The sequence below is a fragment of the Nocardia arthritidis NBRC 100137 genome, from assembly GCF_001612765.1.
Classification (GTDB): domain Bacteria; phylum Actinomycetota; class Actinomycetes; order Mycobacteriales; family Mycobacteriaceae; genus Nocardia; species Nocardia arthritidis.
Genome location: NZ_BDBB01000005.1, coordinates 169,206 through 281,675, shown reverse-complemented (window position 1 = coordinate 281,675; position 112,470 = coordinate 169,206). Strand labels below are relative to the sequence as shown.

At 67.8% G+C, this 112,470-nt stretch carries 117 protein-coding genes, 2 tRNA genes and 2 pseudogenes (2 of these 121 running past the window's edge); 79 read left to right on the top strand and 42 right to left on the bottom strand.

The window, feature by feature from the left end; all coding sequences use genetic code 11:
* Positions 1 to 4: pseudogene (locus tag NA8_RS34290) on the top strand (hypothetical protein); its annotated part reaches 954 nt to the left of the window's first position; the annotation flags it as partial.
* Positions 5 to 85: 81 nt separating this feature from the next.
* A complete protein-coding gene (locus NA8_RS05435; RefSeq protein WP_063049232.1) occupies positions 86 to 1,888 on the top strand; it encodes a dynamin family protein in 1,803 nt (600 codons plus the stop codon).
* A 37-nt stretch (positions 1,889 to 1,925) separates the two neighbouring features.
* On the opposite strand, the gene NA8_RS32480 is transcribed toward NA8_RS05435, so the two are convergent.
* The 4 genes from NA8_RS32480 to NA8_RS05420 form a co-directional block, all read right to left on the bottom strand.
* Positions 1,926 to 2,573 carry an ATP-binding cassette domain-containing protein gene (locus NA8_RS32480; RefSeq protein ID WP_084466540.1) on the bottom strand — a complete coding sequence of 216 codons (648 nt, stop codon included), beginning with the start codon at positions 2,571 to 2,573 and terminating at the stop codon, positions 1,926 to 1,928.
* 48 nt (positions 2,574 to 2,621) lie between these two features.
* Entirely contained in the window at positions 2,622 to 4,655 is a 2,034-nt protein-coding gene (locus NA8_RS05425) for a DUF1430 domain-containing protein (protein ID WP_157106543.1), read from the bottom strand.
* 119 nt (positions 4,656 to 4,774) lie between these two features.
* Positions 4,775 to 5,119 carry a lactococcin 972 family bacteriocin gene (locus NA8_RS32475; RefSeq protein WP_084466539.1) on the bottom strand — a complete coding sequence of 115 codons (345 nt, stop codon included), beginning with the start codon at positions 5,117 to 5,119 and terminating at the stop codon, positions 4,775 to 4,777.
* A 524-nt stretch (positions 5,120 to 5,643) separates the two neighbouring features.
* Positions 5,644 to 7,644, bottom strand: a complete 2,001-nt coding sequence (locus tag NA8_RS05420) for a glycoside hydrolase family 15 protein (RefSeq protein WP_084466538.1) — start codon at positions 7,642 to 7,644, stop codon at positions 5,644 to 5,646.
* Positions 7,645 to 7,756: 112 nt separating this feature from the next.
* Here NA8_RS05420 and NA8_RS05415 point away from each other — a divergent pair, with 112 nt between their 5' ends.
* The 9 genes from NA8_RS05415 to NA8_RS05380 all read left to right on the top strand — a co-directional run bounded on the left by NA8_RS05415 (position 7,757) and on the right by NA8_RS05380 (position 16,830).
* Positions 7,757 to 8,035 carry a hypothetical protein gene (locus NA8_RS05415; protein ID WP_063049229.1) on the top strand — a complete coding sequence of 93 codons (279 nt, stop codon included), beginning with the start codon at positions 7,757 to 7,759 and terminating at the stop codon, positions 8,033 to 8,035.
* A 304-nt stretch (positions 8,036 to 8,339) separates the two neighbouring features.
* Positions 8,340 to 8,429, top strand: a complete 90-nt coding sequence (locus NA8_RS35675) for an Ms4533A family Cys-rich leader peptide (protein ID WP_312038717.1) — start codon at positions 8,340 to 8,342, stop codon at positions 8,427 to 8,429.
* A 206-nt stretch (positions 8,430 to 8,635) separates the two neighbouring features.
* A complete protein-coding gene (locus NA8_RS05410; RefSeq protein ID WP_063049228.1) occupies positions 8,636 to 9,682 on the top strand; it encodes a sulfate ABC transporter substrate-binding protein in 1,047 nt (348 codons plus the stop codon).
* A 126-nt stretch (positions 9,683 to 9,808) separates the two neighbouring features.
* On the top strand, positions 9,809 to 10,609 hold the full coding sequence (gene cysT, locus NA8_RS05405; RefSeq protein WP_063049266.1) for a sulfate ABC transporter permease subunit CysT: 801 nt from the start codon (positions 9,809 to 9,811) through the stop codon (positions 10,607 to 10,609).
* Positions 10,606 to 11,412, top strand: a complete 807-nt coding sequence (cysW, locus tag NA8_RS05400; protein ID WP_040865542.1) for a sulfate ABC transporter permease subunit CysW — start codon at positions 10,606 to 10,608, stop codon at positions 11,410 to 11,412. Before cysT ends, cysW begins: the two co-directional genes overlap by 4 nt.
* On the top strand, positions 11,409 to 12,404 hold the full coding sequence (locus NA8_RS05395; protein WP_063049227.1) for a sulfate/molybdate ABC transporter ATP-binding protein: 996 nt from the start codon (positions 11,409 to 11,411) through the stop codon (positions 12,402 to 12,404). Before cysW ends, NA8_RS05395 begins: the two co-directional genes overlap by 4 nt.
* A gap of 557 nt (positions 12,405 to 12,961) precedes the next feature.
* Positions 12,962 to 14,068, top strand: coding sequence for an Hsp70 family protein (locus NA8_RS05390; protein WP_245663676.1), 1,107 nt, complete (start codon positions 12,962 to 12,964; stop codon positions 14,066 to 14,068).
* A gap of 152 nt (positions 14,069 to 14,220) precedes the next feature.
* Positions 14,221 to 15,237 carry an AurF N-oxygenase family protein gene (locus NA8_RS05385; protein WP_439957363.1) on the top strand — a complete coding sequence of 339 codons (1,017 nt, stop codon included), beginning with the start codon at positions 14,221 to 14,223 and terminating at the stop codon, positions 15,235 to 15,237.
* Positions 15,238 to 15,243: 6 nt separating this feature from the next.
* The gene (locus NA8_RS05380) at positions 15,244 to 16,830 is read left to right on the top strand and encodes an FAD-dependent oxidoreductase (RefSeq protein ID WP_063049224.1); all 1,587 of its coding nucleotides are present in this window, start codon (positions 15,244 to 15,246) and stop codon (positions 16,828 to 16,830) included.
* Between the two features lie 66 nt (positions 16,831 to 16,896).
* Here NA8_RS05380 and NA8_RS05375 read toward each other — a convergent pair whose 3' ends face one another.
* Complete coding sequence (locus tag NA8_RS05375; RefSeq protein WP_063049223.1) at positions 16,897 to 17,658, bottom strand: SDR family NAD(P)-dependent oxidoreductase; 762 nt, start codon at positions 17,656 to 17,658, stop codon at positions 16,897 to 16,899.
* Between the two features lie 537 nt (positions 17,659 to 18,195).
* Between NA8_RS05375 and NA8_RS05370 the strand changes: the two genes are divergently transcribed.
* Together NA8_RS05370 and NA8_RS05365 are read left to right on the top strand one after the other, a co-directional pair.
* Positions 18,196 to 20,367, top strand: a complete 2,172-nt coding sequence (locus NA8_RS05370) for an Hsp70 family protein (RefSeq protein WP_063049222.1) — start codon at positions 18,196 to 18,198, stop codon at positions 20,365 to 20,367.
* Between the two features lie 97 nt (positions 20,368 to 20,464).
* Positions 20,465 to 21,259 carry an HAD family hydrolase gene (locus tag NA8_RS05365; protein WP_063049265.1) on the top strand — a complete coding sequence of 265 codons (795 nt, stop codon included), beginning with the start codon at positions 20,465 to 20,467 and terminating at the stop codon, positions 21,257 to 21,259.
* Between the two features lie 36 nt (positions 21,260 to 21,295).
* Here NA8_RS05365 and NA8_RS05360 read toward each other — a convergent pair whose 3' ends face one another.
* Positions 21,296 to 21,706: a VOC family protein gene (locus tag NA8_RS05360; protein ID WP_063049221.1), complete on the bottom strand. Its 411-nt coding sequence runs from the start codon at positions 21,704 to 21,706 to the stop codon at positions 21,296 to 21,298.
* Positions 21,707 to 21,805: 99 nt separating this feature from the next.
* On the opposite strand from NA8_RS05360, the gene NA8_RS05355 reads away from it, so the two are divergent.
* Entirely contained in the window at positions 21,806 to 22,774 is a 969-nt protein-coding gene (locus NA8_RS05355) for a helix-turn-helix transcriptional regulator (RefSeq protein WP_063049220.1), read from the top strand.
* A 27-nt stretch (positions 22,775 to 22,801) separates the two neighbouring features.
* Here the strand turns inward: NA8_RS05355 and NA8_RS33490 are convergent, their stop codons facing one another.
* A complete protein-coding gene (locus NA8_RS33490; RefSeq protein ID WP_063049219.1) occupies positions 22,802 to 23,485 on the bottom strand; it encodes an SGNH/GDSL hydrolase family protein in 684 nt (227 codons plus the stop codon).
* 8 nt (positions 23,486 to 23,493) lie between these two features.
* Positions 23,494 to 24,906: an MFS transporter gene (locus NA8_RS05345; RefSeq protein ID WP_063049218.1), complete on the bottom strand. Its 1,413-nt coding sequence runs from the start codon at positions 24,904 to 24,906 to the stop codon at positions 23,494 to 23,496.
* A 102-nt stretch (positions 24,907 to 25,008) separates the two neighbouring features.
* Here NA8_RS05345 and NA8_RS05340 point away from each other — a divergent pair, with 102 nt between their 5' ends.
* A complete protein-coding gene (locus NA8_RS05340; protein ID WP_063049217.1) occupies positions 25,009 to 25,641 on the top strand; it encodes a TetR/AcrR family transcriptional regulator in 633 nt (210 codons plus the stop codon).
* Here the strand turns inward: NA8_RS05340 and NA8_RS05335 are convergent.
* The 7 genes from NA8_RS05335 to NA8_RS35670 form a co-directional block, all read right to left on the bottom strand.
* On the bottom strand, positions 25,638 to 26,324 hold the full coding sequence (locus tag NA8_RS05335; RefSeq protein ID WP_063049216.1) for a hypothetical protein: 687 nt from the start codon (positions 26,322 to 26,324) through the stop codon (positions 25,638 to 25,640). The two genes, NA8_RS05340 and NA8_RS05335, sit on opposite strands and share 4 nt — an antisense overlap.
* A 109-nt stretch (positions 26,325 to 26,433) precedes the next feature.
* The gene (locus NA8_RS05330; protein ID WP_084466535.1) at positions 26,434 to 27,264 is read right to left on the bottom strand and encodes a sirohydrochlorin chelatase; all 831 of its coding nucleotides are present in this window, start codon (positions 27,262 to 27,264) and stop codon (positions 26,434 to 26,436) included.
* A 1-nt stretch (position 27,265) separates the two neighbouring features.
* Positions 27,266 to 28,561, bottom strand: a complete 1,296-nt coding sequence (locus tag NA8_RS05325; RefSeq protein WP_063049214.1) for a sulfate adenylyltransferase subunit 1 — start codon at positions 28,559 to 28,561, stop codon at positions 27,266 to 27,268.
* A 1-nt stretch (position 28,562) separates the two neighbouring features.
* On the bottom strand, positions 28,563 to 29,489 hold the full coding sequence (cysD, locus tag NA8_RS05320) for a sulfate adenylyltransferase subunit CysD (protein ID WP_063049213.1): 927 nt from the start codon (positions 29,487 to 29,489) through the stop codon (positions 28,563 to 28,565).
* A 73-nt stretch (positions 29,490 to 29,562) separates the two neighbouring features.
* Positions 29,563 to 30,279, bottom strand: a complete 717-nt coding sequence (locus NA8_RS05315; protein ID WP_063049212.1) for a phosphoadenylyl-sulfate reductase — start codon at positions 30,277 to 30,279, stop codon at positions 29,563 to 29,565.
* Between the two features lie 20 nt (positions 30,280 to 30,299).
* Positions 30,300 to 32,114, bottom strand: coding sequence for a nitrite/sulfite reductase (locus tag NA8_RS05310; protein ID WP_281198954.1), 1,815 nt, complete (start codon positions 32,112 to 32,114; stop codon positions 30,300 to 30,302).
* A gap of 125 nt (positions 32,115 to 32,239) precedes the next feature.
* A complete protein-coding gene (locus NA8_RS35670) occupies positions 32,240 to 32,332 on the bottom strand; it encodes an Ms4527A family Cys-rich leader peptide (protein ID WP_357037344.1) in 93 nt (30 codons plus the stop codon).
* A 213-nt stretch (positions 32,333 to 32,545) separates the two neighbouring features.
* Between NA8_RS35670 and NA8_RS05305 the strand changes: the two genes are divergently transcribed.
* The 3 genes from NA8_RS05305 (at position 32,546) to NA8_RS05295 (ending at position 34,701) form a co-directional block, all read left to right on the top strand.
* A complete protein-coding gene (locus tag NA8_RS05305) occupies positions 32,546 to 32,953 on the top strand; it encodes an SgcJ/EcaC family oxidoreductase (RefSeq protein ID WP_063049211.1) in 408 nt (135 codons plus the stop codon).
* Positions 32,954 to 33,169: 216 nt separating this feature from the next.
* Entirely contained in the window at positions 33,170 to 34,378 is a 1,209-nt protein-coding gene (gene hemW / locus NA8_RS05300) for a radical SAM family heme chaperone HemW (RefSeq protein WP_084466534.1), read from the top strand.
* A 107-nt stretch (positions 34,379 to 34,485) separates the two neighbouring features.
* A complete protein-coding gene (locus tag NA8_RS05295; RefSeq protein WP_063049210.1) occupies positions 34,486 to 34,701 on the top strand; it encodes a hypothetical protein in 216 nt (71 codons plus the stop codon).
* A 3-nt stretch (positions 34,702 to 34,704) separates the two neighbouring features.
* Here the strand turns inward: NA8_RS05295 and NA8_RS05290 are convergent, their stop codons facing one another.
* Entirely contained in the window at positions 34,705 to 35,670 is a 966-nt protein-coding gene (locus NA8_RS05290; RefSeq protein ID WP_063049209.1) for an AraC-like ligand-binding domain-containing protein, read from the bottom strand.
* 240 nt (positions 35,671 to 35,910) lie between these two features.
* Here NA8_RS05290 and NA8_RS05280 point away from each other — a divergent pair, with 240 nt between their 5' ends.
* From NA8_RS05280 to NA8_RS05260, 5 genes and pseudogenes are all read left to right on the top strand, one after another.
* Positions 35,911 to 36,732, top strand: a complete 822-nt coding sequence (locus NA8_RS05280; protein WP_063049207.1) for an alpha/beta fold hydrolase — start codon at positions 35,911 to 35,913, stop codon at positions 36,730 to 36,732.
* Between the two features lie 14 nt (positions 36,733 to 36,746).
* Positions 36,747 to 37,294 (top strand): annotated as a pseudogene (locus tag NA8_RS32465) (alpha/beta fold hydrolase).
* Between the two features lie 150 nt (positions 37,295 to 37,444).
* Positions 37,445 to 38,476: a heat-inducible transcriptional repressor HrcA gene (gene hrcA, locus NA8_RS05270; protein ID WP_063049205.1), complete on the top strand. Its 1,032-nt coding sequence runs from the start codon at positions 37,445 to 37,447 to the stop codon at positions 38,474 to 38,476.
* Positions 38,477 to 38,628: 152 nt separating this feature from the next.
* Positions 38,629 to 39,780, top strand: coding sequence for a molecular chaperone DnaJ (dnaJ, locus tag NA8_RS05265; protein ID WP_040865605.1), 1,152 nt, complete (start codon positions 38,629 to 38,631; stop codon positions 39,778 to 39,780).
* Positions 39,781 to 40,521 (top strand): 16S rRNA (uracil(1498)-N(3))-methyltransferase, encoded by a 741-nt coding sequence (locus tag NA8_RS05260; protein ID WP_063049204.1) that lies wholly within the window; start codon positions 39,781 to 39,783, stop codon positions 40,519 to 40,521.
* A gap of 40 nt (positions 40,522 to 40,561) precedes the next feature.
* Here the strand turns inward: NA8_RS05260 and NA8_RS05255 are convergent, their stop codons facing one another.
* Positions 40,562 to 41,806, bottom strand: coding sequence for an MFS transporter (locus NA8_RS05255; RefSeq protein ID WP_063049203.1), 1,245 nt, complete (start codon positions 41,804 to 41,806; stop codon positions 40,562 to 40,564).
* 100 nt (positions 41,807 to 41,906) lie between these two features.
* Between NA8_RS05255 and NA8_RS05250 the strand changes: the two genes are divergently transcribed.
* The 6 genes from NA8_RS05250 (at position 41,907) to era (ending at position 47,285) form a co-directional block, all read left to right on the top strand.
* Positions 41,907 to 42,809, top strand: coding sequence for a LysR family transcriptional regulator (locus NA8_RS05250; RefSeq protein WP_063049202.1), 903 nt, complete (start codon positions 41,907 to 41,909; stop codon positions 42,807 to 42,809).
* Between the two features lie 152 nt (positions 42,810 to 42,961).
* Positions 42,962 to 44,023, top strand: coding sequence for a PhoH family protein (locus NA8_RS05245; protein ID WP_063049262.1), 1,062 nt, complete (start codon positions 42,962 to 42,964; stop codon positions 44,021 to 44,023).
* A gap of 62 nt (positions 44,024 to 44,085) precedes the next feature.
* Positions 44,086 to 44,640, top strand: a complete 555-nt coding sequence (ybeY, locus tag NA8_RS05240) for an rRNA maturation RNase YbeY (protein ID WP_063049201.1) — start codon at positions 44,086 to 44,088, stop codon at positions 44,638 to 44,640.
* Positions 44,637 to 46,001: a hemolysin family protein gene (locus tag NA8_RS05235; protein ID WP_063049200.1), complete on the top strand. Its 1,365-nt coding sequence runs from the start codon at positions 44,637 to 44,639 to the stop codon at positions 45,999 to 46,001. The genes ybeY and NA8_RS05235 overlap by 4 nt, the downstream gene beginning before the upstream one ends.
* Positions 45,998 to 46,384 (top strand): cytidine deaminase-like protein, encoded by a 387-nt coding sequence (locus NA8_RS05230; protein ID WP_063049199.1) that lies wholly within the window; start codon positions 45,998 to 46,000, stop codon positions 46,382 to 46,384. Before NA8_RS05235 ends, NA8_RS05230 begins: the two co-directional genes overlap by 4 nt.
* Positions 46,377 to 47,285: a GTPase Era gene (gene era, locus NA8_RS05225; protein ID WP_063049198.1), complete on the top strand. Its 909-nt coding sequence runs from the start codon at positions 46,377 to 46,379 to the stop codon at positions 47,283 to 47,285. The genes NA8_RS05230 and era overlap by 8 nt, the downstream gene beginning before the upstream one ends.
* Before the next feature lie 70 nt (positions 47,286 to 47,355).
* Here era and NA8_RS05220 read toward each other — a convergent pair whose 3' ends face one another.
* Entirely contained in the window at positions 47,356 to 48,144 is a 789-nt protein-coding gene (locus NA8_RS05220; RefSeq protein WP_157106541.1) for a hypothetical protein, read from the bottom strand.
* A 391-nt stretch (positions 48,145 to 48,535) separates the two neighbouring features.
* Complete coding sequence (locus tag NA8_RS05215) at positions 48,536 to 49,963, bottom strand: amidase (protein ID WP_063049196.1); 1,428 nt, start codon at positions 49,961 to 49,963, stop codon at positions 48,536 to 48,538.
* A gap of 361 nt (positions 49,964 to 50,324) precedes the next feature.
* Here NA8_RS05215 and NA8_RS05210 point away from each other — a divergent pair, with 361 nt between their 5' ends.
* The 5 genes from NA8_RS05210 (at position 50,325) to recO (ending at position 53,591) form a co-directional block, all read left to right on the top strand.
* Entirely contained in the window at positions 50,325 to 51,191 is an 867-nt protein-coding gene (locus NA8_RS05210; RefSeq protein WP_063049195.1) for an alpha/beta fold hydrolase, read from the top strand.
* On the top strand, positions 51,178 to 51,783 hold the full coding sequence (locus NA8_RS05205) for a TetR/AcrR family transcriptional regulator (protein ID WP_063049194.1): 606 nt from the start codon (positions 51,178 to 51,180) through the stop codon (positions 51,781 to 51,783). Before NA8_RS05210 ends, NA8_RS05205 begins: the two co-directional genes overlap by 14 nt.
* Positions 51,784 to 51,944: 161 nt before the next feature.
* Positions 51,945 to 52,358: a hypothetical protein gene (locus NA8_RS05200; RefSeq protein WP_157106540.1), complete on the top strand. Its 414-nt coding sequence runs from the start codon at positions 51,945 to 51,947 to the stop codon at positions 52,356 to 52,358.
* Positions 52,355 to 52,555 carry a DUF6186 family protein gene (locus tag NA8_RS05195; RefSeq protein WP_063049192.1) on the top strand — a complete coding sequence of 67 codons (201 nt, stop codon included), beginning with the start codon at positions 52,355 to 52,357 and terminating at the stop codon, positions 52,553 to 52,555. Before NA8_RS05200 ends, NA8_RS05195 begins: the two co-directional genes overlap by 4 nt.
* 253 nt (positions 52,556 to 52,808) lie before the next feature.
* On the top strand, positions 52,809 to 53,591 hold the full coding sequence (gene recO / locus NA8_RS05190) for a DNA repair protein RecO (RefSeq protein WP_063049191.1): 783 nt from the start codon (positions 52,809 to 52,811) through the stop codon (positions 53,589 to 53,591).
* Here the strand turns inward: recO and NA8_RS05185 are convergent.
* On the bottom strand, positions 53,548 to 53,928 hold the full coding sequence (locus NA8_RS05185) for an Aca2/YdiL-like domain-containing protein (RefSeq protein ID WP_063049190.1): 381 nt from the start codon (positions 53,926 to 53,928) through the stop codon (positions 53,548 to 53,550). The genes recO and NA8_RS05185 overlap by 44 nt on opposite strands.
* Before the next feature lie 121 nt (positions 53,929 to 54,049).
* Between NA8_RS05185 and NA8_RS05180 the strand changes: the two genes are divergently transcribed.
* Positions 54,050 to 54,868 carry an isoprenyl transferase gene (locus tag NA8_RS05180; RefSeq protein WP_245663675.1) on the top strand — a complete coding sequence of 273 codons (819 nt, stop codon included), beginning with the start codon at positions 54,050 to 54,052 and terminating at the stop codon, positions 54,866 to 54,868.
* Between the two features lie 14 nt (positions 54,869 to 54,882).
* Positions 54,883 to 55,293, top strand: a complete 411-nt coding sequence (locus NA8_RS05175) for a YbjN domain-containing protein (RefSeq protein WP_063049261.1) — start codon at positions 54,883 to 54,885, stop codon at positions 55,291 to 55,293.
* A gap of 115 nt (positions 55,294 to 55,408) precedes the next feature.
* Here the strand turns inward: NA8_RS05175 and NA8_RS05170 are convergent, their stop codons facing one another.
* Positions 55,409 to 56,026 (bottom strand): TetR/AcrR family transcriptional regulator, encoded by a 618-nt coding sequence (locus NA8_RS05170; protein ID WP_063049189.1) that lies wholly within the window; start codon positions 56,024 to 56,026, stop codon positions 55,409 to 55,411.
* 102 nt (positions 56,027 to 56,128) lie between these two features.
* On the opposite strand from NA8_RS05170, the gene NA8_RS05165 reads away from it, so the two are divergent.
* A complete protein-coding gene (locus NA8_RS05165) occupies positions 56,129 to 57,100 on the top strand; it encodes a hypothetical protein (RefSeq protein WP_063049188.1) in 972 nt (323 codons plus the stop codon).
* 460 nt (positions 57,101 to 57,560) lie between these two features.
* Here the strand turns inward: NA8_RS05165 and NA8_RS05160 are convergent, their stop codons facing one another.
* The 3 genes from NA8_RS05160 to NA8_RS05150 form a co-directional block, all read right to left on the bottom strand.
* Complete coding sequence (locus tag NA8_RS05160) at positions 57,561 to 58,526, bottom strand: hypothetical protein (RefSeq protein ID WP_157106539.1); 966 nt, start codon at positions 58,524 to 58,526, stop codon at positions 57,561 to 57,563.
* Positions 58,527 to 58,653: 127 nt separating this feature from the next.
* The gene (locus NA8_RS05155) at positions 58,654 to 59,088 is read right to left on the bottom strand and encodes a Fur family transcriptional regulator (protein ID WP_063049186.1); all 435 of its coding nucleotides are present in this window, start codon (positions 59,086 to 59,088) and stop codon (positions 58,654 to 58,656) included.
* Between the two features lie 3 nt (positions 59,089 to 59,091).
* The gene (locus tag NA8_RS05150) at positions 59,092 to 59,442 is read right to left on the bottom strand and encodes an ArsR/SmtB family transcription factor (RefSeq protein WP_040865632.1); all 351 of its coding nucleotides are present in this window, start codon (positions 59,440 to 59,442) and stop codon (positions 59,092 to 59,094) included.
* Positions 59,443 to 59,637: 195 nt separating this feature from the next.
* On the opposite strand from NA8_RS05150, the gene NA8_RS05145 reads away from it, so the two are divergent.
* Complete coding sequence (locus NA8_RS05145; RefSeq protein ID WP_063049259.1) at positions 59,638 to 61,029, top strand: glycine--tRNA ligase; 1,392 nt, start codon at positions 59,638 to 59,640, stop codon at positions 61,027 to 61,029.
* A 48-nt stretch (positions 61,030 to 61,077) separates the two neighbouring features.
* Here the strand turns inward: NA8_RS05145 and NA8_RS05140 are convergent, their stop codons facing one another.
* Positions 61,078 to 61,467: a DUF1707 domain-containing protein gene (locus NA8_RS05140; RefSeq protein WP_063049258.1), complete on the bottom strand. Its 390-nt coding sequence runs from the start codon at positions 61,465 to 61,467 to the stop codon at positions 61,078 to 61,080.
* Positions 61,468 to 61,481: 14 nt separating this feature from the next.
* Entirely contained in the window at positions 61,482 to 62,111 is a 630-nt protein-coding gene (locus tag NA8_RS05135) for a TenA family protein (protein ID WP_063049185.1), read from the bottom strand.
* A gap of 100 nt (positions 62,112 to 62,211) precedes the next feature.
* On the opposite strand from NA8_RS05135, the gene NA8_RS05130 reads away from it, so the two are divergent.
* Entirely contained in the window at positions 62,212 to 63,444 is a 1,233-nt protein-coding gene (locus tag NA8_RS05130) for a phthiocerol/phthiodiolone dimycocerosyl transferase family protein (RefSeq protein ID WP_245663674.1), read from the top strand.
* Between the two features lie 194 nt (positions 63,445 to 63,638).
* On the opposite strand, the gene NA8_RS05125 is transcribed toward NA8_RS05130, so the two are convergent.
* Complete coding sequence (locus NA8_RS05125) at positions 63,639 to 65,612, bottom strand: TPM domain-containing protein (protein ID WP_063049184.1); 1,974 nt, start codon at positions 65,610 to 65,612, stop codon at positions 63,639 to 63,641.
* Between the two features lie 30 nt (positions 65,613 to 65,642).
* On the opposite strand from NA8_RS05125, the gene NA8_RS05120 reads away from it, so the two are divergent.
* The 3 genes from NA8_RS05120 to NA8_RS05110 all read left to right on the top strand — a co-directional run bounded on the left by NA8_RS05120 (position 65,643) and on the right by NA8_RS05110 (position 68,335).
* Positions 65,643 to 66,320, top strand: coding sequence for an MBL fold metallo-hydrolase (locus NA8_RS05120; protein ID WP_063049183.1), 678 nt, complete (start codon positions 65,643 to 65,645; stop codon positions 66,318 to 66,320).
* Positions 66,321 to 66,390: 70 nt separating this feature from the next.
* A complete protein-coding gene (locus NA8_RS05115; protein WP_063049182.1) occupies positions 66,391 to 67,071 on the top strand; it encodes a YdcF family protein in 681 nt (226 codons plus the stop codon).
* A gap of 4 nt (positions 67,072 to 67,075) precedes the next feature.
* Positions 67,076 to 68,335 carry a deoxyguanosinetriphosphate triphosphohydrolase gene (locus tag NA8_RS05110; protein ID WP_063049181.1) on the top strand — a complete coding sequence of 420 codons (1,260 nt, stop codon included), beginning with the start codon at positions 67,076 to 67,078 and terminating at the stop codon, positions 68,333 to 68,335.
* Between the two features lie 11 nt (positions 68,336 to 68,346).
* On the opposite strand, the gene NA8_RS33485 is transcribed toward NA8_RS05110, so the two are convergent.
* Complete coding sequence (locus NA8_RS33485) at positions 68,347 to 68,919, bottom strand: hypothetical protein (RefSeq protein WP_157106538.1); 573 nt, start codon at positions 68,917 to 68,919, stop codon at positions 68,347 to 68,349.
* Between the two features lie 2,720 nt (positions 68,920 to 71,639).
* Between NA8_RS33485 and NA8_RS05095 the strand changes: the two genes are divergently transcribed.
* The 3 genes from NA8_RS05095 (at position 71,640) to dnaG (ending at position 75,635) form a co-directional block, all read left to right on the top strand.
* Complete coding sequence (locus NA8_RS05095) at positions 71,640 to 72,794, top strand: FIST signal transduction protein (protein WP_063049178.1); 1,155 nt, start codon at positions 71,640 to 71,642, stop codon at positions 72,792 to 72,794.
* Positions 72,791 to 73,540 (top strand): Mut7-C RNAse domain-containing protein, encoded by a 750-nt coding sequence (locus tag NA8_RS05090; RefSeq protein ID WP_063049177.1) that lies wholly within the window; start codon positions 72,791 to 72,793, stop codon positions 73,538 to 73,540. The genes NA8_RS05095 and NA8_RS05090 overlap by 4 nt, the downstream gene beginning before the upstream one ends.
* Positions 73,541 to 73,715: 175 nt before the next feature.
* Complete coding sequence (gene dnaG / locus NA8_RS05085) at positions 73,716 to 75,635, top strand: DNA primase (protein ID WP_063049176.1); 1,920 nt, start codon at positions 73,716 to 73,718, stop codon at positions 75,633 to 75,635.
* An 81-nt stretch (positions 75,636 to 75,716) separates the two neighbouring features.
* On the opposite strand, the gene NA8_RS05080 is transcribed toward dnaG, so the two are convergent.
* Positions 75,717 to 75,962, bottom strand: coding sequence for a hypothetical protein (locus NA8_RS05080; RefSeq protein ID WP_040865658.1), 246 nt, complete (start codon positions 75,960 to 75,962; stop codon positions 75,717 to 75,719).
* Between the two features lie 203 nt (positions 75,963 to 76,165).
* On the opposite strand from NA8_RS05080, the gene NA8_RS05075 reads away from it, so the two are divergent.
* From NA8_RS05075 to NA8_RS05065, 3 genes are all read left to right on the top strand, one after another.
* Positions 76,166 to 76,238, top strand: a tRNA-Asn gene (locus NA8_RS05075).
* Positions 76,239 to 76,475: 237 nt separating this feature from the next.
* Entirely contained in the window at positions 76,476 to 77,081 is a 606-nt protein-coding gene (locus tag NA8_RS05070) for a restriction endonuclease (protein ID WP_084466532.1), read from the top strand.
* A 548-nt stretch (positions 77,082 to 77,629) separates the two neighbouring features.
* The gene (locus NA8_RS05065) at positions 77,630 to 79,093 is read left to right on the top strand and encodes an MDR family MFS transporter (RefSeq protein WP_063049174.1); all 1,464 of its coding nucleotides are present in this window, start codon (positions 77,630 to 77,632) and stop codon (positions 79,091 to 79,093) included.
* Between the two features lie 181 nt (positions 79,094 to 79,274).
* Here NA8_RS05065 and NA8_RS34885 read toward each other — a convergent pair whose 3' ends face one another.
* The gene (locus NA8_RS34885; protein ID WP_084466531.1) at positions 79,275 to 79,706 is read right to left on the bottom strand and encodes a DUF6010 family protein; all 432 of its coding nucleotides are present in this window, start codon (positions 79,704 to 79,706) and stop codon (positions 79,275 to 79,277) included.
* A gap of 243 nt (positions 79,707 to 79,949) precedes the next feature.
* On the opposite strand from NA8_RS34885, the gene mbp1 reads away from it, so the two are divergent.
* A complete protein-coding gene (mbp1, locus tag NA8_RS05060) occupies positions 79,950 to 80,201 on the top strand; it encodes a microaggregate-binding protein 1 (RefSeq protein ID WP_063049173.1) in 252 nt (83 codons plus the stop codon).
* 83 nt (positions 80,202 to 80,284) lie between these two features.
* Here mbp1 and NA8_RS05055 read toward each other — a convergent pair whose 3' ends face one another.
* On the bottom strand, positions 80,285 to 81,475 hold the full coding sequence (locus NA8_RS05055; RefSeq protein ID WP_063049172.1) for a lipase family protein: 1,191 nt from the start codon (positions 81,473 to 81,475) through the stop codon (positions 80,285 to 80,287).
* Positions 81,476 to 81,672: 197 nt separating this feature from the next.
* Here NA8_RS05055 and NA8_RS05050 point away from each other — a divergent pair, with 197 nt between their 5' ends.
* Positions 81,673 to 82,671: a YdcF family protein gene (locus tag NA8_RS05050; RefSeq protein ID WP_063049171.1), complete on the top strand. Its 999-nt coding sequence runs from the start codon at positions 81,673 to 81,675 to the stop codon at positions 82,669 to 82,671.
* A 1-nt stretch (position 82,672) separates the two neighbouring features.
* Here NA8_RS05050 and NA8_RS05045 read toward each other — a convergent pair whose 3' ends face one another.
* Positions 82,673 to 83,416, bottom strand: coding sequence for a glucose 1-dehydrogenase (locus NA8_RS05045; RefSeq protein WP_063049170.1), 744 nt, complete (start codon positions 83,414 to 83,416; stop codon positions 82,673 to 82,675).
* A gap of 174 nt (positions 83,417 to 83,590) precedes the next feature.
* Between NA8_RS05045 and NA8_RS05040 the strand changes: the two genes are divergently transcribed.
* Positions 83,591 to 84,487: an alpha/beta fold hydrolase gene (locus tag NA8_RS05040; RefSeq protein WP_063049169.1), complete on the top strand. Its 897-nt coding sequence runs from the start codon at positions 83,591 to 83,593 to the stop codon at positions 84,485 to 84,487.
* Between the two features lie 47 nt (positions 84,488 to 84,534).
* On the opposite strand, the gene NA8_RS05035 is transcribed toward NA8_RS05040, so the two are convergent.
* Positions 84,535 to 85,926 carry a WS/DGAT/MGAT family O-acyltransferase gene (locus NA8_RS05035; protein ID WP_063049168.1) on the bottom strand — a complete coding sequence of 464 codons (1,392 nt, stop codon included), beginning with the start codon at positions 85,924 to 85,926 and terminating at the stop codon, positions 84,535 to 84,537.
* A 198-nt stretch (positions 85,927 to 86,124) separates the two neighbouring features.
* Between NA8_RS05035 and NA8_RS05030 the strand changes: the two genes are divergently transcribed.
* Genes NA8_RS05030 through NA8_RS05020 form a run of 3 tightly spaced genes read left to right on the top strand, consistent with a single transcriptional unit; the run spans position 86,125 to position 89,929 of the window.
* Positions 86,125 to 87,027 carry a metal-dependent hydrolase gene (locus tag NA8_RS05030; protein WP_063049167.1) on the top strand — a complete coding sequence of 301 codons (903 nt, stop codon included), beginning with the start codon at positions 86,125 to 86,127 and terminating at the stop codon, positions 87,025 to 87,027.
* A complete protein-coding gene (locus tag NA8_RS05025) occupies positions 87,024 to 88,121 on the top strand; it encodes a PDR/VanB family oxidoreductase (RefSeq protein ID WP_084466529.1) in 1,098 nt (365 codons plus the stop codon). The genes NA8_RS05030 and NA8_RS05025 overlap by 4 nt, the downstream gene beginning before the upstream one ends.
* A gap of 26 nt (positions 88,122 to 88,147) precedes the next feature.
* Entirely contained in the window at positions 88,148 to 89,929 is a 1,782-nt protein-coding gene (locus NA8_RS05020; RefSeq protein WP_063049166.1) for an SDR family oxidoreductase, read from the top strand.
* Here NA8_RS05020 and NA8_RS05015 read toward each other — a convergent pair whose 3' ends face one another.
* Positions 89,930 to 90,442 (bottom strand): UCP032817 domain-containing protein, encoded by a 513-nt coding sequence (locus NA8_RS05015; RefSeq protein WP_439957362.1) that lies wholly within the window; start codon positions 90,440 to 90,442, stop codon positions 89,930 to 89,932. It lies immediately after the preceding gene.
* Positions 90,443 to 90,757: 315 nt separating this feature from the next.
* Positions 90,758 to 90,895, bottom strand: a complete 138-nt coding sequence (locus NA8_RS34540; RefSeq protein WP_174550043.1) for a hypothetical protein — start codon at positions 90,893 to 90,895, stop codon at positions 90,758 to 90,760.
* 76 nt (positions 90,896 to 90,971) lie between these two features.
* On the opposite strand from NA8_RS34540, the gene NA8_RS05010 reads away from it, so the two are divergent.
* Together NA8_RS05010 and NA8_RS33475 are read left to right on the top strand one after the other, a co-directional pair.
* Entirely contained in the window at positions 90,972 to 91,967 is a 996-nt protein-coding gene (locus tag NA8_RS05010) for a zinc-binding dehydrogenase (protein ID WP_063049164.1), read from the top strand.
* A 64-nt stretch (positions 91,968 to 92,031) separates the two neighbouring features.
* Positions 92,032 to 92,196 (top strand): hypothetical protein, encoded by a 165-nt coding sequence (locus NA8_RS33475; protein WP_157106537.1) that lies wholly within the window; start codon positions 92,032 to 92,034, stop codon positions 92,194 to 92,196.
* Here NA8_RS33475 and NA8_RS05005 read toward each other — a convergent pair.
* Positions 92,181 to 92,630, bottom strand: a complete 450-nt coding sequence (locus NA8_RS05005; protein ID WP_063049163.1) for a nitroreductase/quinone reductase family protein — start codon at positions 92,628 to 92,630, stop codon at positions 92,181 to 92,183. The genes NA8_RS33475 and NA8_RS05005 overlap by 16 nt on opposite strands.
* Before the next feature lie 107 nt (positions 92,631 to 92,737).
* Here NA8_RS05005 and NA8_RS05000 point away from each other — a divergent pair.
* The 3 genes from NA8_RS05000 to NA8_RS04990 all read left to right on the top strand — a co-directional run bounded on the left by NA8_RS05000 (position 92,738) and on the right by NA8_RS04990 (position 94,437).
* Positions 92,738 to 92,811, top strand: a tRNA-Ile gene (locus NA8_RS05000).
* A gap of 97 nt (positions 92,812 to 92,908) precedes the next feature.
* Positions 92,909 to 93,841 (top strand): tyrosine-type recombinase/integrase, encoded by a 933-nt coding sequence (locus tag NA8_RS04995; protein ID WP_063049162.1) that lies wholly within the window; start codon positions 92,909 to 92,911, stop codon positions 93,839 to 93,841.
* Between the two features lie 65 nt (positions 93,842 to 93,906).
* On the top strand, positions 93,907 to 94,437 hold the full coding sequence (locus NA8_RS04990; RefSeq protein WP_084466549.1) for an HD domain-containing protein: 531 nt from the start codon (positions 93,907 to 93,909) through the stop codon (positions 94,435 to 94,437).
* A gap of 18 nt (positions 94,438 to 94,455) precedes the next feature.
* Here the strand turns inward: NA8_RS04990 and NA8_RS04985 are convergent, their stop codons facing one another.
* Entirely contained in the window at positions 94,456 to 94,926 is a 471-nt protein-coding gene (locus tag NA8_RS04985; RefSeq protein WP_063049161.1) for an NUDIX hydrolase, read from the bottom strand.
* Positions 94,927 to 94,932: 6 nt separating this feature from the next.
* Entirely contained in the window at positions 94,933 to 95,673 is a 741-nt protein-coding gene (locus tag NA8_RS04980; protein ID WP_063049160.1) for a helix-turn-helix domain-containing protein, read from the bottom strand.
* A 75-nt stretch (positions 95,674 to 95,748) separates the two neighbouring features.
* On the opposite strand from NA8_RS04980, the gene NA8_RS04975 reads away from it, so the two are divergent.
* The 19 genes from NA8_RS04975 (at position 95,749) to NA8_RS33465 (ending at position 109,438) form a co-directional block, all read left to right on the top strand.
* Positions 95,749 to 96,036: a helix-turn-helix domain-containing protein gene (locus NA8_RS04975; protein ID WP_218019403.1), complete on the top strand. Its 288-nt coding sequence runs from the start codon at positions 95,749 to 95,751 to the stop codon at positions 96,034 to 96,036.
* The gene (locus tag NA8_RS04970) at positions 96,033 to 96,305 is read left to right on the top strand and encodes a hypothetical protein (protein ID WP_063049159.1); all 273 of its coding nucleotides are present in this window, start codon (positions 96,033 to 96,035) and stop codon (positions 96,303 to 96,305) included. The genes NA8_RS04975 and NA8_RS04970 overlap by 4 nt, the downstream gene beginning before the upstream one ends.
* Complete coding sequence (locus NA8_RS33470; protein ID WP_157106536.1) at positions 96,299 to 96,454, top strand: hypothetical protein; 156 nt, start codon at positions 96,299 to 96,301, stop codon at positions 96,452 to 96,454. The genes NA8_RS04970 and NA8_RS33470 overlap by 7 nt, the downstream gene beginning before the upstream one ends.
* Positions 96,451 to 96,795 (top strand): hypothetical protein, encoded by a 345-nt coding sequence (locus tag NA8_RS04965; RefSeq protein WP_157106535.1) that lies wholly within the window; start codon positions 96,451 to 96,453, stop codon positions 96,793 to 96,795. The genes NA8_RS33470 and NA8_RS04965 overlap by 4 nt, the downstream gene beginning before the upstream one ends.
* Entirely contained in the window at positions 96,792 to 97,118 is a 327-nt protein-coding gene (locus tag NA8_RS04960) for a hypothetical protein (RefSeq protein ID WP_063049157.1), read from the top strand. The genes NA8_RS04965 and NA8_RS04960 overlap by 4 nt, the downstream gene beginning before the upstream one ends.
* The gene (locus tag NA8_RS04955) at positions 97,115 to 97,528 is read left to right on the top strand and encodes a hypothetical protein (protein WP_157106534.1); all 414 of its coding nucleotides are present in this window, start codon (positions 97,115 to 97,117) and stop codon (positions 97,526 to 97,528) included. The genes NA8_RS04960 and NA8_RS04955 overlap by 4 nt, the downstream gene beginning before the upstream one ends.
* Entirely contained in the window at positions 97,525 to 98,586 is a 1,062-nt protein-coding gene (locus tag NA8_RS04950) for a hypothetical protein (protein WP_063049155.1), read from the top strand. Before NA8_RS04955 ends, NA8_RS04950 begins: the two co-directional genes overlap by 4 nt.
* Positions 98,583 to 100,580 carry a type IV secretory system conjugative DNA transfer family protein gene (locus NA8_RS04945; protein ID WP_063049154.1) on the top strand — a complete coding sequence of 666 codons (1,998 nt, stop codon included), beginning with the start codon at positions 98,583 to 98,585 and terminating at the stop codon, positions 100,578 to 100,580. The genes NA8_RS04950 and NA8_RS04945 overlap by 4 nt, the downstream gene beginning before the upstream one ends.
* A 36-nt stretch (positions 100,581 to 100,616) precedes the next feature.
* Entirely contained in the window at positions 100,617 to 101,237 is a 621-nt protein-coding gene (locus NA8_RS04940; RefSeq protein WP_063049153.1) for a hypothetical protein, read from the top strand.
* Between the two features lie 22 nt (positions 101,238 to 101,259).
* On the top strand, positions 101,260 to 101,625 hold the full coding sequence (locus tag NA8_RS04935; protein ID WP_063049152.1) for a hypothetical protein: 366 nt from the start codon (positions 101,260 to 101,262) through the stop codon (positions 101,623 to 101,625).
* A 38-nt stretch (positions 101,626 to 101,663) separates the two neighbouring features.
* Positions 101,664 to 103,205, top strand: coding sequence for a coiled-coil domain-containing protein (locus NA8_RS04930; RefSeq protein ID WP_063049151.1), 1,542 nt, complete (start codon positions 101,664 to 101,666; stop codon positions 103,203 to 103,205).
* Between the two features lies 1 nt (position 103,206).
* The gene (locus NA8_RS04925; protein WP_063049150.1) at positions 103,207 to 103,614 is read left to right on the top strand and encodes a hypothetical protein; all 408 of its coding nucleotides are present in this window, start codon (positions 103,207 to 103,209) and stop codon (positions 103,612 to 103,614) included.
* Positions 103,615 to 103,617: 3 nt separating this feature from the next.
* Entirely contained in the window at positions 103,618 to 103,953 is a 336-nt protein-coding gene (locus NA8_RS04920) for a hypothetical protein (protein WP_063049149.1), read from the top strand.
* A 2-nt stretch (positions 103,954 to 103,955) separates the two neighbouring features.
* Positions 103,956 to 104,993 (top strand): toprim domain-containing protein, encoded by a 1,038-nt coding sequence (locus NA8_RS04915; protein WP_063049148.1) that lies wholly within the window; start codon positions 103,956 to 103,958, stop codon positions 104,991 to 104,993.
* Positions 104,994 to 105,021: 28 nt separating this feature from the next.
* Positions 105,022 to 105,429 carry a hypothetical protein gene (locus tag NA8_RS04910; RefSeq protein ID WP_063049147.1) on the top strand — a complete coding sequence of 136 codons (408 nt, stop codon included), beginning with the start codon at positions 105,022 to 105,024 and terminating at the stop codon, positions 105,427 to 105,429.
* Positions 105,430 to 105,432: 3 nt separating this feature from the next.
* Entirely contained in the window at positions 105,433 to 106,353 is a 921-nt protein-coding gene (locus NA8_RS04905) for a DUF2637 domain-containing protein (protein WP_063049146.1), read from the top strand.
* The gene (locus tag NA8_RS04900) at positions 106,350 to 106,532 is read left to right on the top strand and encodes a hypothetical protein (RefSeq protein WP_063049145.1); all 183 of its coding nucleotides are present in this window, start codon (positions 106,350 to 106,352) and stop codon (positions 106,530 to 106,532) included. The genes NA8_RS04905 and NA8_RS04900 overlap by 4 nt, the downstream gene beginning before the upstream one ends.
* A gap of 852 nt (positions 106,533 to 107,384) precedes the next feature.
* Complete coding sequence (locus NA8_RS32450; protein ID WP_084466528.1) at positions 107,385 to 108,545, top strand: AAA family ATPase; 1,161 nt, start codon at positions 107,385 to 107,387, stop codon at positions 108,543 to 108,545.
* Positions 108,546 to 108,679: 134 nt separating this feature from the next.
* Positions 108,680 to 109,438, top strand: a complete 759-nt coding sequence (locus tag NA8_RS33465; protein ID WP_157106533.1) for a hypothetical protein — start codon at positions 108,680 to 108,682, stop codon at positions 109,436 to 109,438.
* 1,170 nt (positions 109,439 to 110,608) lie between these two features.
* Here NA8_RS33465 and NA8_RS04890 read toward each other — a convergent pair.
* On the bottom strand, positions 110,609 to 111,037 hold the full coding sequence (locus NA8_RS04890; protein ID WP_063049143.1) for a DoxX family protein: 429 nt from the start codon (positions 111,035 to 111,037) through the stop codon (positions 110,609 to 110,611).
* Positions 111,038 to 111,310: 273 nt separating this feature from the next.
* On the opposite strand from NA8_RS04890, the gene NA8_RS04885 reads away from it, so the two are divergent.
* Positions 111,311 to 111,628: a hypothetical protein gene (locus NA8_RS04885; RefSeq protein WP_063049142.1), complete on the top strand. Its 318-nt coding sequence runs from the start codon at positions 111,311 to 111,313 to the stop codon at positions 111,626 to 111,628.
* Positions 111,629 to 111,690: 62 nt separating this feature from the next.
* On the opposite strand, the gene NA8_RS04880 is transcribed toward NA8_RS04885, so the two are convergent.
* From NA8_RS04880 to NA8_RS04870, 3 genes are all read right to left on the bottom strand, one after another.
* Positions 111,691 to 112,029, bottom strand: coding sequence for a hypothetical protein (locus NA8_RS04880; RefSeq protein WP_157106532.1), 339 nt, complete (start codon positions 112,027 to 112,029; stop codon positions 111,691 to 111,693).
* Positions 112,030 to 112,070: 41 nt separating this feature from the next.
* Positions 112,071 to 112,295 (bottom strand): DUF6374 family protein, encoded by a 225-nt coding sequence (locus NA8_RS04875; protein ID WP_063049140.1) that lies wholly within the window; start codon positions 112,293 to 112,295, stop codon positions 112,071 to 112,073.
* A gap of 134 nt (positions 112,296 to 112,429) precedes the next feature.
* Positions 112,430 to 112,470, bottom strand: partial view of an LLM class flavin-dependent oxidoreductase gene (locus NA8_RS04870; protein ID WP_063049139.1) — the end only. It continues 766 nt past the right edge of the window; 41 of the gene's 807 nt are visible here — the last part of the coding sequence; its start codon lies off the right edge, out of view; its stop codon occupies positions 112,430 to 112,432.

Here is a 112,470-nt window from a genome sequence, read left to right as displayed (position 1 = left end):
GTAGCCGGGTCGCGAGCGATTCCGAGGACTGCGGAGCGACCGCAGGGGGTACCAGAACGAAAGTCACCGAGAGTAAGGAGGAGGGTTGTCTGCCGCTGCCGGGCTGAAGGCTGCGACCGTGAAACATCCGGACGCGATGGCCCCGCTCATCCGAATAATCGACGAGCTGCGGGAGACGGCCCGATCCGCGGGACGCGACGACCTCGGCAGCCGATTGGGCATGGTCCACGCCAGGGTGAGCGATCCCCGGGTACGGCTCGTGGTCGTCGGCCATCCGAAAAACGGCATGAGCACGCTGGTCAACAGCCTGGTCGGCGCCTCGGTCAGTGCGACGAACAGCGATCTGAGCGTCCCGGTGATCGTCGAATACGGGCCGGAGCCGACCGCGACGCTGGTGCGGCAGACCGAGTACGGCCGCACCGAACGCCAGTCGGTCGACCCGCTCGACCCCGGTCCGGCGCTGGCCACCCAGGGCGTCGTCCGCGCCGAGTTCACCCAGCCGAGTCCGTTGCTCGCCGACGGTGTCGTCGTCATGGACGCACCGGGCGCGCTGGGCGACAACCGCACCACCTGGTCGATGATCGCCGCGGCCGACGCCGTGCTCTACGTCGGCGACGCCGGTACCGAGCTGACCATGGAGCAGATCGCCGAACTACAGCGCATCCAGCAGATCTGCCCGACCGTGATCTGCGTGCTGAACAAGATCGACGTGTTCCCGCACTGGTCGCGCACCCAGCAGCGCAACCGCGAACTGCTGGACTCCGCGGGACTCGGATTCGCGGTGGCGCCGGTCTCCGCCGAGCTGCACCGGCAAGCCGGACTGACCGGTGACTACCAGCGCGACATCGAATCCGGGGTGCCGCAGCTGATCGATCACCTGCGCGACTACGTGGTTGCCCGCGCGGACGCGGTGGCGCTGGAATCGGCGGTCCAGGACATCCGCCTGGTCTGCGACCACCTCGCGCTGACATTGCGCACCGAGGCCGAGGCGCTGCGCGACCCGCGGCGACGGGCCGAGATCACCGATCAGCTGGCCCGCGCCCGCGACGAAGCCGACCAGCTGCGCCACCGCACCGCGAACTGGCAGGTCACGCTGGTCGACGGCGCGACCGAGCTGATGGCCGATATCGAACACGACCTGCGCCATCGGCTGCGCAGCCTGATCCGCGACGCCGAGACCGAGATCGCCCAGTCCGATCCGGCGCGCCGGTGGAAGGAATTCGGAGCCGATCTGGACGCGCGCATCTGCGAGGCGGTCGAGGAGAACTTCGCCGTGGCGCATTACCGCTCGATGGAGCTGTGCGAGCAGGTGGCCGCCAAGTTCCCGGCCGACAACCGGACCCCTCCGCTACCGGACCTGCGCTTGGCCAACCCGGGGGAGGTGCTCGAGGCGGTACAGCCGCTGGAGCCGCTGGAGAGCGCGAAAGCCAGACTGACGCAACAGCTACTGTCCACGCTGCGAGGATCCTATGGCGGTATTCTGATGGTCGGCTTGGTCACCAGCATCCTCAAGATGTCATTGGTGAACTGGTACTCGATCGGCGCTGGTGTGCTGCTCGGCATGAACGCGCTGTGGGACGAACGCAAGAATCTCAAGCAACGCCGCAGAGCCGAGGCGAAGGTGGCGGTCGCCCGCCTGATGGACGACGTGATCTTCCAGGTCGGCAAGGAGTCGCGCAATCGCTTGCGCGCCATGCAGCGGGTGCTGCGCGACCACTTCACCGATATCGCTGCCGATCTCTCTCACCAGGTCGACGAGGCACTGCGCCACGCCGAAGCGGCGTACGAGAAGTACGGCGACCGCAGCGGCGAGCGGATCTCCTCCGTCGAAGACCAGCTCGTTAAGCTGGGCGGCCTACGAGACCAAGCCAACAGCATGGTCTCGTAGGCCGCCGGAAAACCCTCAGTCATGCCGGGATTAAAGGTTAAAGCGGATGTCGGAGCTTCACGTGGTCGTTGCAACGGTCTACCACATTCGGATCATGCGTCACCACTAGCACTGTCGAGCCAGCGTCTCGAAGCTTTTGCAGATGACCTATGATTTCGTCCCGGTTGCTCGCATCCAATGCTCCGGTGGGCTCATCAGCCAAGATGACACGGGGCCGTCTGATGAGCAGTCGGGCGACGGCCACACGCTGCTGTTCACCGCCGCTGAGTTCGAAGACCCGAGCCGTGAGCTTGTCTCGCAGACCTACTTGTTCGAGAGCTTCCAGTTGCCAATCCCGTTTGCTACCTACTTCGCGTCTCACGTATGCGCATGCCACGGAGAGATTTTCGGCAACGGTCTTATCGTCAATCAGCGCATAGTTCTGGAACAGGTACCCGACTTGGTAACGGAAATACCGAGTCCGGTCGCGTCTTCGGATACCTGTGAGCCTCGTACCATGGACAGTAATCTCGCCGCTGTCGTAATCATCGAGTAAGCCTATGCAGTTCAGCAGCGTAGTCTTGCCGCTGCCGCTGGCACCTGTGATCGCCAGCATGGTCGCCGTCTCGACCTGAAACGAAATCTTGTCGAGAACCTCTCGGTCCCCGAAAAACTTTGTCAGTTTTTCTACTTTAATTGCAGACATTGCCACCTCCGATGTCCGGCAACTCTGATGGTTCTTCTCTCGCCGCTCTCACGCACGCTTCAACCAGGATGCGTGTGAACGTGTTTCGTACACGGCAATGAAGGCCGCAGTGAGCAGGAAGTCCGTACCCGCAATTCCGACGGCCACCAAGCCGTACATGCCCGCGAAGAGCGCCGAATTAGCTATAGCAATGCCAGCGAACGTTGTTACACATCCCAATATCAAACCGGACAACATTTTCCTGTGCCTGCGGAAGAACGAATAGCCGTGAATCTCTTCGACGTAGATCCTCTTTCGGCTTCGGGAGCAGTAGAGCGCAGCAAGGAACGATGATGTAACGGTCCCGGATACGACCGTGATAGCGAGGCCGATCAGCTGGTTTCTACTGGCGGATTCGAAATCTGATATATCTTGCAAAGATTTATCTTTGATCGAATAATAATACTGTATTAGAGAATCTAATCCGCTTTGAATAAGATCGCTACTCAAGTGGTCTTTGTCGGTGAAGAGCGCCTCGGCTGAGCTGGATTTCGCAGAGTAGAAGTCGTCGGAAAGTAGCCGCGTCGAAGCCTCTGTCACTAACAGAACTGGATCTCCCACGAATGCCCCATCCAGGGCTGTTGCGGCCCTATATGAGAACAAACTTTGACCGCTTTTGAAATATATTATTCGCGATTTTATATCGCCAACGTCAACGGGAGTTCCCTGTATGCGTTGCTGAAAGACAATCAGGTTCAGGTAGCTCCGCACAATGTCGTTCTCCTGTTCCTTCATATGCTCCGGGATCAAGAGTGTCATCTGCAGATCTGAAGTGCTCACATCTCGCACACATTTATTTTGCAAGTTCAATAAGCAGTTTTCTCGGAGATAGTTGTTGTCGACCACGAGATCAATCGATTTTTCCCCTACCAGGTCGCCTGTGGGCGACCGAATGTGCTGGCCTGCGACCAGTATTGCCTTGCCTTGCTGCTCGAACGATGAGAAGAGTCTCCTGAACTGGGCGTCCAGCCGCCGCTTCTCCGGGCCATCCGTAGTTGGTATACCGGTTGAATGGCTCACGGCCAGATAGTCGGCAGTCGCCTTCCATCGGTCCGCTGCCAGGTGCATATCCGCAAACCGCGTAATTGTGTGGATGCCGCCTACTATCAGGATTAGTAACGTAGCGAGAACGGCCAGCTTGGCAACGTACGCAAAGTTCAGCAGTGTGGCATCCGCTTTAGCGCCTTTCAGATAGCGGCCATCGCTGTTCGGCAGACTGATCGCGATCGCTATCGCGATCGTCTTGACAAGTACCAGCAGTAGGACGAGGACTCCGAATGCGGCTAACAGAGTAGGTAGGAACGCATCGAATCGGGCGAATTTGTTGTAGATCCCTAGGTAGGCGGCAGTAAAGGTGGCAGCCGCAGCAGCGATCCCTACGCAGGTCGCGACCACTTCGACGAGCCCTGTGGCGAGAATGCGAGTACGTCCGTAGCCATGCAATTGCTTGACGGCATAGTCTTTGGTTGAGCTCAAGGCCGAATAACCGACGACAAGAGCGCAGCATAGAAGTACTACGCAGAATATCGTAAGCAGGTGTGATCGGCCGAGGTTGTCCCACAGCAGCGGGCCATAATCTTGATCCCAAATCGCTACGTTGAAACCTAGTCTACTCAATTCGGCAATAGCGCCACTTTTTGCCGATTCTGTTCCGTCCACGGCGTACCGGCCACGGATGTCCTCAGTGGTGATATCAGACGCAGGCCGAAATGTTGTACTTAGTTGTGGATCAAATGTAATGTAGGGGCCATCGGCCGTGAGTAGATGTTTACGCTCGGGGCTCCCGATGAACTCGAAAAATATGCGATCCTTGCTACTTTCGCCGAAGCTCAGCTTGTAAATATTCACGCTGCTTCGAGTAGAAACTGCTGACAAAGAATCGTACAGTGCCGATTTGGACAGGGACCTGTCAAAATCATCAATTACGAATTCGGTTGTTCCGCGGAGCGTGTGGGCTTGCTCCTTTAGTTCGAAATAGGCAACAGATATAATCGCTGCCAAGGTGAATCCGAACGCAATAACAACTCGTGGAACGAGCTGCACAGCACCTCATCTCTGTCGAGTGGCCGACCTACTGACTAGAGCGCCTACGCACATCCCCAGAAATGTAGGCCGGCCTTTGATCGACTTGTTTGATGCAAATCTAGCCGTGCGTTGTGTGCCTAACGCTCGTTATCAGAGGAGATGCTCCCGCTACCACCGTTCTTTACATCATAGAATGCTTCGTTGCCGGTCAGGCACCTATTTTGATATGATACTGCGAGGGTGCCGCCGTCGTACCAGCCAGACCGCTGCGTTCCATTGCAATTGCGTACGGCCGAGGAATGTACTCGACTGCCGTGGCTATATTCCGAGAAGTTGTATGTGGGGTACTGACCGTTGTCGGTCCCGTACCTCCACGTTCCGCCATCTATATGCTTGACGCCGGCGTTACCTACACCCATACCGAGGCCGAGGCCGGCAATGGCGATAAGTCCGGCGACGGCAGTTTTCTTCATCGTCAGCATTCGAGATTCTCCCCTTCAAGAATGATGCGCCTGTGGCATCGCACAACAGGCTAACAAGAGGCTCATTCAAGGTCAAACTTTCAAACTTTCAAACCGGTTGCGACACTCGGTACTTCGAACGGTTTCGGGTGCCAGGCAGCCGAAACCGTACGGCGGAGTCAGCGATGGACTCGTCGTTTCGCACTGTGCGTTTCCATGTCAACGGCTGTACCGTCATCTGTGCCGACTATGCGTTGATGGCGGGCACCTTGCGTTTCCGGATACTGTCGGTCATCCCTCCTGAGTTATCTGTCAGAGGGTTTGACGCGCCGAGTCCCGGATCGGTTCCATCAATCTTGCATATCTCTACTGTGTCGCCACTATGCATGCTGTGGCGCGCCGGAGACGCAGTGAGCCCAGCAGAGATGTTGTGGCATGCTGGGGCCTCGACAAGGAAGGCTGCGCCGAGTGCCGACGTACGCGGGCGAGGTCTGGGTGGGCTGACCAACGGAGACTCGTCTCCGCCTAGCCGCTCCGCCCCCGGGTCAGACCGGGTGTCCCTGAGGTGTGTGTGCGGGCTGGAATCGGCCCGCGTGCCGGGAGGATTCGGCGCGGATCACGTGGGTTACGGCGTTGATCAGCGCCAGGTGGGTGAATGCCTGCGGGAAGTTGCCGAGGTGACGGCCGCTGCGCGGATCGATCTCCTCGGCGTACAACCGCAGCGGGCTGGCGAAGCCGAGCAGTCGCTCGCACAGGTGCCGGGCCCGCTGGATCTCCCCGATCTCGACCAGCGCGGAGACCAGCCAGAAGGAGCAGATGGTGAACGCCCCTTCCGTGCCGCTCAAACCGTCGTCGGTGGTCTCGGTCCGGTACCGCAGCACCAAGCCGTTCTCGGTGAGCCGGTCGGCGATGGCCAGCACGGTGGCGCGCACGCGGTCGTCCTCGGGCGGCAGGAAACGGGTGAGCACCACCAGCAGCAGCGAGGCGTCCAGGGTATCGCCGCCGTAGACCTGGGTGAACACACCTTCGGAGTTGACGCCGTTGGCCAGGACGTCGGCCTTGATCTCCTCCGCGATCGCGTACCACTCCTCGGCGTGCTCGTACTGACCGTGCAGCTCGGCGAGCTTCGCGCCGCGATCCAGCGCGACCCAGCACATCACCTTGGATGAGGTGAAGTGCTGCGGCTCGCCGCGCACCTCCCAGATGCCCCGGTCGGGCTCCTTCCAGTGCTCGATGGCGGCGTGCACCTGGCGGACCAGCAGCGGCCACAAGGTCTCCGGCACCTGCTGGCGCGACTTCACGTGCAGGTACACCGCGTCGAGCATGGTGCCCCAGATGTCGTGCTGATCCTGCCGGTAGGCGTTGTTGCCGATGCGCACCGGTCGGGACTGGTCGTAGCCGCCGAGGTGGTCGAGGATGATCTCGTCGAGCTGTCGTTCGCCGCCGATGCCGTAGAGCACCTGCAGCGGGCCCGGCTCGCCGTTCTCGCCGGTGGTCGCGTCGTTGAGGAACGCGAAGAAGTCGTCGGCCTCCCGGTCCAGACCGAGGGTGTACAGACCCCACAGCGCGAAACTGGAATCCCGCACCCAGGTGTAGCGGTAATCCCAATTGCGTTCTCCACCAGGCGTTTCCGGCAGTGATGTGGTCGGTGCGGCCATCAGGGCGCCGGTCGGGGCGTAGGTGAGGCCCTTGAGGGTGAGGGCGCTGCGCTGCAGGTAGTTGCGCCACGGGTGATCGGGGAACTTGCCGAGGGTGATCCACTGACGCCAGCATTCGGTGGTCTGCCACATCTTGTCGGCGGCCTCCTCGAAGGTGCGCGGCGCGGGCAGTTCCGACCAGGTGAGCGCGACGAACACCTCGTCGCCCTCCTTCATCCTGGTGCGGGCGCGCGCCTCCCTGCCCTCGAGTCCGAGGCGTAGATCCGTGGTGAGCACCAGCGTGGGCCCGGCGCTCGGATCGTCGCTGCGCACCGCGGTCGCCTCCTCGTACACCTTGCCGGTGTACTCCCAGCGGGCGGTGGCCCGGTGGTAGTCGAACGCGGGCTCGCAACTCATCTCGAGTTCCACGGTGCCGTTCACGCACTTCACCGTGCGCAGCAGCTGATGCTCGGCATCCCAGTCCATCGGGGTGCGCCGATGGGTCTTGCTGCGCTGATCGTTGTTGTGCCAGCGCCCGAGCACCAGCGCGTCGCGCACGACCAGCCAGCCGGTGCCGGTCTGCCAGGTGGTCTCCAAGATCATCCCGCCGGGCAGGTAGCGGCGCGCGGCGGGCACGTTGACGCCGTAGGGACCGACCCGGAAGTGACCCGCGCTGCGGTCCAGCATCGCCCCGAAGATGCTCGGCGAATCCGGCCGCGGCACACACATCCATTCCACCGCGCCGTTGCTGGCGACCAGGCAACTGGTCTCGCAGTCGGACAGGAAGGCGTAGTCGTCGATCGGTGGGTAGGCGCCGTGACGGTGCGGGTAGGTCGAGCCCGTCGGCTCGGCCAAGCTCGTCGGCAAGCCGTCGGAGTCGTTGAGGGTGAGGTCATCGGAGGACGCCATACCCCAATCTTCGGGCCGAGGTGCGCCCGGCGTCCACCGCGCGGTTCCCCGGCTGTGCCGCCGTGGCCGACGGACTCGTGGAACCGGCAGGCGAACCGACTAGGCTGGACCCGTGCATCGCATCGCAGGTTGGTGGGACGGCTTCGAGCTGTGGGTCGCGGGGCTGCCGTTCATTCCGCAGTTCCTCGTGGTCCTCGTCGGCATGGTCCCGATCAGCTTCGCCATCGCCTACGGGCTCGATCGCGTGCTGCGCGCCGTCCTGCGCATCCTGGATCGCCGGTACGGCGCCCACCCTTCGCCGGTGCGGCCCGCCCCGGCCGGCGCGCCGGCGATGCTCGAACCCGAGCGGGCCTCCGAGTCCCGCACCCCGGTGCAGAGCGGGGCACGCTGATGCCTCGGTCGAGGGTTCAGCTCGCCCTCGTCGCCCTGCTGGTGCTCATCGTCGTCGCCTGGTTGATCGCCCGCTGAAGGTCGGCTCGCAACCCCGACAGTGTGGGCAGCGCCACGTCGAACCCCGCCCAGTGACCGCGAGGTAACCAGCGCGGTGCGGTCGGCAGGGCGCTCCACGTGCGGTTACCGATGCCGTGGAACTGGGACCGTACCCGACCGGCGACTGTTGGCCCTGGGGATGAAACCGCCCTCTTCCTGGGACTCTTCGATTCGAACTCCGTCGTCGGCTCTGATAAGGTCTGCCCGTGTCTTCGAGCGCCGTTCCGCAGGTCCGCCATGAATTGGCGTTGATTGCTGTCGGTGATCTCGCGGTCGCGGACATCTACTGTCGCTGATCGGCAAGAGGGCACGTCCGCGTCTCGTTTCCCAGTAGACCGGCGCGCTTTGCGCAGACGTGCCTGCCCTCTCCAACGGCCCGTTGTGGCCGCTAGTCGCGCCGCTGCCGTATCGCCCGATCGGCAGGTCTGCTGAACCAAACAGATGGTCGCCGCCACCGATGTATTACCGGACAACTGGCGGTCCGCAGGAAAGGTCCACTCCGATGGCTCGCAAATCTTGGCTTTCGCCGCGTCGACGCTACAGCGCCGTTGCCCTCGCCGCACTCGCGGCGGTCGCGCTAACCGCGTGCGGCGGCGGAGCCAGCGACACGACCGGAGGAGACCACGCGGACGGCAGCGGCGGCACGCTGAACCTCTATGCCTACGCCGTGCCGAAGCCCGGCTTCGACAAGGTGATCCCCGAGTTCAACAAGACCGAGCAGGGCAAGGGCGTCCAGATCCAGCAGTCCTACGGCGCCTCCGGCGACCAGTCCCGCAAGGTGAAGGACGGGGCCGAGGCCGACGTCGTCAACTTCTCGGTCGAACCGGACGTCACCCGTCTCGTCGACGCGGGCCTGGTCGACGCGAGCTGGAACGCGGACGCCACCAAGGGCATCCCGTTCGGTTCGGTGGTCACGATCGTCGTGCGCAAGGGCAACCCGAAGGGCATCAAGGACTGGGACGACCTGCTGAAGCCGGGCATCGAGGTGGTCACCCCGAACCCGTTCAGCTCCGGTTCGGCCAAGTGGAATCTGCTCGCGCCGTACGCGGCCGAGAGCGACGGCGGCAAGAACGCGCAGGCGGGCCTGGACTACCTGAGCAAGCTGGTCTCCAAGGAGCACGTGAAGGTGCAGCCCAAGTCCGGCCGCGAGGCGACCGAGACCTTCCTGCAGGGCACCGGTGATGTGCTGCTGAGCTACGAGAACGAGGCGATCTTCGCCGAGCGCAACGGTGATCCGATCGAGCACATCGTCCCGCCGGTCACGTTCAAGATCGAGAACCCGGTCGCGGTGCTGAAGAACAGCAAGAACCAGCAGAAGGCGGTCGCCTTCCGCGACTTCCTGTTCACCCCGGAGGGTCAGCAGGCCTGGGCCACCGCCGGTTTCCGTCCGGTCGACCCGAAGATCGCCGCCGACTACGCCGAGGACTTCCCGACCCCGCAGAAGTTGTGGACGATCGCCGACCTCGGCGGCTGGAAGACCGTGGACAAGGAGCTGTTCACCCCGAACACCGGCGCGGTCGCCGTGATCTACGACAACGCGACCAAGTGACCGGGTGGCCCCCGTTACACCGGATACTGGACGACTGTGACGAAGAGCAGTAACGCCGGGACCGCGCAGACCGGTCCCGGCGTCTCCGACCCCGCGCGCCCGCCTCGCGGCAGGCACTGGTCGTGGCTGCGCGTGACCGGCTCGGTGGGCCCGCTCGGCATCGCCACCGCGGTGCTGTGGCTGAGCATCATCGTGCTGCTGCCGCTGGCGGCGCTCACCGTGACGAGCTTCGAGGACGGGTGGTCCGGCTTCTACGACGCCGTCACCGCGCCTGCCGCGCTGGACTCGCTGCGCATCACCGTGCTGGTCTCGGTGGTGGTGGCGGTGATCAACGTGGTGATGGGCACGCTGATCGCCTGGGTACTGGTCCGTGACCAGTTCCCCGGCAAAAGCGTCGTCAACGCGCTGATCGACCTGCCGTTCGCGCTGCCGACGATCGTCGCCAGCATCGTGCTGCTCTCGCTGTACGGTCCGCAGAGCCCGATCGACATCCATCTGAACGCCACCCAGCCGGGCCTGGTGGTCGCGTTGGCGTTCGTCACACTGCCTTTCGTGGTGCGTTCGGTGCAGCCGGTGCTGATCGAGGCCGACCGCGAGGTCGAGCAGGCCGCGCTCTCGCTGGGTGCGAACAACTGGACCACGTTCCGCAGTATCGTGCTGCCCGCCCTGACGCCCGCGATCATCAGCGGCGGCGGGCTGGCCTTCGCCCGCGCGATCGGTGAGTACGGCTCGGTGGTGCTGATCGGTGGCGCGATCCCGCGCAAGACCGAGATGGCCTCCCAGTACATCCAGAAGCAGATCGAGATCGACCGGCCGGTGAACGCGGCGGCCGTGTCGGTCGCGCTGCTGGCCATCTCGTTCGCGACGTTGCTCGTGCTGCGGCTGCTCGCCGAACGCAGCGCGCGCAAGGAGCAGGCGGCCCGATGAATCTGCATCCGTTGACCCGCATCTCGTTGCGGACGGTAGCGCTCGGCTACCTGCTGGTGCTGCTGGTCCTGCCGCTGGTCATCATCCTGTGGCGCACATTCGAGCGCGGGATCGGTGCGTTCGCCGACTCGATCACCACGCCGGCGGCGATCTCGGCGTTCCAGTTGTCCATCCTGATCGTCGCGATCACCGTCCCGGTGAACGTGATCTTCGGCATCGTGACGGCGCTCGCGCTGGTTCGGGGGAAGTTCCCGGGCCGCAATCTGGTCCAGGGCATCGTGGACCTGCCGTTCGCCGTCTCGCCCGTCGTGGTCGGCGTCTCGCTGATCCTGCTGTGGGGAGCGGGCGGGTGGTTCGGCGGCCTGGAAGAACTGGGCTTCAAGGTCATCTTCAACCTGCCGGGCATGGTGATCGCCACCATCTTCGTCACGCTGCCGTTCGTGGTACGCGAGGTGGAGCCGGTGCTACACGAGATCGGCGACGACCAGGAACAGGCCGCTGCCACCCTGGGCGCGTCGAAGTGGCAGACATTCTGGCGGATCACGCTTCCAGCGATCCGGTGGGGGCTGACCTACGGCGTGGTGCTCACCGTGGCCCGCGCGCTCGGTGAGTTCGGCGCCGTGATCATGGTGTCCTCCGCGCTGCCGGGCAAGTCACAGACGCTGACGTTGCTCGTGCACGGCCGGTACATCAACGACCACAACACCTTCGGCGCCTACTCCGCCGCGACCTTGCTGATGGGCATCGCCCTCGTCACCCTTCTGCTGATGACCATCCTCGAACGTAAGCGGGGCACCAAGTGATCACCGTGACCAACGCGAACAAGAACTACGGCACGTTCGCGGCCCTCGACAACGTGACCATCGACATCCCCTCCGGCGAGCTCACCGCCTTGCTCGGCCCTTCGGGCTCGGGCAAATCGACGCTGCTGCGCTCGATCGCCGGACTGGAATCGCTGGACTCCGGTGTGGTCAGCATCGCCGGACGCGACGTCACCCGGGTGGCGCCGCAGAAGCGCGACATCGGCTTCGTCTTCCAGCACTACGCGGCGTTCAAGCACATGACCGTGCGCGACAACGTGGCGTTCGGCCTGAAGATCCGCAAGCGCCCGAAGCACGAGATCAGCAAGCGCGTCGACGAATTGCTCGGCATCGTGGGACTGGACGGCTTCCAGCACCGCTACCCGGCCCAGTTGTCGGGTGGTCAGCGGCAGCGCATGGCACTGGCCCGCGCGCTGGCCGTCGATCCGCAGGTGCTGCTGCTGGACGAACCGTTCGGCGCGCTGGACGCCAAAGTCCGTGCCGACCTGCGGACCTGGCTGCGCCGGCTGCACGAGGAGGTCCATGTGACCACCGTGCTGGTCACCCACGACCAGGAGGAGGCGCTCGACGTCGCCGACCGGATCGCGGTGATGAACAAGGGCCGCATCGAGCAGATCGGCACTCCGGAGGACGTGTACGACCGGCCTGCCAACGAGTTCGTCATGTCGTTCCTCGGCGCGGTGGCCCGGCTCAACGGACATCTGGTGCGGCCACACGACATTCGCGTCGGCCGTGACCCGAGCATGGCGCTCGCCGAGCACGAGGGCACCGCGGACTCGGCGGGTGTCACCAGGGCGACGGTCGAGCGTGTGGTCCGTCTCGGGTTCGAAGTACGCGTGGAGCTGCGCAATGCCGCTACCGGCGACCTTTTCTCCGCACAGGTCACCCGCGGTGACGCCGAAGCGCTGCGGCTCTCGGACGGCGAGACGGTCTACGTTCGCGCCACTCGGATCCCGGAACTTCCCATCCACTGAGATTTCGGGGCGCTGTGCTCAGCAGTTGCTGCGGTCGCTGACATTTCGGTGACGGCTCGCTTCGCTCGGGCCGCGGCACGGTTGTCTGCGCCAGGGGCGCGGGGCAGGCCGATGCGGTCGCCCCGATGGTGATCGTGTCGGGTGCAACGCGCTGTGGCGGTGTCCATGGTGGACGGCGGTCCGATGCGCACTCCATCGGCTAATTGCCCGCAGGGTGCGGTGTGGACTCGTCAATGGGAGTCTCCCCATGTGGAGAGGTATCGCCGGGCAAGGTCCGGGGCGGGAACCGGAAACCGGCAAACCTTCGCCGGGCACGAGCTATCCCCGCGTGTCGCAAGGAAATCCGACTGGACGGAATGTGTAGCGCAGGTCGGCCAGGTGAGCGCGTCGGCGAACGCGGAAACGGCCCGGTCGAGCACAGGCGGCTTGCGGACAATCGGTTGTCCGGACTTGGCACGAAGATCGCGGAGTGGTTGCCTAAACGACGTTCGAAGCAAATCGGCACGGCGATCGGGTGGATTGCGATGGCGGTTGGTCTCGGGTTGAGCATCGGTACGGTGAACACGGTTTCCGTTCTCGCGGAGGAAGGTTCGGCCAAGGCTCCGCCGGGGCGACGCAAAAAGCAGCGGGCGCAGCCCATCACGCGCCGGACCACGCTGACCTTTGACAGCACCGGCGTGGCCAGAGTCGGCATGATTCCCCGGCACGGGCGCGCGGTCACCGAATTCGCCGACCTCACGCAGCGTTCCAGCACGTGGGCGCGGGTGGGCAACCGTGCGCTCGCACCGGCGGACCTCGTCGCCACGGTGGCCAAGTGCCTGATCGACGAGGTGGTGCGAGACCATCCGGGATGCGGAACCGGCCTCGGCATCGCGGTGACCTATCCCGCCCGCTACGCCGACGAGCAGGTGGACGCGCTGCGGGCGGCGCTCGACCGCGTCGAACTCACGCAGGTCGCGCTGGTCGCCGAACCCGTCGCCGCGGCGGCCTGGCTGGAAGCCGATCGCGGCCCGCTGATGCCGGGTCTCACGCTGGTCTACGACCTGGGCGGTGCCGGGCTCGACGTCACCTTGGTCCGGGTGGGCGCGGGATGCCCGCGCAATCCGATCGTGGGCGTTCCGCTGCGTTCGACCGAATTCGGCGGACGCGCGTTCGGCGCCTTGATCGCCGAGCACGCCGGACCCGGCCTGTCCTCGTCCTCGGTCTCCGAGTCGGTCGCCGACACGATCGCCGGAGAATTGCGCGCCCGGCACGTCCGGGAATCCCTTCAACTGGTCTACCGCTGCTTGCGGGTCGCGGACGTCACCATGGCCGATGTCGACCGAGTTCTGGTGGTCGGCGGGGCGGCGCGCCCGGCGGAGGTGGCCGAGGTCCTGGCGGCGGAATTGGCCCGACCGGTGATCGCCGGCGCGGACCCGGAGCGAACCACCGCCGATGGCGCCGCGATCATCGGCCGCAGGACCGCGGTCGCGGCCGAGGTGGTGGCCGAACAGCGCCGGGTCCGGCGCCGCCGCACCCGTCGTCGTGCCGCCACGCGGGCCCTCGTGCTGTCGCGGCGGACCCGTCGGCGGCTGGGCCGGGTGGTCGTTGTGACGAGTATGTCGGCGGTCTTCGGTTTCGGGACCTCCCTTCTGGCGGCCGGTGACGGGGTGCTGGTGAGTTAGGCCTCCGGCGAGGTCCGGGAACAGGGGCCGTCCGGCGGTGCGCGTGATGAGGGCGCGCGCCGCCGGGCGGCCCTAGCAACTGCTGGGTTGACGTAACTCTCCGTTGGTGTAACTATGGGATACAGTTAAACGGTTCCATCGAGGAGAGGGCAGTGACGACGATGTCTGCAGCCGTGACACCCGCAGTCGATCCCGATCTGGAGAAGGCGCAGGAGTACGCCGCGAAGCTGCTGCTGCTGTCGGAGGGATCGGTCAACAAGCACTTCGACCCCTTCGAGGACATCGACTGGGACAATCCCGACTTCGCCGCCGACGCCGGTGAGGAGCGTTGGATTCTGCCCGTGTCGGCCGATACCGTGGCCCGCCACCCCTGGTACCAGGCGCTGTCCAAGGAGCAGAAGATCGCGGTCGGCAAGTACCGGCAGGCGAACATCGCCAAGGTCGGCCTGCAGTTCGAGTCGATCCTGATCAGTGGCATGGTCATCCACAACTTCGGCCTGCCGAACGGTTCGCCGGAGTTCCGGTACTGCTCCCACGAGATGATCGAGGAGCACAACCACACCCTGATGTTCCAGGAGATGGTCAACCGCATCGGGCTGGATGTTCCCGGCATGGGCCCGCTGGTCAGCAAGTTCAAGTACCTGGGCGCGCCGGTCGCGGCCTGGTTCCCGAACCTGTTCTTCATGGCCGTGCTGGCCGGTGAGGAGCCGATCGACCACATCCAGAAGCAGATCTTGCGCTCGGGCGAAGACGTGCACCCGATCATGCGCGGCGTGATGGCCATTCACGTCGCGGAAGAGGCGCGGCACATCTCCTTCGCGCACGAGTTCCTGAACAACCACGTGCCGGAGGCGAAGCCCGCGCAGAAGTTCGTCCTCTCGCTGGCCATGCCGCTCGTCATGTGGATCCTCGGCCGCGCGATCGTCACTCCGCCGCGGTCGTTCTTCACCGAGTTCGGCATCCCGGACGAGGTCCGCAAAGAGCTGTTCTTCGGTTCGAAGGAGGCCAAGCGGGTCTTCAGCGACTACTTCTGCGACGTGCGCGCCCTGGCCAAGGACATCGGGCTGATGAACCCGGTCGCCAAGGCGGTCTGGAAGGCGCTCGGGATCGACGGTCCCAGCACGCGGTACCGGTCGGAACCGCTGCGCGCCGCGAGCAAGGTCGCCTGAGCCGGCATGCCGTACGTCGTCACCCAATCCTGCTGCAGCGACGCGTCCTGCGTGTACGCCTGCCCGGTCAACTGCATCCATCCCACGCCCGACGAACCGGACTTCCGGACGGCCGAGATGCTGTACGTCGACCCGAAGGCGTGTGTGGACTGCGGCGCCTGCGCCACCGCGTGCCCGGTCGACGCCATCGTGTCGGCGAAGAAGCTGACCGCCGAACAGAAGCTGTTCATCGAGATCAATGCCGATTTCTACCGGCAGGCCCGGCCGCGTCCGCTGCTGGCGCGACCGGTGCCCGCGGCGCGGATCCACACCGAGCGCACGCCGCTGCGGGTCGCGATCGTGGGATCGGGGCCGTCGGCGATGTACGCCGCCGACGAACTGCTGACCCAGCCCGACGTGTCGGTCACGGTGATGGACCGGCTGCCGGTGCCCTACGGCCTGGCCAGGCACGGCGTCGCGCCGGATCACGGCAAGACCCGTAAGGTGGGCGAGCTGTTCGACGTCATCTGCGCGCAGCCGGGGTTCGGTGCATACCTGAACGTCGAAGTCGGCGCGGACATTTCGCATGCGGAGCTGCTCGACCATTTCCACGCCGTGATCTACGCGGTCGGCGCGTCGTCGGATCGCAAGCTCGGCATTCCGGGTGAGGGCCTGGCGGGCACGGTGTCGGCCACCGATTTCGTCGCCTGGTACAACGGCCATCCCGATTACGCCGACCATGCCTTCGACCTGTCCGCCCGGCGCGCTGTGATCGTCGGCAACGGCAACGTCGCGCTCGACGTCGCGCGCGTGCTGACCTGTGACCCCGCGACGCTGGCGGGCACCGACATCGCGCCGTACGCGTTGCGGGCGTTGCGTGAGAGCAAGATCGAGGAAGTGGTCGTGCTCGGTCGGCGCGGCCCCCTCGAATCCGCCTTCACCGTGCCGGAATTCGTCGGCCTGCTGGGCTGCGATGTGGACATCGTGGTCGAGGGTGAGCTGCCCGCCCTCGGCGCGGAACTACCCTTCCACGTCGAGCAGAAATTGCGGCTGCTGCACAGCGTGCGCACACGGCCGGTGGGGGAGCGCAAGCGCATCGTATTCCGCTACCTGGCCGCGCCCACCGAGATCCACGGGACCGATCGGGTTACCGGACTCGAAATCGGCCGCACCGAGCTCGTCACCGATCCGGACGGCCGCGTCCGCGCCGTGTCGACCGGGCAGACCGATCGCCTCGACGCGGGACTGGTGCTCACCTCGGTCGGCTACCGCGGCGTCGCGGTGCCGGGCTTGCCGTTCGACGAGCAGGCCGCGGTGATCCCGAACCAGGAGGGGCGGGTGCTGGAGCACCCGGACGGACCCGTCGTCACGGGCACCTACGTGACCGGTTGGATCAAGCGCGGGCCCACCGGCTTCATCGGCACCAACAAGTCCTGCGCGCAGGAGACGGTGCGACAGCTGGCCGCGGACTTCAACGCGGGACGCTTGCCCGAGCCCGCCGCGACCGCAGCGGATTTCGATCACATGGTGCGGCTGCGCCAGCCCGCGGTCCGTGCCACGGGAGTGGTGGAAGCCCGCCCCGGCCGAGTCCGCCGCTTGCTGGCTCGCGCCTGACGGACTCCGCCTCGGGATACCCCCCGGCCGCGCGCCGGTATCTCGAGGCGGTCCCCACCTCAGCGGTCAGCGTGCGGTGAAGCCGCCATCGATGGCCAGCGCCGCGCCGGTGACGAAACTCGCTTCGCCACTGAGCAAGTAGGCGCAGAACGAGGCGATCTCCTCCGGCGTCGCGATGCGGCCCACCGGGTGCAGCGCCGCGATGGCAGCCTCGCCCTCGGGCGTCGCGCCCATGGAATTCCGGAACGCCGGCGTGTCGACAGCCCCTGAAACCAGCGCGTTCACCCGTACTCCCTGCCCGGCGGCCTCGAGCGCCACGGCCCTGGTCAAGCCGACCACCCCGTGCTTGGCCGCCACGTACGGCGCCACCGAACCCATGCCGACCACACCGAGATTCGAGGCGTTGTTCAGGATCGCGCCGCCGCCGGTGGCCGCCAGCGCGGGAACCTGATGCCGCAGGCCGTAGAACACGCTGGTGAGATTGAGTTCCAGATCGGCGCGCCAGCCCGCCTCATCGATCTCCGCGACCGGGCCGAAGGCGCACACCGCGCCCGCGTTGTTGAATGCCGCGTCCAGGCGGCCGAATTCGGACAGCGCGGCGTCGGTCAGCCGGGCCACGTCCTGTTCCACCGTGACATCGGTCGGCACGAACAGCGCGCGTCCGCCTGCCGCGCGGATGTCGGCGGCCACCTGATCACCCGCGTCCTTGCCCCGTGCGCCGAGTACGACCGCGGCGCCTTCGCTCGCGACCCGCAGCGCCACCGCCTTGCCCACGCCGGAGGTCGCGCCGGTGATCAGTACGACCTGCTCCGCGAACCGTGTTGCCATCGTTCGATTTCCTCTCCACTCTCGCGATCTCACCTCCGCGGTGGGACCCGTTATCGAGTCAAGCCGGACGCGAACCACGACGCTGGCGAGTATCGGACATCTAGTTGATGTGTCATTCGACCTTCCGAAGTGGCGATCGGCTGAAATCCGCGCTGATGGCAAGTATTTGGTTACCGACCGGTTGGTGTCCGTCCTTCGGTGTGTTTTCCGCCCGCCGAACCGGCGTTCGGTCTGGTTGACTTCGGCATATCGGGATCGCTGTGTGGTAGCGGAATGATCGGAATCGCCGGATGATTCGCGGTGTCGAGTGGGCTGGACGCTCATGTCGACTCGTATCTACCTGGCATTTCGGATGACTATTGCTGAAGGTAGAACAATCCATATCAATTGCGCATCCGCACGGACGCGAAACAGCTAACCTGTGGTGGCTGTTTGGAAGACGACCGCGGCCACAGGGGAACGCCATGTGATGGACGTGGTCACGGTGCGTTGACGGGATAGCGAATGACTACAGGGCTGGGTTTCAGCATTGGTGCAGTGAACTCCGTGACGGCTTCGGTCAGCGCGGACCGACCACGGCCGGCGGTGCGGTCGCGGCGCACCGCGGTGACCTTCGACGGCGCGGGCGGACTGCGGTTGGGCGGGATCGCGCAATTCGACATGGCGGTCACGAATTTCGCCGATCTCGCCCGTGATCCGGAAGCGGTGATCGTCGGCGGCCGCATCTGGTCGCCTGCCAATCTCGTCGCGGCGGTGGTCGGCGAACTCCGCGCGGTCGAGCCGGGCGCGTCCGAGGCGGGCGTCGTGACCACCTATCCCGCCGTGTACTCCGACAAGCAGGTCGCGTTGCTGCGCCAGGCGCTGGACCTATCCGGGGCGGGTGACGTGCTTCTGGTACCCGAACCCGTCGCGGCCGCGGAATGGCTGGAGCACGAGTACGGCCCGCTGGAAACCAGCTTCGTCTTGATCTACGACCTCGGTGGCACCAGCCTCGATGTGAGCATCGTGCGGGTCGGTCCGGATTGGGACAACCATCCGATGATCGGTAAGCCGGTACGCTCCTACGACTTCGGCGGCAGGCCGCTGGGGTCGATGATCGCGCGCTACGCACCGGACGTGACGCGCGGGTCCGCGGGATTGTCGATGACGTCCATCGTCGACATCGACGGATTGCGCGCGGCACACGTGCAGGACTCGCTGCAACTGGTTCGCGAGTGCGTGCGGGAAGCGGGTGTCACCCTGTCCGATATCGGCAGCATTCTGCTGGTGGGAGGTGCGTCGCGTCCCGCGGAGGTGGCGCGGACACTCGCCGAACTCGGCCGTCCCGTGCTGATCTCGGCGGACCCGGGGCAGACGATCGCCGCGGGCGCCGCCCTCATGGCGGCGCGCACGATGGCGCTCGGCGCCTCGGACGGCCGATCCACCGCGCCGCGGGTGGCGGTGTTCTCCTCTGCCGCGGTGGTATCCGCGGTCGCCATGTCGGCGGTCACGGCCTTCGGCGGACCCACGGTTCCCGAGCTGTCGCCGCTGCTCGAGCGTCTGCCGGAACTCGGCGTGCCGACCGACAGTCTGCTGGTCGACGTCGGAAACGAGCAGCTCGCCGACGCCTGGTCGGCGATGTCCGCCCCCGCCTGGAACTCGGGCCGGGCGCTGCTCGCGCAACGGACCTCCGCCTATACCCGATTCATCACACCGGCCGCACGCGGCGCCGGTTATGGACCTTCGGTGGCGGAGTCGCGGCTCGGCTCGCATCGGGATCCGCGAAACTGCTGCCCCCCGGGCGGATTGCGCTACCGGGGATACGGCGATCCCGCCTACTTCGTGAATCCGCTGCCGTTCGCACCGGTCGTCCGCCCCGCACCCGGGGACATCGCGCCGCCGCCCGTTCCCGGGCAGCCTACGACCCCTGGTCAGCCGGGCCGGCCGGGGCAGGTACCCGGTCAGCCGCCCGCACCCGGAACCGGGACGCCACCGGACTCCACTGTTCCCGCGCCGCAGAACGGTTCGAGGCCGGCGGAGCCCGGTCCGGCGTCCGGCGCGAGCACACCGGGCAGTCCGTCGACCGGGGCGGCCGACGCACCTGGCGCCGGTACGGGCTCGGACGAGCAGGGCGGCTCGGGCTCGAATCCGTCCTCTTCCGGAGGCACGTCCACGGGGGGCTCCTCCTCCGGGGTCGCCGGGGGTACATCCTCCGGCGGAACCGCCTCGAGCAGTGGGTCGACGAGCGACTCCTCCGCGAACGGATCGTCCGGCGACTCGCCGGGCGGGTCGTCGCCGGGTGGGTCGGCCGGCAACTCCTCGACGCACGGCTCATCCTCGGCCGGTGATTCGTCGTCGGGTGGTTCGTCTTCGGCTGGGTCAGCAGGTGATTCGTCGACGCACGGTTCGTCCTCCGGTGGGTCGGCGGGCAATTCATCGTCGGGCGGCTCATCCTCGGCCGGTGATTCGTCGTCGGGTGGTTCGTCTTCGGCTGGGTCAGCAGGTGATTCGTCGACGCACGGTTCGTCCTCCGGTGGGTCGGCGGGCAACTCCTCGGCGGGCGGCTCGTCCAACGGACGCCCGGGCGGCGCGTCGTCGGCGGGTGGTCATTCGGGTGGGAACTCCTCGGGCGCTTCGTCCAGCGGATCACGGGGCCGTTCCGGTTCGGTCGGCGGATCGTCCGCGGGAGGTGCCGGAGGTGCGGGCGGCGGTGGAGCCCGCGGTCGGTAGCCGCGAGCGTTCGCAGGCCCAATTGATCAGCCCGCGTGCGGGTCTCGGCACGCCGGATTCAGCGACGGGTGCGCCGCCGCCGAGGCACAATGGGTTGATGGCATCCGGGGGTCCCCAGCTGATCGCGCTGGACGTGGACGGGACGCTGCTGGACACGGGAACACCGATCAGTACGCGGGTGGTCGCGGCGGTGCGCGCGGCCGTGGCAGCGGGCGCGCATGTCGTGGTCACCACGGGACGCACCCTGTTGACCACCCGTCCGGTGCTCACCGAACTCGGCCTGCTCGAAGGACATGCCCTGTGCTCGAACGGCGCCGTGCACATCGACGTGGCCAGAGGGGAGCCGGTCGCGATCCAGTCGTTCGACCCCGCACCGGCGATCACCGCGTTGCGCGCGCTGTTCCCGGCGATGATCTTCGCCGTGGAAAAGGTCGGCATCGGGACCTGGGCCACCGGGGCCGGTCCCGGCGAGTTCTCCCTCGGCGAGTACCTGCTCGTCGACCACCACGCGGTGAGCAGTGAGCCGACCCCGCGACTGAACGGCTGGCTGCCGGACGGTTCGCTGGAGGAGATGCTGCTCGCGCTGCGCTCCCTGCAAGTGCCGGGTGCGAGCTGGGTGCACGGCGAGTACGGGCCGTGGCTCACCGTATCCCGGCAGGGCGTGTCCAAGGGGTGGGCGCTGGAACAACTCCGCGTCGCCCTCGGGGTGCCGGACGAGGCGACGCTGGCCATCGGTGACGGTTACAACGATCGGGACATGCTGCGCTGGGCAGCACATTCGGTCGCGATGGCCAACGCGCCGACGGACGTCCGTGATCTCGCGGACGAAGTGACCGGCCACGTCCTCGACGACGGCGTCGCCACCGTGCTGGAGCGCTGGTTCCGTCCCTGATACGACCGGGACAGCCTGCCCCCAACACCGTCCGGTCTACGCGGAACCGGTCTCGGCGAGGACCGCGAGGTAGTGCGGGTTGGACATGAGGCCGAGAACGTTGCCGAACGGATCGACGACGGCGGCGGTGACGAAGCCCTCGCCGTTGCCGCGCGGGGTGATGGGGTCGTAGACGGTCGCGCCGAGTTCCAGCAACCGGTCGAATGTCGCCCGCAGGTCGTCGACGTGCCAGTTGACGATCGCGCCGCCGGGCGCGTTGCGTGCTCCGGCCGGGGCGTAGGCGCGGTTCACGATGCCGAATTCGTGCTGGTAGTCACCGATGCGGAACTCGTAGTAGCCGTTGGGCACGTGGTAGTAGGGCTCGGCGCCGAAGAACTCGGTGTACCAGTCCTTGGCGGCCTCCAGGTCGTCGGCGTAGAAGGTGCTCGTCGCCATTCCGCGCAGCATGGTGGTTCTCCTTCGAGTCGTTGTCTTCTGTGCTTGTAGAACCATCATCCGAGCAAAAGTGCGCACCGAATGAGCACTTTTGACGGCAGAATTGCGCGCATGAGAGCGGACCGGTTGGTGGCGATACTGCTGATGATGCAGAGCCGTGGGCGGGTGACGGCCGCACAGGTCGCGGCGGAGCTGGAGACCTCGGTCGCCACGGCGCGCCGGGATCTCGAAGCGCTCTCATCGGCCGGGGTGCCGGTGTATCCGCAGCCTGGGCGCGGCGGCGGCTGGTCGCTGGTGGGCGGTGCGCGCACGGACCTGAGCGGGCTGACGGCGGGGGAGGCGCGGGCGTTGTTCCTGCTGGCCGGTCCCTCCGCCGGTGCGGTGCCGGAGGCGAAGTCGGCGCTGCGCAAGCTGGTCCGGGCGCTGCCGCAGACCTTTCGGGGCGACGCGCAGGCGGCCGCGGATGCCGTGGTGATCGATCCGGCGCGCTGGGGTGCGACCGACCGGGAGTTGCCGCCTGTGGTGGCACTGCTGCAACGCGCTGTCGTGCAGCGCGCCAAGGTGCGGCTGCGCTACGCGAATCGCACCGGCGAGCCGTCCGAGCGTCTCGTCGACCCCTGGGGACTGGTGGACAAGGATGCCGTCTGGTATCTGGTCGCAGGAACCGAGCGGGGGCAGCGGACGTTTCGCGTCGACCGGATCGCGGAGGCGTCGCTCACCGGCGAACCGGCCCACCGCCCGGACGATTTCGACCTCACCGCCGCCTGGGCGCAGGTGGTCGAAGAAATGGAGCGGCGGCGCGCGACCACCGCCGCCACCGTACTGATCTCCGACCGCCTGCTGCCGATCCTGCGCGACCAGCAGGGCAGGAACTGCGTCGTGGACGGCCCGGCCGACGACGGTCGCATCCGGGTCCGCGTCACCGCCCCCACCGCGTGGATGCTCGCCCAGCAGCTGGCCGGCTGGGGCGCCTCGATCGAGGTCCTCGGTCCCGCCGAGGTCCGCGCCGAACTGGCCCGCCTCGGCGCCGAATTGGTGGACCGCTACGGAGGGGATGGTCCGCCCGGTGCTGCCTCGTGACGAATACCGCCCAGCACAGCCCTGGCATCAGCGGGGCGCGAGGACGTGGTCGGCCAGGGTGTGCACCATGGCCGAGGCGAGTACGGCGTGGCCGCTCATGCTGAAGTGGATGAGGTCGGCGCTCATCAGGTCGGGCCGCAGGCGCAGCGGGTGGTCCCAGAGCTCGAGCAGTAGCGCGTCGTAGCGGGCGGCGAGGTCGCGAGTCAGGTCGTTGAGCTGGGCCATCCGCTCGCGCATCGGACGCATCGGCGCCATGCGCTCGACTTCCCAGACATCTGCCAGGGTGAAGGTGACCACCCGCGCTCCGGTGCGGGCCAGCGTGGCGAACATCGTGTCCAGGTTCGTCCGCAGCTCGGTGAGATCGCCGCCGGGCAGGAACAGGTCGTTGCCGCCGCAGCTGAGATGGACGAGATCCGGGCGGAATTCGAGCACACCGGGCAACTGTTCGGCCAGAACCTGGGCGGAGGTGGCGCCGATCCGGCCGGTGTTCAGGTAGGCCAGATCCGGGCGGACCGCGGTGAGCACGGCTGCGACGCGGTCGGCCCAGCCCACCGGTTCGTACCCTGGGCTGGGGTCGCCGACGCCCCGCGCTATGGAGTCGCCGAGCACGGCGTAGCGCCGCCAGGGCGCATCGGCGAGCAGGCGCCGCTGTTGTTCGGGCGGCAGCACCAGGGGATCATTGGTTTCGGTGCGAATAGTGTTGTTGCTCACTGTGTTTCCTAGCTGTCGGAAGAGAACGACGGAGTACGAGCCGGGAGGGCGGCGAGGCAGGCGGCCACGGCGGCGATGCCCGCGCACACGGCGAACAGGGTGTGGAACGCGCCGAGCGGATCGTCGGGACGTGCCGCGAACACGGCGGCGAGTACAGCCACACCGAGCGCGCCGCCCACTTGCCGCGCGGTCAGATTCATGCCGGTTCCGGCGGCGAACTGCTGGGGCGGAAGCGAACTGGCGGACGCGGTGCCCAGTACCGTGACGACGAAGCCGATGCCGCCGCCGCCGAGCACCCCGGCCGGAATCCACGCCGCCCACAGGTTCGGCGTGGCGCCGAAGGCGTCCGTGCTCATCCACACGGTGCACGCCACGAACATCGACACTCCGAGCACGCCGAGCCATCGCCTGACGACCGGCGAGCCGACCCGGCCCGCGACGGTCGCCGTCACCATCGACGCCACCGCCCCGATCGTCATCGCGCCCGCGGAGCCGAGCACCGAGTAGCCCCAGATCGCGTCCAGGAACAGCGGTCCCGCCAGCAGCCAGGCGAACATGGCGGCGCCGAAGACGAACGAGGTCGCGTTGGCCAGCGCGTACGACTTGCTGCGCCACAGCTGCACCGCGATCGCGGGATCGTGGTGGCGCGCCGAACGGGCGAGCGCGGCGACGACCAGCAAGCCACCGCCGATCAGCGCGGTCAGCGTCCCCACCGAGGTCCAGCCCCAGCGCTGCCCCTCCGTGACGCCCGCGACCAGTCCGCCGAGACCCAGTGCGACCGCGAGGGTGCCGAGGGGATCCGGCAACCCGCCGCCCGACCGACGACCGTCCACGGCTGGAATGCGCGCCGCCGCCGCGATCAGCAGCAGCGCCACCGGCACGTTGATCACGAAGACCGCTCGCCAGTCGAATCCTTCGACCAGCGCGCCACCGAGCGCGGGACCGACCACCGCGGCGAACCCGCCCGCGGCCGACCAGGCGCCGATGGCCGCGCCGATCTTTTCCCGCGGCGTGGCGGCGAGTACCAAGCCCAGTGCGGACGGCACCATCAGCGCCGCGGTGCCGCCTTGCAGTACCCGGCCGGCGATGAGCCAGCCCGCCGTCGGCGCGAGGCTGCACAGCAGGGAGGTGAGGGCGAAACCGGCCAGCGCGCCGAGGAACAACCCACGGCGTCCGAGCGCGTCGGCGAAGCGTCCGGCCGGGGTGAGCAGCGCGGCGAAGGCGACCGCGTATCCGCTGACGACCCAGGTCAGCGTGGTGGTGGCCGTACTGGGGTAGTCCCGGGCGATCGAAGGGAAGGCGATATTGACGACCGAGAGGTCGAGGAAAGCGATGAATGCCGCGCCGCAGGCGATCAGCAAGATTCGGGTAGCCGCGGGCGCGGTCGGCGGGCTGTCGAGCCGCACGGACGCGTCGGTCATGGGAAGTCCTTAGAAGCAGGGAAACAAAACGCACGATCGTTCGTTCAATTAAACTACGACCATACGTTCGTATGTGCAACAGCGAAGTGGAAGAATGAGGTCATGACCGAGTCCGTCACCGCGGGCGACCCGCCGCGCGGCACCGATCAGCGCTTGGCGAAAGGCGCTCGCGCGCGGGCGTCGATCGCGCGCCGCGCCGCCGATGTGGCGTCCGTCGAAGGACTGAACGGCGTCAGCATCGGCCGATTGGCCACAGATCTGGGACTGAGCAAGAGCGGGATCGCCACCCTCTTCGGCAGCAAGGAGAGCTTGCAGGTCGCGGCGGTGAAGTCCGCGCGGCAGGTCTTCATCGACGAGGTCATCACGCCGAGCTCGAGCGAGCCCGCCGGACTACCGCGCCTGCGGGCCTTGGTCGAGCGCTGGTTCGGTCAGGTGGTCGAGCCGGCGTTTCCCGGCGGATGTTTCCGCGTAGCGACCCTGGCCGAGTTCGACAGCAGACCGGGCCCGGTGCGCGATGCCATCGCCGAAGACCGCCGGGACTGGCTCGCGTTCTTGGTGGAGCAGATTCGCCGCGCCCAAGAGCAAGGGCATCTCGGTGGCCGCACGGCCGATGCCGTGGCGTTCGAACTGGACGCGGTGATCGCCGCCGCGCACACCGCCCGTCAGATGGGCGATGAGTCGGGCGTCGCGACCGCGCGCGCCGTCGTGGCGGATCTGCTCGCGACGTCCGGCTAATCGTTCGGCGAGCCGTTGACCAGGTAGTCCAGGTAAGAACCCGGGATCGGGAGCAGTTCCACGCCGTCCGCGTCCACGATATGGGGCCGGATGGCGCCGGTGGGCGTGATCTCGGGGCTTTCGATCAGCACCGTCGTCGCGACCGGAAGGGCGAAGAACTGCACCGCGAACGGCATGGCGGCGGCCAGTTCGAGCAGGGTGGTGTAGTACGACGCGCGGTGCGCGTGATCTTCGAAGCACTCGACCGACCAACCGGAGAAATCCGGGTCCTTCGTCGCGGTGCGGGCCAGCACCAGCACCGGCGACTCGAGCCCGCACGACGAGACGATCGCCTGCTGATCCTCGCCGGGAAAGTCGAGCCGGTCGGCCAGGCCGACACCGGCCGCGACTTCGCGCTGAAACCAGACGTCGCGCAGTGTGCGATCGACCTGCTCGGCCCAGTTCTGCGCATCGGTGCGTTCGGCCAACCCCAGTGTGCCGTCGTCGCGGCCGCGTACCCGGACGAGATTCCAGCCGACGCGGATCGTCTCGCCGGGGTGGTACCGCGTGCCCGCCGCGACGGTGGATTCCAGGTAGGACAGCAACCAGGTCTCCATGCCGGTCAGCTGCGGCTCGGTGGAAACGACGGTGAACTCGGGGTGTCCGTGGCTGGCGCAGGAGGTGGTGCGGAACGACTCGGCCATGCCATGTTCCTAGCACGCGGCAGCACCGACGAAAGGCAGGCATGGCTCACCGGGGGAGAGAACAGGGGGGTGGTCGTCCGCAGCGGCGGAGACCTTCTCGCGTACGCCGTCAGGCCGAAAGCGCGCGCGTCTCGACGATCGCCGCGTGGTAGCGATCGAGGACGACCTGGGCGAGGGCCGGATGGGCGCCGAGCACATCGGCGTGGATCGCCTGCGGCGCGGCGCGGGCCAAGCGATCGGTCAGCAAGCCGGGTGCGAGGAACCACGGCGCGACCAGCACGTGGTCCGCGCCGCGGGCGTGCAGTCGCGAGACCGCCTCCGGGACGGACGGTTCGGTGGTCGCGAAGCAGATCTCGGTACGCCAGCCGGTGCGGGCGGCCAAGCGGGCGGCCACTTCGGCGGTCCGGGCGTTGGCCGCGGCCGACGATGATCCGACCGCCGCGACCGCGACACCCAGGCGCCGGCCCGCTGAGGCGTGCGCGGCGCCACCGGCGGCGAGGACCCGGTCGCGCAACGCACCGACCAATCCGGCATCCACGCCGAGAACGTCGGCTTGGGTCAACCGCAGCCCGGGATGGCGCGCGCCTGCCGTGGCGAGCAGTCCAGGCAGGTCGACCCTGGCGTGGAAGGCGCTGCCGAGCAGCAGCGGTGTCACCACCGCATGCGTATGCCCTTCGGCGGCAACGGCATCCACGACCTGTTCGACCGACGGGGCGGTGAGGTCGAGGAACGCCGTACGAACGTCGAGCTCCGGCCGCGCGGCCGCGACCGCGCCGACCACCTCCGCGACCGTCGCGGCCGAGCGCGGATCACGACTGCCGTGGGCCACCGCGATCAGGGCGGGCGGCCGCGGTGCGCTCCCGCCGAGCACGGCCCGGGAGGCCGCGCAGCCCGGACGGGCCGCCGACGGAGTGCCGAAAAGTGCTCGCCGCGCTGCCATGTCAGCCTCCGGTGCCGACCTCTACGGCGGACAGCACATCGCCGACCAGACCGGCCGCCAGCGTGTTGCCACCGGCCGGGTCGATCAGCAGGAAGCTGCCGGTATGCCGGTTCGCCCGGTAGTCGTCGGCCGGGATGGGCTCGGCGACCCGCACCGATATGCGCCCGATGTCGTTGAGTTCCAATGCTTCCGGGCTCGGATCTGCCGCGAGCCGCTGCTCGTCGAAGCGCTCCAGCAGCGTGCCGACGATCGCCTGCGTGGTGCGGGTGCCGTGCTTGAGCAGCAGTCGAGCACCCGGCCGCAGCGGCTTGTCACCCAGCCAGCACACGGTGGCGTCGAAGGTGTCGACCGGTTCCGGCGCGTCGGCGGCCGAGGCGATGATGTCGCCCCGGGAGATGTCGACGTCGTCGGTCAGGATCAGCGTGACGCTGCGCCCGGTCTGCGCCACCGCGAGTTCGCCGTCCGGGGTGTCGATCCGCTCGACGGTCGTGCGGATGCCCGAGGGCAGCACCACGACCTCGTCGCCCGGAGCCACCGCGCCCGCCGCGATCTGTCCGGCGTACCCGCGATAGTCCGGGTATTCGGCAGTGCGCGGCCGGATCACGTACTGCACGGGGAACCGCAGGCCCAGCGCGTGACTGCCGGTGCTGTCGGCGTCGACCGGCACCGATTCCAGGTGCTCGATCAGCGAGGGGCCGTTGTAGTACGGGGTGTTGACCGACCGGGAGGCGATGTTGTCGCCGTGCAGCGCCGAGACCGGGATCTCCAGCACGTCCTCGCTCGACCAGCCCAGTGTGCTGGTGAGTGCGTTGAACTCCGCGGAAATGGCGGCGAACACAGCGGCGGCGTCGTCCACCAGATCGATCTTGTTCACCGCGAGCACCAGCTTCGGCACGCCGAGCAGCGCGAGCACGGCGGCATGCCTGCGGGTCTGCTCGATGACGCCCTTGCGCGCGTCCACGAGCAGGATCACCAGTTGCGCGGTGGACGCGCCGGACACGGTGTTGCGGGTGTACTGCACATGCCCGGGGGTGTCCGCGAGTACGAAAGAGCGGCGGGGAGTGGCGAAGTAGCGGTAGGCGACATCGATGGTGATGCCCTGTTCGCGTTCCGCGCGCAACCCGTCCACGAGCAGCGAGAGATCCGGTGTGGCGAGACCCTTGTCCACCGACGCGCGGGTGACGGCGTCGATCTGGTCGGCCAGAACGGATTTCGTGTCGTAGAGCAGGCGTCCGACCAGAGTGGACTTGCCGTCGTCGACAGAACCGGCGGTGGCCAGCCTCAATAGGTCGGACATGTCAGAAATAACCCTCTCGCTTGCGGTCTTCCATCGCGGCTTCGGAAACCCGGTCATCGCCGCGGGTCGCACCACGTTCGGTCAGTCGGGACGCGGCGACCTCGGCGAGGATCGCCTCGTTGTCGGCCGCGTCGGAAAGGATGGCGCCGGTGGTGGAGCCGTCGCCCACGGTGCGATAGCGCACCGACCTGGTCTCCAGCACCTCGCCCTCGCGCGGGCCGCCCCACACGCCGGGCGTCATCCACATACCGTCGCGCAGGTAGACCGGCCGCTCGTGCGCGTAGTAGATGCTCGCCAGATCGATGTCCTCGCGGGCGATGTAGCGCCAGATGTCCAGCTCGGTCCAGTTGCTCAGCGGGAACACCCGCACGTGCTCGCCCGGCGCGTGACGCCCGTTGTACAGGTTCCACAGCTCGGGGCGCTGCCGCTTCGGATCCCACTGGCCGAAGGCGTTACGCAGCGAGAAGATGCGCTCCTTGGCGCGCGAGCGCTCCTCGTCGCGGCGTCCGCCGCCGAACACGGCGTCGAACCGGTGCTCGCTGATCGCGTCCAGCAGCGGGACGGTTTGCAAGGGATTGCGAATGCCGTCCGGGCGCTCGGTGAGCCTGCCGTCGGCGAGGTAGTCCTCCACCTTCGCCACGTGCAGGCGCAGGCCGTAGCGCTCGACCACCTTGTCCCGGAACTCCAGCACCTCGGGCAGGTTGTGCCCGGTGTCCACGTGCAGCAGCGCGAACGGCAGCGGCGCGGGCCAGAACGCCTCGAGCGCCAGATGCAGCAGCACGGTGGAGTCCTTGCCGCCGGAGAACAGGATCACCGGCCGTTCGAACTCGCCCGCCACCTCGCGGAAGATGTGGATCGCCTCGGACTCCAGCGCGGCGAGGGTGTCGAAATCGGTGATGCCGAACGAACGTTGGATGGTTTCGGTCATGCTGTGTCCTTTTTCGCATGCCCGAGGGGCCCTACGTGGTTACGCAGGCTGCCTCCTCCGGGCCCTGACTCGGTCATGCTGTGTGCAACCCGCACTCGGTCTTGGCGAGGCCGGCCCAACGGCCGCTTCGCGGATCGGCTCCCGGCTCCGGCTTCCGTGTGCACGGAGCGCAGCCGATGGATGGATACCCCTCCTCCACCAGGGGGTTGACGAGGATGCCGTGCTTGTCGATGTAGTCCTGCATCTCGTCGTCGGACCACGGCGCGATCGGGTTGATCTTCACCAGTCCGAACGCCTCGTCGAACGAGACCAGCGGTGCGTTCGCCCTGGTCGGCGCCTCCACCCGGCGGATGCCGGTGACCCAGGCGTTGTATCCCGCGAGCGACTTCTGCAACGGGACGACCTTGCGCAACCGGCAGCACTCGTTCGGCTCACGGGCGAACAGATCCTTGCCGAGCAGCTGATCCTGTTCGGCCACCGTGTGTTCCGGCCGCGCGTTGATCACGTTCACCCCGTACACGGCCTCCACCGCGTCCCGGGTGCCGATGGTCTCGGCGAAGTGGTAGCCGGTGTCCAGGAACAGCACGTCGACGCCGGCGCGGATGCCCGCCGCGAGGTGCACCAGCACTCCGTCCTGCATGTTGGAGGCCACGATGTAGTTCGTGCCGAAGGTGTCCTCGGTCCACTGCAGGAGTTCGGTCGCCGAGGCGCCGTCCAGTTCGGCGGCACCGCGCGCGGCGATGGCGCGGAGCTCGTCCTCGGACAGCTTTTCCGCGAGTTGGGTTGTCACAGTTGATCTCCCGTCGACACTTATCTCAGGTCGGCCTCGTCGGCGCGGACCGCCCACTGGGCGAACCTTTCGCCGTCGGTACGTTGCTTGACGAAGTTGCGCACCACACGGTCGATGTAGTCGCCCAGTTCCTGGGTGGTCACCTTGTGCTGGCGCAGTTTGCGCCCGAAGGCGCTGTCGAAGCCGAGGCTGCCACCGAGGTGAACCTGGAAGCCCTCGACGTGATTGCCGTTGCCGTCGTCGACCAGCTGTCCCTTGAACCCGATGTCGGCGATCTGCGAGCGGGCGCAGGAGTTCGGGCAGCCGTTGACGTTGATCGTGATCGGCACGTCCAACTGCGCGTTCAGATCAGCGAGCCGTTCCTCCAGCTCCGGCACCAGCGCCTGGGAGCGCTTGCGGGTCTCGGCGAAGGAGAGCTTGCAGAACTCGATGCCGGTGCAGGCCATCAGATTGCGCCGCCACAGCGAGGGCCGCGCTTGCAGGCCGAGCGGCTCGAGCTCGTCGATCAGCGCGTCCACCTTGTTGTCGGGAACGTCGAGCACGATCAGCTTCTGATACGGGGTGAACCGGACGCGATCGGAGCCGATCCGCTCCACCGCGTCGGCGACCTTGCTCAGGACGGTGCCCGACACCCGGCCCGCGATGGGGGAGAAGCCGACGGCGTTGAGCCCGTTGCGCAGCCGCTGCACGCCGACGTGGTCGATCGGCTTGGTCGGCTGCTGCGGCGCGGGACCGTCGATCAGCTTGCGCTTCAGGTACTCGTCCTCGAGCACCTGGCGGAATTTCTCGATGCCCCAGTCCTTGATCAGGAACTTCAGGCGCGCCTTGGTGCGCAGGCGGCGGTAGCCGTAGTCGCGGAACACCGACACGACGGCTTCCCACACGTCCGGCACCTCGTTCAGCGGCACCCACACGCCCACCCGCTGGGCGAGCATCGGGTTGGTGGACAGGCCGCCGCCGACCCACAGGTCCAGGCCGGGGCCGTGCTCGGGGTGCTCGACACCGATGAACGCCACGTCGTTGATCTCGTGCACCACGTCCTGCTGGCCGGAGATCGCGGTCTTGAACTTGCGCGGCAGGTTGGAGTACTCCTTCTTGCCGATGTAGCGGCGCACGATCTCCTCGATCGCGGGCGTCGGGTCGATGACCTCGTCCAGCGATTCGCCCGCCAGCGGGGACCCGAGCACCACGCGCGGGCAGTCGCCGCACGCCTCGGTGGTCTTCAGTCCGACCGCTTCGATGCGCTTCCAGATCTCGGGGACGTTCTCCACCTCGATCCAGTGGTACTGCACGTTCTCCCGGTCGGACAGATCCGCGGTGTCGCGGGCGAACTCGGTGGAGATCTGACCGAGCGTGCGCAGTTGCGCCAGATTCAGCGCGCCGCCGTCGCAGCGCACGCGCATCATGAAGTACTTGGCTTCGAGCAGATCGATGTTCTCGTCGCCGGTCCAGGTGCCGTCGTAGCCCTGCTCGCGCTGGGTGTACAGGCCCCACCAGCGGAACCGGCCGCGCAAGTCGCCCTTGTCGATGCCGTCGAAGCCGGTCCTGGCGTAGATGTTCTCGATGCGGGCGCGAACGTTGAGCGGGTTGTCGTCCTTCTTGGACTGCTCGTTCGGGTTCAGCGGTTCGCGATAGCCCAGCGCCCACTGCCCCTCGGCCTTGCGGCGCACGGGCTTGCCGGTGCGCACGCGCGGGCCGGTGGAGGTCGCCTCGGGACGCGGGCGATCCGGGCGGACGCGGCGTTCGGAGGCCGGGCGGTCGGGACGCGCGCGATGCCCGGGCTGGGATTCGGGCGTGGGCTGATCGGTCGGACCGGCGTCGGTGCTCGACGTCATAGGGTCGCTCCTGCGGGGTGGGTGGTACATCCTGCTGAAGGGCGTGAGGGGCTGACTCACGCCTGCGGTGTCAGCGGGCCGATGAAGTCGGGGATCGCCGGGGACCCGGGATCGGGCGCGCTGAACTACCGAGGGGAACGAGGCAGACAGCAGGCGCTACACACGCGCTTGTAATCGACGTGGCGACGTGCCACAAGTCGAATCTCCAAAGCGCGCATGCGGCCTATTGTGCCATGTCAGCGAGGGCCTTCCGACCCCCCTTCCGGTATTTCCCGCCATTTTGCGGGAAATCCCCTGGACGTTCGACCCGGTTTGTGACGGCAGTCATAGTCCGGGGCCCGAACCGAGCGTGTGATACGGCCGCCGCCTCGTTTGTGATGCTGCGCACGCCGCTTGACCTCGAGTCAGCTCGAGGTAGCACGCTTGTGGCCATGAGTACCCCAGCGGTCGACACCGCCGCAGAGACCGAGGCCATCCGTGCGGTCGTCGCGAGCGTCCAGCACGCCCAGCGGAACGAACTCGTCGACGAATTCGTCGCGCTGTTCCGGGAGGACGCGATCTGGACCACCGGACACGGCAGCCGACTCTACGGACGTGCCGCCATCGCCGAGTTCACCGCCCGGGTACTGCCGGGGGCCACGGCGCACGGCACGGCGACCTACGAGGTCGAGCACGTGCTGTTCATCCGCCCCGACGTGGCCGCGGTCACGGTGCGCCAGCGTTACTTCACCCTGGACGGCACGCTGGACAGGGAAGGCAGTCCGATGTACGTGATGTCCAAGGAGGACGGCCGCTGGTTGCTCACCGCCAACCAGAACACACCGGTCGTGTCGGACTGAGGCCGGTCACCGTCGAGCAGGTACACGTCCAGGCCATTCCTGCGATCGAAGGGGTTATCGACTCCGGATTCATCGGTGCACGACGGGTCCCGATCCAGCGGGCACGATGGCCGAGGGCTCACCGCGCGAATCGGCCCGAGCCGGAATTCGAGGTCGCTCGGCGCTCGGCGGAGTCCCGGACGTCGGCGCGCGGTCGGCGACGTTCACACTGGACAGGTGAATTCTTCCGTCGCGTCCGCGAGCACCGACACGTCCGTGCCGGTGTTGGGCGATTTCGGCGGCGGGCCGTTCGGGATCTACGTGCACGTGCCGTTCTGTGCCACCCGCTGCGGATACTGCGACTTCAACACCTACACCGCGGGCGAACTCGGCACGTCGGCGTCGCCGCAGTCCTGGGCGGCGGCGGTGCGGGAGGAGCTGACCGCCGCCGCGCGGGAGTTCGCGGCGCTGCCGAGCCCTACGCCGGAGGTCTCCACCGTCTTCGTCGGCGGAGGGACGCCCTCCCTGCTCGGCGGTGACGGGCTCGCCGCGGTGCTGGACGCCGTGCGCGCCGAGTTCACCCTCGCCGCCGGCGCCGAGGTCACCACGGAGTCCAATCCGGAATCCACCTCGCCGCAATTCTTCGAGCGCATCCGCGCGGCCGGGTTCACCAGGGTCTCGCTGGGCATGCAGTCCGCCGCGGCGCACGTGCTGAAGGTGCTCGATCGCACGCACACCCCCGGACGCGCCGTGGCCGCCGCGCGCGAGGCCCGCGCCGCGGGATTCGAGCACGTCAACCTGGACCTGATCTACGGGACGCCGGGCGAGCGGGACGCCGATCTGGACGCCAGCCTGGAGGCGGTGCTCGCCGCGGGCGTCGATCACGTCTCGGCCTACTCGCTGATCGTGGAGGACGGCACCGCGCTGGCCCGGCGGGTCCGTCGTGGCGAGTTGCCCGCGCCGGACGACGACGTGCTCGCCGCCCGCTACGAACGGATCGACGCGCGACTGCGATCGGCGGGGCTCGACTGGTATGAGGTGTCGAACTGGGCCGCGGGCGACGCTGCGGTCTGCAGGCACAACCTCGGCTACTGGGACGGCGGTGACTGGCTCGGCGCCGGCCCGGGCGCGCACAGTCACGTCGGCGGCGTGCGGTGGTGGAACGTCAAGCACCCCGCGCGGTACGCGGATCGGGTCGCCACGGGCGCGTTGCCCGCCGCGGGCTGGGAAGCCCTCAGCGCGGACGAGCGATACACCGAGCGGGTCATGCTCGCCGTCCGGCTGCGCACCGGCCTGCCGCTGGCCGATCTGGCGTCCTCCGCTCTCGTCGCCGTCGACCGGGTGGTCGGCGACGGCCTGGCTACGCGCACCGCCGACGACCGGCTCGTCCTCACCGACCGCGGCCGTCTCCTGGCCGACGGTGTGGTCCGCGAGCTGCTCGAATGACCCGCGGTGGAAGATCACGAATTCATCGAGACGACGAACTTTTGTCTCATTGCGGTAACGCGGCGCCGACCGGCCGCGTAGTCTGCGACCAACCCCCAAGGAGACTTATGGCGTCGGCACGGCACATCACCCTTATCCATGAACCGGGCGAATTCGCGGAAGCGCGAGCGGCGGAGAAAGCGGAAAATGCGCGCCAGTGCGCCGTCGCCGCGCGCACCGTCGCCAGCTACGCGCAGAACGCCACCGACTGCGAATCGCTGCTGGCGATGCTCGGCCTCGACGCCCTCGCGGGCAAACAGGCGAGAATCGCCGACCGCGGCTGACCGCTACGGCTCGTCCGTGGCGAGCGCGATCCTGCGCCATTCCCGAGGCGAGCGTCCGTAGGCGGCGCGAAAACGCCGTGCGAAATGGCTCGGATCGCGAAAGCCCCGGCGTCGCGCGATCATCGCGATCGTCCGGTGCTTCTGATCCGGTCGCGCCAGATCGCCGCGCACCTGCTCCAGCCGCTGGCTGATGATCCACTGCTCCAGGCTGTACCCCGCGTTCGCGCAGATCTTGTACAGCTGCCGTACCGACATGTTGTGCGCCTTGGCGATCTGTTGCGCGCCGAGGTCGGGATCGGCCAGGTTGCGCCGGACATGGGCGCGAATGCGGGACAGCAGGATGTCGGTCGGGACGACGGCCCCGTTGCCGTCGTCTCCGCCCGCCGACAACAGCAGGCCCCGGATCAACTCGATGCTGGCGCAGCCGGACAGCGCGGCCGCCGGGTCGGCGCTGAGCGCGTCGGCGTCGGCGGTCAGCTGGACGATGTGGTTGGCCACCAGCCGGTAGTGCGGGCTGTCCTGCACCCTGGCCGCGGCCTGACTGATCAGCTCGGCGGGCAGGCCGAGTCGATCCAGCGGCACGTGCAGACAGGTCGAGGCCCCCTCACCGCGCCAGCCGAAATCATAGGGCGCGTTCAGGTCCATGACGTGCAGATCGCCCGGTCGCACCACGCGCCGGATGTCACCTTGGTCGTATCGACCCTCCCCCGCCTGCTGCACCGCGACCGCCAGCACCGGCGCGGGTGAGGTCCGAACCTGCTTCGGCGTCCGGACCAGCTGGACGGCCGAGGTACGGGCGCGGAACATGCTCGCCTCGCCGAACCGCCAGGCGTCGACCGTGGCGTGGACACGCTCTTCCGGCCCGTCCAGCACCACATGGGACGGGACCGATGCCTCCTGCAGCGCCGCGGCCACTGCGGCCATTCGCTCGTGCGGCGCGATGGTGTCCGAATCGAACACGACCGTCATCACAGCCTCCGTCGCAAATGAGACAGATTCGGCAATCCTCGCACGGCGCCCCCGATCCGCCCGTGCATTCTGAGCCGAAGATCGTGCACGGACAGTCGTTTTTCCGGCAGTCGCCCGTCATACGCTGTCGAACGGCGATCGACCGAGTCCGAGTCCGCTTCGGCCCAGGAGCCGCGCCGGTGCGGCCGCAAGTCCGGTGACGCGTAATCCGACCATCCAGCCAGATCGAAGGGAACTGCCATGCCGACGATCACCACCCCCGATGGCGTCGAGATCTACTACAAGGACTGGGGCGCGGGGCGTCCCGTGGTGTTCAGCCACGGCTGGCCGCTGAACGGGGATGCCTGGGACAACCAGATGAATCTGGTGGCGAGCAACGGCTATCGCGCCATCGCGCACGACCGGCGCGCGCACGGCCGCTCCAGCGACGTGTGGGACGGGCACGACATGGACCACTACGCCGACGACCTCGCCGCGGTGCTCAACGAGTTGGACGTCAGGGACGTGACTCTGGTCGGGCACTCGACCGGCGGCGGGGAGGTGACCAGGTACCTCTCCAGGCACGGCACCTCGCGCGTCGCCAAGGCCGTGCTGCTCGGTGCCGTTCCGCCGTTGATGCTGCGGACCGGCGGCAATCCGGAAGGGACGCCGATCGCGGCGTTCGATGACATCCGCGCCGGTGTGGCCGCCGATCGATCGCAGTTCTGGAAGGACCTGTCGGTCCCGTTCTACGGCGCCAACCGCGCGGAATCGAAAGTCTCGCAAGGGCTGCGCGACCACTTCTGGCTGATGGGCATGCAGGTCGGACTCAAGGGCGCGTTGGACTGCGTGAAGGCGTTCTCCGAGACCGATTTCACCGCCGAGCTGCCGAGCATCGACATCCCGGTGCTGGTGGCGCACGGCGACGACGACCAGATCGTGCCGTTCGCCGCCGCGGGCGCCAAGACGGCGAAATTGCTGCCCCGAGCCCAGTTGAAGGTGTATCCGGGCGCCCCGCACGGCCTGTGTGGTGACTATGAGAAAGCGTTCGACGCCGATCTGCTGGACTTCCTGAAGCAGTGAGGAGCGCAGAACCGATGACGAGCAAACATTGCCTGCGCCGGGCCGTGGCCGTGCTCGCCCTCGCGCTCGCCGCCGCGGCGTCGGCGGGGCCCGCGCAGGCGCAGCCGCTGCCCACCATCGTGCTCGTGCACGGCGCCTTCGCTGACACCACCAGCTGGAACGGCGTCGCCGCCGTGCTGCGCGAGCGCGGCTATCGCGTCGTCACGCCGGAGACGACGCCACGGGTGTCGCCGGGAAGAATGTGGACGGTTATGTCGCGCCCGACAGCTTCAACGACGTCTTCGCCCAGGACGTCGCTCCGGCGACCGCGGCCGGCATGATCGCCCACCAGCACTCCATCGCGGTGAAGGCCGACCTCGAGCCCTCCGGGCCGCCTTCCTGGTCGGGCACCCCGAGCTGGTATCTGGTCTCGGCGGCGGACCGGGTCATCCCGCCGTCCTCGCAGCGCTTCATGGCTCAGCGGATGGGAGCGCGAACCAGTGAGATCGACGCCTCCCATGCCTCGCTCGTCTCCCGGCCCGACGCCGTGGCCGCGCTGATCGACCGCGCCGTTTCCCGCTGACATAGGAGGCGTTGCGGGCGAGCGCTCCGGGTACCGACAATTAGACTGACGGAACGGACGAACCGTGATTCGCCCGCGATGTGTGGTGGCCGCGGTGCGCCGGCGCCGGGTACGGCGTGATCGGAGACGAACAGCGAGGAGGTGGGGCCGATGTCGAGCACCGAGGATCGGCGCTTCGAGGTCCTGCGCGCGATCGTCGCGGACTATGTCGCGACCAAGGAACCGATCGGGTCGAAAACGCTGGTCGAGCGGCACAACCTGGGTGTTTCCAGCGCGACGGTGCGCAACGACATGGCTGTGCTCGAGGCCGAGGGCTACATCACCCAGCCGCACACCAGTTCCGGGCGCATACCCACGGACAAGGGCTATCGGCAGTTCGTCGATCGGATCTCCGAAGTGAAGCCGCTGTCGGCGGCGGAGCGCAGGGCGATCATGGAGTTCCTGGAGTCCGGTGTCGATCTCGACGACGTGCTGCGCCGGGGCGTCCGTTTGCTGGCCCAGCTGACCAGGCAGGTCGCCGTTGTGCAGTACCCGACGGTCTCGGCGTCCACGGTCCGCCACATCGAGGTGGTCGCGCTCAATCCCGCGCGCCTGCTGCTGGTGGTGATCACCGACACCGGCCGGGTCGATCAGCGTCTGGTGGAACTCGGCGCGCTGATCGATGACGAGGACCTGGCCGCGCTGCGCGGCATGCTCGGCGGCGCGATGGACGGCAAACGCCTGGCCTCGGCCTCGGCGGCGGTCGCCGAGCTACCCGAACACGCGCCGGTGCGGCTGCGCGACGTGCTGGTGCGGGTGTCCACGGTGCTGGTGGAGACCCTGGTGGAGCACCCCGAGGAGCGATTGGTGCTCGGCGGCACCGCCAACCTCACCCGCAACGCCGCCGACTTCGGTTTCCCCGGCTCGCTGCGCGCGGTCCTGGAGGCGCTGGAGGAACAGGTCATCGTGCTCAAGCTGCTCGCCGCGGCCCAGCAGCCGGGGACGGTCACGGTGCGGATCGGCGAGGAGACGCAGGTAGAGCAGATGCGCGGCACGTCGGTGGTGTCCACCGGCTACGGCGCGGCGGGAGCGGTGCTCGGTGGAATGGGAGTGCTCGGCCCGACCAGGATGGACTACCCGGGCACGATCGCATCGGTGGCGGCCGTCGCCCGATACATCGGCGAGGTCCTCGCCGAGCGCTGACCTGACCAGCGCGGGGAGACGCCACTGCTACGCTCGAACTTTCGGCCGGATAAAGTTGAGTGCACAAGACTAATGCTGTTGCCGGCGCGCTTCGAACGCGGCGCGGGCACCGGCGGGCACCGTCGAGAACGACCAAGGACTAGAGAACTCAAGTGGCACGGGACTACTACGGACTGCTCGGCGTCGCGAAGAACGCGACCGATCAGGAGATCAAGCGGGCCTACCGCAAGCTGGCGCGTGAGCTCCACCCCGACGTCAACCCCGACGAGGCGGCGCAGGCCAGGTTCAAGGAAGTGTCGACCGCCTACGAGGTGCTGTCGGACCCGGAGAAGCGGCGCATCGTCGACATGGGCGGCGACCCGCTGGAATCCGGCGGCGGCGGGGCCGGATTCAACGGCGCGGGCTTCGGCGGACTCGGCGACGTGTTCGAGGCGTTCTTCGGCGGCATGAGCGGATCGGCCGGTGCGCGCAAGCCGCGCGGCCGCGTCCAGCCCGGCGCCGACTCGCTGATCCGCACCCGGCTCAGCCTGGCCGAGTGCGCGGTCGGCGTGACCAAGCACCTCACCGTGGACACCGCGATCCTGTGCGACATCTGCCAGGGCTCCGGCACCAACGGCAACTCCAAGCCGGTGCGCTGCGAAACCTGCGGCGGCGCGGGCGAAGTCCAGTCCGTGCAACGGTCCTTCCTCGGCCAGGTGCTGACCTCGCGCCCGTGCCCCACCTGCCGCGGCGCGGGCGAGACCATCCCCGACCCGTGCCACAAGTGCGGTGGCGACGGCAGGGTGCGGGCGCGCCGCGAGATCGCCGCCCCTATTCCCGCCGGCGTCGCGAACGGCATGCGGGTGCGGCTGGCCGCGCAGGGCGAGGTGGGCCCGGGCGGCGGTCACGCCGGTGACCTGTATGTCGAGATCGTGGAGCAGCCGCACGACGTCTTCGTCCGGGACGGCGACGATCTGCACTGCACCATCCGGGTGCCGATGGTCGACGCGGCGCTGGGCACCACCGTCGTGATCGACACCATCCTCGACGGTCCCACCGAGCTGACCATTCCGGCGGGCACCCAGCCCGGCGAGATCTCGGTGCTGCGCGGGCACGGCATGCCGCGGCTGCGCTCCGGCGCGCGCGGCGACCTGCTCGCGCACTTGGACATCGTGATCCCGGCCAAGCTGGACAGCAAGCAGACCGAACTGCTGCGCAAGTACAAGGGAATGCGGGAGCGCGAACGCGCCGAGGTGATGTCGGCGCAGTCCGAGCACAACAGCGGCCTGTTCGCGCGGCTGCGCGCCTCGTTCAGCGGGCGCTAGGTGGCCGCGACGGTCTTCTACCTCGACGAGGTGCCGGAGCCGGGTGCGGTCGCGGTGCTCGACGGGCCGGAGGGCAGGCACGCCGCCACGGTGCGCCGTATCCGGGTCGGCGAGCCGATCACCCTTTCCGATGGGCGCGGCGTACTCGCCGAATCGGAGGTCGTCGCCGCGCACCGTGACCGGCTCGAGCTGGCGGTGCGCGACCGGAGGCTGGCGACCCCGCCGACCCCGCCGGTGACCGTCGTGCAGGCGCTGCCGAAATCCGACCGTTCGGAGTTGGCGGTCGAGCTGATGACCGAGGCGGGCGCCGACTTCGTCGTTCCCTGGCAGGCCGCGCGCTGCGTCGCGAACTGGGAGGGCAAGGCCGCCAAAGGGGTCGACAAGTGGCGGGCCGCGGCGCGTTCGGCCGCCCGGCAGTCTCGCCGCGCCTACATCCCGGAAGTCGCCGGCCTGCACCGCACAAAAGAGCTGCTGGGGCTGGTCCGGAAGGCCAAGGCCGACGGCGCGATCGTCGCGGCGCTGCACGAATCCGGTACCGCCCGCTTCACCGCATTGCCCTTCGCCGACGCCCGCGAAGTCGTCCTCGTGGTTGGCCCGGAAGGCGGGCTGGACGACGCGGAACTCACCGCCTTGACCGAAGCGGGTGCGGACGTGACCTTGCTGGGTCCCACGGTGCTGCGGACCTCCACCGCGGCGGCGGTCGCCCTCGGCGCTCTCGGCGCGCTGACTCCGCGCTGGTGACGATTCCCCCGTGTGGCGCGACAATCGGTGCGGTGCTCGGTCAGACCCGGCCAGGTGCCGCTTCCAAGGCGGGAGCGGCGCGCGTCGCCGCCTCGCGCTGCGCTCGATGCGATACGCCCAGCAGTAACGCCGCGACGACCATCAGGAAGCCGATGCCGCAGGCCAGGCCGAGCCACCCGGCGCGGGCGTAGGCGATGCCCGCCGCGCCGCCGATGAGCGCGCTACCGAGGTAGTAGGCGAACAGGTACAGCGACGACGCCGCGCCCCGATTGCCTTCGGCCATCGCGCCCACCCATGCGCTCGCCGCGGTGTGCGCACCGAAAAACCCTGCGGTGTAGAGCAATACACCGAGTATCACGGTACCGAGGTGATCGGGAATCGTGAGGACGAGCCCGATTGTCATCGCCACCAGTGAGATCGTGAGCACCCACTGCCTGCCGATCCGATCGGTCAGCCGTCCGGACGCCGCCGAGGCCGCCGTTCCGGCCAGATACAGCACGAACACCAGCCCTGCCAGCGCTTCCGGCAAGCTGAACGGTGCCCTGGCCAGCCGGTAGCCGAGATAGTTGTACATCGAGACGAACCCGCCCATCAGCACGAATGCCAGCCCGAACAGCGCGAGCAGCCCGCGATGGCGCAACTGGCTGCCCAGGTCACCGAGCACCGTGCGGATACCGGCGGGCCGCTGGACGAAGCCGCGAGAGGGCGGCAGCCACCGGACGAACCACACGGTGCAGGCCGCGGCGGCGAGGGAGGCCACTGCCAGCGCCCACCGCCAGGACGCGAGGTCCGAGGTGAACGCCGGAATCAGCCGCCCGGCCAGCCCACCGATCGTGGTGCCCGCCACATAGATGCCCATCGCGGCGCCCAACCCGTCCCCGTTGATCTCCTCGGCGAGATAGGCCATCGCCACCGCGGGCACACCGGCCAGCGCGACGCCCTGCAGCGCGCGTCCGGCGAGCAGCACATCCAGTGTGGGGCTCAGCGGTAGCAGCAGACCGATCACCGCCGCCGCGACGGCGGAACCGGCCATCACCCTGGTCCGGCCGATCCGCGACGAGAGTGCGCTCACCGGGATGATCGCCAGCGCGAGGAATCCGGTCGTGAGCGAGACCGCCAGCGCCGCCCGCGCGGGCGGCGCGCCGAACGCGGCCGAGAGGCTCGGCAGCAGCGCTTGGGCGCTGTACATGGAGGCGAAGGTCGTCAAGCCGGCCGCGAACAGCGCGGTGGTGATCCTGCGGTCGTGGGCGGCGTCCCGTGCCACCCCGCTCGAAGGCGTGGTCATGGCTTCCTCCTTTCGTTCAGGATCACCAGCCGTTATTGAGAACGGAAATGAATAATGAGAGCAGAGTTCATGTGCTGATCGCATATAGGGAGGCTGGGGCGTGCTGGGTGAGGATCTGGAGTGGTTCACGACACTCGCCGAACTGGAGCGGGTGGGTGCGGCCGCGGATCGGTTGCACCTCGCGCAGCCGACTCTGTCGCGCATGTTGGCCCGATTGGAACGCAGGGTTGGTGTCGAACTGTTCGATCGGCACGGGAAGCGGATCACTCTCAACGAGTTCGGGCGGATCTATTACGAACACGCCCGCCGCGCGCAATCGGAACTCGACGCAGCGAAACAGGCGCTCGCCGATCGGTCCAATCCGGCCGGGGGCATGGTGCGGCTGTCCTTTCAGCACTCCTTCGGCGGCTCGTTGGTGCCGCAGCTGATCAGCGGTTTCCGGCGCGTTTCCGGCCGGATCACGATCACCTTGTGGCAGGGCGCGGCCGAAGCGGTGACCGAGCGGGTGCTCGCGGGCGAAGCCGATCTGGGCATCGTCTCGCCCCGCCCCGCCGTGGCGGGCGTCGGCTGGCGCGCCGTGCTGCGCCAGCCGCTGGTCCTCGCGGTGCCGCCGGAACATCGATTGGCCGGGCGGCGGCAGGTCCGGCTCGCGGAGGTGGCCGACGCGGAGTTCGTCACCATGCACCACGGCTTCGGGATGCGGCGCATCTTCGACGAACTGTGCGCCGCCGCGGATATCCGTCCGAGGATCGCGTTCGAATCGAGTGATCTCGTCACCGTGGCCGGCCTGGTGTCGGCGGGGTTGGGGCTGGCCATCCTGCCGGACGAGGACCCGCTGTCGGCGGGACCGCTGTCCGGCCCGGCCACGGTGCCGCTGGCGGACGCGGGCGCCGCTCGCGCGGTGGGGCTGGTCTGGTCCGCCGCGGCGACGCCACCGGACGCGGTGCGACGCTTTCGTGACTTCACCGAGGATTGGGCGCGGCGACGTGGGGGAATCCCGTGAGGACCCGATTGTGCCCGCAGCATATTCACTGGGCGGTGTCGGTGGGGCGCGTTAAACTTCTCTCCATACAGCAGTCGAGACCGGAAAGCAGGCTATAGCCACTTTTGAGAACACAAGGCGAGATCGGCGACCCGGCCACCCCAGCGGCGGGCATCGGCGCCGGCGACAACGGCTCGGGTCCCGCAGCGCGCACCGTGCGCTCGAGTATCGAACTCGCTCCCGAATCCGTGTTCCCCTTCCTCGGTTCGGCCGACCAGAACCTTCGTGAACTGGAAACGCTGCTCGACGCGGACATCCACGTCCGCGGCAATTCCGTGACGCTCACCGGCAAGGCGGCCGATGTCGCGCTCGCCGAGCGGGTGATCGAGCAGCTCGTCGCGCTCACGGGCCGCAACCGCGTGGTGACGCCCGAGGCCGTTCGGCACACCGTGTCCATGCTCACCGAGGGCTCCAGCGACTCCCCCGCGGAGGTGCTCAGCCTGGACATCCTGTCCCGGCGTGGCAAGACCATCCGGCCCAAGACGCTGAACCAGAAGCGCTACGTCGACGCGATCGACGCCAACACCATCGTGTTCGGCATCGGTCCCGCCGGTACCGGCAAGACCTATCTGGCCATGGCCAAGGCGGTTCAGGCGCTGCAGTCCAAGTCGGTCAACCGGATCATCCTCACCCGCCCGGCGGTCGAGGCGGGGGAGCGGCTCGGCTTCCTGCCCGGCACGCTGAACGAGAAGATCGATCCGTACCTGCGCCCGCTCTACGACGCGCTGCACGACATGATGGATCCGGAGGCCATTCCGAAGCTGATGGCGGCCGGTGTCATCGAGGTCGCGCCGCTGGCCTACATGCGCGGACGCACACTGAACGATTCGTTCATCATCCTCGACGAGGCGCAGAACACCACCGCCGAGCAGATGAAGATGTTCCTCACCCGCCTCGGCTTCGGCTCCAAGATCGTGGTGACCGGTGACGTGACACAGGTCGATCTGCCGAACGGCGCTCGGTCCGGCCTGCGCGCCGCCAGCGAGATCCTCACCGAGATCGAAGACATCCACTTTGCGGAGCTGACCAGCAGCGACGTGGTCCGCCACCGGCTGGTCTCCGACATCGTCGACGCCTACGACCGCTTCGAGGCCCAGACGCGCCCGCAGGTCGCCCCGCATTACGCGGGCAATCGGGCGCAGCGCCGCGCGGCGAACCGGTCGGACCGGCGATAACTCGTCTCGCCGGGCGGGGCTCCGCTCCGCCGACGCGACAGCGAGGATCGTAGGCTGTTCGGGTGAGCATCGAGATCGCCAACGAGTCGGGTATCGACGTACCCGAAGAAGAGCTGGTCAGCGTCGCGCGGTTCGTGATCGCCCGGATGGACGTGCACCCAGCCGCGGAGCTGTCGATGGTGCTCGTCGATCTCGACACCATGGCCGATCTGCACATGCGCTGGATGGACCTACCCGGCCCGACCGACGTCATGTCCTTCCCGATGGACGAGCTCGAGCCGGGCGGGCGGCCCGACAGCCCCGAACCCGGCCCGTCCATGCTCGGCGACATCGTGTTGTGCCCGGAATTCGCCGCCGGGCAGGCGCGCAAGGCCGGGCACTCCCTGGATCACGAACTCGCCCTGCTCACCGTGCACGGCGTCCTGCACCTGCTCGGCTACGACCACGCCGAGCCGGAGGAGGAGAAGGAGATGTTCGCCTTGCAGGCCCGGCTGCTCGAGGAGTGGTACGAGAGCCTGCGGGAAGCTCGGCGGCGCGCCGAGCTGGCCGAACGCGACGCGCGGTTGCTGGGTAAGGCGGGCTTCACCACACCGGGCGATTCCCTGGGTCAAGCGTGAATTCGCTGACCCTTGTTCTGCTCGCGGTCCTGCTCATCTCGGTGGGAGGGGTCTTCGCCGGTGTCGATTCCGCCCTGAACACGATCTCACCCGCTCGCGTCGACGACATGATGCGCGCCGACCGGCCCGGCGCGGTGCGGTTGAGCCGGGTCGTCGCCGACCGGGCGCGCTACGTGAATCTCATGGTGCTGCTGCGCATCCTGTGCGAGATCGGCGCCACGGTGCTGCTGGCGGCGGGGCTGATGACGGTCTGGGGGAAGAACTGGGCGCTGCTGGTCACCGCGCTGGTGATGGTGCTGGTGTCCTACGTGGTGATCGGTGTCGGCCCGCGTACGCTGGGCCGGCAGCACGCGTACTCCATCGCGCTGGCTGCGGCCTTGCCGCTGCAATTCATCGGCGCGCTACTCGGCCCGCTGAGCAGGCTGCTGATCCTCATCGGTAACGCGATCACTCCGGGTAAGGGCTTTCGCAACGGCCCCTTCGCTTCGGAGATCGAGCTGCGCGAGGTGGTCGAGATGGCCGGTGAGCGCGGCGTGGTCGCCGACGACGAACGGCGCATGATCCAGTCGGTCTTCGAACTCGGCGACACACCGGCGCGTGCGGTGATGGTGCCGCGCACCGAGATGGTCTGGATCGAAGCGGACAAGACCGCGGCGCAGGCGATGTCGCTGGCGGTGCGTTCCGGGCATTCGCGGATCCCGGTGATCGGCGAGAACGTCGACGACATCCTCGGCGTGGTCTATTTGAAGGATTTGGTGCCCTACACCGATCGCAGCCGCAAGGTACGGGTGCGCGAGGTGATGCGGCCCGCGGTGTTCATGCCCGACTCCAAACCGCTCGACAGCCTGCTCGACGAGATGCAGCGCAGGCGCAACCACATGGCGTTGCTGGTGGACGAGTACGGCGGCATCGCGGGCCTGGTGACCATCGAGGACGTGCTCGAGGAGATCGTCGGTGAGATCGCCGACGAGTACGACACCGACGAGACCCCGCCCATCGAGGATCTCGGTGACGGCCGTTATCGCGTCTCTGCCCGGTTGCCGGTGGAGGACCTCGGCGAGCTGTACGGATTGGAGATCGACGAGGAGGACGTCGACACCGTCGGCGGCCTGCTCGCACACGAGCTGGGGCGCGTGCCGCTGCCCGGGTCGAAGATCGAGGCGCACGGGCTGGTGCTGCGCGGCGAAGGCGGCGCGGACGCGCGGGGCCGGATGCGGGTGAACACCGTAGTGGTACGCAAAGCGCGCGAGAAGGTCCCCGCGGGGAAGACCAACGGGGACAATGCCAATGGCAAGCGCAAGGCCAACGGATCGGAGCGGGAGATCCCTGCCGATCGCGACGAGGACGGAGACAGCGAATGACCGAACTGGACGCCGAGGACAACAAGCTGGTGGTGCTGGCCCGGGGCGCACTCGGCCGTACCGGCGGGGCGAGCGGAGCGGCGATCCGGGACACCGACGGCCGCACCTACGCCGCCGGTGAGGTCACGCTGACCGCGCTGCGGCTGACGGCGCTGCAAGCCGCCGTGGCGGCGGCGTTGTCCAGCGGCGCGGAGGGATTCGAGGCGGCCGTCGTGGTCGGCGGGCGGTTGTCCGACTTCGGTGTGACCGCGGTGCGCGAGGTATCGGCGGAGGCGCGGATCATCTTCACCGACCGCGACGGCGCGGTGTTCGAGATCGTCGACGACTCCGCTGACGCGGCCGACGCGGTGAGCGCCGAATCCGGCGAGGTTCGCGGTGGCTGACGCGCGGGAATTCCGTTCCGGATTCGTCTGTTTCGTCGGTCGCCCGAACACCGGCAAGTCGACGCTGACCAACGCGCTGGTGGGTGCGAAGATCGCGATCACCTCCTCGCGCCCGCAAACCACCAGGCACACGATTCGCGGCATCGTGCACCGCGAGCACACGCAGTTGATCCTGGTCGACACCCCCGGTCTGCACCGCCCACGCACCCTGCTCGGCCAGCGGCTCAACGACCTTGTGCGCGACACCTATTCGGAAGTCGACGTGATCGCGCTGTGCATCCCGGCCGACGAGAAGATCGGTCCGGGCGACCGCTGGATCGTGCAGCAGATCAGGCAGATGGCGCCGAAGACCACGCTACTCGGCGTGGTCACCAAGATCGACAAGGTGAGCCGCGACCAGGTCGCCGGACAACTGTTGGCCGTGTCCCAGCTGCTCGGCCCGGATGCCGACGTGGTGCCGGTGTCGGCGGTCAAGGGCGAGCAGGTGGAGGTCCTCGTCGACGTCATCGCCTCGAAGATGCCGGAGGGCCCGGCGTTCTACCCCGACGGCGAGCTCACCGACGAGCCGGAGGAAACGCTGATGGCCGAGCTCATCCGCGAGGCCGCGCTCGAAGGCGTACGCGACGAACTGCCGCACTCACTGGCCGTGGTCATCGAGGAAGTCCTGCCCTACGAGGAGCGCGAGGACATGCTCGACGTACACGCCCTGCTCTACGTCGAGCGCCCCAGCCAGAAGGCCATCGTCATCGGCAAGGGCGGCTCCCGCCTGAAAGAAGTCGGCACCAACGCCCGCAAGCAGATCGAACACATCCTCGGCACCCGGATCTACCTGAACCTGCACGTGAAGGTGGCCAAGGACTGGCAGCGAGATCCCAAGCAGCTGGGCAAACTCGGGTTCTGAGCGGGTTCGGTCGTCGGGTGCAATGAAGACCCTCTGGGGACGGAGATGGCGGGCGCAGTGCTGTCGCTGCTCATGTCGCCAGGAAGGTTCTGATCGCTTCGTCGCTGGAGAGATGGTTGGCGCCGGTGGTGACGTCGATCGTCGGGTAGTTCCTGCGCACGGCGTCGGCGATGGTGGAGAGGCGATCGGCGACTACTGCGGGGTCGCGTAGCGCCTCTCGGCTCAAGCCTTCGAAGCCGGGGAACCCGTCGGCCACCAGGGTTACCTCGGGGTTGTTGATGATGTCGTCGTAAGTCTGGAATTCGACGCTGACGATCTTGGATGTGTCTACCCGGCCCGGGGTGGTGAATACGCGGTCGCTGACGCCTTCGATGAAGTTGGCCGCCGAATGCCCCTCTTCGATCATCGGATTCACCCGGATACGGTTGGCGTCGATACCCAAGACCATGCCAGCGGGGTGGAACCGCATCGTGCCGTCACGGACATCGGTCCAGCTGGTGATCGTTCCGTACACTCCGGCGATGTCCGTGCCGTCGGTCAGGTATACAACGTCTCCGGCGGTGCTATGCGACGCCGTGCGGATATAGCCATCCTCGGCTGCGGCTTCTCGTCCGCGAAATGCCCTGGGAAACACTTGATCGATTTGCCACAGGCGAGCGCCGTTGTAGAAACGATCCGGTGGCGCGGACCCGGGCCCCAGCAGCGGACGCGGGAATGACGGATCGCCGGTATCGAAGTTGTGGCGAAAACCTCTGTCGGCGTCGGAAAGTACTCGGGCCGCACCCTCGGCTTCACGAGCGAAGGGCCTGACGCCGTGCTCGGCATCAGCCCTCGCTATCCTCCTGATCTCGTTGCTCAAGTGTTGGGCGAAGCGGGCATATGCCCGTGCAATCAAGTCGGATCTGCTCAGCAAGACAACGCCTTCGGCCCTATCGCATCATCTAAGGCGTTACTGGCCTGCGGATACGTCTCCGCGGCGCTGAGTCGGCAGTAGTTCCTCGTCGAGCACCACCGAGACATGAGCGTCTACCGCATGACGGTCGGCCATCGGGGCCCCTCCTCGCGTTCCGGGTTCGGCCGAGAGTCGCGGCATCGGCACTCGGAACCCGGGAGGGCACTGTGGCGGCCGTACCGACACATGCGTGGACTCGGCGCATCCCACAAGGTACATCGCGCAGGTGGATGCCGAGCCTGATTCGGCACGTCGCTCGGTTCGGAACCGGCACGGCCCGAGCCGGATTCGAGTCAGATCACCACCAAGGGTCCGGGCGGTGGCGGTGCCATCGGAGTTCCGACTCGAGCTGGGCGGCCAACGAGATCAGCAGAGGTTCGGAATTCGCCGCGCCCATCAGTTGGGCCCCGACGGGGAGACCGGCGGTGGTGAAGCCGGCGGGGACGTTGACGCTCGGCCAGCCGAGGACATTCCAGGGCCAGGTGTAGGGGCAGGCCGCGGTGATGAGGTTGTTGGTGGCGTGGACGCCGATGCCGTCGATCTTCTCGGCGCGCGGCGGGGGAGTCGCGGTGGTGGGTGCGAGGACGACGTCGTAGTCGCGGAAGAAGTGGCCGATTCGCCTGTGCAGCAGGGGTTCCAGTTGCCGTGCCGCGTAAAGGGCGGGGCCGTCGAGTACGCGCCCGATCCGGGCGTTGGCGGCGGTGCGCGGGTCTACCTCGAGGCCGGGCATGCGGTGGTACACCCGCCGGATTCCGGCGAGTGAACGCGGCAGGAACGAGGCGCCGATCAGGATGCCGTAGTGCAGGTCGGCCACGGTCACGGTATGCCCGAGCTCGCGCAGAGTATCGGCGGTGCGTCGCACGGCTCGCTCGACCTCGGGATCCAGGGCGGTTCTGGTCGCGGTGAACGGAATACGCAGCGAGAGGGCGATGCGCAACCGGCCCGGATCGCGGTCCACCGCGTCCGAGGCGCTGATCGGCTCCGGCGTGTGCAAATCTCCCGGGTGTGGACCGGCCGCAGCGTCCAGCAGGAGCGCCGCGTCCGCGACGGTGCGCGCCAGCGGTCCGTTCACAGTGAGGCCGTAGAACGCTTCGGCCTCCGGCCAAGTCGAGATGCGTCCGCGCTGTGGCTTGATGCCGACCAGATTCGTCCAGGCGGCCGGGATGCGGATCGAGCCCGCGCCGTCGGACCCGAGGGCGGCCGGGACCAATCCGGCCGCGACGGCTGCCGAAGCGCCGCCGGAGGACCCGCCCGGCGTCCTGGTGCGGTCCCAGGGATTACGGGTGTGCCCGAACCACGCGGCGCTGGTGAACGGCCACTGGCCCAGTTCGCAGGTATTGGTCTTTCCGACGATCACCGCGCCCGCGGCGCGCAGGCGGCGGACCGATTCCGCGTCCTCGGTCTTCGGCGCGAAATCGCCGCCGCAGCCGAACGCGGTCGGCTCACCCGCGACATCCGTGTCGTCCTTCACCGCGACGGGCACCCCCAGCAGTGGCAGCCGTTCGCCCGCGGCCCAGCGCCGGTCGGCGTCGGCGGCCTCGGCCAGCGCCCGCTCGCGGCGCACGATCCGGAAGGCGTTGAGCGTGCCCTGGGCCGCGTCGATCCGATCCAGCGCCTCGCCGACCGCCTCGGTCGACGTGATCGCGCCGCCCGCGATCGCGGCCGCCAGTTCGGCCAGCCCCAGCCCCATCCGCCGCGTGCCGGGTGCGGGATCGGACACCGTCATGTGAGCTCCGTCTCGTCGTTATCCACCAGACGGTAGCGTGAAGTTGGTCAATCGTCCATATCGGTGCGCGGCCATGGGACCCCGCTCGGCCGTGGTGGGGAGGGAACCGGGGCGGTGCTCGCGGGGCGGGTCACCCACCTCCCCGGAGCGGTACGCGCCGCAGCGGCGATGTGGTGCTCGGGCGAGCTGCCCGACCGGAGGATCGCCTCAGTGAATGTGCTTGCACTCGCCGTAGGGCGCGCCCTGGGTGAGGTCGGCGGTCGAAGCTGTCTTCCGCTGATCCGTCGAGCCGCATCCCATCTGGACATACATACGGTATGTATGTAACAGTGGAGGGGAACCCCGACCATTGGGAGGACCCATGGCAACCAGCACAGCTCTCGGCCGCACCCACGAGGTGGATCTGCCCGGCGGCCGCATTCGCTATCACGAGACGGGAGAGGGCGCTCCGGTCGTCTTCGTGCACGGCCTGCTCGTCAACGCGGACGTCTGGCGCAAAGTCGTGCCCGTGGTCGCCGCGGCCGGATACCGCTGCCTGGCGCCGGACTGGCCGCTGGGCTCGCACGAGATCCCGGTCCCGGACGCGGAACTGACCCCCATCGGCATCGCCGATCTCATCGCCGCGTTTCTCGAACGCCTCGACCTCACCGACGTCACCCTGGTCGCCAACGACACCGGCGGAGCGATCACCCAGGTGCTGCTGACCCGCGACCGGTCCCGCGTCGGCCGCGTCGTGCTCGCCTCGGTGGACAGCTACGAGAGCTTCCTGCCGCAGCCGTTCACCTCGCTTCCGCTGCTGGCGAAGATCCCGGGATCGCTGCGCCCCCTCACCGAGGCGCTGCGGATCCGGGCGCTGCACCGCCTGCCGCTGGCCTTCGGATGGGTCACCAAGCGGCCCGTTCCGCCCGAGATCGTGGACTCCTATCTGCTGCCGAGCCGCAATTCCGCCGCGATCCGCAAAGACCTGCGCCGCTTCCTGAAATCGGCGCATCGCCGCTACACGCTGGAAGCCGCGCGCCACTTCGCCGAGGTCGACATCCCGGTGCTGTTGGCCTGGGCGCGCGAGGACCGGCTGTTCCCGGTGTCGTTCGCCGAACGCCTGGCCCACGACCTGCCGGACGCGCAACCGAAGCTCATCGACGACTCCTACACCTTCGTGTCGGAGGACCAGCCCGAGTTGCTCGCCGAATCGATCCTGGAGTTCACTCGGCTGCATGCCACGCCGTAGCCAGGAAGACCGGTCCCGCGCAACCAGGGCCGCGCTCGAACAGGCGGGACGCCGCCTGTTCACCGAGCGCGGCTTCGCCGGAACCTCGGCCGAAGAGCTGGTCACCGAGGCCGGCGTCACCCGAGGCGCGCTGCACCATCACTACGGGGATAAACGTGGACTGTTCCTCGCGGTGCTGGAGCAGATCGAGATCGAGATCACCGAGGAGATCGAGAACGCCATCGCGGGGGCCGATTCCGAGGACGTGATGGCCGGAATGGCGGTGGGGCTCGCGCTTTTCCTGGAGATCTGCCAGCGTCCGGCGATGCTGCGGATCGCCCTCACCGACGCTCCCGCCGTGCTCGGCTGGCAGGCCTGGCGCGAATTCGAATCCGCGCACGGCCTCGGCCTGATCACCAGGCAACTCGAGCGCGCCCGCGCCGCCGGGTTGATCGCCGATGCCCCTGTCCCCGTACTGGCTCAGCTCGTCGTCAGCGTGATCAGCGAGGCCTCCTTGATCGTCGCGCACGCCGAAGACCCCGATCTCGCCCGCGCCCAGGCCCAGCAGTCGGTGCTGTTGCTGATCTCCGGACTCATGCGCACCAGCGGCTGAACCGTCCCGGCTGCGCTCGGCGCGCGTCGATCTCGGTGGGCGCCGCTCGCTCGTGGCTCCGGCGTGGCCGCGGCAGCCGAACGATCACGAAGACCCGCCGGGCCTGGGGGATCGAGCCTTGCCTCCGCGAATCCGGCCACTCGCGGCCGTATCCTGCGCACGTGACTGAGCAACCGGCGCGCTCGGCATATCGACTCCCGTGGCGTGCGACGCCGCTCATCGTGGGTCTCGTCCTGGCGGCAGGCGGTGCCGCGACCCGCCCGTTCAGCCGACCGGCGACCGCGATCGTGGCGGTGGCGGCGCTGGGCGCGCTGGCGCTGGCTTCCCGCGGGCGAAGCGACCGGCCGCCGTGCACCACCCGGCTCAGACGTGGCATGGCCGTGTGGTCGACACTGCTGGTCGCGGTGTTGGCGTGGGAGACCTACGCATTGCTGCGGCAGCCCGCCCTGAATCAACCGAGCGCCGAGCACCCGACATTGTCCACGCTGCTGGATCCGGCGCTCGAACAGTGGCCGCTGCGGCTCGCCGGCTGGCTGCTGTGGCTGGGCGCAGGCTGGCGGCTGGTGTCGAGATGAGCGATCGGGCCATCGTGCTCCTCGGATTCGGCCTGATCGCGGCGGCTGCGCTCACCGCGGTCGTGCTGACGCGGCTGCGCCGGGATCAGGTCGCGTCCCTCGGCGAAACAATCGCGTACCTGACCGGCACGCGAACAATGAGAATCACCGCCGTGCTCGTATGGGCATGGCTCGGCTGGCACTTCCTGGCCAGGTGAGGCCCGCGCACCGAACTGCTCTGGCGTCGTGCGGCGAGCGGCCGCACTAGTACGGCGAACCGTCCTCCGGGTTCGGTCGTCCGGTCGAGCCGCGCCTGATGTTCGGAGTTCGACCACTGACGCCCCAGCGCACCCCAACTCCCGGTTTCGAGCGAAGCGAGACCGAGCATCCGCCGTTTCGCGAGCCACAAAGGGGCCGCGAACACCCAGCGCCGCAGGCGCTGGAAAACCAACACAGCATTAGACTCACCACGTGCGTTTGTATCGGGACGAGGCGGTTGTGGTGCGCCAGCACAAGCTTGGTGAGGCGGACCGCATCGTCACGCTGCTCACGCGGCAGTATGGACTGGTTCGCGCGGTCGCCAAGGGGGTGCGGCGGACCAAGTCGAGGTTCGGTGCCCGGTTGGAGCCGTTCTCCTATATCGACGTGCAGCTGCACCCCGGGCGCACGTTGGACACCGTGACCCAGGTGCACACGATGGAGGCGTTCGCCGCCGACATCATCGACGACTACGGGCGCTACACCACCGCGTGCGCGGTACTGGAGACCGCCGAGCGGCTGGCCGGGGAGGAGCGCGCGCCCGCGCCCCGGCTGCACGCGCTCACCGCGAGCGCTCTGCGCGCCATCGCGGCCAAACAACGGCCGCACGAACTGATCCTGGACGCGTTCTTGTTGCGCGCCATGGGTTTCGCGGGCTGGGCGCCCGCACTGGACGAATGCGCCAAATGCGCGACACCCGGTCCGCATCGCGCTTTCCATGTCGCGGCCGGAGGCGCGGTGTGTGTGCATTGCCGTCCCCCGGGTGCGGCGACGCCCGCGCCGGGGGTGCTCGACCTGCTGGTCGCGTTGTTGCGCGGGGAGTGGGAACAGGTCGAGACGACGCCCGAGGCGGTGCGGCGACAGGCCAGCGGCCTGGTCGCGGCGCATTTGCAGTGGCATCTGGAACGCCAGCTGCGCACTCTGCCGTTGATCGAGCGGTCCAAAGCGCCGTCTACTCCACGAATTGAAGCTCTACCTGGGGCAGCTCGATCATGACCCGGGCGCACACGGCACGATGCCAGGTGGCCGGGTAGCGGGTATCCGGCTCGTGCTTGCAGTAGTCGTCGTTGGTGCGGTAGGTGTGCAGGCGAGGCGAGATCTCCCCGGCGTCGATGGCGTCGACCATGGCTTCGACCACCTGGTCGGTCTCGTCCGCGATGGCGGCGAGTTCCCGGGCCACGATGTCGGGAATCTGGAAGGCCCCCTTCTCCCACCGCTCGACGGTGCGTTCCGCGACCGCGAAGAACCGTGCACACCATGGCACCGGAAGGCCGAGCAGTTCACGAGTGGCCCGGAAGCCCGCCGCGGTCGCGGTGCCTGGTAAATCGGTCACGTTCGAGAAACCCCTCCCCAGTATCACGATAGGGAAAAGAATAAGTCACCGGCGCCGGTGGAACCGCGGAATTCGGCAGGAAGCAACGCGGCGGTAGGGGCGGCGGAAGCGATCAGGCAGGATGGAGGCCGTGATCCGCCGCCGAGATTCCGCCACCGCGACCGCGCCCGAGCACGCGGGCGCCGTCCGCCCGCCCGCGCCGCACCCGTCGGGAGCTCGGCCGCCGCAACTGCCGCCGGAACTGGTGCCCAACCACGTCGCGCTCGTCATGGACGGCAACGGGCGCTGGGCCCAGGAGCGCGGGCTGCCGCGCACCGCCGGGCACGAGCGCGGCGAGGCGGTGCTGATGGACACCGTCGAGGGCTGTATCGAGATCGGCGTCAAGTGGCTGTCGGCCTACGCGTTCTCCACCGAGAACTGGCGGCGCAGCCCCGAGGAGGTGCGCTTCCTCATGGGCTTCAACCGCGACGTCATCCGCAGGCGCCGGGACGAGATGCACGAGATGGGTGTGCGGGTGCGCTGGGCCGGTCGGCGACCGCGCCTGTGGCGCAGCGTGATCAAGGAACTGGAGATCGCCGAGGAGCTCACCAAGGACAACACGGTGATGACGCTGACCATGTGCGTCAACTACGGCGGCCGCGCCGAAATCGCCGACGCGGCAAGGGAGATCGCGCGCCGGGTGGCGGCGGGCGAGATCGATCCGGAGAAGGTCACCGAGGCGACGGTGGCGAGATACCTCGACGAGCCCGACATGCCGGACGTGGACCTGTTCCTGCGCCCGTCGGGTGAGTTCCGCAGCTCCAACTTCCTCCTCTGGCAGTCGGCCTACGCCGAATTCGTCTACCAGGACACGCTGTTTCCCGACTTCGATCGGCGCAACCTGTGGGAGGCATGCCTCCAGTACGCTTCCCGGGACCGCCGTTTCGGCGGCACCAAGTGAACGGCGGGTCGGACATGGACGCAGCGGTGACGCCGGATCGGGAACTCCAGGCGCGGGCCGGGGCATGCCTGTCGAGCTACGGCATCGACGTGCGGGTCGACCCCGAAGGGTCGCTGGGATTCGAGTACGAGGGCGCGCTGTCCTCGCTGCGCGCGGTGACCCTGGCGCCCGGCTTGGACGTGCTGAGTCTCACCTGTGTGCTGGCCTGGGACCGTCCGCTGAAGGCGCAGCTGCACAAGCGCGTCGCGGAGCGCAACAACGCGCTGCAATTCGGGTCGCTCACCGTCATCGCCCGCGGCGGGCTCGCCGATGTCATCTTGCGCTACACCTTCCCCGCCGCCGGCCTGGACGACCAGGCGCTCACCACCATGCTGCTGCTCGTGTTGTCCAACGCGAGCCGAGCCAGGCAGGGTCTGCTGCCCTGAGGAGGGCGCGACATCTGTCGTGCGGCGCGTGCGGAGGGGGTCGCGGGTGATCCGGCACGACCCCGCGGGGTGAAGCCGTGCGCGTGCGGAACGCTTCGATCGACCGCGACGGCCGTCAGCCGTCGTTCGTGCCGGTGGTTTCGCCGTAGGGCAGCAGGGTGCGCACGCCGCGCGCCAGCGTCTGCGGGTCGAGGTCGTCGAGGATGAGGTGCTGGAGGATGAATCCCGGCAGCAGCCCGATGATCGCTTTGGCCACGGCGTCGAGGTCGGCGTCCGCGGGTAGCCAGCCCTTGTCGCGCATGCGCTCGGCGTAGGTCACCCAGAGCGCGCGCATCGAGATCATCGTCTCGCGCACCATCACGGCCGCCCCCGGATGCACCAGCGCCAGCGCCCACGCCTGCGGCGCCAGGCGCACCGGCCCGTCGGGGCCGCTGCGCCGCACGACCTCCTCGGCGATCACGGTGATCAGCTCGGCGGGCGTGGGCAGCGGGTCGCGGCCGATCGCGTCGGCCATGGCCACGCGCAGCGATACTGTCGTCTCCGTGGCGAGTGCCGTGATCAGCTCGTCCTTGCTTTTGAAGTACCGGTAGACCGCACCGGCCGAGAGCCCCGACTGCGCGAACACGTCCTGCATGGACGTCTCGTGGAACCCTCTGCGGGCGAAGCAGAGCCGGGCGGCGTCCAGAATCTGCTGCCTGCGGCGTTCCATGTGCGCTTCGCTGACTCGGGGCATAGGCCAAAAATAAAACGAATATCCGTTCTTGACAACTTTCCGGTCCCATGCGACCGTATGCCCAACTAAAAAGAACGAGCATTCGATTTTTAGGAGAAGGTCATGAACACCACGCAGCGGGCGTTCGCGCTGGGCATCGGCGCCGCTCTGCTCCAGGCGCTGATGCTGATCGCTTTCGCCTGGCCTGCCGCGAACATCGCGCCTCGTGACCTGCCGATGGCCGTCACCGGTCCGCAGGCCGCGATGGTCACCGGCAAGCTAGCCGAGCACAGTCCTGGCGCATTCAAGATCACCACCCCCGCGGACGAGGCCGCCGCTCGCGCCGCGATCGAGGACAGGGAGGTCTACGGGGCGATCGTCACCGGCGACGGACCGCCGCGCGTGCTGGTCGCCTCCGGCGCCAGTCCCGCTGTCGCACAGCAACTCACCCAGATCGGGCAGCAGCTCTCCGGCGCACCCGCCGCCCGGGTCGAGGACGTGGTGGCCGCCGACTCGGACGACCCGCGTGGCACCGCGTTCGGTGCGATGGTGCTGCCGCTGGTGATGTCCGGCATCGCGGCAGGCGTGCTTCTGTCTCTGCTGATCCCGGGAATCGGAGGAAAGGTGATCGGGCTGGCCACCTTCGGCGTCGCGGGTGGACTGCTCGGGATGGCGATCATCCAGGGCTGGATGTCGGTGGTGCCCGGGTCGTACTCGATGCTCGCGGCGGTCGCGGGGCTGGTGTCGTTCGCGGTCGCCGGTGCGGTCGTCGGCCTCGCCGCGGTGCTCGGACGTGCCGGGATCGGTATCGCCGCGCTCACCATGCTGCTGATCGGCAATCCGTTCTCGGCGGCCACGTCCGCGCCGGAGCTGCTGCCGCAGCCGTGGGGCGCCGTCGGGCAGTTGCTGCCGCCGGGCGCGGCCGCGTCGTTGCTGCGTTCGGTCGCGTTCTTCGACGGCGCCGCCGCGACCGGACCGCTGGCGGTGCTGCTGGTCTGGAGCGCGCTGGCGCTCGCGCTGCTCGGAGTCGCCGCGCTGCGCGGTCGCCCGGCCGAGACGCCGGCATCGGCTCGGACCGCGGTTCCGGTCGGCTGAACCGAGCACCGGCGCAGAGTCGTACTGTGACTCGGGTTCACGCGGTCGTCGCAACACTCTCTATCCGGGAGGTTGCGGCGACCGTATCGTTTCCCGAGGACGTGGCCCGGTTCGGTGGCAGGACAGTACGAAATGTGAGATGTCCTCGGCCGACACGGTCCAAGCGCTTGGGCCCCGGGGGGTGGAGAGTGTCCACCCCCCGGGTGGGTGGGCACCCGCAGGGGGTGGGCGCCTTGACCCAACTCGGACCGTAGCGGCTCGCGGGTCGGTCCTGAGGTGTTTTCACTGCGGCGTCACACGTGACACGTGGTTGTCCCCATCGCCTCCCGTGCAACGGGCAACCCTTCAGCAAGTGAACGCACCGGCTGTGGCTCTTGGTCCCGGTGTAGCTGCCCCGCCGCATCTCGGGATTCCTCGAGGGGCAGGGGAAGGTCCGCCGAAAAGGTGGCGGGCGACCGGATCAGCCCACCGTGAACGACAGTGTGGGCGCGGTGGACGCGCCCTCTTCCCTCTGGGCGTTATATGTCACCGTGTATGGGCCCGCCCCGGGGGAGGGCACCACGAAGACGACGTAGTTCTTCGGGTTGTCGATGGTCTCGTTGGCGTTGAGCAACTCGTTGATCGGGCCGCGGATGTCGGCGGCCACGGTCTGGCCGTCGGGGGTTCGGACGGTGAAGTAGTCGTAGTAGATATTCGCGCCGCCCGCGGGGATGCCCGCTCCGCCGACGAGCGCGATGCGCAGCGCCAGATCGGATTTGCCGTTCTCGTTCGCGGTGTAGCTCGGGCTGATTCTGCCGCCGGTGACTCGGATGGTCGTCTGGTCCTGCACCAGCGTGCCGCTGATCGGCAATGTCCTCGGCTGGACGCTGTCCACCCTGCCCGCCGCGGCGAGCGGGATCTTGGTCTGGTTGTCCGCGGCCTTGCCGTACACGATGGTCATCGTGTCGATGAGGTGCTCGGCGTCCTTGGCCGACGGGACGGACGTCGTCGCGTTGCCCGTGGCCGAGCCGTTGCCGGGCACCGCCGGGCTGTCGAAGATCGCCCCGCCATCCACTTCTCTGCCGACCAGCAGCGACGGCGTGATGCTCAGGGTGTGGTCGTCGAGGGTGGTGTTCTTGTAGGTGATGTCGATGCGCAGCTTCGCGCCACCGTATTCGTCCGGCACGACGGTCGCCTTGTCCACGGTGATGTCGAATCCGTCGTACCAGCCGGTCTTGCCGACGGTGCGGACGGTCGACTGCCCGCTGTCCGCGCCCGGCCGGACCGCGACCACGGAAGTGGGCGTCGAGGAGACGGCCACCGGCGTGCCGTCCTTGTCCTCGCATGCCGAGAGGAGCATCGCCGAGACCACGACGAGCGCGGCCCCGGCGACGATCACGGCCCGGCGGCGCACCGGGTGGATGGATGAGTCGATGGTCGTTGACACGCTGCCTCCCCAGCAGATGGCGGATCCCCCGTGCCGGGCTCGGCTCGGCCCGGGCGTTCGAGGATCTCGCCGGTGAATCTCCGCTGGTGGAAGCCGCGTTAACCGGACACGCCGGGAACCGGGTGGATCAGACGTCGCGACGGCGCGCCGCCCCGCATGTCGTGCAGGTGCCGAACACCTCGAGGGTGTGGCTGATCTCGCTGAAGCCGTGCTCGCCGGCGATGGCCTCGGCCCATGCCTCCACCGTCGGGCCCTCCACCTCCACGGTGTGGCCGCAATGCCGGCACACCAGGTGGTGATGATGGCCGGTGGAGCACTGGCGGTAGACCGACTCGCCGGAGTCGGTGCGCAGCACGTCGACCATGCCCGCGTCGGCCAGCGACTGCAGCGTCCGGTAGACCGTGGTCAGCCCGATGCCCTCGCCGCGCTTGCGCAACTCGTCGTGCAGGTCCTGGGCGGAGCGGAACTCATCGATGTCACCGAGCAGTGCGGCGATGGCGCTGCGCTGCCTGGTGCTGCGGATACCGACCGGTTTCTGTGGAACGGTCGTGTTGTCTGGCACGAATCACCCTTCCTCGGCGTGCGCGACGGCGTCGACGACGATGTGCGCCAGATGGTCGTCGACGAGTTCGTAGAGCACCTCGCGACCCGAACGCTCACCGTGCACGACACCGGCGGCCTTGAGGATACGCAGATGCTGACTGACCAGTGGTTGCGTGACACCGAGCGCGTCGACCAATTCGTGCACACACCGCGGTGACTCGCGCAACTGGAGCACGATAGCAATCCGAACCGGCGCTGCCAGCGCCCGCAACAACTCACCCGCGTCCTCCAGCACGGATCTTGCGGGTACCGGCGCCGGGCCGGGCGACCGATACGGGTTGTGCGGCGGTGCCGGGGCGGTCTCGGCGGTCATGTCACCAACTCCTTAATGGAAAGCATTACCAGTTTGCGTATGCACAGGTGCGCATGTCAAACGGGCGCGCCGAACCGTGCGGTTGAGACCGGCGCCGGGCCTGCCGATAGGCTGGGCACAATCGCAGCATCGACACAAAACTATCGTGTTCATGCAATGCAAAATTCCGACTCGCAGTGGATGGAGAATTCTCGCGTGGCACCCAAGTCGAAGGTGGACACCGTTGCCAACCTCGCCAAGCGCCGGGGTCTGGTGTACCCGTGCGGTGAGATCTACGGAGGCACCAAGTCGGCGTGGGATTACGGGCCGCTGGGCGTGGAGCTCAAGGAGAACATCAAGAAGCAGTGGTGGCGCGCCATGGTCACCGGCCGCGAGGACGTCGTCGGTCTCGACTCCTCGGTGATCCTGCCCCGCCAGGTGTGGGTCGCCTCCGGTCACGTCGGCGTGTTCAACGACCCGCTGGTCGAGTGCCTGAACTGCCACCACCGCTTCCGGCAGGACCACCTGCAGGAGGCGTACGCGCTGAAGAACAAGATCGATGACCCGGACACGGTCTCGATGGAGCTCATCGCGTGCCCGAACTGCGGCACCGTCGGCCGCTGGACCGAGCCGCGCGACTTCAACATGATGCTCAAGACCTACCTCGGCCCGATCGAGTCCGAGGAGGGCCTGCACTACCTGCGCCCGGAAACCGCCCAGGGCATCTTTGTGAACTTCGCCAACGTGATGACGACCGCGCGCAAGAAGCCGCCGTTCGGCATCGCGCAGATCGGCAAGAGCTTCCGCAACGAGATCACGCCGGGCAACTTCATCTTCCGCACCCGCGAGTTCGAGCAGATGGAGATGGAGTACTTCGTCAAGCCGGGCGAGGACGTGGCGTGGCACAAATACTGGGTCGAGACGCGGTTCTCCTGGTACACCGATCTCGGCATCGCCGCGGAGAACCTGCGGCTGTTCGAGCACCCGAAGGACAAGCTCTCGCACTACTCGGCGGGCACCACCGACATCGAGTACCGCTTCGGCTTCCAGGGCAACGAGTGGGGTGAGCTGGAGGGCATCGCCAACCGCACGGACTTCGACCTCAAGACGCACTCCGAGCACTCCGGAACCGAGCTGAGCTTCTTCGACCAGACGACCAACGAGCGCTACGTCCCGTACGTCATCGAGCCCGCGGCGGGCCTCACCCGATCTCTGATGGCGTTCCTGGTCGACGCCTACGCCGAGGACGAGGCGCCCAACGCCAAGGGCGGCGTGGACACCCGCACGGTGCTGCGCCTGGATCGCCGCCTCGCGCCGGTGAAGGCGGCGGTGCTGCCGCTCTCGCGCAACTCCGATCTCACGCCGAAGGCGAAAGACCTGGCCGCGCAACTGCGCAAGAACTGGAACGTCGAGTTCGACGACGCGGGCGCGATCGGACGCCGCTACCGCCGCCAGGACGAGATCGGCACGCCGTTCTGCATCACCGTCGACTTCGAGACGCTCGAGGACCAGGCGGTGACCATCCGCGAGCGCGACACGATGACCCAGGAGCGCATCGCGCTGGACAAGGTGGAGGGCTACCTGGCCCAGCACCTGATCGGCGCCTGAGTCCGCCGTTGCGCCCCGTGGTCGTGATCGGCTACGGGGCGCCGGCGTTCAGCAGCTCTTCTTGCGGGTGATCATGCCGATCGTGGTGGGGATCAGCAGCGCGAGTCCCCACGGCACCGCCACCCAGAACGGCCAGAAGTAGCCCGCGCCGGTGGCCAGATAGATCGCCACGCACAGCACGTTGACGAACACCCACGGCGTCCACATGATCGTGATCCACTGGGGTACGCCTGGCGCGCGCGCATGCTGCGATTCCCGTTGTGCGGGAAGGTCGGACAGCAACGGCGTCAATTCGCCATAGGTCTTGGCGGCATACACCTGTTGCAGCCGTTCGTCGAATTCGGGCAGCGACAGCCTGCCCTCGTTCATCGCCTGACGCAATCGGTCGACGATCTTCTCCCGATCGGCGTCGGATGCCCGCACGTGATCCTGACTCACGTTGTCAGCGTAAGTCACTCATCCTGGCCGGATGGATTCAGCGGAACGTCCCAGAACGCGAGTTCGTGCCGCAGCCCTTCGCGGAACAGCTCCTCCGCGCGGGCCGGGTCGGCTCCGGATTCATCGATCATCTGCGCGCAGCGGCGGGTGAGGGCGGCGAAGCCCGGATCGGCGTAGGTGTCCACCCAGCGGCGGTAGCGCGGTTCGGCGGGCGGGCGCTGTGCCAGTCGCGCGCCCAGCGTGGAGTACCCCCACATGCACGGGTAGAGGGCGGCGAGCCCCGCACCGTAGGACGCGGCGGAGTCCAGGAGAAACGCCGTGTACGCCGCGCACGGCGCGCCTTTGGTGGCGCCGTCGAGATCCGCCCCGAACTCGGCGGCCAGCGAGCGGTGCAGTGACAGCTCCTCGTGGTAGGTGGCGTGCGCCAGGTCGACCAGGTCGCCCAGATGAGCCTGCGGAGCTTGCCATGCCAAGCGGGCGAACACCCGCACGTAGTCGAGCAGGAAGAGGTAATCCTGCTCCAGCCAGGACCGGAAGACCGGTTCGGGCAGGGTGCCCTCGGCGATACCCACCACGGTGGGATGGTTGAGCTGTTCCTCCACCGAGGACAGGCCGATCTGCTCCAAACGCGCCGCGAGACTCATACCGGCAGTCTTCCGCATCCGTCCGCCCGGTCGGTTTGCACCCGTGGCGGTGGTGCCGCACCCTTGCGATGTGTTGTGGGATGAGGATTCTCTGGTTCGGGTGCTGGCTCCGTCGGAGCAGCGGTTCGTGCGGCACGGCACCTACACGGGCCGGTCGGTGTCGGTGCGGGGAGCGCTCGATGTGATCGCGCTGCGGGAGGCATTCGCGACGTTGCGGCGCGGGTATCCGGTGATCGGCTGCAGACTCGTGGAAGACGCCGCCGGACAGGGCTATCTACTCGCCCCGGACGAGGCGGCGTGGACTCCGCTCTCCGTGCGCGAGGGTGACGCGGCGGTGATCGACACTCCTTCAGTGGATCCGGCGGCGCAACTGGCCTATCTGGACGTCGTCGGCTCGGGCGCGGACGAATGGCGGGTCACGCTGTTCGCGCACCACAGCGTCGCCGACGCAGGCCATTGCGTCGAGCTGTTGTCGCGACTGTGGGACTTCTATACCGGCATAATCGAACGGCAATCCATAGACTCTGCGCCCCAAGAGATCCCGCAATCATTGGAGTGGCACCTCGCGGCGCGCGGCATCACCAGGACCGCGACGTCCGGGTTCGAGGACGTGACCAAGCCGCTTCCGCCCGAGGCCCGGGAGGTGCCGTCCGACAGCGCGCCGCCGGCGCCGAGCACGCTCGCCCGCCCGGTACGTGTGCGGCTGAACCGGGAGGCCACCGCCCGGATCGTCGAGCTCGGACGCAGAGCCGGCGTGACGGTGAACGGCTTGCTCACCGCCGCTTTGCTACGCGCTCACGCACGGGAGACCGTGGGCGGCGCGGCACATTCGGGTTGTCTGTATCCCGTCGACCTGCGTACCCGGCTGGAGCCTCAGGTCGCCGCGTCGGCGGGCACCAACATGGCCGGTCTGGCTTCCTTCGCCGCGCAGGTGGATCCCGCGGCCAGCCCGCTCGAACTGGCGCAGCGCATTTCGGCCCGCCTGACGCGCGAGCTGGCCGACGGCGTCGTGCAGCAGTCCGTGCTGCACTTTCCGGATTATTACGGCGCGAACAGGATTCACTCGCTGGTCGGACACATCGCGGTGACCAACACCGGCGTCGTCCCGGTGTTCCGCATGCCCGCGGGCCTCGAGTTCACCGATTACGAGATCATCTACGTCTCGGCGCATCCCCGCCCGTCCGCGGGCGCGTCGGCCGCGGTCACCTTCCTCGCCTACACCTTCGCAGGCGAGTTGGCCGTCGGCGTGCTCGGCGGCGGCGCGCACGCCGAGGGCCTGCCCGAGGCGGTGCAGGCGGAGCTGACCGCCATGGCGGCGGTCGGCGCCCGCTGATCCGGCGTGCCGACCCGGTTCGGTGCGGCGGAGCATCAGCATGCCGCGCAATTCCGCGCCGCCCCCCGTTCGTCGCGGATCCTGCACCTGTTCCGAAGTGAACCCGAGATCCTACGATGCGATCGAGCCGATCTGTCCCGTCTGGTGGAAGCGATAACCGTCTACGGCGTCGACAGGTCAGGGTCGAGCAGCGATCAGAATCTCCCGCCGCGACCGATCCGCCGGGAGCCGGACGAACCACCGAACGAGCCTGGGCTCCAGCCGCCTCCGGTGTGCCGCGCGCCACCGGCCGCCCCGCGCAGCAATCCTTCGAGCAGGATGCCGCCGAGCACCGCCCCCGCCTGCGCGCCACCGGCGGGGGCCTGCTGCGCCTCCCATGCCCGCACACTGGCCTGAGCCGCCTGGAGGGCGCGCCCGGCCAGATCCGCCGCCGCCTGCGCGTGCCGCAGTGCCCGGGCCGGATCGCTCGCGCCCACCCGCAGCGCCTCGTCGAGGTTGCGCTGAGCTTCGGAGAGGCGGGTGCGCGCTTCGGCGTCGATGCCGCCGCGCCGAGTGGTCACGTAGTCGGCGGCCGAGCCGATCCGGGCACGGGCGTCGCCGAGTGCGCTGTCGAGCCTGCGCCGCAGATCCTCGACGGCGAGTTTGCGGTCGGTGGCGGCGGCGAGGGCGCGGTCGAGATCGGCGTCGGCGGCGACCGCGTCGTGGAAGGCGCTCAGCGGATCGGTGTCTGCCGTGGACGTCGCCTTTTCCAGCGCGGACTGCGCCGTGGTGCGGGCATCCGCCAGGTCCGGCCCACCATAGGTGGAGAGCTCGGCGGCGGAGGTGAGGTCGCGGCGCAACTCGTCCAGCACAGCCGGTAGGCCGTCGCGGGCCTGCTGGATGGCGCTCGACGCGTTGTCGACCGCGTCGAGCAGCGCGCGGGCCTGCCCGATCGCGGCTTCGGCGGAACGAATGGCGGCCACCGCGCCGCCTTGCTCGCCGACCGGCTCGGCGAGCGCCGACCGGCCCGCGTCGATGTTCCGCTCCGCGAACGCGATGCGCTCCCGCGCCATCCGCACGTTGTCCGCGATCGGCGCGAGGACACCGGCCGGATGAGTGGCGGCGAGCCGGTTGAGCTCGGCTTCCGAGCCTGGCGTCCGGGCGGTGACGTCGACGATGTCCCTGGTCAGCGCGTCCAGCCGGCCCGCGGCGTCCAGCAGCAGATCGCGCATGGCGTCGAATTCGGCCACTTGCGCGTCGAGTTCGCGGTCGGCGCGCCCCACCGTGCCGATCAGGTCGACCAGCAGCGAGCGCTGTTCTTCGGGGGTCTCCGGGATCGCGTCGTCGAGACGCTGCCGGATCGCGAAGGCCTCGGCGGCAGCGGTTTTCGCGTTGTCGAGCGCGGTGCGGAAGGGCGTGGTGGCGGTGGCGCCGAACTCGCCGGTGGCGAGTTCGAGTTCCTCGCCGCTGGTGCGGATCGCGTTGTCGATCTCCACCAGCGCCTCCCGGGAGCGGGCGTGCAGCGCTTCCAGCGGCAGCGCGGCCAGCGCCGTCGTGTTCTCCGGATCCAGTTGCCGCGCCGCCGCCAGCTCGGCCTCGGCTCGGTCACGACGCCGTTTGCGCGCATACCAGACGAGGCCCGCTGCCACCAGAACGATCAGCAGAGCGATGACGAGCAGCGCGCGGACGCTCACCCCGCCACCGCGGATGGCCGCGTCCAGCCCGTCGGCCGTCGCGATCCCCGCGTCGGCCCACCGCCCATCGCGCAGGGCGGGCTCGACCTCGCCGATCAGCATGCTGTCGAGTTCGGAATCGCTGACGCCGCCGGGCAGTTCACCCTCCAGCCAGTACGCGCGGTCCTCGGTGGCGACCGCGAGGAGCAGGTCGCGTTCGCCGAACCCGGAGATCGAAGCGGTGCGCTGGGCCCACTGCTGCGGATCGAGCCCGTCGAAGCCGCGCACGTACACCACCCACAACCGGATCTGCTGGTCGGCGTAGAGCTGGTCCACCGCACCACGCACCCGATCGAGCTGCCCTTGGTCCAGCGCGCCCGCGAAATCCTCCACGTAGGTGTTCATCCGCGCCGGCGGTTCCGCCGCGCTCTCCGGAACGCCGAGCAGGGCGATCGCGGCCGACAGGACGCTGGTCGCGAGCAAGCGAACGAGGCCGATCCGCGGCGGCAGTGACATGGCACGAATCTAGCTCGCTAGCATCGTTTCGTGATCACCATCGATCGCTCCTACAGCGGCCACGTGTCCCCGGATTCCGATCCGCAGCAGCGCGATGTCCCCGGCGCCCGCATCGTCAAGATGTCCGTCGGCGGCATGGACAACAACTGCTACCTGGTGCAATGCGCCAGCACCGGCGCAGCCCTGCTCATCGACGCGGCCAACGAGGCGCCGCGCATCGCGGCGCTCGTCGAACAGGAGGCGCCGGGTCAGGTCCAGCTGATCGTCACCACCCATCAGCATCGTGACCACTGGATGGCGCTGCGGGAGACCACCGCCGCCACCGGGGCGCCCACCGCGGCGCATCCGCTCGACGCCGACCCGCTGCCGGTCCGCCCCGACCGGCTGCTCGACGAGGGCGACACCGTCACGATCGGCGACCTGGTCTTCGAAGTCGTCCACCTGCGTGGGCACACGCCGGGCTCGATCACCCTCGCGCTCACCGACGGGGCGGGACGCACCCACTTGTTCACCGGGGACTCGCTGTTCCCCGGCGGCGTCGGGCGTACCACCTCCCCGGAAGAGTTCACCTCCCTGTTCACCGATGTCTCGGCCAAACTCTTCGATCGCTACCCGGACGACACCGTCGTCTACCCCGGCCACGGCGACGACACCACCCTCGGCGCCGAGCGCCCCAGCCTTCCGGACTGGCGAGCCCGGGGCTGGTAACCGGCACTGGTGGTTGCCGGTCCAGGGTCGGCGCCGCTGCTGGCAGACTTGGGGAGTGGATTTGCCAACGATGCGCACCCGGGCTCTCCCGGCTCACGACCGTGCCCGGCCGCACGGCTTCGGCGCCGGGTTGCTGCGCTGGACGCGGCGGCTGGTCATCGGGTCGGTGGTGATGGGCGCGGTGCTGGTCGGCGGGACCGCTTTCCGCGTGTGGCAGGTCGCGCGCGTCGATGACTACACCAAGGCCGACGCGATTGTCGTGCTCGGCGCGGCACAGTACTCCGGTACCCCGTCCTCGGTGTTCGAAGCGCGACTGGATCAGGCGTACAAGCTGTTCCGCGCCGGTGTCGCGCCGCGCGTCATCACCGTGGGCGGCAAGCAGGAGGGCGATCTGTTCACCGAGGCCGCCTCGGGCAAGAACTATTTGCAGGCGCGCGGGGTGCCAGGCGACAAGATCCTCGCCGTCGAGACCGGGTCCGACACCCTGCGCAGCGTCGAAGCGGTGGCGACGGCGATGCGGGCGCGGGAGATGTCGTCGGCGGTGCTGGTCAGCGATCCCTGGCACTCGCTGCGCACCCGCACCATGGCCCGCGACGAAGGTCTGTCGGCGTGGACCGCGCCGACCAGAACCGGTCCCGCCGTCTACACCCGCGAATCCCAGGCGCACGGCATCGCCCGGGAGACCGGCGCCTTGCTGTGGTATCAGCTCACCCATTTCGCAGCGGACTTCCCCTACACGGCAGGGCAGTGAGACCTTGAGCGCCCGATACACCGACCACGACACCGAACGCCTCGTCGTCGAGCGCGCCAAGACCGCGGGGCTCGGCCCGCCGCGCGATGAGTTCGAGATCGGCCACCGCACCGAATTCGCGCGCGACCGGGCCCGCGTGCTGCACTCCGCGGCGCTGCGCAGGCTGGCCGACAAAACGCAGGTCATGGGTCCGCGTGAGGCGGACACTCCGCGCACCCGGCTCACCCACTCGCTGGAAGTCGCCCAGATCGGCCGCAGCATCGCCGACGGACTCGGCTGCGATCCGGACCTGGTGGACCTGGCCGGTCTGGCCCACGACATCGGCCATCCGCCCTACGGCCACAACGGCGAGAAAGCCCTCGACACCTTCGCCGACGCGTTCGGCGGGTTCGAAGGCAACGCGCAGAACCTGCGCATCCTCACCCGCCTCGAACCGAAGGTGCTCGAACTCGACGGCGCCAGCGCGGGCCTCAACCTCACCCGTGCCGCCCTCGACGCGGCGATCAAATACCCCTGGGGCCGAACGGGTCCCGGCACCAAGTTCGGCGCCTACGAGGTCGACACCGAGCGTCTGGAGTGGATCCGCAAGGGAGCGCCGGACCGGCGTCGCAGCCTCGAATGCCAGATCATGGACTGGTCCGACGACGTCGCCTACTCGGTGCACGACGTCGAGGACGGCGTGATCGCGGGCCGCATCGACCTGCGCGCGCTGGCCGACCCGACCGAACAGGACGCGCTGGCGGCGCTCGGCCAGTTCCAGCACTCGCTGGCCGCCGACGAGTTGATCGCCGCCGCGCAACGACTGTCGGAACTCCCGGTGGTCGCGGCGGTGACGGGATACGACGGCACGTTCACCGCCTCGGTGGCGCTGAAGCGCCTGACCAGCGAGCTCGTCGGCCGTTTCGCCACCGCGGCGATCATGGCGACGAGGGAGGTGGCCGGGCCGGAACCGGTGTCCCGATACGCGGCGGACCTGCAAGTACCACGGATTGTCGCCGCCGAGGTGGCATTGCTGAAGACCGTCGCGTTGCGCTACGTCATGTCCGATCCGGCGCACCGGTTACGGCAGGCCGCGCAGCGCGAACGCATCCTCGCCGTGGCCGATCGTTTGCTGGCCACCGCCCCGCACAGCCTCGATCCGCTGCTGCTGCCGTTCTGGAACGCGGCGACCGACGACACCGCTCGCGTGCGCGTCGTCGTGGACCAGATCGCCTCCTACACCGAAAGCCGCCTGGAGCGGGTCGCGGTCGAACTGAACGTCTAGGCAGGGCGGCGTCATGCCGACAGGCCGTCGGTGGACTCCGCTCGGGCCATCTTGACCAGCGCCGCATGCAATTCCTTGGCCGACGCCCCCGCTCGCTCTCCCCGCAGGACCACCTCGGTGAAGCCGTCGACCAAGGCCCGGCCGGGATCCAGCAGCCCGAGACCACCCCCGCCGCCACGCAGGGACTCGTTGATCAACGTCCGCAACGCTTCTTGCCGAGCCCGGAAACCACCCGCCAGGTCCAATGCCCCCGCGAATTCGCGGACGACCGCCTTGTACACCGGCCGCTCGGCGGGCCCACGTCTACGAAATACTCTTCGCGTCTCGACCGGCGCCGCCCGCGGCGGATTCAGGGCAGCCCGGTCCAGGACGATCCAGATCGCGGTCTCCGCTGACTGCTTCGCCGTCGGCGTGCGATCCGGCCTCGGGCGAGATTCCGCGCCGTCGGCCAACTCGACGCCCTGCAGCGGCAGCGGGTATTTCGCGAGCAGCTCATCAATGGCGGACGCGATCTCGCGGACCACCTGAACGTCCATGTCCGCCGCGTCGAACCCGACGACTTCCACCCCATGCCGCGCCGACATCTCCCGGACGATCCGAAGCGCCTCAGGCCCGTCAGCGGTCTCGGTCCGCTCCGCTACGGCGGGGCGTGGTGTGGTGCTGCTCCGCTCGACGTGTGCGGGCTTTTTTCTCCGAGCGGCCGCGGCGTCGTCGGTCCATTGGGCAGGAGCGCCGGTGCCTGCGATCGGCGGGACGGCCTTGCGCGCCTGTGGCGGCCGTGTTCCTTCCGGAGCCGCGGCGGCAGCGGCGGAGCCGTCGGCCGCGTCGGTGCGGTCGGGCGAATCATTCCGACGGCCGGTTGCCTGATGAGTCGTGCGGCCGGTCTTCCGGTTGGCTTCGATCTCGTCTGTGTTGCCGGACTGCCCAGGTGTGATGTCGGCCCGCACGATGGGTTCCGGAGAAGATCGGGGGCCGATTCGTTCCATTGATGCACTGTCGGTTCGCTGGGCCGGGGTGCGGTTGCTCGCATCGTCGGTCGGCGGATGCGGTCCGGGGTCCCTGCGGTGAACCGACGGGTCGTCCGCCGATTCAGCACTCGGCGGGGTGACCTGTGCGCTGCGCGCGGCGTCGATCCAGGAAAAGCGCAGTGTGTCGAGCCATGGGAGAGCGGCGGGAGTGGTCTCGGTTCGTCGGCGTGATAGGGGTTCGTCACCGGGGTCCGTCGGCTGGATGGGCGCGGAGGCTGTTCGCGGATCGGCCGCCCTGGGATCCGCCACGCCGGTCGGGTGGATATGAGCGGAGTGGCGCGCTGCATCGGTCTCCGGTGCGGAGGTCGAATCCTCGGCAGCGACCGTCCCTACCGCGTCGTGTGCGCTGGTCGTCGGCTGTCTGCGGGCGAGCGACTCCGCGGTCTCGATCGGCGGCCTGGGTGCGGCAGTGGCTGGTGACCCATTCGGCAGATCGCTTCGGGGCGCGGCGTCGGTCGACCGGGCGGGGGTGTCGTTTCTTCGCAAATGGGTGGACTCGCCTGCCATCTCGGAGATTGGGGCGTCGGGGGAGTCGATAGTGGTGTCGCTCTGCTGGGCGGTCGACGGAGGGTGCGGAGTTCCGCTCGTCTCGGTGCCCCCTACGTCTCCGGCGTCGATGGGGGAACGCTGCCCGCCGTCCGCCGGGACGGGTCCGAGGTCCTCGGGCATGTCGATCCGGCGGAGAAGGTCCGCGTCTGTCGTCTGTGCTGCGGGTGCGGGTGGTGCCAGCGCGGCTGCGGATGTCGATGCGGGCTCGGGGGTGGGTGCGTTGTCTGGTGTGGATGCGGAGTCACGGGCAGAGGCGATATCTCGCTGCGGTGCGGACGTCCCAGCTGAATCCGTAGGAGGGGTCGGGTGCGCGTCGCTGGTCTGCCGTATGGGTTCGTCCTGGGCGACCTCGAGGGGCGGCGCCGTCTCGGGCTGGGGTGCGCTGTCGAGCTCGGGGATGTCCGGGGAGTCGGTATGGGCCGAGGCGGAGGCGCCGGCGAGATCGGTCTGTCGAATCGGTGCGTAGTCGCTCGGCGGGCTTGACGCGGGGTCTGCCAGGGTCGGTAGCGGTGTCGAGTCGTCTGCGATGTCGACGTGTCGGCGCGGCGTGAAACCGTCCGCGCTGTCTGCTCGCGAAGCTGATTCGCGATGGTGCGTAGTCGCGGGCTGGGGAAGGCGCTCGGGGCGCTGCGAGATATCTATCTTCGGGACCGATGGCGGCTTCTGCACGCCCACATCGATCTGAGGGCGCCCGGCCGGGTCGTCGGTCCTGTTCGCCTGACGGAAGCTTGGAGTGCGATTCTCGACCGGCGGGGCGGATGCGGCTCCGGTCGGCCCGGTCGCTGTGGAGTCGTCAACGGCATTCGTCCGGCGGAAGGACGCGGCGTCGGTTCGTGCGACGGGGGCGGAGTGCTCTGCGCGGCCCGGCCTCTGGATCAGCGCCGAATCGACGGTGATGGCCTGCGCGGCAGAGGGAGGGCTGTGCGCGACATCCGTGCTCCGGACGGATATCGGGTCGTCAACGGCATCCGTCCGACGAGCTGCCGGGTCGAATTCCGAGTAGCGCGCGGCGGCCGGTGGCCGTGCAGGCGCGGGCACTTCTGCCGCCGCATCGCCGGGCGCGGGTACCCGAACCGGCGCGCTCGGCGCCGTCGGGCACGGTCGGACGACCCGCCTCGACCACGGCGTCGACGCCGAGGCTCTTCGGGCCCACGGGGTGGGCATCGCCTGCCGCTCGGGCACGGCCGATGCTTCGGGCGTGGACTCCGGAGCCCGGGACTCCGCTACCGGAACAGACAGTGCGCTCGCATGGTCGAGTCGGTCGCTGAGCTGCGCCTCGGCGGACGCGATGGCTGCCTTCAACGCGCCGACCGTCCGGGAGGCGTCGGCGATGAGCCGCTCCAGTGTCGATACCATCGCCCGCAGTTCGCCCGTGTCGATCCGCGACGGCTGACTCACGATGTCTCCCGCTTGTCCTCATCAGGTCGTGCCGCGGTGCGCCGACATGCTGATCTCGCGTGACCGTAAAGCAAACTGTGATCGCGTCATTGTCGCTCAGACCGGCCGGACCTCTCGGGGCTGGGAAGATGGGTGATGGGTCGCGAGCCGCCGAACAGCTATCGAATCGCAACCTGCCCGCATCCTTACCGCGCTGGTCTCGATGCCGAGGAGCCGAGCGGTCGACTTCCGCTCACCGCCCCGCCGGACCGCGCTGTCCATCCTTCCCGATGAACTGCCTTGTGCGGCAATGGTATTCGTTGCAGCTTCCAATTGGCTACCATGGAGGGGTGCGGATCGGAGTAGGGCTCTCCACCGCGTCCGAAGCGCGGCGAGCGGGCCGGGAAGCCGCAGCGCGCGCCCGCGACCAGCTAGCGGGCGAAGCGCCGTCGCTCGCTGTGTTGCTCGCCTCCCGCGCCCACACCGACGACGCCGTGGAGGTGCTGTACGGCGTCCACCGGACGGTCCGGGTGCCCGCGCTGGTCGGATGCGTGGCCCAGGCCATCGTGGCGGGTCGCCGCGAGATCGAGGACGAGCCCGCGGTGGTGGTGTGGCTGGCCTCCGGACTGCCCGACGCCGAGACTTTCCAGCTGGACTTCCTCCGCACGGCCAGCGGCGGGCTGCTCGCCGGCTACCGCTTCGACAAGGCCGCACGCGACTTCCACTTGCTGCTGCCCGACCCCTACTCCTTCCCGGCCGATCTCCTGCTGGAGTACGTGAACACGGATCTGCCGGGCACCGTCGTGATGGGCGGGTTGGTCAGCGGCGGACGGGGCCCTGAAGGCAGTCGTCTGTTCCGCGACCACACCGTGATGACCTCGGGCGCGGTCGGCGTGCGATTTCCCGGCCTGCACAGCGTGCCGATCGTCTCCCAGGGCTGCAGGCCGATCGGCTATCCCTACACCGTCACCGGCGCGGACGGCACGGTGATCACCGGGCTCGGCGGCCTGCCCCCGATCGAGCGGTTGCGCGAGATCGTCGCCGTGCTGCCGCCCGCCCAGCAGGAACAGCTCGCGCGCGGCCTGCAGATCGGATTCGTCGTCGACGAACATCTCGCCGAGCCCGGGCAGGGTGACTTCCTGATCCGCGGCCTGCTGGGCGCCGATCCTTCCAGCGGGGCGATCGAGGTGGGCGACGTCGTCGAGGTCGGTACGACCGTCCAATTCCAGGTCCGCGACGCGATCGGCGCGGACCAGGACCTGCGTGCGGCCCTGGCGCGGGCGCGCACCGATCTTGCCGGGCGTCCGGCCGGTGCGCTGCTGTTCACCTGCAACGGACGCGGCAGGCGGATGTTCGGGGTCGCGGATCACGACGCCACGACGATCGAGGACTTGCTCGACGGCATCCCGCTCGCGGGGTTCTTCGCCGCCGGCGAGATCGGGCCGATCGCGGGCCGCAACGCGCTGCACGGATTCACGGCGTCGATGGCGCTGTTCGTCGAATGAGCGTCGACCTGCGGGTCTACGCCGAGCTGAACGACTTCCTGCGGCCCGGCGAGCGATACACCGTGCTGCGGCGGCCCTATCGCCCGCACCAGACCGTCAAGGACGTCATCGAGGCCGCGGGCGTCCCGCACACCGAGGTCGACCTGGTCCTGGTGGACGGACGACCGGTGCGCTTCGACCATCACCCCCGTCCCGGTGGGCGGATCACCGCGTATCCCGTCTTCGAGACACTCGATATCGGCGGCGTGACCAGGGTTCGCCCGCACCCGTTGCGCGCACCCCGGTTCCTCGCGGACGTGAATCTCGGCGGCCTCGCCAAGCTGATGCGGCTGATGGGCCTCGACGTGCACTGCCGGTGGGAGGCCGGGGACGCGGAACTCGCGGATCTGTCGGCGGCCGAGCATCGGATCCTGCTCACCCGTGACCGCGGCCTGTTGATGCGCCGCAACGTCGCACACGGCGTCTACATCCGGTCGGATCGGCCGGCTGACCAGGTCGTCGAGGTGATCCGGCGCCTGGATCTCGTCGCGCGCCTGGATCCGTTCACCCGCTGCTTGCGCTGCGGCGGCGTCGTCGAGGAGGTCGCCAAAGCCGCGGTCGAGGATCGGCTGGAACCGCTCACCCGTCGTCACTACGACACCTTTCAGCAGTGCCGCGACTGCGGCCGGGTTTACTGGCAGGGCTCTCACCAGGCCCGACTGGCCGAGATAGTCGCGGCGATCCGCGCGGAGCTCGACCGCTGCTGAACCCCGCGCGAGCGATTCCGGTTCGATCACGCGATGACCCCATCGAAGGCCGGGCACCGCTCGGCCCGAGCAGCCGTGGCCTGCCCGGCCACCCGCTCGTCGGCAGGTCCGACCGGAACTCGCTGTGCGGAGCCGCCCGGGCGCGTCGGCCTCGCGTTCGCCTAGACTCTCTGCCGTGGCCGGACGACTTCCAGATCGCGATATCGCGGCGATACGCGAACGCGTCCGGATCGAAGACGTGGTGGGGGAGTACGTCGCGCTCAAGCGCGCCGGCGCGGACTCCATGAAGGGCCTGTGCCCGTTCCACGACGAGAAGTCGCCGTCGTTCCATGTGCGGCCCAATCACGGACTGTTCCACTGCTTCGGCTGCGGCGAAGGCGGCGACGTGTTCGCCTTCCTGCAGAAGATCGAGCATGTCGGGTTCGTCGAGTCGGTCGAGCAGCTGGCCGACCGGATCGGCTACCAGATCAACTACGAGGGCGGCGGCACCTCGGTGCAACGCGACCGAGGCACCCGGTCCCGGCTGGTCGCGGCGAACGCGGCCGCGCACGAGTTCTACGTCGCCCAGCTGCGCGAGCCTGGAGCCGAAGCCGCGCGCAACTATCTCACCGAGCGCAATTTCGACGCCGCGGCCGCGCACACTTTCGGCTGCGGCTACGCCCCCGCCGGATGGGACACGCTCACCAAGCACCTGCTCCGCAAGGGTTTCGACTTCAAGGAGCTGGAGGCGGCCGGACTGTCCCGCCAGGGTCAGCGCGGCCCGATCGACCGCTTCCACCGGCGGCTGCTGTGGCCGATCCGGAACCTGTCCGGCGACGTCATCGGATTCGGCGCCCGCAAGCTCTTCGACGACGACACCATGCCCGGCAAATACATCAACACGCCGGAAACGGTGCTGTACAAGAAATCTCAGGTGCTGTTCGGCCTGGACCTGGCCAAGCGCGAGATCGCCAAGGGACACCAGGCGGTCGTGGTCGAGGGCTACACCGACGTCATGGCGATGCACCTGGCCGGGGTCAAGACCGCTGTCGCCTCGTGTGGCACGGCCTTCGGCGACGAGCATCTCGCCCTGCTGCGCCGCCTGATGATGGACGACAATTTCTGGCGCGGCGAGATCATCTACACCTTCGACGGCGACGCCGCGGGACAAGCGGCGGCACTGAAAGCCTTCGGAGGCGATCAGAAGCTGGCCGGTCAGACCTACATCGCGATCGCTCCGGACGGACAGGACCCGTGTGAACTGCGGCAGCACTCCGGCGACGCCGCCGTGCGCGATCTGGTCGCTCGCCGAACCCCGCTGTACGAGTTCGTGATTCGCGGCCTGCTCGCCGACCACAACCTGGATACCGCCGAGGGACAGGTGGAGGCGCTGCGCCGCGCGGTGCCGGTAGTCGCGCAGATCAAGGACAACGCCCTGCGCAAGGCCTACGCCACCAAACTCGCGGGCTGGGTCGGCTGGGACGACATCCAGACCGTGGTGCGCCGCGTGGGCGAAGAAGCCAAGCGGCACCGCAACGGCGGCGGCCCCGCCGGTGTCGGGCGGGCGCCCGCGCCGCGCGAAGTGGTCGCCGAACATCCTGCCGCACGGCCGAATCCGAACGATCCCACGCTCTTGCCGCAACGCCAGGTGCTGGCCGCCGCGCTGCAGTACCCGGCGATGGCCGGAGCCGGTTTCGACGCGCTCGAGGCCGAAGCCTTCACCCATCCCGCCTATGCCGTCCTTCGCGCCCTGATCGCCGAGGCCGGCGGTACGGCGATCGGGCTGGGCGGCGCCGAGTGGGTCAACGCCGTCGCCGACCGCACCGACGACCTCACCGTGCGCGCCCTGCTCTCGGAGCTGGCCAACGAGCCGCTACCGGTGAAAACGGAAGCCGACATCCCGCGCTTCGTCGCCGGTGTCCTGGCGCGCACCCAGGAGGCATGGGTGGGCCGGCAGATCGCCGAGCTGAAGTCCAAGCTCCAGCGAGTCTCCTCGACCGAACAGCCGGACGCCTACTTCGCCCTCTTCGGCGATCTCGTCGCCCTGGAGCAGTACCGCAAAAGCCTGCTCACCCAGGCGATGGGCAGCCACGGGGACTTCGCCACCGGGGCCTAGCGTCCGGCTGCGTCGGTGCAGAGCGCGGAACTCCTCGCACAGTGTTCGACATGCGCGAGGAATGACCCAATACGCGGCAGGTCAGCGGCGGAGCTGGTCGTGCGGCACCAGCACGGTGGTCCGCTCGTCGAGTGGCTCCATCGGCTCGAGGCGGGGACGGGTGCTGAGCTTGTCCGACAATTTCTGCCTGCCGACGAGCACGAGCTTGCGAGTCACCGGGCTCTCGGTCAACGCGCGGGTCGCGGCGCTGATCTGTTCGTAGCGAGCCCGCCCGGCCTTGCTGCCGAGTACGTACCCGGCCGCCACGCCGATGATCAACCGCAGCATCTCGATGTGCTCCTCCCAGTTGCCAGTTCGCCGCCCCCATCCTGCCCGACGCCCCACGCGCCTGTCGATCCGGACACCCGATAGCCCCGCACTCCGCCCACCCGGACAAGTCGCAGGTAGCGACACGATTTGGGCTCCCGCCCAGCGATACGCTAGAGTTTCTCCTCGGCCCGCCCGATACCAACCGGGCGAGCCAAGGGCAATCCCCTATAGCTCAATTGGCAGAGCAGCCGACTGTTAATCGGCAGGTTTCTGGTTCGAGTCCAGATGGGGGAGCTGTGACCAGGGCGAACGTATCAGTTCGACCCTGGTTTTTCGTTTCGGGGGAACGGCAGGTTTCGGCCGGCGCGCTGCGGGCCGTGCGGCGCTCGACGAACGTGAACAAGCCGAGTCTTTGCCCTGAGCGCACGCTGCTGTCCGAGGGGTGAGGCAGCTTTACTCGGGCGAAGTTGTCGGTCGGTTGGGCTACGGTTCTGTTCGCCGACAATCGACCGGCACCGCCGAGGGGGAGACATGGCAAGACGGCGTCGTCATTCCGACAACGTGGCTCTGCTGATGATGTTCGGGATTGCCGGGGTCGTGGTTCTGGCCCCGGTGGTGCGATTCGCCAGGGACAACGTGGTGGCCGTTATCGCTGCGGTCGTAGGGGTTGTCGTCGTGGCTGTAGCCGCGGCGGTGTTGTGGAAGTCGTGTATCCGGCGGCGTCGGGAGCTCGAGGACAAGCGGCTACGCGCCGTCTTGCCGTTTCACGAGATGAATGACAAGCAGTTCGAGCACGCGCTGGCTTCGCTGTGTCGCGACAGTGGTTGCCGTCAGGTGGAGGTCTCGGGTGGCTCGGGTGACCACGGCGCGGATGTGGTCGCGTTGACTCTGGACGGGCGCAGGTTGATCCTGCAGGCCAAGCGATACAACATCACACGCCGGGTCGGCGACAAGGAGATGCAGCAGCTGGTCGGTGGATTGCTGACCTGGCACCGATTCGACATCGCCGCCCTGGTCGCGACAGCGTCGTTCACCGCGCCCGCTCGCGCGACCGCCGCCCGAAGCGGCATCCGGCTAGTGGACAACCGTGCGCTGGCCGCATGGAACTCCGGGACCGGTCCGGCTCCCTGGGAATGAGATCGGGTGGCGGACGAGGAAACCGGCCGTGCGGAAGGAGTCTCCAACAGCCCGGCCCGTTGAAGACAACGCGGAGGGGAATGAGTTGGCCATCTACCGGAGGCTGGATCGGATGGGCATCTCGCCCGAATCCATCGGGCAATCGATGAGGAACGTGTCGTTCCGGCATCGCGCCGATTGTCGAACGAGCCCGAGATCGCTGGGTGAGTCGAGGATGCTCTGGACGACATCGCGGTCTTCGCCCGTACGTCGGCCTAGGAGCGGGCTGCGATCTCGAAATCGATGGTTCGCGGGCAGTGACCAGGCTCACGATTCGATCTCGGCGCCTGGTGGGAGTGGCTGCTGAACAGCGGTTTCTGGTAGGCGTGTGAGGTGGGTGGGCCGGAAAATCGGGTGATTTCTGTCGGTGCCGACCGGAATACTGACCCGCGCCCGATGAGTTCGAGCAATCGACACCGTCTCTACTGCTGTGGCGCCGGGAGCCGATCCGGTGACTCGGCGCAGGGCCACATGTTCTTGTCAACGACCCATTGCCCCGGAGGTATCCGATGTCCGCCGAATTATCCGCTCCCGCCTCGGGAGGACGGACACCGACCGTCATCCGGGTGCTGGTACTCGCGACATTCGTCGTGATCCTGAACGAGACCATCATGATCAACGCGATTCCGCGGTTGATGGAAGACCTCGCGATCACCGACCGGGCGGCGCAGTGGGTGTCGACGGCGTTCATGCTGACGATGGCGGCGGTCATCCCGACCACCGGCTGGTTCCTGCAGCGTGTGTCCACCCGGCACGCTTACGCCGCCGCGATGGGCGTCTTCCTGGCCGGTACCGCGCTGTCGGCGGTCGCCCCGTCGTTCGCGGTGCTGCTGCTCGGGCGAGTCGTTCAGGCGTTCGGCACCGCGGTGATGATGCCGCTGTTGATGACCACGCTGATGACGGTGGTGCCCGAACAGGACCGGGGCCGGGTGATGGGCAACGTCACCTTGGCTATTTCGGTCGCGCCCGCGATGGGTCCGGTGATCTCCGGAGCGGTGCTGCAAATCGGTTCGTGGCGTTGGCTTTTCGTGCTGGTGCTGCCGATCGCCGGGATCATCGCCTGGCTGGGTCTGCGTCAGCTGGAGAACGTCGGTGAACCGCAAGCCGGGCAGATCGACGTGTCCAGTGTGGCACTGGCGGCGCTCGGGTTCGGTGGGCTGGTGTACGGGCTCAGCCGGTTCGAGAGCGGCAACCTCACCAGCCCGGCGCTGATCGTCGCCGCAGGCTCGGCGCTGATCGCTGCGTTCGTGTGGCGTCAGCTGCGCCTGCAGCGCACCGGCACGCCGCTGCTGGATCTGCGGGTCCTGCTGTCGGGCACCTACGCCAAGGCGCTGATCCTGATGTCGGTGGCGTTCATGGCGATGCTCGGATCGATGATCTTGCTGCCGTTGTACCTGCAGAACCTGCGTGGTCTGAGCCCCTTGGCCACCGGCTTGCTGGTAATGCCGGGCGGATTGGCGATGGGCCTGCTCGGACCGACGGTCGGCCGCCTGTTCGACCGGTTCGGCGGGCGCCTGCTGGTGATTCCGGGCTCGATCGGCATCGCCGCGTCGCTGGCCGGGTTCACTCAGATCTCGATGACGATGCCGTACTGGCAGCTGCTGGCCCTGCACATTTTGCTTATGGTGTCGCTCGCGGCGGCGTTCACCCCGGTGTTCACGCTCGGCCTCGGTGCGTTGCCGCAGCATCTGTACTCGCACGGCAGCTCCATGCTCGGCACCTTGCAACAGGTCGCCGCGGCATTCGGTACCGCACTGGTGGTGACGGTGATGTCGGCGCACGCCACCACCCGCGCCGCGGAAGGCGCGGATCTGGTCACCGCCCATCTCGACGGCATGCGCCTGGCCTTCCTCGTCTCGGCGGCTCTGGCGTTGCTCGTGATCGTCATGGCCGTGCTGTTGCCGGGCCGGGCCGCCGCCCCGGCGGAAGCCGAGGAATTCGAGACCGCGACTCCCGAACTCGCCAAGCACTGAGCGAATCCACGGCACGGCGAAGCCCTGGCAGCATCGACTGCCAGGGCTTCGCCGTATGCGGCCTGGGCCGGTGGCTCGAAGGAGATTGCCCGATCCCTGCCGAGCCTGCGCTGTGAGCAGCGCGAAGATCACACCGAGACCAGAGTCACCGACCATCCGCGCACCGTGAACGACTGCTGACTCAACCGTGCGATGATGGATTGCTACATCTCGAGGTGCTTGACTCGATGATCCGTATCCATTCCGTCCCCAATTCTTGTCCGGCGCAGAGCAATTCAGTATTCCGGTCGGAGCCGCCAGGGTACGGCAGTAGGAGCGGGACGGCCGCGACGGACAACTCAGGGCATCGACGCATCGGCTGTGCGGGCATTGTCCGACAACGAATTCGCGTACCGCGAGAAGCGGTGGACGGTTGACTCGCGGTAACAAGGGGTGTGGTAGCCGGTCGTCCCCGGCTCGAAGGGGACAGTTGCAGGTTTCCGCCTCCGCTGAGGTACGCGGCTCCTGCGCCGGCGACCATGACGGCGTTGAAACGGCGGCGATGCGGCTCGGGAATCGCCGACATGGCCAGCGCGTATAAGACGCCGATCAGTATCGGCGCGACATAACTCATGATCGGCGGACTCCTTGTGAGCAGGGCCTTCGGCGATTCGAATGTATCGACGAGGCCCGTTGCCGCCCAGTGGCATTCAAGTCACGTCCCACCGGGAATTCGCCAAACGGCGCAGTCCTCTCCGTCGGATGACGGCGTCTGGCAGTTGTGGACGCGGCAGGTGGTGGGAGTCACAGGACGATTGATGGCGTCGCGGACGGGTATGCGGCGGATGTCAGCCGACTAATCAATGGGAGGTATGTGATGCCGGAGCATCAGAGCGGACCCCGGGAAGCTGTCGAGGGTGTCGTCGAGGACATCAAGGGGAAGGCGAAGGAAGCCGCTGGCGTCGTCACCGGTGACGAGAACCTGAAGAAAGAGGGTCGCGCCCAGCAGGACAAGGCCGAGTCCCAACGGGACGCGGCGCAGAAGGAAGCCGAGGCCGAAAAGGCCCGTGCGAACGCGGATCTCGATGAGGCGCGGCAGAACGCCTACGAGAGCGGCAAGGACATCTAGCTCCCGCCGCGAGATCCGGTGTGGCGGTGTGGCGGAGCGATCCGTGCCCGGCCCGGCGGTGAATCGCCGCCGCCGGGCCGCCCTCAGCAGTTGCTCGGTGCGGGCATGTCGTGCAGGCGCGCGTCCAACCAATCGAGTGCGGACGGGATTCCGAGTACGGCGGCGGACAAATGGTCCGGGCTGAGGAATTTCTCGTATTGCACACGCACGCCCGCACGGCAATACCGCCCGAGCGTGGCATCGATCGACTCAACCGGGATGAGCGCGTCGTTCTCCGCGCGCCACTGGTAGAGCGGCACGGCCGGAATACCGTCGTAGAGTTCCAGACTGTTCTCCTCGAGCACACCGCGAGCGCGCGGGTCGTCGGCCAGCGAATTCGAGGCCGCGACGTCCACGATGCCGCGTCCGGCGCCCGCCAGGAGAATTTCGTTCGTGCAACTGTCGGCGATCCTGTTGCGGACCGCCAATCCGACCGAATTGAGTTGCTCGCTCACCGGTAGCCGTGCCGGGTACTCCCGCTCCAGTCCGAGGGCCGCCGCGAAGGCGAGGCCGAATGCCGCGTGCGGCGCGTAACCGAGGCCCTCGATCATCTTGACCAGATTCATCGGCACCCCGCCCGCGGCCACCCCGGCCAGCGGCAGTTCCGGCGCGTAGGTCGGCGCCAGCGCGGCCGCCCACGAACTCGCCATACCTCCGCCGGAGTAGCCGAGCAGGGCGATCGGGCTGTCCACCAGTTCCAGTTCCGCGACCCGCCGGGCGGCGCGCAGACCGTCCAGGGTGATCATGCCACCGAGTTTCGCGGCACCGTAGGCGCTGGTGGGGCCCAGATGATCAGGGAGAGCGACCGACCAGCCGCGCAGCAGCAGGGCGTTGAGCGCGGGTGCTTCGCGCACCGCCAGGTTGGGATCGCTGGTGTAGAGCACCCGGGATACCGAGCACTGGGTGCCGAGTGCGTTGATGATGTGCTGATAGGACAGCAGCGGCCTGCCTGGGGTGGGATTCGGCGGAGTCAGCACCGTAGTGGTGGCCGCGATCGGGTCGCCCACGGAGTTGGTGGAGCGGAACTTGATCATCGTGACCGTCGAGCCCGGGAACACCGGCAGTGCGGGCATCTGCCGTACTGCGAGGACATCGCCGGGTGCGGCGCGATCCAGGCCGGCCGGGGTGGCGTAGAACGGATCCGGATCGGGTGCGGGATAGATCGGCTGTGCTGCGGCTTGCGGTGTGATCACGCAGAGCGCGGCCGCGGCGGTGGCGATGACCAATCGAAGCATGGTTTTCGACGACTCCCATTCATCACGACGTGCTGTTCCGTAACGCTGGTGTGCTGAAGTCGAATGCTCCCGGCCGCCGGTTGCTTTGACCGATGCCCGGACCTGCACACTGTAGGGGACGATCGGAAAAGGCCGAGGTAGCCGCGCCGCTTGTCGATGGAGGGGCGCGCTGTCCCCCGGTCGGCTACCGTGGCCCGGTGCTCCTGCTGGTCGGCGTGGTCCTGCTCGGTGTCTTCGCAGTGCGATTCGGCAGGGACCGCAGGCGGCTGGGCCACGGAGTGCTGCTGCTCCTCGGGGCGGGGTTCGTCGGCGCGTGGGCGGTGGGCCGCATCGCCGAAGGGGATCTTCCGGTGGTGCTCGCACCGCTGTTGGTGCTCCTGTCGCCGCTGCTGGTCTTGGTGCTCGCCGGGTTGTCGATCGCCAACGGCGCGCAACTGGTGCGTCGAGAGGGGTGGCGTCTTCCGAATCTGCTGCCGGTCGGGCTCGGCTTCGGGCTGCTGGCGCCCTATGTGGTGCTGGCTCTCGCCTTGGTGACCGAAAATCGCTGGTTGGTAGTGCTGCTGGCCTCGCTGACGATGGCGATCAGCTACGTCGGGTTCCTGTTCGCGGCGTTCCTGTTGTATTCGCTCTGCTACGGCCTGCTGCCCTACCGTCCCGAGATGGACGCGATCGTGGTGCACGGCGCCGGGTTGGTCGAGGGCGAGGTGCCGCCGTTGCTGGCCGCGCGCCTGGATCGCGCGATCGAGGTCTACCGCGGCGAAGCCGATGCGGGACGCGCCCCGCTGTTGATCGCCAGTGGCGGTAGGGGTTCCGATGAGGAGGTTTCCGAGGCGTCGGCGATGGCGGACTACCTGATCCGCCATGGAGTGCCCGAAGACCACGTGGTGCTGGAGGATCGCTCGGGAACCACCGAGGAGAATCTGCTCTTCACCAAGCGGCTGCTCGGCGAGCGCGGCGCCACCACGCGCATGGTGCTGGTGACGAGCAATTTCCACGTGCTGCGCACGGCGATCCTGGCGCGCCGCCTCCGCCTCGATGCCGAGGTGACGGGCGCCAGGACGGCCTTCTACTATCTGCCGAGCGCTTTCCTGCGCGAATTCGCCGCGCTGGTGGTGGCCTACAAGTGGAGCAACGTGCTCACGGGCCTCGCGTTGGTGTCGCTGCCACCGCTCGTGCTGCTGGCCACCGGCCGATGACTCAGCCGAAGCTCTTGTGCGGAACGCCCACGGTGAGACCGCCGTCGATGACGAACTCGGCGCCGGTGGAGTACGACGACTCGTCGCTGGCCAGATAGGTCACCAGCGCGGAGACCTCGGCCGGGTCGGCGGCGCGACCGAGCGGGATCTGCAGGAAGTCCTCGGGGATGTTCTCCGTCATCGGAGTGCGGATCATGCCGGGATGCACGGAATTCACCCGGATCTTGTACTGCGCCAGCTCGAGCGCGGTGGATTTGGTGAGCCCCCGCACGGCGAACTTGGTGGCCGTGTAGCCGTGCAGGCCAGGGCTGCCGCGCATGCCCTCGACGGAGGAGATGTTGATGATCGAGCCGCCGCCCGCCTCGATCATCGCGGGCGTGGCGGCCTGCATGCCGAGGAACGTGCCGGTGAGGTTGATGTCGATGATCCGCTGCCATTCGGCCAGTTCGAACGCGACGAGCAGGTTGCCGTTCACGATGCCCGCGTTGTTCACCAGGACACTCAGCGACCCGAACCGCTGTACCGCCTCGTCGACGGACTTGCGCCAGTCGCCCGGCTCGCGCACGTCGAGGTGGACGTAGGTGGCGTTGTCGCCGAGTTCCGCGGCGACCGCGGCGCCCTCGTTGTCGAGCACGTCGCCCAGCACCACGCGCGCGTCCTCGGCGACCAGTGCCCTGGCGTGCGCCGCGCCCATGCCGCGCGCTCCGCCGCTGATCAACGCCACTTTGCCGGTCAACCGCCCCATCGGGGTACCTCCGTCTCTCGAATTGTCTGTAACACGTTACAGAAATGCGCCTTGTGCCGACGCGTCTCGCGACAGTAATCCAGGTAATCGCTGGGGAGTCGCGCGCAGATGTGTCATGATCGTGTAGAACGCGTTCTAAAACGTGCCACGGTGTGACCGCTCGGGAGGTGCGTCATGACGAACCCCGGCCGAAGCGCGACGCGGTTGGGTGGACGTTTCCGGGTGCCCGACATCGCCGAGGTGCCCGGTGGCCGCCTGGTCGAACTGCCGGGCCGGGGCCGGACCTACGTGGTCGAAATCCCGGGCCCGGAAGACGCGCCCGCACTTGTGCTGCTGCACGCCACGGCCTGCACCGCGTACCTCACCTGGTTCCCGTCGCTGGCGGCGCTGGCGCAGCGGTACCGGGTGATCCTGTTCGACCAGCGCTGGCACGGGCGCGGCATCCGCTCCGAGCGGTTCACCCTGGAGGACTGCGCCGACGACGTGGTGGCCGTGCTCGAAGCACTGCGGCTGGACCGGGCCATCTGCACGGGATTCTCCTTGGGCGGGATCGTCGGCCTGCTGGCGGCGCATCGCCATCCGGATCGGGTGAGCGGGCTGGTGCTCTGCGCGACGCCCTATCGGTTCCGCGAGAAATGGCGCGAACACGCTTTTCACCGAACGTTCGCAACCTTGGCCGCCGCGGTGGGGCCCTACTCCTACCGCCGTGCCGAGAGGCTCGCCGGGCGTCTGCCCGAGCTCCCGGTGGTCACCTGGACGCCGGGGCGATTGGATCGCTGGGCACTGGGCGAGTTTCGCAGTACCAGTGGTTGGGCGCTCACCCAGGTGCTCGCCGCGGTCGGGCGCTTCGACGCGACCGCGTGGCTGTGCAGTCTGACGATGCCGACCGCCGTGGTCGTCACGACCCGGGACCGGGCGGTCCCGCTCTACCGGCAGGTCGAGATGGCGACCATGATCCCGGGGGCGAGCATGCACCGTGTCGCGGCGGGGCACGCGTGTTGCGTGCTCGAGGCCGATCGTTTCGTGCCGGTGTTGCTCGAAGCCTGCGAGGCCGTCGCGGCGAAGATCTGACGGTGCTCGGTCCTGTCCGGCGGCGATGGCGGACAGTCGACCGGCACTCAGCCCGATGTCCGTGCCGCGGAGAGCAATTCGGAGACCACGCCGGGAACGGCGTCGGTGAGCGCCCCGATGTCGGGCACCAGTTCCTTGCAGGCGATGAAACCGAAGTTCAGCTTGTCGTTGTTCGACAGCACGGTCACCGTCAGGCCCGCGCCGTGGAACACCGGCCCGAACGGGTACATCCCGTCCACCCGGAAGCCGAGGAAGTACAGCGGCATCGGGGGACCGGGCACGTTGGACACCACCAGGTTGTGCACCACGGGGTGCACCTCCGCCAGCTTGAGCGACGAGTACATCCGCGCCGCGAGCCGAAAGGTGTTCGGCGGAGCATATTTCGACCAGTCCTGCAGGAAGTCCGCACCTATCACCTCATGCTCTTCCTTGGCCCCGCGATTGGCCTCGGCCACCTCGCGCAAGCGTTCCACCGGGTCGGCGATGTCGGTGCCGAGCGTCGCGAACAGCGCGGAGACCTTGTTGACGCCCGCGGTGTGCCGGGTCGACTCGTGCACGGACACCGGCACGGAGGCGATGAGCGAGCGGTCCGGCAATTCGTCGCGTCCGGCCAGATAGGTGCGCAGCGCACCGGCGACGACGGTGAGCACCACGTCGTTCACCTTGACGCCGAACGCTGAGCGGATCTCCTTGATGGCGTCGAGTTCGGCGTCGGTGAACGCGACGGCGCGATGCGGGGTGATGGCGAGATTGAAGGGCGTGCGGGGAGCGGAGAACGGTACCGCCATGCCCGCCTTGTTCTTGCGGCGGCGCTGCGCGAAGCCGGCGACGACACCGACGGTTTTCGGCAGCATGCCGACGATGCCCGCCCGGGTCGGGAACTTCACCACCGCCTCGGCCAGCAGTCGCCAGTCGTTCGGTTTCGGGTCCGGGCGCCACCGCTGGTCGGGCACCTCTTTGGCGGCGCCCGGTTCCGGGTCGCACAGGTGCAACATCAGGTTGGCGCCGGTGATGCCGTCCACGGCGGCGTGATGGTATTTGCAGACCACCGCGACCTTCCCGTCGTCGAGACCTTCCACCACCGACATCTCCCACAGCGGGCGGTCGCGGTCCATGGGACGGCTGGCGATGTCCCCGACGAGTTCGGCGAGTTCCCGGCGCCCGGCCGGGGGCGCGATCGCGATCCGGCGCACGTGGTAGTCGAGGTCGAAATCCGCGTCCTCCACCCAGACGGGATGGTCGAGATTCAACGGCACCTCGTACACGCGGCGGCGCATCTGCGGAATCAGCGGAATCCGCCGGGCCAGTTCGGCTTTGAAGCCCTCGAATGAGTAATCACCCGACGACGGGTCGAGGATCAGCAGTGCGCAGACGTGCAGATGCTGGGTTCCGGTTTCCAAGTAGAGAAAGCTGGCATCCAATCCGGTCAATCGTTCCATAGCGAAATCCTACTAGAACATGTTCTAGTTTTGGGGTGATGGCGGCCGGTGTGACGACTGTTGCGAAGTGGTGTCACCGTACAGCGACGAGCATCCGTTTTGTGTGTTACCGAAGGTTCCATATATGTGTATGATGCTTGCTACGGATATGTAGGAAACGCGCGACGGGTACGGGCGCGTGCGGATCGAGGAGTATCGATGAAGCTACTTCGCAGGGCAGGGCGGCGGCCCGACACCGACCCGGGCGCGGTGGCGCTGCACGCCCGCAACGTGCGCTTCGACTGGTCGGACACGCCGCTGCGCTGGATGCCGACCGAGCCCATCGCCTCGCACCTGATCAACTCGCTCAATCTGTTGCTGCCCGAAGGTGAGCGCATGTTCTGCGCCGCGTACGCCGAAGCGCTGCCGTATGTGCGGGACGAGAAGCTGCGCGAGGCGATGCTCGGGTTCATCGGTCAGGAATCGATGCACGCCGAGACGCATGACAAGGTGCTGCACGAGGTGCTCGCCGCGCACGGCATCGATCCGGAGCCCTATCTGCGGCAGGCCGAATACCTGTTCCGCCGCACGCTCGGGCCGCGTGATGTGGACGGCGTGGCCGAACGACAGGTCCTGGTCGAGCGGCTGGCTTTCATCGCCTGCCTGGAGCACTTCTTCGCCTACCTCGGCGATTGGGTGCTCAACGCGGATCTGGAGCGGTTCGGCGCCGACCCGCGCATGGCCGACCTGTTTCGCTGGCACGGGGCCGAAGAGGTCGAGCACCGGCACGTCGCGCACGACGTGGCCGTCTACTTCGGCGCCGGCTACCTGCGGCGCGCCGGGTTGATGCTGCTGGTGTTCCCGATCTTCCTGACCTTGGTGGTGCGCGGCACCAAGTTCCTGGTCCACCAGGACCGGGATCTGCCCGACCTCGGTTATCCCCGGTTGCTGGCGAGAGTCTTCGGCGCGATGTGGCGCGGCGCGTTGCCCGGCGTCCCCTCGCTGCTGTGGAGCGCACTGAGCACTTTCGAGCCGGGCTACAACCCGGAGTCGGTCGGCTCCACCGCGCAGGCGGTGGCCTACCTGGCCAAATCCCCGGCGGCACGGGCGATTGCCTCGTGACCATCCCCGACCACCTGCCCGCGGATCTGTTCGGCAGGCGCGAGGTCGATCGCACCGTGCGGGTGTTCGACGCGGTCGCCTCGGCGCGATTGCGCTGGACCACGCTGGTCAACCGGCGCGATCCTCGTCCGAAGGTGGACGACCGGCGGCTGGCGCTGGTGGTCACCGAACGCCGGATCGAGGCGCACGACCAGGACGTGGTAAGCCTGCGGCTGGCCGCCCCCGACGGACGCGCCCTGCCGCCTTGGCGTCCCGGCGCCCACCTCGACCTCGAACTCCCATCCGGCCGCCTGCGCCAGTACTCGCTGTGCGGCGACCCGGCCGATGTCCGCGCCTACCGGGTGGCGGTGCGCCGGATCCCGGAAGGCGGCGGTGGCTCGGTGGAGGTGCACGACTCCCTCCCGGTGGGCTCGCCGATCGTGGTGCGCGGTCCACGTAACGCGTTCCCCTTCGCCGTGCCCGGCCACGGATCTCCGGCGAGGCGACTGCATTTCGTCGCGGGCGGCATCGGCGTCACGCCGATCCTGCCCATGGCCAGGCTGGCGCACCGGCTCGGCATCGAGTGGTCGATGGTGTACACCGGGCGCAACCGCGCCACGCTGCCGTTCCTCGACGAGATCGTGGGCTTCGGCGACCGGGTCGTGGTGCGCACCGACGACGAGCACGGGCTTCCCGACGCGGGCGCCCTGCTGCCAGGCGTCGGTCCCGATACCGCGGTCTACAGCTGCGGTCCGGCGCCGATGATCGGCGTGATCGCCGGCGGCGTGCGGGAAATGCCGTCCGTGGAACTGCATTCCGAGCGGTTCTCGCCACCGCCGATCGTGAACGGCAAGCCGTTCGAAATCCAATTCGCCTCCACCGGGGAGGTCGTCGAGGTCGATGCGACGCACACCGCGCTCGACGCCGTCCTCGCGTCCCGGCCCGACCGTCCGTACTCGTGCAGGCAGGGCTTCTGCCGCACGTGCAAAGTCCGGGTCCTGGCCGGCGAACCCGACCACCGCGACAGCGTGCTCACCGCCGCCGAACGCGAGGCGGGCGCGATGCTCGTCTGCGTCTCGCGCGCCGATGGCGGACGCCTCGTGCTCGATCTGTGATCCGGCCTGCCGATCGGCCAAGGAGAATGATGACCACCACCGAAATCGCCGAACTCCCCGCGATCGAACGAACCGTGCGCAGCGGCGAATTCGGTCTCGCCGTCTACGAATACGGCGACCCGGCCGCCGAGACCGTCGTGCTCGTGCACGGCTGGCCGGATACCCATCACCTCTGGGACGCGGTCGTGCCGCGGCTGGCCAGGCGATTCCACGTCGTCGCCTACGACACCCGCGGGCACGGCCGTTCCACCCGTACCCGGCGCACCGCCGACTTCCGGCTCGATCGCCTGGCCGCGGACTTCTACGCGGTCGCCGACGCGGTGAGCCCCGACCGGCCCGTACACGTGCTGGCCCACGACTGGGGTTCGGTGCAGGTGTGGGAAGCGGTGTGCGAGCCGCGCGCCGCCACCCGGGTCGCGTCGTTCACCTCGGTGTCGGGGCCGAATCTGGACCACATCGGCAAGTGGATCCGCCACAGGCTGGCCCGTCCGACCCCGCGCAACGTGTGGCAGCCGTTCACCCAGCTGCTGTCGTCGGCCTACACCTTCTTCTTCATGACTCCCGGGCTGCCGCGCGCCGCCTTCGGCCTGGCCGGGACCGAACGAGTGTGGCAGCGGGTGGTCTCGATCATGAACGAGACAGCGCCGTCGAACGTGCGGCTCGGCCCCACCTTCCGCGCCGACATCGTCGACGGCCTGTTGATCTATCGCGCGAACATCGTGCGGCGCATGCTCGCCCCGCGCGAGCGGCGCACCGAGGTGCCGGTGCAGCTGATCGTCGCCGGACGCGACGTCGCCGTGCGTCCCGCGGGATTCGACGACGAACACAAGTGGACCGGGCGGCTGTGGCGGCGGGATGTGCCCGCCGGGCACTGGATGCCGTTCTCGCATCCGGAATTGCTGGCCACCGCCACCGCCGAACTGATCGACACGCTCGGCGGCTCGGCGGCGCCCCGGACGCTGCGCCGCGCCGAGGTGGGTCGCACCGGGCGGCCGTTCGACGATCAGCTGGTGGTCATCACGGGCGCGGGCAGCGGTATCGGCCGCGCGACCGCGCTCGCCTTGGCCCGTCGCGGGGCCGAGATCGTAGTGTCCGACATCGATCTCGCGGCAGCGAAGGAGACCGCCGAGCTGATCGCCGCCGAACACGGTGTAGCGCATGCCTATCCGCTCGATGTCGCCGACGAAGACGAGATGCGGGCGCACGCCGCGACAGTGCTGGAGACCCACGGCGTGCCGGACATCCTGATCAACAACGCCGGAATCGGCCAGGCCGGGAAATTCTTCGAGACGTCGGCGGCGGAGTTCGACCGGGTGATGCGGATCAACCTCGGCGGCGTGCTGAACGGCTGTCGCGCGTTCGGTCCGGCTATGGCCGAGCGCGGCCTCGGCGGGCATATCGTCAACCTCTCGAGCATGGCGGCCTACAGTCCGCAACAAGGGTTCAGCGCCTATTCCACCAGCAAGTCGGCGGTGTTCATGTTCTCCGACTGCCTACGGGCCGAAGTGGCCGGGCGCGGGATCGCGGTGCACACCATCTGCCCCGGCATCGTGCACACCGACATCGTGCGGCGCACTCGGTTCTCCGGTGTCAGCGCGGAGGAGCAGCGGCGCAAGCAGGAGCGTTACGACAACCTCTACCGGATGCGGCGTTACGGCCCGGAGAAGGTGGCCGAGCGGATCGTGCGCGCCATCGAGGGCAATCGCAGCGTCGTGCCGGTGACGCCGGAGGCCCACCTGCAGTACCACTTCGGGCGGCTCGCGCCCGCCGTCGTCCGATTCCTGGCGGCGCGGGTGAAGCTGACCTGATCAGGAGGCGCGGGCACGGGCGAGTTCGGCCTCCACGGCCACCACTCGCTCGGGCTCGACGCCCCACGGCTGCTCGACGCCGACCCGGCGGTCCAGATCCCACAGCACGCTTTCCTCGCCCGGAGCCGCCACGAGCGACCACGCCACCACCGTGCGGCCGAGCTGCTCCGCCATGCTGCCGTGCGAATCGACCGGGGGCCCGGCGCCTTCCGGGAAGTGGTGCAGGAAGCGGCCGTAGGCGATGGCGCAGAACTCCGCATAGCGCTTGGTGCACAGGATGAACCCGTGCCATGCCTCGTCCACCGCGTGCGACGGCATGCCGATCACCTGGTCGTCACGCATGGCGGCGCCGCAGCACAACAGCCACTGCCGCAATCCCTTGTCCACCAATTCCCGCGGCTGCCATGGGCAGGTCTTGTAGACGGCCTCGGGCAGTTCCAGCGCGTCGACGGCGGCGCGCACGGTCGCCAGGTCGATCTCGCGCGCAGGAGATCTATGGAACCTGAAGTTCACCACAGTTCACTGTACGTGCGCGTCGATAGGCCGCTACCGTTCTGACATGAGCGCACTCATCCTTCTGTTCATTCTTTTGATGGTGCTGCTCCTCGTGGCGGTTCCGATCATCATCGTGGTGGTCGTCATCCGCTCGCAGCGCAACCGGTTCCTGCCGCCGCCCCCGTATGGTGGGTGGGGCGTCGGGAATCGGAGCGGGGGATATCACGAGGGGGGTTCCACGGATCCGTTCTGGGCGGCCGGCGGCGCCGGTTTGATCGGCGGGTTCGATCAGCCGAGCGGCTGCGGGGGCGGACATCACCACCACCACGACCATCACCACCACGGCAGTAGTTGCGGTGGTGGGAGCGGTAGTAGTTGCGGTGGGGGCAGTAGTTCCAGTTGCGGTGGGGGCAGTAGTTCCAGTTGTGGTGGGGGCAGTAGTTCCAGTTGTGGCGGAGGTTCCTGACGCACGATTTGACCTCAACATGCCTCGAGGTTTCATGCTGATCTTCGTCGATAGGCGGCAAGGAACGACGAAGGGTGTGTCATGAGGGCTGTACAAGCCAGTGAGTTCGGTGGGCCAGAGGTGCTCGTGGTGCGGGAGCTGCCGGAGCCTACGGCCGGACCGGGGGAGGTGGTCGTCGACGTGGCTGCCGCGGATGTGATGTTCCTGGACACTCGGCTGCGTTCCGGCTGGGGCACCGACTTCTTCGCGATCGAGCTGCCCTACGTGCCCGGCGGCGCGATCGCCGGTGTGGTGGCGTCGGTCGGTCCGGGCGTCGATCCGTCCTGGGTCGGCAAGCGAGTGTCGACGCCCACCGCGGCCAGCGGCATCGGCGGAGGCCTGCCGATCGGCGGATACGCCGAGAAAGCAGTGGCCAAGGCGGACACGCTGGTGGCTTTGCCCGAGGGGCTGACTCCGGCGCAGGCCGTCGCGCTCACCCACGACGGCAGGACGGCGCTCGCCGTGTTCGACCGCGCCGCCGTCCAACCGGGGGAATGGGTGCTGATCACCGCCGCGGCCGGCGGGCTGGGCGTCTTGTTGATCCAGCTCGCCCGCGCCGCGGGCGCGAACGTCGTCGCCGCCGCACGTGGCGCCACGAAGCTGGAACTGGCCGAGCGGCTCGGCGCGACCGCGGTGGTCGACTACTCCGCGCCCGATTGGGCGGCCGAGGCGCGCGCGGCGACCGGGGGAGCGGGGGCGCACGTGGTGCTCGACGGTGCGGGCGGCGGGCTCGGCGAGGCCGCCCTCACGGTCGTCGCGGACGGCGGGCGCTTTCTCGGATACGGCGCTGCCGCAGGTGAATTCGCCACACTGGACCGGGACGACGCGGCGGCGCGCGATGTCACCGTCTACGGGCTGTTCGACATCACCGGTTCGGATGTCGATTGGCAGGCGCTGGCCCGGCGCGCCCAGGACGAGGTCGCCGCGGGGCGCTTGGAGGTCGTCATCGGCCAGACCTTCCCGCTCGACGAAGCCCATCGGGCGCATGCCGCCATCGAGTCCCGAGCGGCCGTGGGGCGCACTTTGTTAACAGTGTGAACAAAGCGGCGAACTGGACAATTGACGTAGTGCGAGGTCCCGGTGACGGCGCTAGGGTGCCGGGGTGGAGACTCTGCTCGTCGTCGGTATCGTCATCGTGGTCCTCGGCTTCGTCGTCGCTGTCGTGGCGTTCGCCAGCCGGCCACCCAAGGAAGCCGAGCTATGGGACGACCATGACGACGCCGACGACTACGAGGACGACTGGGACGAGGACTATCGCGAGGACTGACCCCGCTGCGCCGGGGTCAGCACCACGACCGCGATGGGCCGCTTGGTCAGCTTCTGATAGGCGCTGTAGCGACCCTTGTTCACCTTGTCGACGAGCGCCCACCGCCGGGCGTACTCGGGATCATCCGGCAACGTCGCCCGGGCCCGCACCGTCAGTTTCCGCCGCCCGACCTGGATCTCGCACTCCGGCCGCGCCTTCAGATTCGCCAGCCACCCCGGCGGTCGCGGCGACCCGCCGTTGGACGCCGTCACCAGATAATCCCCGCCGTCGCGCGCGTACGTCAGCGCCGAAGTCCGCTCCGCGCCGGACTTACGCCCCACCGTCCGCAGCAGCAGTGTCGGATTCCCCAGCAGCAGCCGATGCCCCACCAGCCCGCCGCTGTTCTCGTACACCCACTGATGCGCCTTCAGCGCCTTCGTGAACAGACCGGCCATACCTGACCCTCCAGTAAGTTTCCGAAGCCTCCACCCTAAGCCAGGCGACTGGTTTCCACCCCGAAGGACCCGGTAGCATCCACAACGCTCGCGGTTCTCCGCGGCACGGGGCGGTAGCTCAGTCGGTTAGAGCCGTGGACTCATAATCCATTGGTCGCGGGTTCGAGCCCCGCCCGCCCCACAAATGGTACTTGACCAGCGGAAACGCTGAACGCTACAGCCGAGTTGGTCCAGAACAGTGCTCCATCAGCAATGTATTTTGCCGGTAGAATCCGGACATGGGGATGGATTTGGACGACATCAGAGAGCTTGCCGAGGACTTCGCGACGGAGCTGCGTCGCAAGAACCGGAGCAAGCAGACCATCGACGGCTACCTCACCCGAATCCGGTACTTCGCCGACTACCTTCAGGAACGCGAGTTGCCGACCACAGCGCCGGACATCACCCGCGCCCATATCGGCGGTTACATCGAGGACCTACTCACGCGACCCAATCGGCGCACCGGTGAGCCGTTGTCACCGGAGTACGCACGCGGCCAGTACCGATCGCTGCAACAGTTCTTCAAGTACCTCGCGGCCGAAGAGATCATCGACTCGAATCCGTTCGACAAGATGAGCCCGCCTGCGGTCCCTGATCAGCAGGTGCCCGTGCCGAGCATGGACGCGGTGAAAGCTCTTCTCGCAGAGTGTGATGGCGCTGACTTCGCCGACCGACGCGATAACGCCATCATCCGGTTGTTCGCCGACACTGGGATGCGGTGCGGCGAACTCGCACCGCTTGAGGTGGACTCGCTCGACTTCAATGAGAACACGGTGCTGGTGATCGGCAAGGGCGGCCGACCGCGGACGTGTCCGTTCGGTGACAAGACCCGAACGGTGCTGCGGAGATACCTCCGGGTGCGTGCGAAGCATCCGGGCGCGAAGAACGACAATCCGGCTCTGTGGCTCGGTTACCGAGGAGTGATGACCGACTCCGGTATCCGCCAGATGCTCGAGCGTCGATGCGACGCGGCCGGCATCGAACGTCTGCATCCTCATCAGCTCCGCCACTTCTTCGCGCATACCTGGCTCGACAGCGGCGGCCAGGAGCAAGACCTCATGATGCTCGCCGGATGGCGATCGCGTCAGATGTTGTCCCGCTATGGCGCCGCGGTCGCGGACAGTCGAGCGAAAGCAGCGCACCGCCGGGCGCGGCTGGGCGACAAACTGTAGGGCCGTCCGGACGGCGCAGTCAGGGGCAACAGCAGGTCATGGGGCAAGGCGATACGGTTGCCTGTATGACCGATGACTTCGTTGCGTGGGCCGCGCAGCTGGCACGGGATAATCTCGTCGGCATGTCTCGGCGGTGGCAGCACGTCCAAGGCGTTGCTCGGCATGCTCAGCAGGCCGTCGATGTGGTTGACGACGGCGACCTATTGCTGGCTGCGGCGTGGCTGCATGACATCGGCTACGCGCCGTCGATCCGTGAGACCGGATTTCATCCGGTTGATGGCGCCGAGTTCCTGCGGCGTGAGGGCGCGCCGGAGCGATTGTGCGCTCTCGTCGCCAACCATTCGTGTGCTTGTGTCGAGGCGCGCAACCGCAATATCGAGATCCGCTGGCCGGATGAGCAGACAGCACTCCGCGACGCGCTGTGGTGGGCGGATATCACGACGACCCCAACCGGTGAGACGACGGATGTGCTCAGTCGCATTGCCGAGGTCCGCGAACGGTACGGCCCGGATCATGTCGTATCCAGGTCGTTGGCTGAGGCGGCGCCTGAGCTGATCGAAGCAGTTGACCGTACCGAGAAGCTGTTGCGTGAATAGTCGGCTGTTCGTCGTCTGTCACGTGTAATACGGCCGCGCTGAAGGAGTCAGGCCCCGCTCGATACGAAGCGCGATCGATGGATGGACGTCCAGAGACGAAACATCGCTAGGTGCAACCCATCTGACTTCCTTCGACTCCGAACTAGTTCGGAGTTCGCCTCCGATTGGGTCGGCGCGAAAGCAGATCGAGAACTCCTGACGGACTTCACCATCGTCGTATGCGATGACGTGCTCCGGATTCGAGAATATTCCGATGAGGTCGGTCACCTGCACATCGATCCCGGTTTCCTCTTTGACCTCTCGTACGAGCGCCTGTGTGACCGTCTCGCCCGCTTCGAGCCCGCCCCCAGGGATCGAATAGTGATCATTGTCGGTGCGGTGGATCATCAGGATTCTGCCCTGTGAATCGCGCACAAATGCACTAACGGCGACCTTGACGCTGTTCGGCGTGGGTGCGTCAGGGTCGTGGAAATAATCGATCCGGGCCATGAACGATCACCTTTCGGGGGTCGCGTTCGACCATACGTGCTCGAAGCTGGTCATATACGTCTCGAACATGTCGCCAGCGGGCAACTGGCGCAGATGAAGCGCGGGGGCGTGCGCGCCCGGCAGCCCGTAGACATGCATGTTGACGATCATCTCGTTGTCGAATCGGAACACCGAGTTGTAGAGCGTCGTGTCGTGGTATCGAAGCTCGACGCCCTCGATCTCGGCCAGCGGCTCGATCAGTGCGAGTGCGTTGTTGATACGCGAGGGCACGGTGCCTGCCGCCAGGCGTTCCTCGGCGCTCCGCTTGTCGGCTTCCGCCGCGGTCGGGCGACCGAACAGCAGTCGAACCTTCAGCCCGTCGCGTGTCTTCTTGCGCAGGGTTCGTGTGAATTCGGGCTCCTCGGCAAGGAACAAGCCCGCGAGCACGAGGACGTCGAGTTGTTCGCTCGTGCTCGACAGCAGCCGCTTCCACAGGTCACTTGGAATTGCACTGCGGTGTGGGTAGACCGTCAGGACTTCCGATTGTGCAACCTCGACCTTCCGTTCTGGCGCGAGAGCGTCCGGCCACAAGTAGTTCTCGGTTTCTCCGACTAGCGCGGCGACGGCATGCCGGTGCTTTGGGTAGGGCACGCGGCCCTTCGTGATCCACCGTTCGACGGTCTTTGGCTCCACGCCGACCTTGTCCGCGACGTCCGGGATGTCGAGGCCAGCCTGCTGCATCGCATTGCGAAGGCGTTCGTTCGCCATTTCGCCTCCAATTTCAGGGACGTCTAGGGACTTCTTCAACGGTACCTGAGACGTCTGGACAAGTCCACCTATGCGGTGCTTACGCCCGAAGTTTCGGCGAAAAGTGGGGAACTGCAACGTATTTCCCACTTTTCGAAGGAGCGGGCATTGATGGACAAGGCTTCTACTGAGGCCCGGAATCTGATCAGCCTCAAGACCGCGGCGGCGCTCGTCGACGTCGACACGAAGACGATTCGAAACTGGATCGCGGCCGGTGATCTCAACGGATTCAGGGTGAACGGACGCCTGCTGCGGGTCGAGCGTGACGAGCTGCTGGCGCTGATTCGGCCCGCCGCGACCGTCATCAACGGCGGTGTGGCATGAGCACCCCCGTCGAGCGGACATTGCAGGCGCGGATCGCCGCGCACGAGTCCTGGGCGAAGACTTCCGATCGCGCGGCGCGCACTGCGAAGGCGCGGGCGGCGATGACAAGCAAGTTCGACCGCATTGTCGACCCGGATGGGCTGTTGAGCCCGGAGGAGCGTGCCTACCGCGCTGATCAGGCTCGGAAGGCTCATTACACGCGGCTCGCGTTGAAGTCTGCGCAGGTCCGCCGCCGTCGCGGTCGTAGCCGCAAGGGCGGTGAGTGCTGATGCGGGCGCGGACGTTCATTCTTGCGGTCGCCGCCATCGCGGTCGGCTACCTCGTGCTGACTGCGCCTGAGGTTGTCGGGTTCACGGTGATGCTGCTGGGCGCCATCGTGTTCTGGCGGTCATCGAGGCGATGGAAGGTCCGGCGATGAGCGCGCCGTGGCGGCAGGACCCGCCTGTTCAGGGTTACACGGTCACGCATTTCGACCGCCGTGGTGGTCATAACCCGTTGCATTCGATGGCTGGTCCGGAGTTCACCGGGACCAGTGCGGTGTTCGCGCCGCTGGGGCTGTTGCCGCCGATGGTGCGGCTGGCTGCGTTCTGCGTGCTGCTGCTCATCGGGATGGGCGGGTGCACGGCGGCGTGGATCGATCAGCAGGACTATGTGCCGTCGCCGAACATCTGCCGCCCGCTGAACGCGGGGGTTCCGCCGGAACCGGCTGGGTCGTGTGTGCCTCGTTCGCAGCTGCCGTCGCAGGTGGTGACGCGATGAGCACTGAGAACGAGCGTTGCCGCGAGCACGCGGAGTTGGAGGCGGAGTTCCAGCGCCTGGACACCACTCTTGGCGTGTTGAGCGACATGCTCGACGGTGCTGTCGAGTCTTCGCGGGCGAAGGACTGGACCGGCATCGCGTTCGAGAGGTCGCGCATCGCACAGACCGACGCGATCAAGCAGGTCCATGCCGAGCAACGCGCGGTCTGGGATCGGCTGCTGGATTACCGGCACGGCCCGGAGGTGGCGGCCCAGATCCGAGCCCGTGTCGCCGAACGGGATGCCGAGCAGCGGCGTGCGCAGTGTCCGGAGCGGTCGCGATGAGCAGCCGTTTTCATGATCCAGACGGCCGCCGGTTCGGTATTCCGACCTGGCCGTGGGGTTTGGCGCCGCAGCATTTGCGGACCCGTCGTCAGCTCGCGCGGGAGGGCAAGAGTCCGAGTGGTGAGTACGAGGCGCAGGTGCTGCGGGCGCGGGGTGGGTCGCGAGGGCCGCTGAAGGCACACCTGTATGACGCGGAATCGGCCGTGCCGAAACGAGTCTCGACCGAAGCGCAGCTGGAGGCATTGCAGCTGGCGCGGTGGACGCGCTCGGCGATGGCCGCGGAGCGGCGAGGGGTGGACGCGACGGAGATGCGCGAGTTCATTGCGCAGGCCCGCACCGATATCGCCGAGCGCCGCCGCGGGTCTGGTCACAGCCGCAGTTCGCGGCAGGGAAGGGAGCGAACCCGATGAACCACAAGAGGAAGGGCGTCGACCGCTACACCGCGTTGGAGCGTCGCCACCGTGCCCAGATCGTCGGCGGGTTGCGTGCTCAGGGCATGTCCTACCGGCAGATCGGCGAGCAGCTGGGTATTTCGCTGGCTCAAGTCGAGTCGTGCCTGGGTGAGGCGACGCGGCTGCGTGAACAGGGGCTGACGAAGCAGGAGATCGCCGAGGAGATCGGCATCCCGTACGGGTCGTTGGGCCGGGTGCTGGCGGTACAGGGCAGTAAGGGTCTGTCGGCTCAGCAGGACGCGGCGCTGGCCGCGCTGGTCGACATGCACGGGATGCAGGTCGATGTGCTGGCCGAGTTCATGAGCTTCAGCAGCCTCAGCAGCGCCTACGACCTCGCCGACGCTCTGCTGAAGCGGCGGATGGTGCATCCGCTGCTGTCGGTGCAGCGCGGCCGGGCGTGGGTGTACCCGAGGCGTGAGGTGGCCGAGCGGTATCTGGGGTGGCGGCCCAAGGACTGGAAGCCGCCGCTGATGTACGCCAACCATTACCGCGCCGTCGCTCAGGCGCGGGTGATGCTGGTCGGTTCCGACCCGCAGTTGTGGGTGTCGGAGCGGGTGCTGCGCCGCCGCGCCGAAGTCGCTGCCGCGGAGTCGAAGTCCGGGCACGTGGTGTTCAGCGACGGCCGGACCCCGCGTAAGGGACGCCCGCACGTGCATGACGGGCGGTTCCTCGGCGAGGTCGGCGGTCAGCACGGCTGGTGGGCGCTGGAGATCGAGCTGAGTGCCAAGGACCGCGTCCACATGGACACCGCGCTTGCGGGAGCGATCCGCGCCGCGCGCGACAGCGAGGACGAGGCCGTGATGGGCCTGCTCTACCTGTGCCGTTCCCAGCGCGTCATGAACACCGTCAATGCCGCCTACCAGCGGCTTCCCCGCGAACTCGCCGCGGTTGAGCTGCTGTTCGCGATCGGCGACTTCGACGAGGAGTGGAGCCAATTCCTCACCCGCCGAAACCAGGGCCGCGCCGCCCGCAAGACCCGGCGCACGAACCTTCTTCTCACTCAGGAAGCGTCATGAGCAACTGCCAGCCGATCATCACTCCCCAGGACTGCCACCCCAACGGCAGCGCACAAGTCCCCACGACCGGCCAGCCGGACGCGCCGCCAGTGGAGCCGGGCGCCGGTAGCGGCCCGCTGGCGCCGCAGGCACCGCCGATCCGCCACGTCGAAGGCTGGGATCTGCCGACGCTGGACTTGTCCGCGGTCGGTGACGCGGCCTCGACAGCGACAGTGTGCGGTGTCGTGATCGTGGCGATGCTGGTCATGATCGTCGCGGTCGCGGCGCGGTGGCCGCTGGCGCCGCACCGGTTGCGCAACTTCGCGATCGGGTCGCTGCTGCTGCCCGCGGCGTCCGCGATGGCCGGCGGATCGTGGATGACCCCCGCTTCCCTGTTGTGGTCTGGTGCGGCGCGGATTGCCGAGGGCGACCTGGGCGGGCTGCGCACGATGGTCCTGCTCGGTACCCCGGTGGCCGCGCTGGCGGCGACGTACTGGTGGGCGTCGTTCGTGCACAAGACCAACACCGTCGGGTTGAAGAACCTGGGCCGCACCGAGCGGGTGCAGGCGGCGCTGGCCGCGCGGCAGTTCGCCGGGGCCGCTCGGTCGGCTCGCTCGGTAGGTGCCCCGTTCACCACAACGGACGGGATCGTGCTGGGGCCGCTGGCGGACCGGCGCTCGGCGAACCCTCTGGGTTTGTGGTCGGAGCTGACCGCGCGGCATCAGGCGTGGATGGTGGTGCCGCACAAGGAAGCGCGTCGCCAGATGGCCGCGTTCGGCACGACCGGTTCGGGCAAGACGGAGCTGATCAAGCGGTACGCGGTCGGGATGCTCGAATACGAGTGGAACGCCTGGCAGCGGTGGAAGGACGTGCCGGGCATGCGGGGCAAACACCCGCGCCCGCTGCTGGTGGTCGTGTCCTGCAAGGGCGGCAACGACGACAAGGTCTTGGGCCACGAGTTGCGCGCGATCGCACAGCGCCGCGGGATCGCCGCCGACCGCATCGCCGAGGTTCCCCACGGCGCCCGCTTGGACGTGTGGGCGATGCGTGCCCGCGATCAACGCGCCGTGCTCGGCGACATGCTCAACGCTGGACAGGCGTCGACGTCGGAAGGCCAGCACTTCGACGAGCTGCGCCGCCGCATCGTCTCGCTCGTTGTCGATGCCCCGGCCGGGCCGCCCCGGTCGAGCGGGGAGTTCCTGGAGCGGCTGAATCCCGAGACGTTGCTGGATTTGTGGGGCAACGCCCCGGACGTGAAGCGGATGGTCGAAGCCCTTCAGTCGGAGAAGGTCGACCAGCTCGCCGACATGCTGATCAAGGCATCCAACCTGTTCGACAGCCTCCAGGGTGAGGACGGGCGGATGGTGTTCGACGGCGGTGTCGACCTAGACGACCTCGACGTGCTGTATGTGACCGTGCCGGGCCTGGACAAGGACGCCGCCCGCGCCCAGGTCGCCGCCATTCTGCGGATGCTGATGCAGCGCGCGGCCCGCACCGCCAAGGACCAGCGTCGCAGCGTCACCTTGATCATCGACGAGCTGAGTGCGCTCACCACCGGCCAGGGCTCGATCGGGCTGGAAGAGGTGTGCGAGCGGGGCCGCTCGCAGGGGGTGAGCGTGCTGTTCGCCGCCCAGAGTCCAGAGGGTGTCGCCGGGGATCAGTGGGCGCTCGACCGGATCTTGAAGTCCTGTGCGGGTGGGGTGCTGCTCGGCTACGTCGAGAACGCCGGAGAGCTGTGCAAGCACTTCGGGTCGGTCCGGCACATGTTGCCGTCGCGGCACCTGATCAAGGGCCAGCGCACCGGCGACGAGGGTCAGGTGTCGGTCGGTGAGAAGTGGCTGGTCGACCCCGACCGCGTCCGCCAGTTCGACACCGGCCAGTTCGTCTACGCCAAGGCCGGCCGCGCCCAGTTCGGGCACGTCGTGCCCGTCGACCCCGCCACCGTGCGCCCGTTGCCCGGCACGACCAGCGCCGATCCCGAGATTGAGGCCGTCACCGCCGACGTGACTGCCTGACCCCCATTTCTCCGAAACCGATTGAGAGGCAAGCCCATGCGCATCATCCGACCCCACGACGACAACGACGACGAGGGCCAGCGGCGGCCCGAGCCCGCTGCGGCGCCGACCGATCCCGCGATCGCGGGCGAGCTGTTCGCCGACGAAGTCGAGGACTGGCTGGCCGGTATCGCCGACCTCGACACCGCCCCAACCACCGCACCCGCACAGACCGAACGACCCACCGGAGACACCAAGCCGGTGCGCCGGGCCGCGTTGACCGTCGTGCCCGACCTCGACGACGAACCCACCGAGCAGGCCGCCGCCGCGGTGGCGCCGGTCCCGGCGCGGTCCCGGGCGCAGACCGCGCGGCGCACCGCAGCAGCTTCCGCCGTTGTGGTCGGTGCGGCCGTGACCGCCGGATGGGGTGAGGGGCCGCTGGTGGTCGGTCCGTTGGCCGTCTACGGCGGCGCGTGGGTGGCCTACCTGTGGTGGAACGCCGCCCACCGCCCGCCCCTTCCGCAGGCCATCGGCACCGTCACCGCCGGTATCAGCCACGCCGTCGCCGCCGTCGCGACCGCCATCGTCGGACTGCTGCGCGCCCTGGTCGAGCGCATCGACCGCGCCCGCACCCAGCACGAGACCAACCGCACCACCACCAACTCCCAGGTCCAGTGACCACCACAAGGAAGGAAAAGCATTGAGCACCAACAAGATTCCTGACGAACCGATTCGGACTGCACCCGCTGAGCTGTACGGGCGCCTGCACAACGTCGACGACCGGCTGACGCAGCTGCGCCGCGAGATCAGCGAGATCCAGCGCGAGTACGCCGCCCTGCGCCGCCACCCCGACGCGTTGGCGGTCGACAACCTCGGCGACCCGCTCGACCCCGTCGAAGCCACCTTCCGCGCGGAAACCGCGCTGGCGATGGCGGACGAGAAGTTGGACGCCGCGGGTGTCTGGCTGTCTCGCGCCCGTGGTCGGTACGCGACCCGCCTCAAGCTCACCGACACCGCAGCCGACGAACTCGACCGCCGACGCAACCGCGTCGAGCGGACCCGATGAACACCGAAAACACCCACAAGAGAGAGGGATTCACCGCAATGACCGACCGTAGCCCTGAGGACGAGATGATCGCCGAGGCCCGCAAGTTCGCGCGATCGCTGCCGGAGCTGACCCGCCTGCACGCACAGGCCCGCAACTTCTTGGAGCGCCGCAAGATCCGCAAGGAGATCAGCCGGACGCTGCGCCAGCAGCGCCGAGAAGCAGAGGTGATGCGCAAGCACCAGCTGACCTGGACCAGCCAGGCCATCGACCGCTACCGCGTACACGTCCAAACGGTCGCCGACCGCGCGAACGACCCGCGCGTGGACCACGAGCGGCGCGCCCGCGACGCTCACGCACTGGCAGAGCACCGCAACCGCCTGGCCCGCGGCTTCATCGGCAACGAGCACCTGACCCGCACCGAGCAGGGCATAGCCCTCGACGGGTTGGACTCGGCGACGATCTTCCCGCATTTCAAGGTCGGCAACCTCTTCGCCAAAGCGCACAAGGTCCGCGGCATCGACGCACTGCGCTACCGCGCCCACGTCGCCCGCGAGACGGTCAACGCCCGCCAGCGCACCGAGGTGGAGCGTGAGCAGGGCTGGCAGCAAAGCCTGGACGCCGCGCGCCGAGCCAACGCCGAAGAGTCGCTGCTCGCACGTATCGACGCCGCCCAAGCCCACCGCCACCGCTACACCGCGGAAATGACGTGGACCGACCCGGACGGCGGGAAGCTCACCGAAACCCGCTCCTTCGCCACCGAGCACAGCGCCACCAGCTGGTTGCAGCGCAACATCAGCGGCACATCGTGGTCGGACGGCACCACCCTGGCAGTCGAGACCCGCGACACCCTCAACACCGCGAAGCAATACGTCGACTACGGCCGCCCCGAGACCGTCGCCGACCAACTCGCCGCACGGGAGACCGTACTGCGGGAGCGGACGTTGTCCGGGCAGGTTCACCACGAGCACGTCGAGCAGCCCGCCCGGCAGCGGGAGAACACCGACCGCGAACGCCCACCCGAAACCGCCGGTGTCGACCGGCTGGCACAGGTGCAGCGCCAGTTGAACGACATGGCCGCCGACCGCGACCGGCTGGAAAACCGGGTCGGGATGCTGCAACGCGGCCTGGATTCGGTCTCGGCCGACCGCGACGAGATCCGCCGCAAACTCGACTCCGCCGAAGGGCACATCGAGGCGCTGAAGAACCGCAACCTGCGCCTGTCCGCAGAGGTCGACGCATTGCGCGCTCGGCCGGGCGTCGAGCAGCTGACCGCCGAGCGCGACCAGCTCAAGCAAGAACGCGACGAAGCGGTGCGCAAGCTCGTGCAGTCCACACCCGAGCACGAGCGCTACGGCAACCGCTCACACCGCACCGCCGCCAACGGTAACGGCGCGAGCCAGGAGGAGCCGAATCCGACGCTGGAGGAGCTTCGCAACTCCGTACAGCCGGGCAATGACACCGGGCCGGTGGGCAAGCGCGCCAGCTACCTGCGCGACCTCCCCGGGACCGGCCGCGAGCAGGCCGGTCCGGACACCCAGTCCTGGCCGCGTCCGGAGCGGAACGGCAACGGCCGCAACGGTATCGAGAGGAGCCGCTGACATGGAACGCGAGCACGAGGAAGCGATGCGCATCGAGTTCGCCCGCTACACCCAGCTCGGCGAAGACATGCACCAGCCGCAGGCCACCGACGCCGACCGCGACCGCATCACCGCCCAGCGCCGCGAGATCGGGCAGCGGTGGACCGACGGCCCGCACGCCGAGCACTGGGGCTACCTCGATGACGCCTACGAGGATTGGCGGCGCTCGCCAGAACCGATGTTCCGGCTGGTCGACAACATCGTCCACAACGACGGCGCCGGAGCGACAGAGCTGCAATACCGCAGCTTGCACTCGTTGCATCTGGCGATCCGCGACAGCCAAACCGTGCGCGACGCCTTCCACCGCCACACCAACCCCGACATCGAACAGCAGCCCGCACGCAGCCGCGGCGTGCAGCGGGGGCGGTGAGTCATGCACATCGAGCACGAGGAAGCGATGCGCGAAGCGTTCGCCGAGGTAGACCGGCTGTCGCGACTGCGGGACCGTCCGGGCGCCAGCGAGGCGGAGATCCACAGCCTTTACGCCCAGCAAGAAGCTATCGACCAGGGGTGGCGCAATGGGCCGCATCCGGGGGAGTGGAAGTACCTGAAGGACGTGCACGACTTGTGGTCGCGCTCGCCCAGCTCCATGCGGCGGATGCTGTCCTCGCCGGGCGCCGATTCATTGGACGAGGTGCAGCGGCGCAGTATCGAGCAGGCCCGCATCCTCACCGCCGCTCAGCGGCCCGAGATCGAGCGGGGGCGGTGACGATGACCGAACAGTCACCGCAGCAGGGCCGTTCGTACGAGGTCGTCACCGCGGCGTTGATTCGCCGGGTGGGCCCGGCCAAGTGGCCGCGGGAGCCGCAGCAGTGGACGAACTACCTGTGCCCGGTGCACGAGGGCGACGGCCACCACCACAACCCCAGCCTGGGTGTGCGGTATGACCCGCGGCAGGGCAAGACGATGGTGCGCTGCTGGGCACGCTGCGACGACCAGGACGTGCTCGACCGCATCGGGTTGCGGGTGCGCGATCTGTGGGATCGGCTGCCCGAGCGCACCAACCAGCAGGGTTCTGCTCGTCGGCCCTACGCGGGCGGCGGGCGGCCCGCCCGCCCGGCCAGCGTCGCCTCGCCGGTCGAGAAAGCCATTCTCGCGGCTCGGTTCCCATTGCCCGCCAAGCGGGATCTGGGTGCCCAGATCGGGGAGCCCGAGGCGGTCGACACCTACGTCTACCGGTGGCCGGGCGGCCGCGTCGAGGGCGCGGTGGTGCGGCTGCACACCCCGCACGAGCACGGGCACGCCAAGAGCTTCTACCAACGGCGCTGGACCGGAACCGAATGGGTGAATACCGGCTTCGCTCCGCTGCCGTGGCAGCTCGCCGACGTGCGCGAAGCGCTCGACACCGGCCGCGAGTTGTACGTGTGCGAGGGCGAGAAGGACGTGCAACGAGCCAGCCAGGCCGGGCAGCTCGCGACGTGCAACGCGATGGGCGCGGGGAAGTGGACCGACGACCACGCGCGCTGGCTGCGTGGCGCTGGCCGGGTGATCGTGATCGCCGACCGCGACCGTCCCGGCTACCGCCACGCCGCCCAGGTCGCCGACTCCCTCGCCGACCGCGTCGGCGAAGTCCGGGTGATGCAGGCCCGCGACGGCAAGGACCTCTGCGACCACCTCGACGCCGGACACGACCTCGACGAACTGGAACCGGTCCACTACCTCGACCGGCCCCGATCCCAGCGCAGCATCCACGACCTGCACCCCACCACGACCAGCCGCGGCCGGCCCGACCGGACCCGCGCCCGCTGAACACCACAACAGGAAGGACCCATCCCTCATGAGCAGCAACACCTTCGGACAGCGTTTCCGCCGTGCCGCACGCCCCGCGTCGGCGTTCACCAAGACCAGCAAGCCCGGAACCACCGTCTACGGCCGCATCATCGCCGCCGTCGAGGAACCCAAGCTGAAGTTCGGCGGCGCGCCCGGCGAGGTCGAACTCGACGAGGACGGCCAACCGGTAATGCAGACCGTCGTCACCCTCGACACCGGCGCCGGACCGCGCAACCTGTACGTGTCCTGGCGCATGGAACAGGCCATCGGCCTGGCGCTGGAGAACTCCGGCAGCGAGGACTTCGAGATCGGTGCGACCCTCTCGGTCACCTACACCGGACCCGACCCCGAGTACTCGCGGGCGCGGCTGTTCACCGCCGTCTACACCCCGGCCACCGCGAGCAAGGGTGCGTGAGCCGTGACCGGACTCGACTCCGGTGCGGACGTGGTGCGCAGCAGCGATCCTGCTGCGCACCGCAGCCCACCAGCCGATGCACAGGCCGGTGCACGGACCCGCGAGCAGGTGTCGGCGATCCGGTTCTTCTGGGGTGAATTGCTGTTGGTCGCCGCGATGTCGATCGCGGGCAACCTCGTTCACGCATGGATCAACGCACCGGACGGCAAGCAGCCGGTCGCGGCGTTCGTCGCCAGTTTCCCGCCCATCGCGTTGCTCGCAGCAACCCACGGCGTCGGGCTGCTCGTCCGAGCCCAGAACAAGGCACACCTGGCGTACTGGGCTGTTGTCGCACTTACCGCCGCTATCGCGGTAGGCGCGTTCCGGCTGTCGTTCGACGCCCTGCGGGAACTGTCGATCCAGGTCGGGATGAGCGAACACCTGGCATGGCTGTTCCCGCTCATCATCGACGGCGCCATCGGACAGGCCACCGTCGCCCTGCTCGTGCTCGCACGCACCGACCACACCAGCACCGAACCGGCGGTGCGCACCGAGCCGGAACCAGTGCAGCAGCCCGAGCCGATACGCACCGTGTCGGTGCGTGAAGTCCACACCGAGACCCGGTCGACCTCGACCGAACTCACCGCACAACAGGCACCCCCGGAGCTGCGCACCGCCGAACAGACCGCGATCGAAGCCCCTACGCACCACGCACCGACGCCCGGTGCGGAGGTCGACCGGTGGGCGCGGGTCGCCGAACTGCTGTGCAGCGCTGACCCGTCCGGGCGGCGTGACCCGGAGAAGGTGACCGAGATCCTGCGCCTGCGTCACGAACAGAACTGGTCGCACGCGCGCATCGCCGAACACGTCAGCCTCAGCTCGTCCTCGGTGACCCGCACACTCACCGCGGCCCAGGAACACATCCAGGAAGGAATCCACCAGTGACCAGCGTGGTCCACGTCCGATTGTCCGGCGATGCCGACGCCGTCGCGGCGGTGACCGCGATGCTCACCGCCGCCGGATTCGACATCCGGCTCGGCGAACGCACCTACCCCAACCGCAGCGGATCGGGCGTCCGCGCCTACGGCGAAATCGCCGTCAGCATCGGCAGCGTCGGCACGTAGCCAGCCGGATAGCATCGCGCACAACCGCATACGAGCAGGCCCCGCTGGCGATGCCAGCGGGGCCTATTCGTGGTCTCAGGGGCCGGAAACCGATCCGGATCTGATTCCGACCTGATCCGGACCTGATCCGATTTTGATACGACTCCGAATCCGATCAAAATCGGATCAAAGGACGCGAGAAAGATGCGCTGAGCTGGGGTGTTTGGCGTCGTCTCCCTCCCCACCCGGCCGACACTCTCTATGGCTTCGCTGTTCATAGAGAGTGTCGGCCGGGTGGGGAGGGAGCCAACACCAAACAGTTCGAGGAAGTCCAGGAGGAGACCACAAGGAAGGGGAGGGGAGGACCACAACGAAGGGCGGGGGCGGGTGGTTTCGTCAGGTGCGGACGTTGTGTCTAGAGCTGCGCCGCTGCGGTGGCGTGTTCGCGCGCGGAAGCGCGCTCAGTGCTGTGCGGGAGTCGAGAGCGCGAATTACGTTGGATGGCAAGCGCATTTACCGACAGCAGGTCTGCGTGGCGCGCCAGCACGTTGCCGTGCGAAGGAGTGGGACCACAAGGGGATGGTTCCCAGCTGACCAGGAAGGATGTACGGCCGCCATGATCAGGTGGGCATGCCGCCGTGGCACCGCGCGACCATACGTAGCAGAAGAATGGTGCGCGGTTCCCGGCCTGCCGGTCAACCTGTAGTGAGATGCGTAACGGCGGACGGTGTTTGGCGTATAGGCTGGCCGGAAGCGTGGTGACACTGCCAAAGCATGATGGGCGCTGATGAGGGGGACGCGGATTTCGGAAATTGCCATCTGTGATCACTTTCCACGGGATTGCTTCCCGTGCACTCCTAGAACGGAGACTTGATGACTCGAATTATTTCGTTCACAATCAAAGGTTTGTCGGGACGTCGTGATGTAGTGCATCATGAATTGAATTCCGATGTGAACGTATTCTGGGGACCTAACGGTTCCGGCAAGACCTCAATGTTGAAGATTCTGCACAGTGCCTTATCTAACAATACCGAAGTACTTCATTCGGTATCGTTTACGTCGGCACGCGTGGAGTTCTATAGCGAAAATCGCGAATCGAATGTTACGCGCGAGATTTCCAAGAAAGATCTTTCGCGATCGGAAGGCGAGTACGAAGAATTATATGATCCTGACACCGGGGAAGTGATGTATATTCATACCCAGCCTAAGGTGAAGGTTTGGAAGACGGCTCCTGTAGCGGCGCGACAAGCTAACCGTTTCAATCACCGGTGGCTCCCGATCTCAAGGATTCTCAGCACGCCACCGCGCTCGCCGAGGCGAAGAGCGGTCGCCAAAAAGTCTTCGCATTTCGACCTGGACGAAGCATTCGTTGAAGGGATTGAGCAAAGGTGGTCGGATTGGCGGTATAGGGCTAATAGGGAGATCCGATCCGCGCAGGATCACGCACTTGCCGCAGTTCTGGAAGTTGCTCTCCGCGGAGTGAGAAAGCGCGACAAGTCTATCAAACCGCTCGATGCTGAACAGGCATATGCTCTAGTCACCAACTTCTTCAATGAACGGACAACTCCGCGAGTGGGATTTGCCTTTCGGGATTTCAGTGAGTTCGCGCGTCGATATAATGAGGACAGTATATTGCCCGACATTGTGCAGAGGCTGCAAAAAGTGGAACTGGAAGTCGCCAAACTGCTGGAGCCGCAACGGCGCCTTGAGAAGATGATTAGCGAATTCTACTCTAAAGGTCGACGGGTCACGTTTGGGGATGACGGCATTACTGTTAGCGTTAACGGTACAGACATTCCTTTGGGAAATCTTTCCAGTGGCGAACGCCAGCTTCTCGTAATTCTTCTCGAATGCCTCGATGCTGGAAACAATTCTGTTCTGATAGATGAACCAGAGCTGTCTATGCACGTCGCCTGGCAAAACAAGCTGGTCGAATGTATGCGTACAGTGAACCCCGGTGCTCAGCTCATTATGGCGACGCATTCCCCTGAGATTATGGCTGAGCTGGAGGATCGGTGCATAATAGAGCTTTGAGCAAACCGACTTGGTCTCCTCGGGCTTACAGTCGAATAGTGTTGATCAGCCCAAAATTGCTTCACATCGTAGTGGAAGGAAAGACTCACGATCGTAGTTACTACGGATTAATTGCTGAGTCGAGTAAGAGGTTGGTGGGCAGCTACGAGGTAACTCGAATTGAGAAGATTTACACTGGAGGAGGGAAGGAAGGTGTGCTTAAAGTTTTCGAAAGCATGAAGTCAAATAATCATCTCGTTCAGCACACTTCCCTGGGGCGCAAGGTTGCTGTATTCGTGCTGGATAGAGATGCGGAGGTTATATCTGGCGGATCGAGGAGGCACCCACATATTTTCTACACTCGCGGGTATGATGTCGAGGCCGACATCCTCATGCATGGAGACGCTGGTAAAGCATTAGGGACTGCAATGGGTCTATCTCCTGCGGAGTCTCGAAGCCTGGCAAGATCTTTGGGGGCATGGCACCGGGACGCCGCAGATGAATGGCGAGAATGGGTCGCGCTGTGCTGTATTTCGTTGATATTAGGTGTTAAGTCTAGGGCGAACTACTCGCGGTCGACGGTCTCGCCGGAAGATCTGGCAAGCATGACAGCCGTTAGGTCTCACATTGTTTCTAAGTCCGGCTTGGATAGCGATGAGTATCTGCAGTTTGAGGCCAACATTAGGAGCAAGATAGACGCAATCTATGCTCGCGGTAAAAGTCATGCGCTCGTGAAGGGTAAATGGCTTCCAGCATATTTGCATCGCCGGATCGTGGATTTCTACGCTGACGACGATAAACCAGATCTTGATGGTTTCGAGAAGAAGATCGTTAGCAATTTCGTTGCTTCCCTTGATCCGGGGCAACCGTGGGCACGGAGATACCGGGATTCCTGGGAAGATCTTATTTCGTAACTTCGATACGTTGGCCACGTCCAGGGCTGCGGCTGCCATCGCCCTGGCGTGTGCCAGTGGCGTCGGGGCGACGCGCGACTTGGTGACACCGGCGATACACCGCGACGGCGGTTGGTCGGCATCAATTGGTCTGCCTGTCGAGGAGGCCCAGCACTGGGGATTGAGCCTGCGCCGCCGTCTGGGCGCTCAAGATCAAGCATCGCCTGGCTCGACACCAATGTATTTTGCTTCTATGGTCAGGGGTGACCAGTGTTTTGCGAGGTAAGGACACCGTTCGGAGTGTTTGATCTCATAATCCATTGGTCGCGGGTTCGAGCCCCGCCCGCCCCACAAACAGCCCTACTCAACCCCCGACCGAAGGTACAAAGAGGTCGGAAAGTTGGAGCCGGTCTGTCAAGGTATGAGATGAAGCCTCCCCCTCCGGGAGGCTTTCGTCGTGTGTGGGGCTGTCGTGCCCCAGCATCGAGGAGTTCGCGGTCGGGTCGACCGTCCTGCGGCGATGGGTCGGGCCGCTGGTTCCGGCTTGGTCAGCAACTGGCCTTGCTGCTGCCTGCCCCTGCGGGCTCCGGAAAGGCGTACTCGCTGGGGCGTGAGTACGGCGGGTGGACCGGTCGGCCGGTGCGGGGCCTGCGTCGGCTGCGGTGGGTAACTCCGCCCGCGTACTACACGCGCAAGGTCCCAGTCAATGACGTTGAGGCCGCGACGGATTGGCTGTTGGCACGTCGGGGACTGCAGCCTCCTGTGGGCAGCAGAAACCTCCTCAGGTTTGCTGAGGGGGTTTCTGTGTGTTCGGGCTGAGAGATTTTTGCTTCGCTCGTGCCGACCTTCGCGGCACCGAACGGGTTGAGGCTTCCACCCGCCGAGATGAACGCGACCCGAAACCACATCTTCGCTTGGCTGCCATCCTTGGTCACCACGTCGGGGGCATGACAACCTCGAGTGCGGTAGGGAACTTGGCGGCGCCGAACCCAACGGCCGTGTATCCGCCCTTGCTGACTTGCCCGGTGATCACGCCGCGGGCGGAGGCGATGCGATCGTCGGGGCCGCGCTACGGGGTGAGCGAATGCGTTCCCGGCAAGGGCGGACCGACCTTGAACGCCCTTGCCGGGTAACGCCGGAAACGATCGGCGGGCCGGAGCCTGCCGATCGTTTTGCGCGCCTATCGCGTTGTCACCGGGTGATCAGCGAGCGCAGGGTGAGGATGGAATCGCGGCGCTCGTAGGCGATCCAGGCGAAGATCCCCGACAGCACCAGCGGAAAGGGTGCGTACGCCGGCATATCCGTGAGGAAGAGGTTGGTGGCTGCGGCCAGCAGGGTGAGGATGGACAGGCCGACCGCGGCCGGTCCGCTCAGGCGCCGCACGAGCAGGCCGATACCGCCGGCGATCTCGCAGATGCCCACGAAATACATGAACCAGGGCGAGCCGATACCGGCCTCACGCATCGCCGCCATGTTCTCTTCTGGAACCATGTCGAGCACCTTGGGCAAGCCCGAGGCGAGGATGAAGAACAGGGCCAGGAAGATCTGGAGTCCCCACAGGACGCGGTTGCGGACTTTGCCGGGGTGGACGGTGGTGGTGGTCGCGGCGATGGTGGTCATTGTTCGTTCCTCCAGGGTCGGTTGCGCTGTTCGGCAGCGCGTTCACCTGATAGGACGGCGGCACTCGCGAAGATTCATCGGTCGACTACCAGCGCGGTTCCGAAGTCACACTTCGCCGCGTTCGTTCGTCTTCGGTCGCTGTGCTAGACATTCCCTGCTGACGTAGGTGGTGATGACTTCGTCGGGGGCGGCGCGGAATTCGACCCCCGCAGGCGGTGATCCGGACTCCACGCCGTGAGCGCTAAGATCAGGCCGACGTTCTGAGAGGAAATCATGACCAAGTCGACGGCATTCGCCGCTGTGCTCTCCGCGGCCGCTGCCGCTCTGCTCTTCCTGCCCGCCGCACCCGCGCACGCCCAGTCCCCGCACTGCGCCAAGGCCATCGAGTTGATCAACATCGCGATCGACACGAACGGCGGCACCCTGGACGATGCGACGGCGACAGCGCTGTCCGGCAGGCTGAGCGGACTCGCCGATCTGGCCCAGGGTGCGGAGAAGGATGTCATCTCCGCCTACGCCTACGCGCTGGTAGACGAGAACGTCACCGATCTCGACCCTTACACCGACGAGCTCAATCGCGTCTGCGCCTGACGGCGACCCCACGAGGAGTCGGTGGGGGCAAACCGGGGTAGCAGGTCCGCGTCGCCACCACATCATGTGCCGCTCATGTCCGGGTCGATTCGGCGTAGCGCGGAGGCCGGCCATTCGCTCTCGCGGTGCTCGGTCGGCATCGCGGCCAGTCCGTGTGTCGCCTCCGCCACCGCTTCGGCTGTTCGCCTCAGCAGAGCCAGGACGCCTCCACGCTGCACGGCTCCGAATCCCGTGCTCCACCAGTACATCGACGCGGGGGGCTCGATGCCGTCCGCCGCTTCCGTCGCCGCTTCGGCTACGGACAGTGCGCGCTGCGCTTCGCGCGTCTCTCCGTGCGCAGCCAGCAGTTCCGCTCGCCGCATTCGCCCGTAAGCGCTGACGATGGGGTGCGCATTCCGCATGCTCCAGCCATCCCTGACACCCCGCGGGTGATGCCGGACCGTCAGTGGTTGCGTCCTCGGTAGTCGAGGCAGGCGCGGCCGTCGGTGGGTGGGGTAGGGGGCGTGATGGCTTCCGTGTAGGCACGCAATCCTTCGGCGAGCTTGCCTGCCATGTTCTCCAGGTGTTCGGGGCGGAGGTGCTTTCCGAATGCTGCGGCATCGAGCAGTTGCCTGCGTACGTCGTTGATCTGCGAATAGGCGAACTGGGTGGGCTCGAGGTCCGGCATGCTCGGGCATGCTACCTCGAGTCGAACATATTTTCGATGCGAGTGTGATCTGAAGCGTCGGACTCTCTGGCCGGCACAGTGTGGAATGCCGACGTCGGCTTTCGAAACCGGCGGTTCCGTTCCGCACCGCCCAACTAACGTCCGGCGAGTTCGGCGACGACCGGAGCGAACCTGT

Bases quoted from the DNA above. Each gene is read 5' to 3' on its own strand.
- cysD (WP_063049213.1), bottom strand. From the start codon at position 29,489: ATGACCGAAACCATCCAACGTTCGTTCGGCATCACCGATTTCGACACC.
- NA8_RS05230 (WP_063049199.1), top strand. From the start codon at position 45,998: ATGACCGAACTGGACGCCGAGGACAACAAGCTGGTGGTGCTGGCCCGG.
- NA8_RS04930 (WP_063049151.1), top strand. From the start codon at position 101,664: ATGACCGACCGTAGCCCTGAGGACGAGATGATCGCCGAGGCCCGCAAG.
- NA8_RS04995 (WP_063049162.1), top strand. From the start codon at position 92,909: ATGGGGATGGATTTGGACGACATCAGAGAGCTTGCCGAGGACTTCGCG.
- NA8_RS35670 (WP_357037344.1), bottom strand. From the start codon at position 32,332: ATGCGCGCTTTGGAGATTCGACTTGTGGCACGTCGCCACGTCGATTAC.
- NA8_RS32480 (WP_084466540.1), bottom strand. From the start codon at position 2,573: ATGTCTGCAATTAAAGTAGAAAAACTGACAAAGTTTTTCGGGGACCGA.
- NA8_RS05080 (WP_040865658.1), bottom strand. From the start codon at position 75,962: ATGCTGCGGTTGATCATCGGCGTGGCGGCCGGGTACGTACTCGGCAGC.
- NA8_RS04960 (WP_063049157.1), top strand. From the start codon at position 96,792: ATGAGCACTGAGAACGAGCGTTGCCGCGAGCACGCGGAGTTGGAGGCG.
- NA8_RS32475 (WP_084466539.1), bottom strand. From the start codon at position 5,119: ATGCTGACGATGAAGAAAACTGCCGTCGCCGGACTTATCGCCATTGCC.
- NA8_RS05290 (WP_063049209.1), bottom strand. From the start codon at position 35,670: ATGACGGTCGTGTTCGATTCGGACACCATCGCGCCGCACGAGCGAATG.
- NA8_RS05180 (WP_245663675.1), top strand. From the start codon at position 54,050: ATGGAGGCCGTGATCCGCCGCCGAGATTCCGCCACCGCGACCGCGCCC.
- NA8_RS04990 (WP_084466549.1), top strand. From the start codon at position 93,907: ATGACCGATGACTTCGTTGCGTGGGCCGCGCAGCTGGCACGGGATAAT.
- NA8_RS05280 (WP_063049207.1), top strand. From the start codon at position 35,911: ATGCCGACGATCACCACCCCCGATGGCGTCGAGATCTACTACAAGGAC.
- NA8_RS04880 (WP_157106532.1), bottom strand. From the start codon at position 112,029: ATGCGGAATGCGCACCCCATCGTCAGCGCTTACGGGCGAATGCGGCGA.
- NA8_RS04940 (WP_063049153.1), top strand. From the start codon at position 100,617: ATGCGCATCATCCGACCCCACGACGACAACGACGACGAGGGCCAGCGG.
- NA8_RS04945 (WP_063049154.1), top strand. From the start codon at position 98,583: ATGAGCAACTGCCAGCCGATCATCACTCCCCAGGACTGCCACCCCAAC.
- mbp1 (WP_063049173.1), top strand. From the start codon at position 79,950: ATGCCGGAGCATCAGAGCGGACCCCGGGAAGCTGTCGAGGGTGTCGTC.
- NA8_RS04875 (WP_063049140.1), bottom strand. From the start codon at position 112,295: ATGCCGGACCTCGAGCCCACCCAGTTCGCCTATTCGCAGATCAACGAC.
- NA8_RS04955 (WP_157106534.1), top strand. From the start codon at position 97,115: ATGAGCAGCCGTTTTCATGATCCAGACGGCCGCCGGTTCGGTATTCCG.
- NA8_RS05150 (WP_040865632.1), bottom strand. From the start codon at position 59,442: ATGACCGCCGAGACCGCCCCGGCACCGCCGCACAACCCGTATCGGTCG.
- NA8_RS32450 (WP_084466528.1), top strand. From the start codon at position 107,385: ATGACTCGAATTATTTCGTTCACAATCAAAGGTTTGTCGGGACGTCGT.
- NA8_RS05020 (WP_063049166.1), top strand. From the start codon at position 88,148: ATGATGACCACCACCGAAATCGCCGAACTCCCCGCGATCGAACGAACC.
- NA8_RS05045 (WP_063049170.1), bottom strand. From the start codon at position 83,416: ATGGGGCGGTTGACCGGCAAAGTGGCGTTGATCAGCGGCGGAGCGCGC.
- NA8_RS04950 (WP_063049155.1), top strand. From the start codon at position 97,525: ATGAACCACAAGAGGAAGGGCGTCGACCGCTACACCGCGTTGGAGCGT.
- NA8_RS05175 (WP_063049261.1), top strand. From the start codon at position 54,883: ATGGACGCAGCGGTGACGCCGGATCGGGAACTCCAGGCGCGGGCCGGG.
- NA8_RS05345 (WP_063049218.1), bottom strand. From the start codon at position 24,906: ATGACCGACGCGTCCGTGCGGCTCGACAGCCCGCCGACCGCGCCCGCG.
- NA8_RS04885 (WP_063049142.1), top strand. From the start codon at position 111,311: ATGACCAAGTCGACGGCATTCGCCGCTGTGCTCTCCGCGGCCGCTGCC.
- NA8_RS05360 (WP_063049221.1), bottom strand. From the start codon at position 21,706: ATGCTGCGCGGAATGGCGACGAGCACCTTCTACGCCGACGACCTGGAG.
- NA8_RS05125 (WP_063049184.1), bottom strand. From the start codon at position 65,612: ATGTCACTGCCGCCGCGGATCGGCCTCGTTCGCTTGCTCGCGACCAGC.
- NA8_RS05040 (WP_063049169.1), top strand. From the start codon at position 83,591: ATGACGAACCCCGGCCGAAGCGCGACGCGGTTGGGTGGACGTTTCCGG.
- NA8_RS05365 (WP_063049265.1), top strand. From the start codon at position 20,465: ATGGCATCCGGGGGTCCCCAGCTGATCGCGCTGGACGTGGACGGGACG.
- hrcA (WP_063049205.1), top strand. From the start codon at position 37,445: ATGTCGAGCACCGAGGATCGGCGCTTCGAGGTCCTGCGCGCGATCGTC.
- NA8_RS05330 (WP_084466535.1), bottom strand. From the start codon at position 27,264: ATGGCAGCGCGGCGAGCACTTTTCGGCACTCCGTCGGCGGCCCGTCCG.
- NA8_RS04985 (WP_063049161.1), bottom strand. From the start codon at position 94,926: ATGGCCCGGATCGATTATTTCCACGACCCTGACGCACCCACGCCGAAC.
- NA8_RS05410 (WP_063049228.1), top strand. From the start codon at position 8,636: ATGGCTCGCAAATCTTGGCTTTCGCCGCGTCGACGCTACAGCGCCGTT.
- NA8_RS05005 (WP_063049163.1), bottom strand. From the start codon at position 92,630: ATGGCCGGTCTGTTCACGAAGGCGCTGAAGGCGCATCAGTGGGTGTAC.
- NA8_RS05340 (WP_063049217.1), top strand. From the start codon at position 25,009: ATGACCGAGTCCGTCACCGCGGGCGACCCGCCGCGCGGCACCGATCAG.
- NA8_RS05070 (WP_084466532.1), top strand. From the start codon at position 76,476: ATGGCAAGACGGCGTCGTCATTCCGACAACGTGGCTCTGCTGATGATG.
- NA8_RS05165 (WP_063049188.1), top strand. From the start codon at position 56,129: ATGAACACCACGCAGCGGGCGTTCGCGCTGGGCATCGGCGCCGCTCTG.
- NA8_RS05325 (WP_063049214.1), bottom strand. From the start codon at position 28,561: ATGTCCGACCTATTGAGGCTGGCCACCGCCGGTTCTGTCGACGACGGC.
- NA8_RS05135 (WP_063049185.1), bottom strand. From the start codon at position 62,111: ATGAGTCTCGCGGCGCGTTTGGAGCAGATCGGCCTGTCCTCGGTGGAG.
- NA8_RS04920 (WP_063049149.1), top strand. From the start codon at position 103,618: ATGCACATCGAGCACGAGGAAGCGATGCGCGAAGCGTTCGCCGAGGTA.
- NA8_RS05255 (WP_063049203.1), bottom strand. From the start codon at position 41,806: ATGACCACGCCTTCGAGCGGGGTGGCACGGGACGCCGCCCACGACCGC.
- NA8_RS04915 (WP_063049148.1), top strand. From the start codon at position 103,956: ATGACCGAACAGTCACCGCAGCAGGGCCGTTCGTACGAGGTCGTCACC.
- NA8_RS05055 (WP_063049172.1), bottom strand. From the start codon at position 81,475: ATGCTTCGATTGGTCATCGCCACCGCCGCGGCCGCGCTCTGCGTGATC.
- NA8_RS05010 (WP_063049164.1), top strand. From the start codon at position 90,972: ATGAGGGCTGTACAAGCCAGTGAGTTCGGTGGGCCAGAGGTGCTCGTG.
- NA8_RS04965 (WP_157106535.1), top strand. From the start codon at position 96,451: ATGAGCGCGCCGTGGCGGCAGGACCCGCCTGTTCAGGGTTACACGGTC.
- NA8_RS05205 (WP_063049194.1), top strand. From the start codon at position 51,178: ATGCCACGCCGTAGCCAGGAAGACCGGTCCCGCGCAACCAGGGCCGCG.
- NA8_RS04890 (WP_063049143.1), bottom strand. From the start codon at position 111,037: ATGACCACCATCGCCGCGACCACCACCACCGTCCACCCCGGCAAAGTC.
- NA8_RS05090 (WP_063049177.1), top strand. From the start codon at position 72,791: ATGAGCGTCGACCTGCGGGTCTACGCCGAGCTGAACGACTTCCTGCGG.
- NA8_RS04925 (WP_063049150.1), top strand. From the start codon at position 103,207: ATGGAACGCGAGCACGAGGAAGCGATGCGCATCGAGTTCGCCCGCTAC.
- NA8_RS05355 (WP_063049220.1), top strand. From the start codon at position 21,806: ATGAGAGCGGACCGGTTGGTGGCGATACTGCTGATGATGCAGAGCCGT.
- NA8_RS05035 (WP_063049168.1), bottom strand. From the start codon at position 85,926: ATGGAACGATTGACCGGATTGGATGCCAGCTTTCTCTACTTGGAAACC.
- cysW (WP_040865542.1), top strand. From the start codon at position 10,606: ATGAATCTGCATCCGTTGACCCGCATCTCGTTGCGGACGGTAGCGCTC.
- NA8_RS05375 (WP_063049223.1), bottom strand. From the start codon at position 17,658: ATGGCAACACGGTTCGCGGAGCAGGTCGTACTGATCACCGGCGCGACC.
- NA8_RS05380 (WP_063049224.1), top strand. From the start codon at position 15,244: ATGCCGTACGTCGTCACCCAATCCTGCTGCAGCGACGCGTCCTGCGTG.
- NA8_RS04970 (WP_063049159.1), top strand. From the start codon at position 96,033: ATGAGCACCCCCGTCGAGCGGACATTGCAGGCGCGGATCGCCGCGCAC.
- NA8_RS04980 (WP_063049160.1), bottom strand. From the start codon at position 95,673: ATGGCGAACGAACGCCTTCGCAATGCGATGCAGCAGGCTGGCCTCGAC.
- NA8_RS05295 (WP_063049210.1), top strand. From the start codon at position 34,486: ATGGCGTCGGCACGGCACATCACCCTTATCCATGAACCGGGCGAATTC.
- NA8_RS05420 (WP_084466538.1), bottom strand. From the start codon at position 7,644: ATGGCGTCCTCCGATGACCTCACCCTCAACGACTCCGACGGCTTGCCG.
- NA8_RS05335 (WP_063049216.1), bottom strand. From the start codon at position 26,324: ATGGCCGAGTCGTTCCGCACCACCTCCTGCGCCAGCCACGGACACCCC.
- NA8_RS05170 (WP_063049189.1), bottom strand. From the start codon at position 56,026: ATGCCCCGAGTCAGCGAAGCGCACATGGAACGCCGCAGGCAGCAGATT.
- NA8_RS34885 (WP_084466531.1), bottom strand. From the start codon at position 79,706: ATGAGTTATGTCGCGCCGATACTGATCGGCGTCTTATACGCGCTGGCC.
- NA8_RS05215 (WP_063049196.1), bottom strand. From the start codon at position 49,963: ATGACGGTGTCCGATCCCGCACCCGGCACGCGGCGGATGGGGCTGGGG.
- NA8_RS05305 (WP_063049211.1), top strand. From the start codon at position 32,546: ATGAGTACCCCAGCGGTCGACACCGCCGCAGAGACCGAGGCCATCCGT.
- NA8_RS05065 (WP_063049174.1), top strand. From the start codon at position 77,630: ATGTCCGCCGAATTATCCGCTCCCGCCTCGGGAGGACGGACACCGACC.
- NA8_RS05310 (WP_281198954.1), bottom strand. From the start codon at position 32,114: ATGACGTCGAGCACCGACGCCGGTCCGACCGATCAGCCCACGCCCGAA.
- NA8_RS04910 (WP_063049147.1), top strand. From the start codon at position 105,022: ATGAGCAGCAACACCTTCGGACAGCGTTTCCGCCGTGCCGCACGCCCC.
- NA8_RS33485 (WP_157106538.1), bottom strand. From the start codon at position 68,919: ATGTCGGCGCGGCATGGGGTGGAAGTCGTCGGGTTCGACGCGGCGGAC.
- NA8_RS05210 (WP_063049195.1), top strand. From the start codon at position 50,325: ATGGCAACCAGCACAGCTCTCGGCCGCACCCACGAGGTGGATCTGCCC.
- NA8_RS05115 (WP_063049182.1), top strand. From the start codon at position 66,391: ATGCGCACCCGGGCTCTCCCGGCTCACGACCGTGCCCGGCCGCACGGC.
- NA8_RS05030 (WP_063049167.1), top strand. From the start codon at position 86,125: ATGAAGCTACTTCGCAGGGCAGGGCGGCGGCCCGACACCGACCCGGGC.
- NA8_RS05195 (WP_063049192.1), top strand. From the start codon at position 52,355: ATGAGCGATCGGGCCATCGTGCTCCTCGGATTCGGCCTGATCGCGGCG.